Annotated in this window: 104 protein-coding genes, 3 tRNA genes, 1 other RNA gene, 2 pseudogenes and 1 riboswitch (2 of these 111 only partly in view); of the genes and pseudogenes, 43 read left to right on the top strand and 67 right to left on the bottom strand. The window is 66.7% G+C overall.

The features are described from left to right. Window positions 1-130, top strand: the end of a protein-coding gene (locus tag DQ353_RS07580) for a DUF1206 domain-containing protein (RefSeq protein WP_113762162.1). It extends 680 nt beyond the left edge of the window; 130 of the gene's 810 nt are visible here — the last part of the coding sequence; its start codon lies beyond the left edge, outside the window; the stop codon is at window positions 128-130. Between the two features lie 38 nt (window positions 131-168). Here DQ353_RS07580 and lplAB read toward each other — a convergent pair whose 3' ends face one another. The 5 genes from lplAB to DQ353_RS07555 form a co-directional block, all read right to left on the bottom strand. Next, complete coding sequence (lplAB, locus tag DQ353_RS07575) at window positions 169-1236, bottom strand: lipoate-protein ligase LplAB (RefSeq protein WP_113762161.1); 1068 nt, start codon at window positions 1234-1236, stop codon at window positions 169-171. A 133-nt stretch (window positions 1237-1369) separates the two neighbouring features. After that, entirely contained in the window at window positions 1370-1627 is a 258-nt protein-coding gene (locus DQ353_RS07570; protein WP_113762181.1) for a type B 50S ribosomal protein L31, read from the bottom strand. Window positions 1628-1787: 160 nt separating this feature from the next. Beyond that, a complete protein-coding gene (locus tag DQ353_RS07565; RefSeq protein WP_113762160.1) occupies window positions 1788-2660 on the bottom strand; it encodes a TrmH family RNA methyltransferase in 873 nt (290 codons plus the stop codon). Then, window positions 2660-3463 carry a sulfite exporter TauE/SafE family protein gene (locus tag DQ353_RS07560; RefSeq protein ID WP_113762159.1) on the bottom strand — a complete coding sequence of 268 codons (804 nt, stop codon included), beginning with the start codon at window positions 3461-3463 and terminating at the stop codon, window positions 2660-2662. Before DQ353_RS07560 ends, DQ353_RS07565 begins: the two co-directional genes overlap by 1 nt. Window positions 3464-3558: 95 nt before the next feature. Next, window positions 3559-4344 carry an ABC transporter ATP-binding protein gene (locus DQ353_RS07555; RefSeq protein ID WP_113762158.1) on the bottom strand — a complete coding sequence of 262 codons (786 nt, stop codon included), beginning with the start codon at window positions 4342-4344 and terminating at the stop codon, window positions 3559-3561. A gap of 129 nt (window positions 4345-4473) precedes the next feature. On the opposite strand from DQ353_RS07555, the gene serB reads away from it, so the two are divergent. The 4 genes from serB to DQ353_RS07535 all read left to right on the top strand — a co-directional run bounded on the left by serB (window position 4474) and on the right by DQ353_RS07535 (window position 9458). Then, on the top strand, window positions 4474-5379 hold the full coding sequence (gene serB / locus DQ353_RS07550; RefSeq protein ID WP_113762157.1) for a phosphoserine phosphatase SerB: 906 nt from the start codon (window positions 4474-4476) through the stop codon (window positions 5377-5379). Between the two features lie 147 nt (window positions 5380-5526). Continuing rightward, window positions 5527-7239: a VanW family protein gene (locus DQ353_RS07545; protein WP_286166672.1), complete on the top strand. Its 1713-nt coding sequence runs from the start codon at window positions 5527-5529 to the stop codon at window positions 7237-7239. Between the two features lie 381 nt (window positions 7240-7620). Then, window positions 7621-7857, top strand: coding sequence for a hypothetical protein (locus DQ353_RS07540; protein ID WP_113762155.1), 237 nt, complete (start codon window positions 7621-7623; stop codon window positions 7855-7857). Between the two features lie 794 nt (window positions 7858-8651). After that, window positions 8652-9458 carry an isocitrate lyase/PEP mutase family protein gene (locus DQ353_RS07535; RefSeq protein WP_113762154.1) on the top strand — a complete coding sequence of 269 codons (807 nt, stop codon included), beginning with the start codon at window positions 8652-8654 and terminating at the stop codon, window positions 9456-9458. Between the two features lie 111 nt (window positions 9459-9569). Here the strand turns inward: DQ353_RS07535 and DQ353_RS07530 are convergent, their stop codons facing one another. The 4 genes from DQ353_RS07530 to fabG all read right to left on the bottom strand — a co-directional run bounded on the left by DQ353_RS07530 (window position 9570) and on the right by fabG (window position 14366). Continuing rightward, entirely contained in the window at window positions 9570-10316 is a 747-nt protein-coding gene (locus DQ353_RS07530; RefSeq protein WP_071214955.1) for an SDR family oxidoreductase, read from the bottom strand. 189 nt (window positions 10317-10505) lie between these two features. Continuing rightward, the gene (locus tag DQ353_RS07525) at window positions 10506-12500 is read right to left on the bottom strand and encodes a hypothetical protein (RefSeq protein WP_113762153.1); all 1995 of its coding nucleotides are present in this window, start codon (window positions 12498-12500) and stop codon (window positions 10506-10508) included. Window positions 12501-12699: 199 nt separating this feature from the next. Continuing rightward, entirely contained in the window at window positions 12700-13164 is a 465-nt protein-coding gene (locus DQ353_RS07520; protein WP_113762152.1) for a GatB/YqeY domain-containing protein, read from the bottom strand. A gap of 482 nt (window positions 13165-13646) precedes the next feature. Beyond that, a complete protein-coding gene (fabG, locus tag DQ353_RS07515; protein WP_113762151.1) occupies window positions 13647-14366 on the bottom strand; it encodes a 3-oxoacyl-ACP reductase FabG in 720 nt (239 codons plus the stop codon). A 249-nt stretch (window positions 14367-14615) separates the two neighbouring features. Here fabG and DQ353_RS07510 point away from each other — a divergent pair, with 249 nt between their 5' ends. From DQ353_RS07510 to DQ353_RS07500, 3 genes are read left to right on the top strand one after another with little or no spacing between them, the layout of a single operon-like run. Beyond that, window positions 14616-15227, top strand: a complete 612-nt coding sequence (locus tag DQ353_RS07510) for a DUF3099 domain-containing protein (protein ID WP_113762150.1) — start codon at window positions 14616-14618, stop codon at window positions 15225-15227. After that, a complete protein-coding gene (locus DQ353_RS07505) occupies window positions 15224-15481 on the top strand; it encodes an acetone carboxylase (protein ID WP_113762149.1) in 258 nt (85 codons plus the stop codon). Before DQ353_RS07510 ends, DQ353_RS07505 begins: the two co-directional genes overlap by 4 nt. Before the next feature lie 15 nt (window positions 15482-15496). After that, complete coding sequence (locus DQ353_RS07500; RefSeq protein ID WP_113762148.1) at window positions 15497-16423, top strand: SURF1 family cytochrome oxidase biogenesis protein; 927 nt, start codon at window positions 15497-15499, stop codon at window positions 16421-16423. A gap of 147 nt (window positions 16424-16570) precedes the next feature. Here DQ353_RS07500 and DQ353_RS22555 read toward each other — a convergent pair. The 4 genes and pseudogenes from DQ353_RS22555 to DQ353_RS07480 form a co-directional block, all read right to left on the bottom strand. Then, window positions 16571-17029: pseudogene (locus DQ353_RS22555) on the bottom strand (GNAT family N-acetyltransferase); the annotation flags it as partial. A 117-nt stretch (window positions 17030-17146) separates the two neighbouring features. Continuing rightward, window positions 17147-18748, bottom strand: a complete 1602-nt coding sequence (locus tag DQ353_RS07490; protein WP_113762147.1) for an ABC-F family ATP-binding cassette domain-containing protein — start codon at window positions 18746-18748, stop codon at window positions 17147-17149. Between the two features lie 118 nt (window positions 18749-18866). Continuing rightward, window positions 18867-20162, bottom strand: a complete 1296-nt coding sequence (locus tag DQ353_RS07485) for a GTP pyrophosphokinase (protein WP_113762146.1) — start codon at window positions 20160-20162, stop codon at window positions 18867-18869. 245 nt (window positions 20163-20407) lie between these two features. Then, window positions 20408-21232: a DUF2637 domain-containing protein gene (locus DQ353_RS07480; RefSeq protein WP_113762145.1), complete on the bottom strand. Its 825-nt coding sequence runs from the start codon at window positions 21230-21232 to the stop codon at window positions 20408-20410. Window positions 21233-21790: 558 nt separating this feature from the next. On the opposite strand from DQ353_RS07480, the gene DQ353_RS07475 reads away from it, so the two are divergent. Together DQ353_RS07475 and DQ353_RS07470 are read left to right on the top strand one after the other, a co-directional pair. After that, window positions 21791-22423 carry a uracil-DNA glycosylase family protein gene (locus DQ353_RS07475; protein ID WP_113762144.1) on the top strand — a complete coding sequence of 211 codons (633 nt, stop codon included), beginning with the start codon at window positions 21791-21793 and terminating at the stop codon, window positions 22421-22423. 46 nt (window positions 22424-22469) lie between these two features. Beyond that, a complete protein-coding gene (locus tag DQ353_RS07470) occupies window positions 22470-23936 on the top strand; it encodes a DUF2079 domain-containing protein (protein WP_113762143.1) in 1467 nt (488 codons plus the stop codon). 698 nt (window positions 23937-24634) lie between these two features. Here DQ353_RS07470 and DQ353_RS07465 read toward each other — a convergent pair. From DQ353_RS07465 to mptB (DQ353_RS07455), 3 genes are all read right to left on the bottom strand, one after another. Beyond that, window positions 24635-25960, bottom strand: coding sequence for a glycosyltransferase family 87 protein (locus DQ353_RS07465; RefSeq protein ID WP_113762142.1), 1326 nt, complete (start codon window positions 25958-25960; stop codon window positions 24635-24637). A gap of 85 nt (window positions 25961-26045) precedes the next feature. Next, window positions 26046-27647 (bottom strand): polyprenol phosphomannose-dependent alpha 1,6 mannosyltransferase MptB, encoded by a 1602-nt coding sequence (gene mptB, locus DQ353_RS07460; RefSeq protein WP_113762141.1) that lies wholly within the window; start codon window positions 27645-27647, stop codon window positions 26046-26048. Continuing rightward, window positions 27644-29194, bottom strand: a complete 1551-nt coding sequence (gene mptB, locus DQ353_RS07455; RefSeq protein ID WP_113762140.1) for a polyprenol phosphomannose-dependent alpha 1,6 mannosyltransferase MptB — start codon at window positions 29192-29194, stop codon at window positions 27644-27646. Before mptB (DQ353_RS07455) ends, mptB (DQ353_RS07460) begins: the two co-directional genes overlap by 4 nt. 383 nt (window positions 29195-29577) lie before the next feature. On the opposite strand from mptB (DQ353_RS07455), the gene DQ353_RS21290 reads away from it, so the two are divergent. The 5 genes from DQ353_RS21290 to DQ353_RS07435 all read left to right on the top strand — a co-directional run bounded on the left by DQ353_RS21290 (window position 29578) and on the right by DQ353_RS07435 (window position 32362). Further along, complete coding sequence (locus DQ353_RS21290; RefSeq protein WP_146755219.1) at window positions 29578-29784, top strand: hypothetical protein; 207 nt, start codon at window positions 29578-29580, stop codon at window positions 29782-29784. A 38-nt stretch (window positions 29785-29822) separates the two neighbouring features. Next, window positions 29823-30440, top strand: coding sequence for an oligoribonuclease (gene orn, locus DQ353_RS07450; RefSeq protein WP_113762139.1), 618 nt, complete (start codon window positions 29823-29825; stop codon window positions 30438-30440). A gap of 139 nt (window positions 30441-30579) precedes the next feature. After that, window positions 30580-30655 (top strand) — tRNA-His (locus DQ353_RS07445). Window positions 30656-30871: 216 nt separating this feature from the next. Continuing rightward, window positions 30872-31444 (top strand): peptide deformylase, encoded by a 573-nt coding sequence (gene def, locus DQ353_RS07440; protein WP_113762138.1) that lies wholly within the window; start codon window positions 30872-30874, stop codon window positions 31442-31444. A 78-nt stretch (window positions 31445-31522) separates the two neighbouring features. Further along, complete coding sequence (locus DQ353_RS07435; RefSeq protein ID WP_146755218.1) at window positions 31523-32362, top strand: acyltransferase domain-containing protein; 840 nt, start codon at window positions 31523-31525, stop codon at window positions 32360-32362. A 415-nt stretch (window positions 32363-32777) separates the two neighbouring features. Here the strand turns inward: DQ353_RS07435 and DQ353_RS07430 are convergent, their stop codons facing one another. The 5 genes from DQ353_RS07430 to rnpB all read right to left on the bottom strand — a co-directional run bounded on the left by DQ353_RS07430 (window position 32778) and on the right by rnpB (window position 36702). Further along, window positions 32778-34238: a glyceraldehyde-3-phosphate dehydrogenase gene (locus DQ353_RS07430; RefSeq protein WP_113762136.1), complete on the bottom strand. Its 1461-nt coding sequence runs from the start codon at window positions 34236-34238 to the stop codon at window positions 32778-32780. 157 nt (window positions 34239-34395) lie between these two features. Next, window positions 34396-35394 (bottom strand): alpha/beta hydrolase family protein, encoded by a 999-nt coding sequence (locus DQ353_RS07425; protein WP_113762135.1) that lies wholly within the window; start codon window positions 35392-35394, stop codon window positions 34396-34398. A gap of 23 nt (window positions 35395-35417) precedes the next feature. Beyond that, the gene (locus tag DQ353_RS07420) at window positions 35418-35735 is read right to left on the bottom strand and encodes a hypothetical protein (RefSeq protein ID WP_113762134.1); all 318 of its coding nucleotides are present in this window, start codon (window positions 35733-35735) and stop codon (window positions 35418-35420) included. A gap of 67 nt (window positions 35736-35802) precedes the next feature. Continuing rightward, complete coding sequence (locus tag DQ353_RS07415; RefSeq protein WP_113762133.1) at window positions 35803-36015, bottom strand: hypothetical protein; 213 nt, start codon at window positions 36013-36015, stop codon at window positions 35803-35805. Between the two features lie 321 nt (window positions 36016-36336). Continuing rightward, an RNA gene (gene rnpB, locus DQ353_RS07410) (RNase P RNA component class A) lies at window positions 36337-36702 on the bottom strand. A gap of 125 nt (window positions 36703-36827) precedes the next feature. Here rnpB and DQ353_RS07405 point away from each other — a divergent pair. Continuing rightward, the gene (locus DQ353_RS07405; RefSeq protein ID WP_113762132.1) at window positions 36828-37616 is read left to right on the top strand and encodes a YaaA family protein; all 789 of its coding nucleotides are present in this window, start codon (window positions 36828-36830) and stop codon (window positions 37614-37616) included. On the opposite strand, the gene DQ353_RS07400 is transcribed toward DQ353_RS07405, so the two are convergent. The 4 genes from DQ353_RS07400 to DQ353_RS07385 all read right to left on the bottom strand — a co-directional run bounded on the left by DQ353_RS07400 (window position 37613) and on the right by DQ353_RS07385 (window position 42094). Beyond that, on the bottom strand, window positions 37613-38053 hold the full coding sequence (locus DQ353_RS07400) for a VOC family protein (protein WP_286166671.1): 441 nt from the start codon (window positions 38051-38053) through the stop codon (window positions 37613-37615). The genes DQ353_RS07405 and DQ353_RS07400 overlap by 4 nt on opposite strands. Window positions 38054-38076: 23 nt before the next feature. Beyond that, the gene (locus DQ353_RS07395) at window positions 38077-38817 is read right to left on the bottom strand and encodes a zinc ribbon domain-containing protein (RefSeq protein ID WP_113762130.1); all 741 of its coding nucleotides are present in this window, start codon (window positions 38815-38817) and stop codon (window positions 38077-38079) included. A gap of 224 nt (window positions 38818-39041) precedes the next feature. Continuing rightward, a complete protein-coding gene (locus DQ353_RS07390) occupies window positions 39042-40811 on the bottom strand; it encodes an HNH endonuclease signature motif containing protein (protein WP_113762129.1) in 1770 nt (589 codons plus the stop codon). Between the two features lie 188 nt (window positions 40812-40999). Beyond that, window positions 41000-42094 (bottom strand): Nif3-like dinuclear metal center hexameric protein, encoded by a 1095-nt coding sequence (locus DQ353_RS07385; RefSeq protein WP_286166670.1) that lies wholly within the window; start codon window positions 42092-42094, stop codon window positions 41000-41002. 201 nt (window positions 42095-42295) lie between these two features. On the opposite strand from DQ353_RS07385, the gene msrA reads away from it, so the two are divergent. The 3 genes from msrA (at window position 42296) to epsC (ending at window position 44584) form a co-directional block, all read left to right on the top strand. Further along, entirely contained in the window at window positions 42296-42838 is a 543-nt protein-coding gene (gene msrA, locus DQ353_RS07380) for a peptide-methionine (S)-S-oxide reductase MsrA (protein ID WP_113762179.1), read from the top strand. Window positions 42839-42937: 99 nt separating this feature from the next. Continuing rightward, window positions 42938-43873 carry a cysteine synthase A gene (gene cysK / locus DQ353_RS07375; RefSeq protein WP_113762128.1) on the top strand — a complete coding sequence of 312 codons (936 nt, stop codon included), beginning with the start codon at window positions 42938-42940 and terminating at the stop codon, window positions 43871-43873. 126 nt (window positions 43874-43999) lie between these two features. Further along, complete coding sequence (gene epsC / locus DQ353_RS07370) at window positions 44000-44584, top strand: serine O-acetyltransferase EpsC (protein WP_113762127.1); 585 nt, start codon at window positions 44000-44002, stop codon at window positions 44582-44584. 821 nt (window positions 44585-45405) lie between these two features. On the opposite strand, the gene DQ353_RS07360 is transcribed toward epsC, so the two are convergent. From DQ353_RS07360 to gnd, 4 genes are all read right to left on the bottom strand, one after another. Next, window positions 45406-46410: an aldo/keto reductase family protein gene (locus DQ353_RS07360; protein ID WP_113762125.1), complete on the bottom strand. Its 1005-nt coding sequence runs from the start codon at window positions 46408-46410 to the stop codon at window positions 45406-45408. 48 nt (window positions 46411-46458) lie between these two features. Then, the gene (locus DQ353_RS07355) at window positions 46459-48141 is read right to left on the bottom strand and encodes an FAD-dependent oxidoreductase (RefSeq protein WP_286166669.1); all 1683 of its coding nucleotides are present in this window, start codon (window positions 48139-48141) and stop codon (window positions 46459-46461) included. Between the two features lie 421 nt (window positions 48142-48562). Next, on the bottom strand, window positions 48563-48829 hold the full coding sequence (locus tag DQ353_RS07345; protein ID WP_113762122.1) for a helix-turn-helix domain-containing protein: 267 nt from the start codon (window positions 48827-48829) through the stop codon (window positions 48563-48565). A gap of 213 nt (window positions 48830-49042) precedes the next feature. Further along, window positions 49043-50482 carry an NADP-dependent phosphogluconate dehydrogenase gene (gene gnd / locus DQ353_RS07340; RefSeq protein WP_113762121.1) on the bottom strand — a complete coding sequence of 480 codons (1440 nt, stop codon included), beginning with the start codon at window positions 50480-50482 and terminating at the stop codon, window positions 49043-49045. A 212-nt stretch (window positions 50483-50694) separates the two neighbouring features. On the opposite strand from gnd, the gene DQ353_RS07335 reads away from it, so the two are divergent. The 3 genes from DQ353_RS07335 (at window position 50695) to DQ353_RS07325 (ending at window position 55070) form a co-directional block, all read left to right on the top strand. After that, on the top strand, window positions 50695-51420 hold the full coding sequence (locus DQ353_RS07335) for a FadR/GntR family transcriptional regulator (protein ID WP_113762120.1): 726 nt from the start codon (window positions 50695-50697) through the stop codon (window positions 51418-51420). A 312-nt stretch (window positions 51421-51732) separates the two neighbouring features. Continuing rightward, a complete protein-coding gene (locus DQ353_RS07330; RefSeq protein ID WP_113762119.1) occupies window positions 51733-53346 on the top strand; it encodes an FMN-binding glutamate synthase family protein in 1614 nt (537 codons plus the stop codon). Further along, a complete protein-coding gene (locus DQ353_RS07325; protein WP_113762118.1) occupies window positions 53343-55070 on the top strand; it encodes a thiamine pyrophosphate-dependent enzyme in 1728 nt (575 codons plus the stop codon). The genes DQ353_RS07330 and DQ353_RS07325 overlap by 4 nt, the downstream gene beginning before the upstream one ends. A 132-nt stretch (window positions 55071-55202) precedes the next feature. On the opposite strand, the gene DQ353_RS07320 is transcribed toward DQ353_RS07325, so the two are convergent. The 4 genes from DQ353_RS07320 to DQ353_RS07305 form a co-directional block, all read right to left on the bottom strand. Then, a complete protein-coding gene (locus DQ353_RS07320; protein WP_113762117.1) occupies window positions 55203-56240 on the bottom strand; it encodes an L-idonate 5-dehydrogenase in 1038 nt (345 codons plus the stop codon). Next, window positions 56230-57003 carry an SDR family oxidoreductase gene (locus tag DQ353_RS07315; RefSeq protein WP_113762116.1) on the bottom strand — a complete coding sequence of 258 codons (774 nt, stop codon included), beginning with the start codon at window positions 57001-57003 and terminating at the stop codon, window positions 56230-56232. The genes DQ353_RS07320 and DQ353_RS07315 overlap by 11 nt, the downstream gene beginning before the upstream one ends. Before the next feature lie 47 nt (window positions 57004-57050). After that, window positions 57051-58454: a GntP family permease gene (locus DQ353_RS07310; RefSeq protein WP_220093983.1), complete on the bottom strand. Its 1404-nt coding sequence runs from the start codon at window positions 58452-58454 to the stop codon at window positions 57051-57053. 64 nt (window positions 58455-58518) lie between these two features. Next, window positions 58519-59034 (bottom strand): gluconokinase, encoded by a 516-nt coding sequence (locus tag DQ353_RS07305; protein ID WP_113762114.1) that lies wholly within the window; start codon window positions 59032-59034, stop codon window positions 58519-58521. A gap of 295 nt (window positions 59035-59329) precedes the next feature. On the opposite strand from DQ353_RS07305, the gene DQ353_RS07300 reads away from it, so the two are divergent. After that, the gene (locus DQ353_RS07300; protein WP_113762113.1) at window positions 59330-59515 is read left to right on the top strand and encodes a CsbD family protein; all 186 of its coding nucleotides are present in this window, start codon (window positions 59330-59332) and stop codon (window positions 59513-59515) included. A gap of 96 nt (window positions 59516-59611) precedes the next feature. Here the strand turns inward: DQ353_RS07300 and DQ353_RS22210 are convergent, their stop codons facing one another. From DQ353_RS22210 to DQ353_RS07260, 9 genes are all read right to left on the bottom strand, one after another. Further along, window positions 59612-60319, bottom strand: a complete 708-nt coding sequence (locus DQ353_RS22210; protein ID WP_286166668.1) for a Fic family protein — start codon at window positions 60317-60319, stop codon at window positions 59612-59614. Between the two features lie 67 nt (window positions 60320-60386). Then, complete coding sequence (locus DQ353_RS22205; RefSeq protein ID WP_286166667.1) at window positions 60387-60653, bottom strand: hypothetical protein; 267 nt, start codon at window positions 60651-60653, stop codon at window positions 60387-60389. A 450-nt stretch (window positions 60654-61103) separates the two neighbouring features. After that, window positions 61104-61179: transfer RNA gene (locus DQ353_RS07290), tRNA-Val, on the bottom strand. A 201-nt stretch (window positions 61180-61380) separates the two neighbouring features. Further along, window positions 61381-62655 carry an MFS transporter gene (locus tag DQ353_RS07285; protein WP_113762112.1) on the bottom strand — a complete coding sequence of 425 codons (1275 nt, stop codon included), beginning with the start codon at window positions 62653-62655 and terminating at the stop codon, window positions 61381-61383. Between the two features lie 48 nt (window positions 62656-62703). After that, window positions 62704-63876: an acetylornithine deacetylase gene (argE, locus tag DQ353_RS07280; protein WP_286166666.1), complete on the bottom strand. Its 1173-nt coding sequence runs from the start codon at window positions 63874-63876 to the stop codon at window positions 62704-62706. Window positions 63877-64438: 562 nt separating this feature from the next. Beyond that, a complete protein-coding gene (locus tag DQ353_RS07275; RefSeq protein WP_113762110.1) occupies window positions 64439-65386 on the bottom strand; it encodes a hypothetical protein in 948 nt (315 codons plus the stop codon). Between the two features lie 129 nt (window positions 65387-65515). Beyond that, window positions 65516-65591: transfer RNA gene (locus DQ353_RS07270), tRNA-Val, on the bottom strand. A 119-nt stretch (window positions 65592-65710) separates the two neighbouring features. Next, the gene (locus DQ353_RS07265; protein WP_286166678.1) at window positions 65711-66163 is read right to left on the bottom strand and encodes a redoxin domain-containing protein; all 453 of its coding nucleotides are present in this window, start codon (window positions 66161-66163) and stop codon (window positions 65711-65713) included. A gap of 43 nt (window positions 66164-66206) precedes the next feature. Continuing rightward, a complete protein-coding gene (locus tag DQ353_RS07260) occupies window positions 66207-66581 on the bottom strand; it encodes a DUF3052 domain-containing protein (protein ID WP_113762178.1) in 375 nt (124 codons plus the stop codon). 375 nt (window positions 66582-66956) lie between these two features. On the opposite strand from DQ353_RS07260, the gene aceE reads away from it, so the two are divergent. From aceE to fabF, 6 genes are all read left to right on the top strand, one after another. Beyond that, entirely contained in the window at window positions 66957-69704 is a 2748-nt protein-coding gene (aceE, locus tag DQ353_RS07255) for a pyruvate dehydrogenase (acetyl-transferring), homodimeric type (protein ID WP_113762108.1), read from the top strand. Window positions 69705-69885: 181 nt separating this feature from the next. Further along, window positions 69886-71151, top strand: coding sequence for a PucR family transcriptional regulator (locus DQ353_RS07250; protein ID WP_113762107.1), 1266 nt, complete (start codon window positions 69886-69888; stop codon window positions 71149-71151). Between the two features lie 77 nt (window positions 71152-71228). Then, window positions 71229-72152, top strand: coding sequence for an ACP S-malonyltransferase (locus DQ353_RS07245; RefSeq protein WP_113762106.1), 924 nt, complete (start codon window positions 71229-71231; stop codon window positions 72150-72152). A 14-nt stretch (window positions 72153-72166) separates the two neighbouring features. After that, window positions 72167-73222, top strand: coding sequence for a beta-ketoacyl-ACP synthase III (locus tag DQ353_RS07240; RefSeq protein WP_113762105.1), 1056 nt, complete (start codon window positions 72167-72169; stop codon window positions 73220-73222). A gap of 98 nt (window positions 73223-73320) precedes the next feature. Beyond that, window positions 73321-73566 carry an acyl carrier protein gene (locus DQ353_RS07235; RefSeq protein ID WP_007271483.1) on the top strand — a complete coding sequence of 82 codons (246 nt, stop codon included), beginning with the start codon at window positions 73321-73323 and terminating at the stop codon, window positions 73564-73566. Window positions 73567-73818: 252 nt separating this feature from the next. After that, complete coding sequence (fabF, locus tag DQ353_RS07230; RefSeq protein WP_113762104.1) at window positions 73819-75057, top strand: beta-ketoacyl-ACP synthase II; 1239 nt, start codon at window positions 73819-73821, stop codon at window positions 75055-75057. Window positions 75058-75441: 384 nt separating this feature from the next. Here fabF and DQ353_RS07225 read toward each other — a convergent pair whose 3' ends face one another. From DQ353_RS07225 to dprA, 3 genes are all read right to left on the bottom strand, one after another. Continuing rightward, a complete protein-coding gene (locus DQ353_RS07225) occupies window positions 75442-75945 on the bottom strand; it encodes a DUF3145 domain-containing protein (protein ID WP_071215384.1) in 504 nt (167 codons plus the stop codon). Between the two features lie 132 nt (window positions 75946-76077). Next, the gene (locus tag DQ353_RS07220) at window positions 76078-77061 is read right to left on the bottom strand and encodes a tyrosine recombinase XerC (RefSeq protein WP_113762103.1); all 984 of its coding nucleotides are present in this window, start codon (window positions 77059-77061) and stop codon (window positions 76078-76080) included. A 70-nt stretch (window positions 77062-77131) separates the two neighbouring features. Then, window positions 77132-78418, bottom strand: a complete 1287-nt coding sequence (dprA, locus tag DQ353_RS07215) for a DNA-processing protein DprA (protein WP_113762102.1) — start codon at window positions 78416-78418, stop codon at window positions 77132-77134. Window positions 78419-78800: 382 nt separating this feature from the next. On the opposite strand from dprA, the gene DQ353_RS07210 reads away from it, so the two are divergent. From DQ353_RS07210 to DQ353_RS22550, 6 genes and pseudogenes are all read left to right on the top strand, one after another. Beyond that, window positions 78801-79733 (top strand): ABC transporter substrate-binding protein, encoded by a 933-nt coding sequence (locus DQ353_RS07210; protein WP_113762101.1) that lies wholly within the window; start codon window positions 78801-78803, stop codon window positions 79731-79733. 141 nt (window positions 79734-79874) lie between these two features. Next, window positions 79875-80942: an ABC transporter ATP-binding protein gene (locus tag DQ353_RS07205; RefSeq protein WP_113762100.1), complete on the top strand. Its 1068-nt coding sequence runs from the start codon at window positions 79875-79877 to the stop codon at window positions 80940-80942. Next, entirely contained in the window at window positions 80939-81673 is a 735-nt protein-coding gene (locus DQ353_RS07200) for an ABC transporter permease (protein ID WP_113762099.1), read from the top strand. The genes DQ353_RS07205 and DQ353_RS07200 overlap by 4 nt, the downstream gene beginning before the upstream one ends. Beyond that, entirely contained in the window at window positions 81670-82332 is a 663-nt protein-coding gene (locus DQ353_RS07195; RefSeq protein ID WP_113762098.1) for an ABC transporter permease, read from the top strand. The genes DQ353_RS07200 and DQ353_RS07195 overlap by 4 nt, the downstream gene beginning before the upstream one ends. Window positions 82333-82421: 89 nt before the next feature. Then, the gene (locus DQ353_RS07190) at window positions 82422-83000 is read left to right on the top strand and encodes a GNAT family N-acetyltransferase (RefSeq protein WP_113762097.1); all 579 of its coding nucleotides are present in this window, start codon (window positions 82422-82424) and stop codon (window positions 82998-83000) included. Between the two features lie 49 nt (window positions 83001-83049). Then, window positions 83050-83526, top strand: a pseudogene (locus DQ353_RS22550) (M23 family peptidase); the annotation flags it as partial. A gap of 108 nt (window positions 83527-83634) precedes the next feature. On the opposite strand, the gene DQ353_RS07180 reads toward DQ353_RS22550, so the two are convergent. From DQ353_RS07180 to rplS, 14 genes are all read right to left on the bottom strand, one after another. Further along, window positions 83635-85185: a YifB family Mg chelatase-like AAA ATPase gene (locus tag DQ353_RS07180; RefSeq protein WP_113762096.1), complete on the bottom strand. Its 1551-nt coding sequence runs from the start codon at window positions 85183-85185 to the stop codon at window positions 83635-83637. Next, window positions 85182-85541: a YraN family protein gene (locus tag DQ353_RS07175; RefSeq protein WP_113762095.1), complete on the bottom strand. Its 360-nt coding sequence runs from the start codon at window positions 85539-85541 to the stop codon at window positions 85182-85184. The genes DQ353_RS07180 and DQ353_RS07175 overlap by 4 nt, the downstream gene beginning before the upstream one ends. Window positions 85542-85695: 154 nt before the next feature. Continuing rightward, complete coding sequence (locus tag DQ353_RS07170; protein WP_113762094.1) at window positions 85696-86190, bottom strand: hypothetical protein; 495 nt, start codon at window positions 86188-86190, stop codon at window positions 85696-85698. Continuing rightward, window positions 86187-87023, bottom strand: a complete 837-nt coding sequence (locus tag DQ353_RS07165; RefSeq protein WP_146755217.1) for a hypothetical protein — start codon at window positions 87021-87023, stop codon at window positions 86187-86189. The genes DQ353_RS07170 and DQ353_RS07165 overlap by 4 nt, the downstream gene beginning before the upstream one ends. 51 nt (window positions 87024-87074) lie before the next feature. Next, window positions 87075-87731: a hypothetical protein gene (locus DQ353_RS07160; protein WP_113762092.1), complete on the bottom strand. Its 657-nt coding sequence runs from the start codon at window positions 87729-87731 to the stop codon at window positions 87075-87077. Between the two features lie 2 nt (window positions 87732-87733). Next, on the bottom strand, window positions 87734-89389 hold the full coding sequence (locus DQ353_RS07155) for an SH3 domain-containing protein (protein ID WP_113762091.1): 1656 nt from the start codon (window positions 89387-89389) through the stop codon (window positions 87734-87736). A gap of 259 nt (window positions 89390-89648) precedes the next feature. Continuing rightward, window positions 89649-90392, bottom strand: a complete 744-nt coding sequence (locus DQ353_RS07150) for a hypothetical protein (RefSeq protein ID WP_113762090.1) — start codon at window positions 90390-90392, stop codon at window positions 89649-89651. Between the two features lie 320 nt (window positions 90393-90712). Beyond that, window positions 90713-91033: a DUF2469 domain-containing protein gene (locus tag DQ353_RS07145; RefSeq protein WP_071215368.1), complete on the bottom strand. Its 321-nt coding sequence runs from the start codon at window positions 91031-91033 to the stop codon at window positions 90713-90715. Then, window positions 91030-91770: a ribonuclease HII gene (gene rnhB / locus DQ353_RS07140; RefSeq protein WP_113762089.1), complete on the bottom strand. Its 741-nt coding sequence runs from the start codon at window positions 91768-91770 to the stop codon at window positions 91030-91032. The genes DQ353_RS07145 and rnhB overlap by 4 nt, the downstream gene beginning before the upstream one ends. Further along, window positions 91767-92483 (bottom strand): signal peptidase I, encoded by a 717-nt coding sequence (gene lepB / locus DQ353_RS07135; protein ID WP_113762088.1) that lies wholly within the window; start codon window positions 92481-92483, stop codon window positions 91767-91769. The genes rnhB and lepB (DQ353_RS07135) overlap by 4 nt, the downstream gene beginning before the upstream one ends. Before the next feature lie 186 nt (window positions 92484-92669). Further along, on the bottom strand, window positions 92670-93230 hold the full coding sequence (locus DQ353_RS07130; protein ID WP_113762087.1) for a hypothetical protein: 561 nt from the start codon (window positions 93228-93230) through the stop codon (window positions 92670-92672). Window positions 93231-93392: 162 nt separating this feature from the next. Continuing rightward, window positions 93393-96386 (bottom strand): Ig-like domain-containing protein, encoded by a 2994-nt coding sequence (locus DQ353_RS07125; RefSeq protein WP_181578291.1) that lies wholly within the window; start codon window positions 96384-96386, stop codon window positions 93393-93395. Between the two features lie 998 nt (window positions 96387-97384). Continuing rightward, on the bottom strand, window positions 97385-98056 hold the full coding sequence (gene lepB, locus DQ353_RS07120) for a signal peptidase I (protein WP_286166665.1): 672 nt from the start codon (window positions 98054-98056) through the stop codon (window positions 97385-97387). Window positions 98057-98116: 60 nt separating this feature from the next. Beyond that, complete coding sequence (gene rplS, locus DQ353_RS07115) at window positions 98117-98476, bottom strand: 50S ribosomal protein L19 (protein WP_071215362.1); 360 nt, start codon at window positions 98474-98476, stop codon at window positions 98117-98119. 495 nt (window positions 98477-98971) lie between these two features. Beyond that, window positions 98972-99079, top strand: a riboswitch (TPP riboswitch). Window positions 99080-99091: 12 nt separating this feature from the next. On the opposite strand from rplS, the gene thiC reads away from it, so the two are divergent. After that, window positions 99092-100876 (top strand): phosphomethylpyrimidine synthase ThiC, encoded by a 1785-nt coding sequence (thiC, locus tag DQ353_RS07110; protein WP_286166677.1) that lies wholly within the window; start codon window positions 99092-99094, stop codon window positions 100874-100876. A gap of 95 nt (window positions 100877-100971) precedes the next feature. On the opposite strand, the gene trmD is transcribed toward thiC, so the two are convergent. The 4 genes from trmD to rpsP form a co-directional block, all read right to left on the bottom strand. Next, the gene (trmD, locus tag DQ353_RS07105) at window positions 100972-101787 is read right to left on the bottom strand and encodes a tRNA (guanosine(37)-N1)-methyltransferase TrmD (protein ID WP_113762084.1); all 816 of its coding nucleotides are present in this window, start codon (window positions 101785-101787) and stop codon (window positions 100972-100974) included. A gap of 5 nt (window positions 101788-101792) precedes the next feature. Continuing rightward, window positions 101793-102338, bottom strand: a complete 546-nt coding sequence (gene rimM, locus DQ353_RS07100; RefSeq protein WP_113762083.1) for a ribosome maturation factor RimM — start codon at window positions 102336-102338, stop codon at window positions 101793-101795. 240 nt (window positions 102339-102578) lie between these two features. Next, a complete protein-coding gene (locus tag DQ353_RS07095; RefSeq protein WP_071215358.1) occupies window positions 102579-102818 on the bottom strand; it encodes an RNA-binding protein in 240 nt (79 codons plus the stop codon). A gap of 3 nt (window positions 102819-102821) precedes the next feature. After that, complete coding sequence (rpsP, locus tag DQ353_RS07090; protein ID WP_113762176.1) at window positions 102822-103235, bottom strand: 30S ribosomal protein S16; 414 nt, start codon at window positions 103233-103235, stop codon at window positions 102822-102824. Between the two features lie 390 nt (window positions 103236-103625). Here rpsP and DQ353_RS07085 point away from each other — a divergent pair, with 390 nt between their 5' ends. The 3 genes from DQ353_RS07085 to DQ353_RS07075 all read left to right on the top strand — a co-directional run bounded on the left by DQ353_RS07085 (window position 103626) and on the right by DQ353_RS07075 (window position 106170). Next, window positions 103626-104405, top strand: coding sequence for an SDR family NAD(P)-dependent oxidoreductase (locus DQ353_RS07085; RefSeq protein ID WP_113762082.1), 780 nt, complete (start codon window positions 103626-103628; stop codon window positions 104403-104405). Window positions 104406-104514: 109 nt separating this feature from the next. Next, window positions 104515-105189 carry a uracil-DNA glycosylase family protein gene (locus DQ353_RS07080; protein WP_113762081.1) on the top strand — a complete coding sequence of 225 codons (675 nt, stop codon included), beginning with the start codon at window positions 104515-104517 and terminating at the stop codon, window positions 105187-105189. A gap of 96 nt (window positions 105190-105285) precedes the next feature. Then, window positions 105286-106170 (top strand): uracil-DNA glycosylase family protein, encoded by an 885-nt coding sequence (locus DQ353_RS07075; RefSeq protein ID WP_113762080.1) that lies wholly within the window; start codon window positions 105286-105288, stop codon window positions 106168-106170. Window positions 106171-106290: 120 nt separating this feature from the next. Here DQ353_RS07075 and DQ353_RS22195 read toward each other — a convergent pair whose 3' ends face one another. Then, the gene (locus tag DQ353_RS22195) at window positions 106291-106419 is read right to left on the bottom strand and encodes a hypothetical protein (RefSeq protein ID WP_286166664.1); all 129 of its coding nucleotides are present in this window, start codon (window positions 106417-106419) and stop codon (window positions 106291-106293) included. Window positions 106420-106573: 154 nt separating this feature from the next. Beyond that, window positions 106574-107791, bottom strand: coding sequence for an amidohydrolase (locus DQ353_RS07070; RefSeq protein ID WP_113762079.1), 1218 nt, complete (start codon window positions 107789-107791; stop codon window positions 106574-106576). 172 nt (window positions 107792-107963) lie between these two features. On the opposite strand from DQ353_RS07070, the gene DQ353_RS07065 reads away from it, so the two are divergent. The 4 genes from DQ353_RS07065 to DQ353_RS07050 all read left to right on the top strand — a co-directional run bounded on the left by DQ353_RS07065 (window position 107964) and on the right by DQ353_RS07050 (window position 112626). Then, a complete protein-coding gene (locus DQ353_RS07065; RefSeq protein ID WP_220093982.1) occupies window positions 107964-109316 on the top strand; it encodes a TrkH family potassium uptake protein in 1353 nt (450 codons plus the stop codon). Continuing rightward, the gene (locus DQ353_RS07060) at window positions 109309-110007 is read left to right on the top strand and encodes a potassium channel family protein (protein ID WP_502696382.1); all 699 of its coding nucleotides are present in this window, start codon (window positions 109309-109311) and stop codon (window positions 110005-110007) included. The genes DQ353_RS07065 and DQ353_RS07060 overlap by 8 nt, the downstream gene beginning before the upstream one ends. Before the next feature lie 262 nt (window positions 110008-110269). Further along, a complete protein-coding gene (locus tag DQ353_RS07055) occupies window positions 110270-111589 on the top strand; it encodes a hemolysin family protein (RefSeq protein ID WP_113762077.1) in 1320 nt (439 codons plus the stop codon). Then, window positions 111586-112626, top strand: coding sequence for a hemolysin family protein (locus tag DQ353_RS07050; RefSeq protein ID WP_113762076.1), 1041 nt, complete (start codon window positions 111586-111588; stop codon window positions 112624-112626). Before DQ353_RS07055 ends, DQ353_RS07050 begins: the two co-directional genes overlap by 4 nt. 74 nt (window positions 112627-112700) lie before the next feature. Here the strand turns inward: DQ353_RS07050 and pstS are convergent, their stop codons facing one another. Next, window positions 112701-113783 (bottom strand): phosphate ABC transporter substrate-binding protein PstS, encoded by a 1083-nt coding sequence (pstS, locus tag DQ353_RS07045; RefSeq protein WP_113762174.1) that lies wholly within the window; start codon window positions 113781-113783, stop codon window positions 112701-112703. Between the two features lie 198 nt (window positions 113784-113981). Continuing rightward, window positions 113982-114166, bottom strand: partial view of a 13E12 repeat family protein gene (locus DQ353_RS07040; protein WP_113762075.1) — the final stretch only. Its footprint extends 1294 nt past the window's final position; the window shows 185 of its 1479 coding nt (coding positions 1295-1479); its start codon lies off the right edge, out of view — the gene reads right to left on this strand; its stop codon occupies window positions 113982-113984.

Raw genomic sequence — 114166 nt, 5'->3', positions numbered from 1 at the left:
CGGGCTTGACGGCGCCCTGAAGTCGCTCAATGCCCTGCCCTTTGGCGAAGCGCTGCTGATCCTTGTCGGCGCCGGAATCATCGCCTATGGCTTGTACGGCTTTGCCCGGACGTGGCTGGCACGTCTTTAGTCCGCCCCCACTGGCGACGCCGCAGCAGGTCCGGGCCGTTACGGGACCCGCGCGGTCCAGGCGTCGGTGGCGAACTTCGAGGCGGCCAGCGCCCGGGCGGCTTCCCGCGTGGCCGCATCGATCGCCCCGGTGGACGCGCCGTAGCGGCGGGTGAAGGTGTCGATCATGGTCGAGACGATGTCCGCGCGGCTGAGCTGCGACTGGCTCTTGAGCGGATCCACGCGCTTGACCGCGGAGGCAATGCCCTTGTCTGAGATTTTTTCCCGGCCGATGCGCAGCACCTGCAGCATCTTGTCCGCGTCGATGTCGTAGCTCATGGTCACGTGGTGCAGCACCACGCCGCCAGCCAGGCGCTTCTGCGCGGCCCCGCCGATCTTCCCGGCGTCCGTGGCAATGTCGTTCAGCGGCTTGTAGTGCGCCTTCACGCCCACCGAGGCCAGTGCCTCCATGACCCAGGCGTCCAGGAACGGGTAGGAATCCGCGAAGCTCATCCCGTCGACCAGGGACGAGGGCAGGTAGAGCGAGTACGTGATGCAGTTTCCCGCTTCCATGAACATCGCACCTCCCCCGCTGATCCGACGGATGACCTGGATGCCGTGCTCGGCCGCGGCCTGCGCATCGACCTCGTTGCGGACCGACTGGAAGGAGCCGATCACCACGCCCGAGTCGTTCCAGTCCCAGATGCGCAGGCTCGGGCCGCGTTCCCCGGAGGCGACCTGGCGGGCGATGACCTCGTCGAGGGCCACGTTCTCGATGATCGGCATCGTCTGCGGTCCGATGACTTCCCAGCGGTGGTCGGTCCAGGACGTGGCATGGCCCAGGGCGCGGCGCACCACCCGGGCCACGGCGTCGGCGTCGAAACCGAACATCACCGCTCCCCCGCGCAGCCCCGCGGCCACGGCATCGCGGACCGCCTGGTGTTCGACGTTTTCCGGCAGGCCGACCAGGGCCTCGTTCAGGTCGGCCAATGCCTCGTCGGGCTCCAGGAAGAAGTCCCCGTTCAACGAGGAGACGGCAATCTTCCCGTCCGCCACCAGCAGGTCGATGACCACCAGCTTGCCGCCGACCACCTTGTATTCACCATGATGCGTATAGCCCTGTGTCATGGACTCCATCCTATCCACCGTGCCCCGCGCCCCGCCAAGCGGCCCCTGTTCCCGATGCGGGGTGCGGCGGGTTAAACAGCAACGGGACCTTCCCGAAAGGAAGGTCCCGTGTGCAGGCGTTGCGGGGGAAGAATTACTTCTTGCCGCCGAAGCCCTTGAAGCGTGCGTTGAAGCGCTCGACGCGGCCGGCCGAGTCCATGATGCGCTGCTTGCCGGTGTAGAACGGGTGCGAGGCAGCCGAGATTTCGACGTCGATGACCGGGTAGGTGTTGCCGTCTTCCCACTCGATGGTCTTCTTGCTCTTCGCGGTCGAGCGCGTCAGGAACTTCTCGCCGGAAGCGAGGTCGTTGAACACGATCGTGTTGTACTGCGGGTGGATATCAGCCTTCATGGAAAAACCTTTGTTCACGTCACTGGATTTTGCCAGCGACCAAATGTGCAAAACCGGCTTGCGGGATCACGAAGCCGACGTTCCAGTGTAGCCGGACACCCCAAGGATTCTGCAATTCGCGCGCGCCCGCACGACGGTTCCAGGCACGCCAGCCCCGGGTTCAGGGGGTGCGGCGGCGCAGTTCCCAGAATGCAACGGCGGCGGCGGCCGCCACGTTGAGCGAATCGGTGCCCGGTCGCATGGGGATCATTACGTGCCGGTCCGCTGCCTCCAGCACCACGTCGCTGACCCCGGCGCCCTCGGTGCCCAACACCAGCACCAGGCGTTCGATGTCCAGCGCGGCCACGGCGTCGATGTGCTCGGCGCGTTCGGTCAACTCCATCGCCGCGACCTGGAATCCGGCCGCCGAAAGCGCCGGCATGTCCCCGGGCCAGGATTCCAGGCGCACCCACGGAACCTGGAACACCGCGCCCATGGACACCCGCACGGCCCGGCGGTACAGCGGGTCGGCGCTGCGCGGGGTCAGCAGCACCGCATCGATGCCCAGGGCTGCGGCGGAGCGGAAGATCGCGCCCAGGTTGGTGTGGTCGACCATGTCCTCCAGCACCGCAACCCGGCTTGCCGTGCGCAGGACGTCGGCAAGCTCCGGTGGAGCGGGCCGGTGCATCGATGCCAGGGCGCCGCGGTGCAGGTGGAACCCGGTGACCGCCTCAAGGACCTCGTCGGGCCCCACGAAGACCGGCACGTCCGGGTGCGCCTCCAGCACGTCGGCGAGCCCGGCCAGGCGCTTGGGCGCCATGAAGAAGGAACGCGGGCGGTGCCCGGCGGCCAGGGCACGGCCGATGACCTTGGCGCCCTCGGCAATGTAGCGCCCGCTGGCCGGGTCCGACTGCTGGCGCAGTGCCGCGTCGGAGAGCGCCGCGAAGTCGGCGATCCGCGGGTCCTGGGCCGTGCGCAGGAACACCAGCCGCTCCCCCAGGCCGGGGCCCGCGGCCGCGCGGACGGCCGCCTCGGCCTCGATTCCCGGGGGCATCAGGAACCCATGAAGAGCTTGGCGAGCATGTTGGCCAATGCAACCAGTCCCAGCATCACGATGACGGCGCGCAGCCAGCCCGGGGAGAGCCTGCGCCCGACCTTTGCGCCGATGAACCCGCCGATGAGCGAGCCCACGGCGATCAGCAGCACCACCGGCCAGTGGATGCGTTCGGGGGCGAAAACCAGGTAGGAGATCGCCGCAACCAGGTTCACCACCAGGGACAGCACCACCTTGATGGCGTTGGACTGCTGCAGCGAGGCATGCAGGAAGATCCCGAACACGGACATCAGCAAGATGCCCTGGGCGGCGGTGAAGTAGCCGCCGTAGATGCCGATGAGGAAGACCAGCACGTAGAGCAGGACGCCCACGTGGGACTTGTCGGCTTCGGCCGGGTTGATCCCGACGCTGGCGGCCTGCCGCGACTTGGCCCAGGCCGAGAGCCTGGGCTGGAAGACCACCAGCAGCAGTGCCAGCACGATCAGCACCGGGGCGACATAGCCGAACACGGTGTCGGGGAGGTGCAGCAGCAGCCAGGCGCCGATCAGCCCGCCGACCAGGGAGACCGGGACCAGCTTGAGCATCGTCCGCCAGACGCTTGCGGCCTCCCGCCGGTAGCCCCAGGCTCCGGAGAACCCGCCGGCGACCAGGCCCATGGCGTTGGAGACCACCGCGTTGACCGGGGCAAATCCCAGTGCCACCAGCACCGGGAAGGTGACCAGGGTTCCGGAACCGACGATGGTGTTGATGGTCCCGGCCCAAAGGCCCGCGAAGAAGATGATGATGTCGCGCCACAAGTCCACGTCGGATACCGCTCCTGAAATAGTTGAATTGTGCTTCGGAACAGGTGTGCCGCACCCCGGAAGCGGGATGCGGCACACCTCAAGGGCCGCCGGGGCTAGCGCTTGGCGACGGCGCTGTAGCGCCCGCCCTCGGCCCGCAGGCTCAGGGGCGTGTTGAAGGTCTCCGAAAGGTTTTCCTCGGTCAACGTCGTCTCGATGGGGCCGGCGGCTACCACGTGGCCCTCGCGCAGCAGCAGCACGTGGGTGAAGCCCGGCGGCACCTCCTCGAGGTGGTGGGTGACCAGCACCATTGCCGGGGCCTCCTCGTCGGCGGCAAGTTCGGAAAGCCGCGCGACCAGGTCCTCGCGGCCGGCCAAATCCAGTCCGGCGCCGGGCTCGTCGAGCAGCAGCAGTTCCGGATCGGCCATCAGCGCCCGGGCGATCTGCACGCGCTTGCGTTCCCCCTCGGAAAGGGTCGCGAAGGGGCGGTTGATCATGGTGGACATGCCCCAGTCGTGCAGCAGCGCGAAGGCGCGGCGCTCGTCCATCTTCTCGTAGGCCTCGCGCCAGCGCCCGGTCATCCCGTAGGAGGCGGTCAGCACGACGTTGAGCACGTTCTCGCCCTCGGGGATGTGGTTGGCCAGGGCCGCGGAAGACAGGCCGATGCGTGGGCGCAGCTCAAAGACGTCGACCGCCCCGAGCACCTCGCCCAGCACCCCTGCCACGCCGCGCGTGGGGTGCATTCGGGCACCGGCAATCTGCAGCAACGTGGTTTTTCCGGCGCCGTTGGGCCCCAGCACCACCCAACGTTCGCCCTCCTTTACCTGCCAGTTGATATCGGTCAGTAAATCTTTGCGTCCGCGTACCACGGAGACGTCGGCCAGGCCCAGCACTTCATTCATGGGTAAAACACTAGGCCAGTGACCCGGCTTTGGCCCAACCGGACCCGGCCGTTCTGCTGCCGCGGTGCCCCGCGCAACAAACCACGTACCGTTTTGGGCCAACGCGCCAAGCCACGGGAGAATACAGGAATGCAATCCACCGCCTTCATCGTGTTTTATTCCGCCGCAGCCTCCTGCCCCGAACCCGTCGGGCTGCGCCGCACCCTGGCCGCAGCCGGCCACGGGGTCATCGAGGAGACGGCGTTCACCGGCGCCGGGCGCAGCGGGGCACGCTGGGAGGTTGCCGGGACGGTGCGCCAGCTCCGCGCCCTGGTGAACCCGCTGGACGCCCAGCTGGCCCGCTCCGATGAACCCGCGGTGCGGGGCACCGCGATCGCCGTGGTCCCGGCCGAACTGGTGCGCGCCAAGAAGCTGCTGCTGGTGATGGACGTGGACTCGACACTGATCAAGCAGGAAGTCATCGAGCTGCTCGCCGCCCATGCAGGCCGCGAGGCAGAGGTTGCCGCGGTCACCGAGTCCGCGATGCGCGGGGAGCTGGACTTCGCCGCCTCGCTGCACGCCCGCGTGGCCACGCTGGCCGGGCTTGATGCGGCGGTGATCGACGCGGTGCGTGCGCGCCTGGAACTGTCCGACGGCGCCGTCGAACTGATCGCGGCCTTCAAGGCCGCGGGACACCACGTCGCGGTGGTGTCCGGGGGCTTCGCCCAGATCCTTGATCCGCTGGCCGCCGAGCTCGGCCTGGACTTCGCCCGGGCCAACGACCTGGTCATCGCCGAGGGCAAGCTGACCGGGGCAGTGAACGGAACGGTCGTGGACCGTGCCTTCAAGGAAGTGATGTTGCGCACCTGGGCCAAGGAACTGGGTATCGCAATGGAACACACCATCGCCGCCGGCGACGGCGCCAACGACCTGGACATGGTCGGCGCCGCGGGGCTTGGCGTGGCGTTCAACGCCAAGCCGATGCTGCGCGATGCCGCCGATGCCCGGATCGACCTGCCGCGACTGGACATCATCGCCAACTTGGTAGGGATCTGATAACAATTTGCTGCTAATCACCGGTTGATTACTCCTTCGTTTGGAGCCCACCGGTAGGATGCAAAGGGCGGCACGGCCATGGTGCTGTGCGTCGCCACCCAAGTCACGGTACGCCGGCGTGCCCCCGATGGAAGAGAACCAGTCGTTTTGCTTAGTGAAGAATTGGGCCGCAGACAGCGCAGCCCGGAACGCAAGTCACGTCGCGGCTGGCTCATCGCCGGCGCGTCGGTCGCACTGGCCGCTGGCCTGTACGCCGGTGCCGCCGCCTTTGTAGGCTCGCAGATCCCCGCCAACACCACGGTGCACGGGGTCAACGTCGGCTCGCTCTCGGCCGAGGCCGCACGCCAGGTCCTCGAGCACAAGCTCGCACCCGAGGCCGCCAAGAAGATCACCGTGGCGGTCAACGGCAAGGAAGAAGCCCTCGATCCGGCCACCGCAGGCCTGGGCGTGAACATCGACCAAACCCTCGACGGACTCACCGGTTTCGACCTGAACCCGGCCAACCTCGTCAAGCGCGTCACCGGCCAGCTGCACATCGAGCCGGTCCTGGAAGTCGACGACGCCAAGCTTCGCGGCGCCGTGGAGGCGCTGGCCCCAAAGTTCGCGGCCACGACCACCGAGGGCACGCTGGCCTTCGACGGCGCCAAGCCCGTGCTGAAAAAGCCCGTCACCGGCGTTGAGCTGAACCTCGACGAATCGGTATCGGTCCTTGCCAACGGTTGGTTCGACGCCGCGGACCCCATCACGCTTCCGGCCACGCTCACCGCCCCCAAGACCTCCTTGGAAACGCTCGAAAAGGCGCTCGACGAGACGGCCAAGCCGCTGGTCGACGGCCCGATCACGCTCACCGACGGGAAATCCAACGCCTCGCTGAGCCCGGTCCAGCTGGCCGGCGCCGCATCGTTCAAGATCGCCGACGACGCGGTGGCCATGTCCCTGGATCCGAAGAAGCTGGCCGAAGCCGCCAGCGAGGGTTCCGACGGGTTCAAGTCCTCCGCCAAGAACGCACGGATCGTGCTCTCCGGCGGCAAGCCCACCGTCATTCCCTCGGAAAACGGCAAGTCCATCGACGAGAAGGGCCTGGACAAGCTGGTGCTGGCCGCTTCCCTGGACCAGGACCGCACCGCCAACGTCAAGCTGGCCACCACCGTTCCGGAGCTGACCACCGAGGCGGCGAAGAAGCTTGGCGTGAAGGAAGCCATCGTGAACTTCTCGACCCCGTATCCGGCCTCCGACACCGTGCGCACCAAGAACCTCTACGCCGGCTCCAAGCGCCTCAACGGCGTGCTGGTGAAGCCCGGGGAGATCTTCTCGCTGGAAAAGGCCCTGGGCCCGATCACCGCGGCCAACGGATACTTCGGTTCCGGCGTCGTGGTCAACGGATTCGCCACCGAGGCCGTGGGCGGCGGACTGTCGCAGATCTCCACCCAGATGTACAACGCCGGGTTCCTGGCCGGGTACGACGACATCACGCACAAGCCGCACAGCCGCTGGTTCGACCGCTACCCCGCCGGCCGCGAGGCCACCCTCTGGGAGGGCCAGGTCGACATGGCGTGGAAGAACAACACGCCCTACGCCGTCATGATCGAGGCCTGGGTCGGTGGTGGCCGGGTGCACACGCGACTGTGGTCCACCGACTACTGGACCGTCAAGTCCTCCTCGAGCGCGAAGTACAACCTCACCAACCCGCGCACCACCTACAACCCGGCGAAGAACTGCGTGCCGGAAAACGGTGGCAAGAAGGGCTTCTCCATCAATGTCACCCGTTCGCGCAGCTCGGCGGACAAGACGCTTCCGGCGGAGACCAAGTCCTGGACCTACCAGCCCTGGAACAAGGTCGTCTGCGGCAAGAAGCCCTAGCGCCGGCCCGCAGCGCCCGCCCAGGAGGCGTCCGACACCCGACACCGGGTGTCGGACGCCTCCTTTTGCATCTGCGCCCCCAACCATCAAACCGCGGCATCGCCCCCCATATCGGCAACGGGTCGTTTCGCGTGGTCTGGACCCGTGGGCCGCAGCGGTGCACCTGTCAGGGCCCGGTTCTTCCCCTGTCGCCTGGTCACCTGGAGCCGGAGCTCGGATCCGACAGGCACCCCAGCGTTCCTCCCCCCTGCTGCTCTCCGCGGTCCTGGCGGTTCCCGTGGCGTTGGCCGCGGCCATTGGCGTGCGACGCATCCTGGGAGTCCCCGTCGGATGGCCGCGCTCCGTCGCGGTCGGCCTCGCCGTCTGTTTCGGAGGCGCCCGATGACCACGGTCCACCTGGCGAACTCCGGGATCGCCGGCACCGACGACGCTGCGAAGGCGCTGGTCCCCACGCTGATGCTGTTGGGCCTCTCGAACGCCTGGGCCGTCGCGTTGGGCACCGGCAGCCCGGGAACCCCGTGGGGCATGGTCAGCTCGATGCAGGGCCGAACCCCGGCGTGGCGGCCCGGACGGCCCAGGCCCTGGCCGCCACGCCGGGGAAACCCGGGGTCACGTTGATCAAGCTTGGCCAGATGCTGTCGATCCGGGCCGACGCGCTGCCGCGGAATGCATTGCCGAGCTGTCGATGTTCCAGACACGCGCCCAGCCGGAAAACTTCGGCGCCTTGCGCCCGCTGCCGGCGGCGGACCCGGGCCGGGACATGGACGAGGCCTTCGAATCGAATGGCACCTGGCCGCGGGCCTCCGCGTCGGTCGCGCAGCTGCACGCCGCGGTGCCGAGAAGCGGGCAGCAGGTAGGCGGTGAAGATCCAGCATCCGAGCGCCCGCAACCAGGGCACGGTCGATGTGGACGTCATCGAGCGGTACGCGCGGATCCTCGAACGGCGCACCACGTGGGCTCGGGCGCTCGGCCTCGAATCGCTCGCGGTGGGTTTCGGGGTCGCGCTGCGCGGGGAATGGGACGAGACCATTGAACTTGCGAAGCTGCGTGCGGCGGAACCTGTCCATGCCGAACAAAAAGATCGAGAACGGGAACCTGCAGGTCAATGTCGGGAAATTCGCCTCTTCCGTGGACCGCGGCGTTCTCGCGGGGCTGGTCCACGCCGGCATCATTCCGGGGATTTCCATCGCCGGGACCGGCAGCATCCTGCTGATGATCCCGGAATCAGGCCCCATGCCGGCGCGGAAGCTGCGGATTTGCCGTCGGCCTGCGCTCCCCGGAGCGGATCCTGGACACCGGGAAGTGGGAACTGTCCGCCCCCCTCCCCCGCAACAGCACCGGTGGGGGAACCCCTTGTCGGGGCCTTGCCCCGCGCGTAGAGTCTGGGAACCGAACCACATCCGAGGTGTGCCATGTCCAGGTCAGATGACCGTATCGCCGCGTTCCGCCGCTTGCACTCCGCGGGGTGCTTCGTGATGCCCAACCCCTGGGATGCCGGCAGCGCCCGTGCCCTGGAACAGCTGGGCTTTGCGGCACTGGCGACGACCAGTTCGGGGTTCGCCTGGACGACCGGCCACCCCGACCGCTCGGGAAGCATCGACCGGGTGCTCGCGCATCTGCGCACCATCGTGGATTCCGTCGGGGTGCCGGTGAACGCCGACTTCGAGGGCGGCTACGCGGTCGATCCCGACGAGGTTGGGGCAAACGTCGCCAGGGCCGTGTCCACGGGGGTCGCGGGGCTGTCCATCGAGGACGCCTCGGGCGACCCCGAAGAACCCCTGTTCGGTTTCGACCTGGCCGTGGCACGGATCCGGGCCGCGCGCGAGGCGATCGACCGCAGCGGGAGCGGGGTCCTGCTCACCGGGCGCTCCGAGGGCTTCGTCCATGGCCGCCCCGACATCGACGAAACGATCCGCCGCCTGCGTGCCTTTGCCGAGGCCGGCGCCGATTGCCTCTACGCCCCGCGGATCGACTCCATCGAGCAAGTCTCGGCCATCGTAGCCGCTGTTGCCCCCAAGCCGGTGAACCTCCTGGTCAATGCACCCTTCATGACCGTCACCCAAGCGGCGGGCCTCGGGGTGCGTCGGATCAGCGTGGGTGGCACGCTGGCGCGCACCGCCTGGGCCGGATTCCTGGAGGCCGCACGGGAGATCGCCGAGGAAGGGAAGTTCACCCGGTTCGAGGGCCTGCCCGACGTCGATGGCCTGCTCGGCAGTTGAACCGACACCGGCCCGAAGGCGCACCCGCAGAAGGATTCCCGCTTCCCTGACGGGAGGCGGGAATCCTTGGGCTGCCGGACCGCGGTCCGGCAGGGGGATGAATGCTGCGGGCTACTTCTTGAGGAAGTCCCCGGCCCCGCCCACGTACTCGGTGTGGCCGGTCGGGACATCTGCGGTGACCATCGCGGCCACCTCGCCACCGAACTCCACCACGGAGTACAGCTTGCCGGCGGCGGCACGGCGGGCTTCGATGGCGCCGGGCTCTGCACGGTCCAGCAGCGTCGCGGTGATGGTTCCCTCGATCATGTCGCCGGAGACCACCACGAAGGTGATGCCCTTGGCCTCGAGTGCCGGGATGAACTCGCGCAGCGCCAGTTCCCCGGCGCGCTTGGAGCGGGCCACCGGCTCGTAGGCGTCCATGGTTTCGACCTGGTCGATGAAGTGTGCCTGGTGGCTGGTGACGAACACGACGCGGGAGCCCGGGGCCATCTTCGCGGTGGCCGCCTCGAGCATGGCGACCTGGGCGTCGCGATTCAGGCGCAGCGCGTAGTCCTCGCCGAGGCCCGATTCCATGCCGCCGGAGGCGTTGAGCACCAGCACGTCAAGCGAGCCGAAGTTCTCGATCGCGGCATCGACCAGTGCCGCCGGGCCCTCGGGGCCGGTCAGGTCGGCGCCCACGGCCACCGCGCGGCCGCCGGCCTCGGTGATGCCGGCAACGATCTTGTTGGCGCGCGGCGCCTTCTGGCGGTAGTTGATGACCACGCCGGCACCTTGTGCGGCGAGGATCTTGGCTACTTCGGCGCCAATGCCCCGGGACGACCCGGTGACGATCGCGGACTTGCCCGTGAGGTCGGTCATTTACACTCCTTGTGGATCACTGCTTGAAAATCATTGGTTCCCCGCCGGTGCTCCGGAACTTGGGGTGTCCGTACAAATACCAGGACGCTGGTTTCAATCCTGCCAGCACCGCATGGGGAGGAGACTTGTAGGAATCCTCCAAACAAGTCTAGTCCAGGGCGGCTCGGGCCGGCGCAGGCCGTGCGCCGCCTACTGTGCCGGGGGAACCTGCCCGGGGCTGTACCAGAGAACGTCGTCACCAAACGCATTCTTGTAGGCCAGGCGCGGGACGGAAAGGTCGACGCCCCGGAACACCAGTTCCCCGACGGCGCATTGCCCCGGGGCCAGGGTGTCCCGGCGCAGCTGCGCGCCGCTGTCGACGAGCCGCGCGTAGGCGTATTGCTGGTTGAGCAACGCAAAGTCCGCGGGCGCGACGCTGCGCTGGGTTTCCGGCGGAAGCTCGGCACCCTTGGTGTCGGACCCGGCGCAGAAGCGCACCTGCACGGCCACCTGGGACTCCGCGTCGGTCGGGGCCGTTGGCTGTTTCTCGAAGCCGGTGGCGGTGATCGTGGTTCCGTTGCCCAGCCGCGCCGTCTCGCCAATGGTGATCCGACCGGTGACCTGCGGGTCATCGATGTTGGTCACCGCGATCATCACCGCCAGGCAGGCGACGAGCGCAGCGGAGCCCGCCAGCAGCCAGGCCGGCCAATGCCTGGCCCGCCGGCGGCCATGCCGCAGCGCCGCCGGGTCGGCGCCGTTGTTGATCTGCAGGCGCGGCAGCCCGGCCAGCACGGGCTCGAGGTGCCGTTGCAGCGCCCGCTGGCGCTTGAACAGCTGCGGGTGGAAGGTGAACACCTGCTGGTCCTCGTCGATGATTGCCAAGGTTCCTGACGGATCCTCCAGGACCGCAAGGATCGCCTTCGTCGCAATGCGCGTCTCGTGCTTGGTGCCTGCCCCGTGCCCCGCCGAACGGGTGCCCAGGGTGATCGAGCCTTGGCCGATGGCCAGCGTCGCGGACCTGCCGGTGGTCATGTCCCCGCCGGGCAGGGAACGGAAGGTGCGTTCACGTCCGGTTTTCCCGGCATGGGCCGGTCCGGGCTCCCCTGGTTCCAGGGCCAGGTGCAGGCACTGCGTTGCCTGGGTGAGTACCTGGCGCACGCGGGCGGTATCGGCGCCCGGATCGTCGTCGAGGCCCACCACCCTGCGTTCGCGAGCCAGTCGGGGGGAAAGCCCGTGGCGGGTCTCGCGCACCGCATCCTCCACCCACGGGTCCGGGACCATGGCCATGGTCTTGCCGAAGTCCATGAGCACGCGTTTCCGTGCCGACTCCCCGAGCGGATTCTCCGCAACAAGGAAGACACAGAATTCCGCACCGATGCCCAGCATGTCGATGCCGATCGCCGCGGGATCCTGCCCCGCGTTGGCTGCCGTTGCCGCCAGTTGGGCGCGAAGCAGTTCCGCTGCGGCCAGCCCGGCCGCGGAGCGGGGCACCAGGGTGGAGAGCAGGACCGGGTCCTCGCCGGCGGGCAGCGAACCGGTGCCGTTGCCCGTGGCCCGCCGAACCAGCGTGCCCGGCCCCTCCGGCAGGGGCCCCGCGGGCGAACCGCCGGTGTGTTTGGCCGTACCGTCGGCCCACAGCCGGGAAGGTTCCGTGCCCGAGGCGGCTTCGCGGACCGGGAACCCCAGACCAACCAGTGATTGCTCGGTGGTGAAGAACACCGCGCGAATCCGACCGGATTTGGGGTCGAGCCGGGGCAGCAGCACGCGGGCACGTTCGCATGCATCGGGTGCCGTCACCTGGATAGCCGCCAGTGCGCCCGCGTTGCGGCCGGTGCGCCGCAGCAGGTCGGCCGGCCACACCGGGTGTTCCGGGCGCATTGCAGATGTCTGGTCGGTGACGATCCAGCCGTCGAAGAGCCCCGGCAGCCGTCGCCAGGCGGCGGCGACGGTGTCCGTGGCGCCGCGGATCAGCAGTGTCGAGGTGTCCGTTCCCGCCTCGGCGATGACCTCGGGGAAGCCGGTGCGCCCGGCGCCCAGCTCCACGGGCCGTGCCAATTCGGTGCGCAAAGCGGACAGCGCCATTGACAGCGATCCGGTGGCCGCAACTTCTTCGTCAAGCAGACCGAAGCCGAAGGTGACGCCGATCCTGGTCTGGATGTCCTCGTCGTCAAAAAATTGCCAGTTCGTTCCGGCCCAGCCAGTCATCCAGATCCCGCATCGTGTCGAATGGTTTCCCGGTGCGTGGCCGCAGCGGCTCATCAAGGCTACCGGGGCACGCTGGCGGGGTTTTCACATTCCGATCCGTCCGGCGCGCCGAAACCGCTGCCCGTTTCCGGTCGTGTCCGCATCGGCCGGCCCTCGCTGTGGCGGCCCCTCCCGGTGCCGGCAGCGCGATCGGGCGGGCTTAGGCCAGTGCCGCGCGGACCATGTTGCTCAGCGCCTTGCCGTCGAAGCGGCCGGCGACCTTCTCGGTGACCAGCTTCATGACCGAACCCATCTGGCGCATGCCCAGCTCGTTGCCCTCGGCCCGCAGCGTTGCCACGGCCTCCGCGACGATGGCCTTGGCCTCGTCCTCGCTCAACGCGGCAGGCAGGTACGCCTCGATGATGGCCGCTTCTTGTTCCTCGGCGGCCGCACGATCGCCCTGTCCGGCGTTGGTGTAGGTGACGGCGGTTTCGTGGCGACGCGCAGCTTCCTTCTGGAGCAGGGAAACCACGGCGGCATCGTCGAGTTCGATGGGCGTCTTGCCGCCCTTTTCCCGGGTGTTGATCTCGCCGAGCAGGTTGCGCACGGTGGTCAGCTCGACCTTGTTGCCGGCCTTGAGGTGTGCGGTCATGTCCGCGCGGAGTCGGTCCTTGAGGGTTTCCATGGTGGCGTCTTCTTCCCGTCGTAACCCGGCAGGCACGCGGTGCGGCTGCACCCGTTTTGATGCCGGTATCACCAACAGTTTATTGGTTGCGGCGCGAGCACGTCCTATCCGGCGAACCGCGCGGCTGAAAACGCAGGCATTTGAGCCGGCACACCGGTGCCACTTGCTGCTTCTCCCCCGCCACCGGTGTGTTGTTGGCCCAGGGCCCTCCGGTGTCCGCGGCATTCATTGGAGGCGGGCATCGCGCATGACGCACCCGGTTGAAAATTGGACTAACTCAAAAATTTACCTAGATATATTAATTGTCTATAGTTCTGAACAGGCATGAATGGGTGAGGCAGCCAGGAACCCCGATGTTTTCGCCTGGCGCGGCCGCCGCGGAGCCAGGCGCACGGAAGTGCGGCCGCCACGGATGCCGTGACGGCCGTCAAACCCTGCTTTTGGCTATCCCCCGCTGCCGGGTCTGTCCGCTTTGCCCGGCGTCAGTGGCCCATGCCCAGGCCGCCATCGACGGGGATGACGGCGCCGGAGATGTAGGCTGCCTCGTCGCTGGCGACCCAGCGCACCACGTTGGCAACTTCCTCGGCCTCGGCAAAGCGGTTCGCCGGGATCGATGCCAGGTAGCCCTTCTGCGTGGCCTCCGGCAGCGCGGCGGTCATGTCCGTGTTGATGAAGCCGGGCGCCACGACGTTGGCCGTAATGCCGCGCGAACCCAGTTCGCGGGTCAGCGAGCGGGCCATGCCCACCAGGCCGGCCTTGGAGGCGGCATAGTTGATCTGTCCCGGGGATCCGTAGAGGCCAACGACCGAGGAAATGAGCACCACACGGCCCTTGCGCATCTTGATCATGCCCTTGGATGCGCGCTTGATGACGCGGAATGCGCCGGTGAGATTGGTGTCGATGACCGAGGTGAAGTCGTCCTCGTTCATGCGCAGCAGCAGCATGTCGCGGGTGACCCCGGCGTTGGCCACCAGCACCTGGACCGGTCCGTGCGCGGCCTCGACCTGCGTGAACGCGGCGTCGATGGATGCCGTGTCGGTCACATCGGCCTTCACGCCGTACAGGCCCTCGGGGACCTCGCCGCTGCGGTAGGTGATGGCGACCTTGTCGCCGTTGGCTTCGAAGGCCCGCGCGATGGCCAGGCCGATTCCGCGGTTGCCGCCGGTGACCAGAACGCTGCGGCCGGTGGGGGTTTCGGACATGGATCCTCCATAAGGAATTGTTGGTTGAGGGTGGTGGGCTGCGGATCCAATCCTAGCCCGAGCGCTGCCGAGGTGTTCCTGTGCCGCATCACCCGGCACGGTTACCGGCTTCCCTATGGGCGCCCACGGGAAGCCCAGGGAACGGGCCGTGGACCGCGGCCCGGGTGTTCGCTGCCCGCGCACCGGGCCGATTCGTACCACGGCGCAGGTCGGTGAGACAATGATGGGTGACGGATCGACGGAAGAACTATGAGCGAGCCACATAGCAATCATCACCACCATGACCAGGGCCCACCGGTCCACCGGATCACCGAGGCCCAAGAGTCCCATGCCGCGGAGCAGCATTCGCGCGTGCTGAAGTACACCATCTCGATGTCCGTGCGCCTGGCCTGCTTCATTGCGGCCTTCTTCGTGCACGGATGGCTGCAGTGGGTGTTCCTGGCCGCGGCGATCGTGTTGCCCTACATCGCGGTGGTGATCGCCAACGGCGGTGCCGACCTGACCAAGCGCCAGCCTGCGGCGGAATTCTTCGAAGGCGATGATCCGCGCCTGCTCACCACCGGATCCACAACCCCCAAAGAGGAATCAACGGCTGGCGACGCCCCCGGGGCCCGGGCGGCCGAAGCCGCGACCCGCAACGGGGACGTCTTCGAGGTCAACGAGGACGGCGAAGTCATCACCGAGCCCGCTGCGAACCCGGAAGCCGGGCACCCGGTGGCCGCCGCTCCCGGACGGTACGAGGCGGATGCCTCGGGCCCGTTCCCGGCAGACGCCCCGACGACCATCGACGGGTCCTTCGTGGAGGAACCGGAGCAGCCCGAACAGCCGCTGGCCGGGCACCACCGCGGCGGCTCCCATTGAGCATCTTCGACTCCCTGGGCGGCGGAGCACCGCAGGGTCCCACCGGCCCCCCACGCTGCTCGCGCAAGGGCTGCCGGAACGACGCCACCGTGCAGCTGCTGTGGAACAACCCCAAGATCCACACCCCGGAACGCCGAAAAACCTGGCTGGCCTGTGACGACCACGCCGACTGGCTCGAAAACTACCTCTCCGAGCGGCTGCTCTTCAAGGAGCGCCTGCCGCTCGTTGACAGCGACCCCGGCACCACCTCCTAAGGAGAACAAAGCAGCGTGTATCGATTCCTGGCCAGCACCCGCTGGATCGGCTGGTTGCTCCTGGTGTGCCTCTTCGCCACCACCTTCACCTTCCTGGGCAAATGGCAGATGGACCGCCGCGAGGGCGCCCTGACCGAGATTTCCCATGTGAAACGCAACTACGACGCCGAACCGGTCCCATACGCCGATGCAAGGCAGCTCTTCGAGCAGTTGCCGGCCGAAAGCAAGTGGACCCCGGTTTCCCTGCGCGGCAGCTACCTCGCCGAGGACCAGGTCGTGGTGCGCAACAGGATCTCCGGCTCCCGCCCGGGCTACGAGGTGCTGGTTCCCTTCCGCACCCTCGAGGGGACGGTGGTGATCGTGGACCGCGGGTTCCTACCCATCGGCAACAACAACGCCGGGCGCCCGGACGCCGTCCCCGCTCCCCCGGCCGGCACCGTCGAGGTAGACGTCCGGCTCAAGGCCGGCGAGCCGAAGCTGGACCGCGGGGCGCCCGAGGGCCAGCTGCCCTCGATCGACCTGCCCACCTACCAGGAGCAGCTGGGCTACCCGGTGGCCACCGGAAGCTACGGGCTGATGTACCTGGAAGATCCGGCAGCGGCCGATGCACCGCTCCAGCTGCAGCGTCCCGAGGAGGACGAGGGCCCGCACCTGTCCTACATGTTCCAATGGTTCGCCTTCGGCGTGCTGGTCTTTGTGGGTTTCGGCTATGCAGCCAAGCAGCAGGCGCGGATCAACCGCGAAGACCGCGACGAGGTTGCCGCGGCGGCCTTGCGCGGAGAGGAACCGGTGCTGCACCAGGCGCACCACATGCGCAAGAGGCCCAAGAAGCTGGTACGCCGCGACGGCAGCCCCACCGACGAGGCCACCGAGGACGCGTACCTGGACGAGCTCGAACGCCAGGCGGCCGAAAGGGACGCCGGGATCCCCGGGAGCAAGTAGAACCGGGCCCGGCGGATGGTTCCATATCCTTCGGGGTGGATACGGTGCAGTGAAATGCCCGACGGGCCATTCCGGCGAGCCCCATTCGATGAACACCGATTCGGCATCCACGACGGCACCGAGTGAACGATTGCCCGCCAGCGCCGCGGTATTTGTGCGTTCGGTGCCGGTCCACATGCCGGTGCAGCCCAGTTCCAGCCCGAGGGCAGCCAAGGCGCGCAACATTGCCGTGGCGATGCCCCGCCTCCTGAAAGCACCATCCACCAACGGTTCGTAGACGAACATTTCCGCATCCTTCTCCGGGTGCCGCATCACCACTCCCGACACGAATCCGAGCGCGGTTCCTTTCCCGCAGCGCACCAGCAGCAGGTGGTGTCCGGGCAACTGGAGGAAGGCCCCCCGCGCCGCGCCCGGTGACCGGGGAATCGAACGGCCCCGAGCCGGCGACCAGCTGCGCCGAATCTGCCGCGGGGCCGATGTTCCACTCGCTGGCGCCCATCGGTTGGTTCCATCCCGAGGGTGGGGGGATGGTTTTCCGTCCCTTGCGAAAAGCGCGCGGGCGGGTACGTCGAAACGGCCGTCCGGCCGGAATCGCGGGCAAGACACCGGCGAGCGATCCACCCGCTGCCGGCCGGTCCGCCACCGTCGCGGGCACGAAAAAGCCCGCCTTCGTCCCGGGGCGCCAACGGCACAGGAGGGGAACGAAGGCGGGCCGAATCCGGTTTAGGCCAGGGTGACGAGCTCCAGGTAGGAGTCGTTCCACAAGTCCTCGTCGCCGTCGGGCAGCAGCACCACGCGGTCCGGGTTCAGTGCGGCAACCGCGCCCTCGTCGTGGGACACCATGACCACGGCGCCCGTGAAGTTGGACAGCGCGCCGAGGATCTCGGCGCGCGAGGCCGGGTCCAGGTTGTTGGTGGGCTCATCGAGCAGCAGCACGTTGGCGCTGGAAGCCACGATCGTGGCCAGCGCCAGGCGGGTCTTCTCGCCGCCGGAGAGCACTCCGGCGGGCTTGGAGACGTCGTCGCCGGAGAACATGAAGGAACCCAGGATGCCGCGGACCTCCGCGTCACCCATGTGGCTCGGGGCGGCCGAGCGCATGTTCTCAAGCACCGTGCGGTCCACGTCCAGGGTGTCGTGCTCCTGGGCGAAATAGCCGATCTTCAGGCCGTGGCCCGGGACCAGGTCGCCGGTGTCGGGGTTGGACACCCCGGCGAGCATGCGCAGCAGCGTCGTCTTGCCCGCGCCGTTCAGGCCCAGGATGACGACCTTGGAACCGCGGTCGATGGCCAGGGAGACGTCGGTGAAGATCTCCAGCGAACCGTAGGACTTCGACAGGCCCTCGGCCATCAGCGGGGTCTTGCCGCAGGGGGCCGGATCCGGGAAGCGCAGGTTTGCGACACGGTCGGCGACGCGGACCTCGTCCAGCCCGCCCATCAACCGGTCCACGCGCTTGAGCATGGACTGGGCGGCGGAGGCACCCGAGGCGCGGGCCTTCATCTTGTTGGCCTGCGCCAGCAAGGTGGTGGCCTTCTTTTCGGTGTTGGCGCGCTCGCGCTTGCGGGCCCGCTCGTCGGTCTCGCGCTGGGCCAGGTAGCGCTTCCAGCCCAGGTTGTACACGTCCATGGTGGCGCGGTTGGCATCGAGGTGGATGACCTTGTTGACGGTGGCCTCAAGCAGCGAGGTGTCGTGCGAGATGACCAGCAGCCCGCCCTGGTGGTTGGCCAGGAAGCCGCGCAGCCAGGTGATCGAGTCGGCGTCAAGGTGGTTGGTGGGCTCATCGAGCAGCAGCGTCTCGGCGTCGGCATACAGGATGCGGGCCAGCTCCACGCGGCGGCGCTGGCCGCCGGAGAGGGTGGACAGCGCCTGGTTGAGCAGGCGCTCGGGCAGGGCCAGGTTGTTGGAGATCGCCGCTGCCTCGGACTCGGCCGCGTAACCGCCGCCGGCAATGAACTCGGCCTCGATGCGGTCGTACTGGCGCATGGCCTTCGCGGCCACGGCGGGGTTCTCGGAGGCCATGTCGTCCTGGCACTTCTTGAGCTTGCCGACGATGACATCCAGGCCGCGGGCCGACAGGATGCGGTCGCGGGCCAGCTGCTCCATGTTGGGGGTGCGCGGGTCCTGCGGCAGGTAGCCGATGGTTCCGGTGGAGGTGACCGAGCCGCCCGCGGGCGCCGTCTCACCGGCAAGCACGCGGGTCATGGTGGTCTTTCCGGCACCATTGCGCCCGACGAGGCCGATCTTGTCGCCCTTGTCGATGCGGAACGAGACGCCCTCCATGAGAAGGCGTGCGCCGGCGCGCAGCTCCAAATCGGCAACGGAAATCACGGTGACCCTTTCGGTAAAGTTGTACGGCCCTGTTGGGCAACCTACCCAGTCTACGCGGGTCAACCGCCCTTTGGCCCGAAGATGCGTCCAATCTCACGCCGCCGGGCGCCCGGCCACATCAGGACCTGGCGTTGCCGCCCTTGGTTGGCTGGGGCTCGGCCTTCGCTCCGGCGGACTTGGAGGTGACCTTGGAGTCCGGCTTTGGGTCGGCCTTGGTTTCCGGCTTCGGATCCACCTTCGCATCGACCTTCTCCACCTGTGCCTCAGCTGGCTTGGCCGTCGATGCGGCTGGCCCGGCCACGGGCGCCGGAGCGGGCTTGTACGCCGCCTGCTTGGCCCGGTACGCGTCCATCTGCACCAGGCGGCGGCGCAACGAATCGGCGCGGTGCGCATCCCCGCCGCTGGTGGCCTGGATGTGGTGGGTGCCGTAGTGCCAGAGCAGCACGTCGTCGAGCAACCGGTCAGGGCCCGGCGAGTAGCGATGGTCCAGGGCCGCGCGCACCGAGGTGATGACATTGGGTTGGAGCAGCTCGGCAAATTCCCGGGTGCCGGAAAGATCGTGGGCGGCCAGCAGTTCCGCGGCCCAGCCCCAGTCGTCGTCGGACTTGCGGTCCACGTGCGGCAGCAGCGTCTGCCAGATGAATTGGATGCGCTCGGCGGTCAGCGGCACCGCGCCCTCGCCCTCCGCGTCCCAGAACCCGGTGACGGTCTGGAAGCGTTCGTGCAGCTCGGAGAACTGGTCTTCCACCGCCTCGAGCATCGCGGCGGTGGCGGTGAACTGCCTGTCGATGTGCGGGCTCCAGGCGCGCGGCTCGGCGTTCTTGAAGCGGATGTCGTGCTCGATCTCGCTCCATGCGTGGGACAGGATGGTGCGGATCTGCACCTCGAAGACGAAGTTCCCGGTGATGCGGATATCCCCGCCGAGCTTCGCCTGGAAGTCGCGGACCACTTCCTCGCCGCGGGTCTTGAGGATCAGGTGGCGCGAGGAATACCCGTAGGTGCCCGACTCCACCGAGCCGATGTCCTTCTCCCGGTCCGAGCGGCAGTCGAAGTCGGAGCGGCGGCGCTTGATCAGGTTGGCCGCCTCGCGGATCTCGTGCGGCAGCTTGACGATGACGCGCACGCCCACCAGGTCGTGGATCTCGCGCAACGGGTTGGGGAACTCCAGGGCCGGCTCCTCGCCCTCCTCGCCCACCAGCATGCGGGAGGCCTTGTCGCGGAAGGACGCCACGGTCTTGACCCGGCTGACGACAAACAGCGGGGTATTCTCCGTCTCGTCGAAAAGCGACTCGATCCGGGTCCGCATGGACTCTGCAACGCGTTCGAGCATCGGGCGGGCTGCGGCATAGCGCTCCACACTCGCGCTGACTTCTACGCGCAATGATTCATCCAGGGTTTCCCAGGGGGTGCCCACACGTGCCTCCTACATACAAACGGCTGGTTGGGGGTGCTCTTGGATCAGCCTATCAACCGGCACCGGCGCGGCACCGCGAAGGCGCGGCACGGGGGCGCAAATCACGTCCCCACATGATGGCGCCCGTGGACGGAAAAGCCCGCGGCCCGGCGCTGGGGGCGGTCCCCCCGGCAACACCGGAACGCGGGCTTGGCCGGCCTGCCTCGGCCACCCACCTGGCCGTTGCGGCAAGGTTCCCCGGTGGATCAGCTCTTGGAATCCAGCGACTGGGCAACCTCGTCATAGAGCGGGGAAGCGCCGGTGCCGGCCATGGCCTGCACCTTGCCGGAGGCCACGGGCTTGGCTCCGTTCGACGAAGCCGCCTGGTTCTTTGCGGCGCCGGCCTTGGCTGCGGCGTTCGACGCGGCGCTTGCGCCGGCCATCGCGGCGGCGGGAGCCCTCTTGGCCTCGGCGAGACCCTCGGCGCGGGCCCGTGCGGTGGCCTCGGCCAGTTGGTCCTTGGCTGCGGCGAGGCGCTCGGCCTCGGCAGCCTGCGCATCGTTCATGGCCGCCTGGAAACCGTCGTCGTAGGCAAGTCCGTACTTCTCGGATTCGACGGCCTCTTCGTCGTAATCCGCGGCCGCGCGCAGTTCGGCGGCTTCGGCCTTCTTCTGGTACATGTGCACCGTCAGGTGGGTGATGGCCAGCAGAACCACAGGAGGCATCGCGGCCACGAGTGCCGAGACGAGCGGAGGCACGCCGTTGGAGATCGAGTCGACCGTGAGGATCGCGTGGGTCGAGTTCGCGGCGGTGGAGACGATGGCGCCGAAGAACAGCAGCGTCCAGGGATAGATCATCGCGCGGCGGTTGTGGCCGTTGAGTGCGACGATGGCCACGGTGGAGGCCACGATCATGCCGTCAATGATGATCGGCCAGATCCACGCCAGGTTCGCGTCGATGCCCGAACGCTGCGCCAGATCGGTCAAGGCCGCGAAGGACAGCACGAACGCGCCCACGGCGATCAGGACGGTGGCGGCCACCGCGGTGCGCAAGACTGCCTTGTGCGGTTCGTTCGGGATCTTTTCATTCATCTGGCTTCGATGCCTCAATCATTTGTGGGTCTGGTGTTGCGCTAATAGTGGCCGGCCGAACCTGCCGAAGGCATGGTTCCCCCATGGCAGACCAGTCCCAATTCTATGCGCTGGCTTCACGGGTTCCGGACCAATGGGTCTTTCATCGACCCCGCAACACCCTCCCCGGGGCAGTCTGTAGCGGCGCCGGGGAACAACGCGTCAACGAGCCTCGAAAGGAGCGCAATCCGCGCCGGAAGGCCCCCGGGGCTGCACGCTGGCCACCGGGACGGAGTAAGGCCATCGATTGTGTGGCAACGTCCCGGCGCCTGTGCCAATGATCACCACCAGCGGCCCACGGCCAAGCCTGCCCAAAGCGGCCGGGAGCGGCTATTGTTAAGCATGGATCAACCTTGCGTTCACCATGGGGCACGCCAGCCACCGGAACCACATGGATCCCACTCCCCACCCCCAGCTCTAGCAGCATTGACACGGTAATCAACGTGCGTCGCCCTAGGTGGCGCGCGATTGATGCGATCGGCCGTGCCTTACGTACCACAGCAGGAGAAGCTCACCTTCATGACAGCAATTGCCCCGGACCACGTCGAAAATTCCCTCATGGAACGCCGCTACGAGGACCAGATCGAACCCGTCAACCGTCTTTTGGACGAGACCCGGGCGCTTCGACCTGAGACCTCGGTATCCTTCGTTGATCCAGTGCACAACATCGAGGAAGCGCGCATCATCTCGCTGTTCTCCAACATCGGCATCGCCAACGAGACCGGCTTCATCGACGCAGGGTCGCAGGAAGCCTCCACCCGCATGCTGGGCATGCAGTGGCAGCTGGGGCTGCGTCCGGAGTACATCCTGCCGTGGAACGTCCACCCGTGGCACACACCCGGCGAAGCCAACGGCAAGTTCACCCCGCCGCAGATCACCTCGGGCCTCAAGCCGCTGCTGCGCCTGCTCAAGGTCGTGCCGCGCGCTTCTGTCCTGATCGCACACGGAACCGAGGCCCACCGCCTCTCCGAGCAGCTGGTCAAGACGCAGAACCCGCTGCTGTGGCGCCGCGGCTTCAAGACCTACAAGGTCAAGTCCCTCGACGGCCGTGCTTTTGCCGGCTCCCCGGAACGCCAGCAGGCCCACCTCGAGGAAATCTACGCCGCCTACTCCGACGCCATGGCCCGCACCGGCCTGGCCCCGGCCAAGTAGCCCCGCGAATTCTTCACCGGCCCGACTCTTGGATAAACTCGAGGTCATGCCCAACGACACCCCCGCATCCGTGAGCCGCGCCCAGAAACTTCAACTGGGCACGGCCATGGTCCTGGCGGGGGTGTTGTACGTTGCGCACTCCTTCCTGCGCTTCGCCAACTTCGAGTCCCGCGGCTACGACCTGGGCATCTTCGACCAGGCCGCGCGGCAGTATTCCATGTTCAAGGCACCGATCGTGCCGATCAAGGGCGTGGACTTCAACCTGTTGGGCGACCACTTCCATCCGATCCTGGTGCTGCTCGCCCCTTTCTACTGGATCTGGAACGACCCGCGGATGCTCGGCATCGTGCTGGCGCTGCTGCTGGTCTCCTCCGCGATACCCGTCTACCTGTTCACCCGGCCGCGCTTCGGGCACCTCGGGGCGCTGCTTACCGCCTCGGCGATGCTGCTGTGGTGGCCGTTCCAGGCCATCGTGAACTGGGAGTTCCACGAGGTCGCCTTCGGCGTGCCGATCATGGCCTGGATCATCTGGGGCTTCGACCGCGGCCGCCATTGGCTGGTCGTCGGGCTTGCCTGCGCGCTGCTGCTGGTGCGCGAGGACATGGGCATCACCATGGTTGCGGTGGGCATCGTGCTGCTCTTCCACAAGCAGTGGGCCAAGGCGGCATTGACGGCAGCGATCGGGCTTGGCGGCTACTTGGTGGTCACCAGCTACCTGATCCCGCTGTTCTCCCCCGCCGGCGTATTCACCTACTGGCAGTACACCGCCCTGGGCGCCAGCGCCGGGGCGGCCATCGCCTTCCTGCTTACCCACCCGTTCGCCTCGATTGAGATCCTGTTCAACCACCAGCTCAAGGTGGCGTTGTGGCTGCTGAGCTTCGTGCCGCTGGCATTGCTGCCGCTGGCCTCCCCGTACGTGATCCTGGGGGCCCCGCTGCTGCTGAGCCGGCTGTTCAACGACCGGCTGAACACCTGGGCCCCGGTGTACCAGTACGACGCCATCATGGCCCCGATCCTGGTCCTCTCCGCCGTGCACGTGCTGGGCAAGCTCATCCAGCGCCACGGCTGGAACCGGATCAAGGTCATCGCCCCGGCCTGGCTGCTGGTGTTTTCGCTGGTCGGCACGCTGTTCTTCCACTCGGTCTTCCCGCTGGGCCGCACGCTGACCGGGGCCAACTGGGCTTCGGGCACGCTGGTCGCCGCCAAGGAACGCGCCGTGGAAATGATCCCCGACGGCGTGTGCGTCGAGGCCGCCGACACCTTGGTTCCACACCTGACCACCCGCACCTATGTGGGGATGATGGGCGACATCGGCACCGATTTGTCCAGCTGGATGATCATCGACTTCAACGAGCAGGAGCTCGGCGGCTGGGACCCGCTGAACCCGCCCCAGGCCCTGGAGCGCGCACATGCCCTGGGCTTCAAGGAGGTCGCACCCATCGACCATGGGCTGCTGGTGCTGCACCGCGACATCCCGGTGAACCCCGTCTGCTCGGATTACCTCAAGCGCTGACACCCTCCGGCGCGGAACCGCCCACGCTCAACCGGCACTTCATGGGCCGCACCGGATTTCCCCGGTGCGGCCCGCGGCGTTAAGAGGTGAATCCGCGAGCGGCGTTTCCCGACACCGGCCGCGCTTCTTGGCCCCGCAGCGCCGCCTGGCCATTAACTGCATGAAGGCTCCGGCCATCGCCGGGGTTCGCCATTCACCGCCGCCGTCGCAGGCCCCGCCCCGCACCACCAGGACGCCAGGACGTCTGGACGCCGGGAAGCACCATGGACAGGCGCCCACTGGCCATCAGCCCCGTCACCACCCCGCCGTCGCGGGATGCATCATCTTCGGGGGCCACCACGTGGGCAATTCCGAAATCCATCATGGCCGCGGGACAAAAAGATGCCGATCGCGGTACGTCCGTGGACACCCGGCACCGATGCCATGGAATCGAAGCGCGATCCCCTGACGACCATGGGCACGGGGACACCGAGACACCAAACATCGTGAAGAATCCGGCCGCCGCGATGTTCCCGACGTTGGATTCCGGCTCGAAGGCTGCATGGGCCACGGCAGGTGTCCGCGCATGCAAAGGCAGGATGGCACCCGGTTTCTTCATGGGTTCCATCCTGCCTTTGCATGCGCGCCGATCCGCGCCGAGGCCCGCATGCACCCGGTTGGGGTGACGGCGCGGGTCCCTCGGGCCGGCCGGTCCCGAATCAGCTTTCGGATCGGGCCTTGCGCCCGAGGACGAACTTGTCCTGAAGGTTTTCCAGACCCCCGGCCAGCGGGTCGTCGGTGCCATCGGCCCTCACCACGTCCCGGTCCGGGTTGCGGATGTCCCCGATGATCTTCACGCAGATGTACACCAGCATCGCCATGTGCGCGACGATGCCCAGGCCGTAGAGGATTTCGATGGCCCAGCTGTCGCCGAAGTACTTCAACCCGGAAACCCACTTCGCGCTCCAGAGCCAGACGAACACCCAGTGGAACACCTCGATCCCCTGCCACACCAGGAACTCGCGCCACTTGGGTCGGGCCAGCACATAGAGCGGGATCAGCCACATCACAAACTGCGGCGAGTACACCTTGCCGAAGAGCAGGAACGCGGCAACGATCAGGAACGCCAGCTGTGCCAGGCGCGGGCGGCGCTTGGCACTGAGCCCCAGCCAGGCGATGCCCAGGCAGGCGATCCCGAAGAGACCGTTGGAGAGGTAGGACATGGTCGAACCGTCCATCCCGGTCCACACGAACGCCAGCCACATCGAGGAATTCCCCGCCGGGCGGTCCCCGGAGAAGGTGTAGAAGCGGCTCCATTCGTCGAACGCGGTGATCATGAACGGCACGTTGATCGCCAGCCAGGCGACGATGCCCGACGCCAGCGAGACCCAGAAGTGGCGCATGCGCCCGGTGCGCCAGCACAGCACCAGGATCGCGCCGAAGAGGAAGAACGGGTAGAGCTTCGCCGCGGCACCCAGGCCCAGCAGCACCCCGGCCAGCACGATGTGCTTGCGGGAGAACGCCAGCAGGCCGCACATCGCCAGCATCACCGCCCACAAATCCCAGTTCAGCTGGCTGGTCAGGATGATGCCCGGGGCCAGCGCCACCATGATCGCATCGCGGCTACGGTGCCTGGCGGCATAGGCGACCGCGACGACCACCACTGCCCAGCAGATGAATGACAGGGCCGAGTTCAGATCGAAGTAGGCCAGCTGGCGTTCGTGGCTGAATCCGATGCCGGGGATCACCATGGCGGTGAGCCCGGCAATGATCGCCAGCAGCACCGGGTATTCCAGGGCCTGCTCGGCCGGCAGCCCGGTGAAGTAGGGGAAGAGCTTGTCGGCCATGCCGCGGGTGCCGAAGAGCTGGGTGAAGTCCGAGTAGCACATGTGCAGGTGCTGTTCGGCGTCGGGCCAGCCGTTGATGCGGCACCATTGCTTGGTGAGCACCGCCAGCCCGGCACCGACGATGGTCAGCACCAGCAGCCCGATGATGACCGGACGGGTTGCCTCGCGGGCGGTGAACAGGTTCTTGACCGGTTGCATCACGATCCGGTTGCCTCGTTTCTCTGGTGTTTGGGTGGAAAGTCCGTGTATGGGTGCGGGGCGGCGAGCCCCGGGGTGGTGCCCGTTATTGCCCTGCCCGCAGCGGCCGACGCCTGTCGGCGCCGAAGATGGCGGCCGTCTTCGGGTCGATGAACACCAGGTAGGCCATGTAGGCCAGGGTGACGGCGGCGGCAAAGAGGCGCACCGCCAGCAGCGAGAACCACTGGCCGATTGACAGCTGGTCCACCACGCCGGAGAGCATCACCAGCAGGCACAGGATGTACAGGGCCCGCTCCCAGTTCACCGGGTAGCGGCGGGACAAGGCGAAGAAGGGGATCAGCCACAGCAGGTACCAGGGCTGGATGATGGGGGCCAGCACCACCGCGGCGCCCAGGGAATATCCGGCGTAGAGCAGCGGGGGTCCGGCCGGGCGGCGGACCGCCAGCCAGAAGACGATGGCCAGGGAGGCCATGCGGAAGATCGTGAACACGATCCCGGCGATGAATTGCAGATCCCCCCCGGCGAGCGATCCGATCCAGCCCACGAGCATGCCCAGCAGACCCACCGGCGCATAGGGGAAGGCCGCCGAGCCGGCGCCTGCCATCGCCGGGATCCAGCCGAACCAGAGTCCCGACGCCCACCCCAGCAGTGCCATCACGGCCCCGGCCACAAACCCGGTGTACGCCCAGGCGCGGACCTTCGCGCCAAGGCCCGCGTTGGCCGCCACCATGGCCAGGCCCACGAACGGCAGCACCAGCACCACGATCGGCTTGATCGCGATCGCGGCACTGGCCGCAAGGATGCCGGCCAGGTGGCGCTTGCGCATCACCAGCAGGAACCCGAGCAGCACCCCGCCGATCATCAGCCCGTCGTTGTGCACCCCACCGACCATGTTCAGCAGGAACAGGGGGTTGGCCACCGAGATCCACAGCGGCCAGGCCGCATCCCGGCCCGTGGCCCGGGCCAGCGCCACCACGGCCCAGGCGCACAGGGCAACCCCGGCCACGGCCACCAGGCGCATCAGCGCCACCCCGTACTCGGGAACCCCGCCGGAGACGAAGTACACGAACCGGGCGTACATCAAGAACAGCGGCCCGTAGGGCGAGGAGGATTCGGCCCACAGCGAGTCCGAGCCCTGCGCGAACCAGCCCGGCAACTGCGAGACCCAGTCGGTGTAGGGCGAGAGCCCGGCATGCATGAGCCGGCCCTGGCCCAGGTAGGAGTACACGTCCTTGGACAGGATCGGGAAGGAGAACAGCAGCGGGATCGACCAGACCCAGATGGACTTGGATATCACCGCCACCGGGTTGGCACCGTCCCCCTGGGAGCGCTGGCGCAGCCGCAGCCAGGCACGGAAGAGCAGCATCGAGCCCAGCGCCAGCAGCAGCGTGCAGATGATGACCCCGAGCATTTCCACGCGCAGCGGCAGCAGCACCCTCGCCCGGGCCAGCAGGGACTCCTGCGAGCTGGGGATCCAGCCCACGCCCCAGGACCCGACCATCACCATGATCGAGGCGAGCAGCCCCTGGGCGATGGCGACGTCCGGGGAGTTCTCCCCGCCTCCGGTGAGGCGGCGCAGCCCCGGGACCCGGGAGCTGCGCTGGCGCAGCGTCTCCAGGGCGCGGGTGGCGCGCACAAAGCGGCGGCCGGGTGCCGGCGGCGACGCCGGGCGCGGGGCGGGGCTCACGTCGTTGGCACCTCGGGATCGCGGCGCACCGACCCGGTTCCGCGGCGCAGCCGGGCCGGCAGCGTCGCGGCAAAAAGGGGCTTGGTGCGCGGGTCCAGAAACGCCAGGTAGGCCATCGCCACCCACGAGATCCCCGTGGACAGGTGCTTGACCCAGGGATCGAGGTCGGAAAGGAACTGCCAGATGAAGATCTGGTCCGCGGCGCCGAAGGCGATGAAGAACGCGGTGGTGAAGTAGACCCAGAGCAGCTGCCAGTCGTCCCGGATGCCTGTGACGGCGAAGAAGGGCAGCAGCCACAGGATGTACCAGGGTTGGATGATCGGCGAGAGGATCACCAGCGCGGAGAAGGCCAAGGCCATGCGCTGGACCAGGTGCGAGTGCTTTCCCTTGAAGATCAGCACCAGCACCAGTCCCACCGAGGCGAGCCGGCCGATGAGCTTGAGGATCGGCAGCAGCCAGTCGGTGGGCAGCCCGATGGTCGACAGCGCGCCCGAGAGCACGGAATTCAATGCCCCCACCGGGGCGAAGACGACGGCGCCGGTGCCGGTGCCCAGCATCACCGTCAGCCAGCCGAAGCCATACCCGTTGGCCCAGCCGATGATCGCCATGATGATTCCCACCAACCCGGCGGTGTACACCCAGTAGCGGATCTTGCGTCCCCAGCTTGCCCCGGACCCGGCCCAGAGCAGCCCGACGAACGGCAGCAGCACCAGCGTGATGGGCTTGACCCCGATGGACGCGGCAATCAGCACCACCCCGAGCACCCCGCGGCGCGTGGCCGCGTAGTAGGTCCCGGCCAGGGCCAGGCCGACCATCAGCGAGTCGTTGTGCGCGGAAGCCACGAAGCTGATCAGGAACAGCGGGTTGGCCACAGAGATCCAGGTGGCCTTGGCGCCGGAGACCTTGTGCAGCGCGGCGATCCTGGGCACGTAGACCATGCACAGGATCACCCCGAGGAAGGCGACGAGGCGGAAGAGCAGCACAGACAGGTCGGGGCTTGTGCCCACCAGCCGGTTCACCCAGTACTCCACGTTCAGGTAGAGCGGGCCGTACGGGGTCTCGGATTCGGCCCAGGTGATGTCCGCGCCCAGCTGGAACCAGTTGTTCAGCGTGGAGATGCCATCGACGTAGGGGTCCTGCCCGGCGGCCACCAGCCGGCCCTGGCCGATGTAGGCGAAGACGTCGCGAGAGAAGATCGGCAGCGCCAGCAGCATCGGGACGCTCCAGGCCCAGACCGCCTTCTTCACCACGGCCAGGGACCCCTCGGGCCAGCCGGCCAGCTGCTGGCCCAGCCGCAGCCAGGCGCGGAACAGGATCCAGCAGCCCAGGGTCAGCACCACGGTGCCGGTGATTACCCCGGAGTACTCGGTGCGGATCGCGATCAGCAGCGGGTAGCGGTTCAGCGGGGAGGCGCTGGCCAGCCAGCCGATGGCGTAGGAGCCCAGCAGGATCATGACCGAACCGATGGTGCCCTGGATCAACGGGGACAGGTGCGGCCCGCGGCCCGCACGGGGCTTCGTGTCGGCGCTGGATCGCACGTGGTTCATCTGCGCCCCGCTCCTGGTTCGTCGTATCTTGGCTGTAGGTTCCGGCTGGCGTGTCCGATGGCGTGCCGAACCGGATGGATGCGCGCTTCCATGGCGCGCAAGGGCGCGGCAGTCCGCGCAAAAATCAAGTCCGATCCTAGCATCGCAAGCCGGGTATGCCCGGGAGGCAAGCCCCGGGTGCGCGCGAGCTCACATCACCATTCTCTCCCCGCACGCCCCGGTTGGACCCCCGTCCCGGTGCATCGAGCACCGCCCGCGCTCCCGGCTCCCGGGCATCTCCCGACGCGGTCCGCACGCTGGCGTGGCTAACGACCCGGTGCCCGTGCATCCTGCATAGGCTTGGAGCAGCTACATCGATCACAAGCGGAAACGAGGCAACACCCGTGGGCAGGCGTGCAAAGAGCGTACGGAATCCGGTGCGCAACCATTCGCTGCTGGGCTGGGGCATCTTCCTTTCCCTGCTGCTGGGCATCGCTTCCCCGCGATTGGGCATGAGCCTGGTTGCCTCGATCGCCCTGGCCGGAACCGGGCTGGCGGTCTTCGTGATGCTGTGGCTGCTCTCGGCAACGCGCGGCTCTTCCCGCCCCTGACCGGCCCCGTCGGGGTCTCATCGGGTAAGTTGGGGTCCGTGCCTATTTCAGCTGAAAAAATTGTGTGGATCGACTGCGAGATGACGGGCCTAAGCCTGGAAACCGACGCGTTGATCGAAGTTGCGGTCCTGGTGACGGACGCCGAGCTCAACATCCTGGGTGACGGGGTCGACGTGGTGATCAAGCCCCCCGCTGCCGCCATGGAGCAGATGGGCGACTTCGTGCGCAACATGCACACCACCAGCGGGCTGCTCACCGAGCTTGATGCCGGCCTGGGGATGGCCGACGCGCAGAAGATCGTCATGGACTACATCCGCTCCCACGCCCCGGAGCCCAACAAGGCGCTGCTGGCAGGAAACTCCGTGGGCACCGACAAGAACTTCCTCGCCCGGGACATGCCCGAGGTCACCGACCACCTGCACTACCGGATCCTGGATGTCTCCACCATCAAGGAGCTGGCCCGCCGCTGGTACCCCCGGGCGTTCTTCGCCGCCCCGGCCAAGACCGGCAACCACCGCGCCCTGGGTGACATCCGCGATTCCATCGAGGAACTGAAGTACTACCGGGCCACCGTCATGGTCCCCGCCCCGGGCCCGGATTCCGCCTCGGCAAAGGCCGCCGCAGCCCAAATTGTCGCTCAAAGGCCTGCTGATTAGGCCCTGTGTCGCACAACACAGCCCCTGAGGCCCTTTTCGAGTTGGCACTCCACCTCGAAGTGTGTGTAATATAGTTCTCGTTGCCCAGCAGTTCGGAAGAGATTCCGGGCCAAGGGCGACTAGCCTCAGGGCGAACTTGGTGGGTATAGCTCAGTCGGCAGAGCGTCTGGTTGTGGTCCAGAAGGTCGCGGGTTCAATCCCCGTTACTCACCCCAATGAAGCCGCTCCGGATCAATCCGGAGCGGCTTTTGCCATTCCACCGTGTTTCCGGTTTTTCCGGCGGGCGGGGCAGGCACTCGCAGCCCGGTGTCCGGCGCTGTGGTTCAGGGCCGGACCCCGCTACCGTCTTGGTTGGCCACGCACCTGGCCGCCCACGGGGGCTCCCGCTCCCCATCTGCACACCGTTTCACAGAAAGCACTTAGGAGAAGTCTTGAGCATTCGTCCGGTCACCATCTACGGCGAACCCGTGCTGCACACGCGCGCGAAGGAAGTTGCCGAATTCAATGACGAGCTTCGTGCGCTGATCACCGACATGTACGACACCATGGATGCCGCCAACGGCGTCGGCCTGGCCGCCCCGCAGATCGGCGTCGGCCTTCGCATCTTCACCTACGAGTACGCGCACGACGACGATGCCCCCACCCGTGGCGTGGTCGTGAACCCGGTGCTGACGCTCTCGAAGATCTCCGGTGCCGCCCCGGACCCGGAAGAGGACATCGAGGGCTGTCTGTCGGCTCCGGCACTGAACTTCCCGCTCAAGCGCGCCGAGTTCGCCCGCATTGAGGGCTTCGACGGCGACGGCAACCCGGTGGCGTTCGATGCCACCGGCTGGTTCGCCCGCATCATGCAGCACGAGTACGACCACCTCGACGGCTACCTGTACGTCGACAAGCTGCCCGAAAAGTGGGCCAAGCGCTGGAAGAAAGCCAAGAAGTCCCTCGAATGGGGAGTTCCCGGGCTGACGTGGATGCCCGGCACCGACGAGGACCCCTTCGGCCACTAGCCCCGCCGCCGGCATCCCTCGCGGCACACGCCCCCATCGATGCACCCACCGGCGCTCCCCGCCAGCAAGCAGGTCACCATGTTTGAGCAGCTTCACCCGCGGATCGCCGCGGCAATCCTCGAATTGTGCGCCGTCCCGGAACCCGACGTTGGCGCATGCACAGCCATGCTTCGCACCGAGGCAGGGGAACCGGTGCGCAGCGCACTGGCCGCCCTGGAAGCGCGCTGGGGCTCGTTCCCGGCCGAGGGGCTGCGGATGCTGCCGGGCGTCGATTCCCGGGCCTGGATCGAGGCGCTGCTGCGCTTCGCCCCGGTGGCGGCCGCCCGCCTGGAAGGGATGCGGATTCCCGCGGCGGTGATCGAGGCGACCCTTGCGGATATCGGTGCACAACTGCACTGGCACCGCCGCACGCACGGCGGCTTCGGGCTCGACACCGCGTGGTGGACCACCCTGCACCTTTCCGGATCGCTGTACCGGCTGGGCCGCCTGCAATTCCACCTGCACCGCGATACGGAAAGCGGTCCCTGGACGGTGGGCCTTCATATCCCCGAAGACGGAGCGCTGGATGCCGGCTCCGTCGATGCCTCGTTGCGGCTTGCCGCCACCTTCCTGGCGGAACACTTCCCCGCACACCGCATCGACCACGCCTACTGCGATTCCTGGCTGCTCGATCCGCATCTCGCCGACGCCCTTCCGAACTCGAACATGGCCGCTTTTTCCGCACGCTTCACGAACGTCGAGCTGCGCGACGAGCCGGGCGACGCGCTGTACTTCACCTTCCGGGTGCCCGCGGACGCGGAGATCTCAACGCTGCCGAGGGACTCGTCCCTGCAACGGGTGGTGCTTGAGCGTATCGAGAACGGCGGTTCATGGCGGGTCGGCAAGGGTCTTGCGCCCTGGCCCATGCCCGTTGGCTGAGTCCCACCCATTCGGCCCGGGGCTCGAAGAACGACCGGGTGGGGAACTTCCCGTCGTCCCACCCCTCGGGGCCAGGGGCCGGGCCCCGTTCCAACGCCTGGGACACGAAGGCGTATCCACCTCCAAAGGTGTCCGGCTCGCCAGCCAGGAGGCAGCCGCGCGACCCGAACCGCCGGGCATCCCGATGAAAGATCTGTGGTGGTGTGCGGGAACTCCGGCGCCTTCCCACCCGACCGCATCCAGACGGCCGCCGCTGCCAGACCCGGGATCCCGGCAAACAACGCCAGCGCAAGAATCGACAGGACCCGAGTGCCGCAACCCACGCGGCTGCCCCGGATTCGGGCGTTAACGCCGAAGCGGGCCGCACCCGCCTTCGATTCCGAAGAAGGGTGCGGCCCGCTTTGCGGACGCGCTGCTAGACGCTTGCGGTCTGGACCGCTGCGATCGCCGGCACGGCGACCGGGTGGGTGCCGGCCATGGTTTCGATGACGCGCACCACCTGGCAGGAGTAACCGAATTCGTTGTCGTACCAGACGTAGACGACGGCGTTCTTGTCCGAGACGATGGTGGCCAGGCCGTCAACGATGCCGGCACGGCGCGAGCCGACGAAGTCGGTGGAGACCACCTCGGGCGAATCGATGTAGTCGATCTGCTTGTGCAGCTCGGCACCCAGCGAGGTCTCGCGCAGGTAGCTGTTCAATTCTTCCTTGGTGGTCCCGATTTCCAGGTTCAGGTTCAGGATCGCCATGGAAACATCCGGGGTTGGGACGCGGATGGCATTGCCTGTCAGCTTGCCCTCGAGCTCCGGAAGTGCCTTGGCAACTGCCTTGGCGGCACCCGTTTCGGTGATGACCATGTTCAGCACTGCCGAACGTCCGCGGCGCTCGCCCTTGTGGAAGTTGTCGATCAGGTTCTGGTCGTTGGTGAACGAGTGAACCGTCTCGACGTGGCCGTGCACGACGCCAAAGCGGTCGTTCAGTGCCTTGAGCACCGGGGTGATGGCGTTGGTCGTGCAGGATGCCGCGGTGACGATCTTGTCCTCGGCGGTGATGTCGCCGTGGTTGATGCCGTGGACGATGTTCTTCAGGTTGCCCTTGCCCGGTGCGGTGAGCAGAACGCGGGAAACGCCCTTGGCGGCCAGGTGCTGGCCCAGGCCTTCCTCGTCACGCCAGCGGCCGGTGTTGTCAACGACGATGGCGTTGTCGATGCCGTAGGAGGTGTAGTCGACGGTGGCCGGGTCGTTGGAGTAGATGACCTGGATCAGCGTGCCGTTGGCGAGGATGGTGTTGTTTTCCTCGTCCACGGTGATCGATCCGTCAAACGGGCCGTGGACCGAGTCACGGCGCAGCAGCGAGGCGCGCTTGACCAGGTCGTCGTCCGAGCCCTTGCGAACCACGATGGCGCGCAGGCGCAGGCCGTAGCCGCCGCGTTCGATGAGGATGCGGGCCAGCAGGCGGCCGATGCGGCCAAAACCGTAGAGCACGACGTCGGTGGGCTCGGCGTCGGTGGCGCCGGCCTTGCCGACCTTCTCGCCCAGCTCTTCGATGAGGAAGGCGTTCAGGTCTGCGGAACCCGAGTCCACGAACTTCTTGTTCAGGCGGCCCAGGTCGACCGCGACGGCGCCGACGTTCAGGGCGTCAATGGCCTGCAGCAACGGCATGGTCTGCTCGATGGAGAGCTCTTCGCCCTCGACACGGCGAACCACGCGGTGTGCCTTGAGGATGTTGATGACCGACTGGTTGATCAGCTTGCGGCCATAAATGGAGGTCACCACGTTGTTGTTGCGGTACAGGCGCCCGATCAACGGGATCATGGCCTCGGCGAGCTCTTCGCGCCCGCTCCATTCCTGTAGGGCTTCGACAGACTGCTGGGTCACTGAAAATCCTTCCGATTCAGCCGGCTGGCGATCCTCAAGCCGGTTGTTACCGCTAAAGCACCTTTGCAGAAGCGGTTGTTTGAGGGGGTAGCAGGATCATTCCCCCGGTGGAGCGCTATGGCCCAGCACCCATTCTAGTATGTGTACGCGGCGATCTTCAGCACGTCCCGGTGAAGTCCCTCACACCCGCCGTGGTGCCGGGGACCGCGCCGTTGTGCTCCTGAAGCCACGACCCGCTGCCGGGCAGGGTTCCGCTTGCCGCCCAGGGGTCGATGCCGTGTTCGAGCCAGGACAGGGACTGGTGCCAGAACGTGCCGCTGTAGCTGTCGTGAAACAGCCCGAAATGCCCGATGCCCTCGCGCCCGTAGTCCCCTGGTTCCAGGTGGTGCGTGCTGGCCGGGGCCTGCGGGGTGCAGGCCAGGGCGCGGGCCACCGCCGGCCCGGTGGCATAGGGGTCGTCGGTGGGTGCCACCGCGCGGATCGGTGCGCGTAACGCTCGCTGGGCTTCGCGCATCCGTTCACGTTGGCCGGCCGGTGCGTTCCTCGTGAAGTCCTTGCGGCTGCGCGCCCGGTCCAGGGCGACTCCCCGGGGCAGGTCCTCGAGCCGGCCCCGCCGCTTTCCCGGGAAGAATCCGCACGCCAGCGTGGCCAGCGGCATGTACAGGTGCCATCGGAAGAGGAATCGGGCGCGGTGGCCCTTGGCGTGGTCCCGCCAAAAGGCGTGCTGTGCCCCGACGGTCAGGATGCGGGTGAGGTACCGGGATTCCGGTGCCAGGCCCACGGCGAAACCCCCGTAGCTGTGGCCGACGAGCAGCAACGGGAGGCCACCGTGGCGCGTCCGTGCCCAGCGCAGCGCGGCGTCGATGTCCTGGGTTCCCCAGTCGTGCCAGCGCGCCCGGAAGCCGCGCAGCGTGGCGGGTGCGGAGGTGCCGATGCCGCGGTAGTCGAAGGTCACCGCGATGAATCCGTTCGCGGCAAGGAAGGCTGCGTAGCGGCGGTAGTAGCGCGAGGGCACTCCCGTGGCCGCGGCAATCACGACGATGCTCTTGGGTACCCCGCTGGCGGCATCGGTCCGGGGCGTCGCTGGTTCGAACACGTGCCCGTGCAGTACCTGGCCGTCGTCGCAGGCGATCTCGATTGTCGTGGGGCCTGCCACGCTCCGGTGCTCCCGCGGGGGTTCTAGCGCGGGATCCAGGGTTCCCCCGGCGTGTCTTCGGAACCGTCCGCGGCCTCGTGCGGGTGTGTGGAAGGCCTGTGCGGGAAGCCTGCCAGCGGGTCGCGGTCCTGCCCCTGGGCGGAATCCTGGACTTGGCGCTTCTGTTCCTCAAGGGCTTGCTGGGCGGCCGAGCCGGAGGGCTTGTAGAAGTTGTTCAAGGCATCGAAGACGCCACCGGCTCCGCTGCCTCCACCGTCGGTGGGAAACGTGAACTTCGAGGCGGCCCAGAGCAATCCGATGCACAGCACCGGTATCGCGATCAGCCAGAAAAGCCACTCCATGACCTGAGTCTAATGCCGGGCGAACCGGGCGGCGGGACATCCCCCCGTGCCGCCGCCCGGTGCCGGCTCAGGCGACTTGCAGCTTCCGGGGCGTCACTTGTGGTTCTTCCGAACCGGCCAGTTGGGCGGCCCGTGCGGCTTCCGAAGCTTGGGCAGCGGAGACTCCATGGTGCAGGGCTGCGGCCATGATGGCCTCGAGAGCCTCGATTCGTTCGTTCAGGAGAATCCGGGCGGAGGCCACGTCCTCGGCGGCGGCACGGACCAAGTCCAGCTGGTGCACGGTGGTGTCCTTTCATGCGCGTCGAAATCTGCAGGCAATATTCTAGCCAAGGCATCCCCGCTGCTCAACCCGGCACGGGCAGAGTCTGGACCAGATCGCGTTTCTGCCTGTGCGGGGAGGTGCGCCGGTGTAGGTTGCACGGAGGTTCGGCGCGCCGGGCGGCCATGATGTGGAACTTCCAAACCGACTGGACCGGAATCCGCAGCGGTTCCGTGGCGGGAGGGCTGTGGCACGCCGGGTTTCCTCAGGCATTTCGGCATGATGCTGGGTTGCGCACAAGCCGCTGCATCCCATTGGTTGCAAGGGACGCTGTGGTGTGAATGGACGGGATGACGCGTACGCCGGGTTTTGTGCCGCGGTCGGTTACCCGAATCGCGGTGACGATCATCTATCTAGGAGTGCCGTTGCCGACACCCTCAAGCGGTCCACCCGACTGCATTGAGCGAACAACCCAGCAGTCTGTCTGACCTTGCTCCGGGTGGGGTTTACCAAGCCACTCCAGTCACCTGGAATGCTGGTGGTCTCTTACACCACCGTTTCACCCTTACCCGCACGAATGCGGGCGGTCTATTCTCTGTGGCACTAGCCTGCGGGTTACCCCGAGTGGGCGTTACCCACCACCCTGTTCTGTGGAGCCCGGACGTTCCTCGGGCCACTTGCGTGGCACGCGATCGTCTGGTCATCCCGTCCAGCAAACAAGTCTAGTCGCTTTTGGGTTGCGGCTTAACACCCGGCAGGCGGTGAAATGCCGTCGCCTGGTTGGTGGCGTAGCGGAATCAGGGAAAAGGCCACGGGAAGACTAGGCTGGTTCGGTGCTGATTCTGCTTCCGCCCTCCGAGGGCAAACAACCTGCCGGGAACGGCTCCCCGTTCAACCCCGACGAGCTGCAGTTCCCCGAACTGAACCCGCACCGCCATGAGCTGTTGATGGCACTGGCAGCGGTGTCGGGCGCCGAAGACGCGCTCGAGGTGCTCGGTGTGGGCAAGTCGTTGGTTGCCGAGGTGACACGCAACATCGAATTGCATAGAGAGCCGGCGGCCGCCGCCCACACTGTATACACCGGCGTGCTCTTCGAAGCGCTGGGCTACGAGCGGCTCGATGCCGAGGCCCGCGAACGTGCGGATTCAAGCATCCTGGTGATTTCCGCGCTCTGGGGAGCCGTCGGATTTGCCGACCGGATTCCTGCATACCGGCTGTCGATGTCCGTGAAGCTCCCCGAGATCGGAAAACTGGCCAGCTGGTGGAAGCCCAAGCTGACGCCGGTGCTCCAGGAACGGGCCGGAGGTTCATTGGTGGTTGATTGCCGCTCCAGCACCTATGCCGCCGCGTGGGTTCCACCGGCGGCCAACACCGTCAGCGTCTCGGTGTTCCAGCTGCGCGGCGGGGTGCGCAAGGTCGTGTCCCACTTTGCCAAGCACACGCGCGGGGAGTTGGCCTCGCACCTGCTGACCCGCGGTGCCGCGGTCACCACTCCGGAGGAACTGCTGGCCGCCGCGTGTGAACGCTGGGAAGCCGAACTGGAACCCGGCACTGCGCGCAGGGCGCACCAGCTTAACATCATCCTGCCCGAGGACCACGCCTTCAGGGCCGTCGGAAACTAGCTTGCGGGGTCGGACCCCGTGCCATCGGCGCCCGGTGCATCGGCAACGAGTTCGATCTCAAACCCGGCCGGGTCCTCCAGATAGGACGCATAGTGCGACGGCCCACCGGCATGCGGGTGGGCCTCGGCAAAGAGCAGCGCAAAGCCGCGGGACAGCGCCTGCGAAGTGAGCTCGTCGACCCTGCGGCGCGATCCGGCACCGAAGGCCAGGTGGTTGACGCCCGGCGCCTTCCGTCGGTGTGGTTCTTCGAGCACATCGGGACCCGATTCCAGCACGATGTAGTCATGCGCCCCGACGTAGCTGGTTCCGCCCTTCCAGGAATCCCCCGGCGTGTAGCCAAGTTCCTGGAACAGCCAGCCGAGCGTGGCCCGGGAAGCGTCCAGGTCGCGGACCCAGATCTCCGTGTGGTGCAGCCGACCGGAACGGGGCGCACTCACCGAGTCCCGGGCCGCGTGGGGGCCTATGCTCCCCATTCGTCGCTGCGCACCAGGATGGCGCCGGTGTCGGGGCAGAAGACCAATTCGTCGGCAGGTGCCGCCTTGATCTCGCCCAGGTCACCCGCGGACAACGCGATGCCGCTGGCCTCGGAAGTTCCGTGGAAGAGGCGGGCCGCACCGATGCCGTTGCGGGTGCGCAGCCGCTCATAGATGGTGATCAGTGCCTCGTCGAAGGTGGCCACCAGCGTGGCACGGGCAGCCCGGGATTCGGCAAGCTGGTCCTGCAGCGCTGCAACGGCGGCATCTCGGCGGGCCAGGTGCTCCGCGTGCTCGCCGGTCCGGGTGGCGGTGAGCGACTGCGCCTCGGCGGCCCGCTCCTGCACGTCCTCAAGGGCGGACATGAGCTCAAGCTGGGTGTCTTCAAGGTCGTTGCGGCGGGCGGTGAGCGAGTCGATTTCGTGGGACAGCGCCATCAGGTCCTGGTGCGTGCCGGCGCCGGCATCGATGCGTTTCTGGTCCTTCCCGATGTGGGCAACGACCTTTTCGACCGCCAGCTCGGATTCCTTCAGTGCCGCGGCCGCGGCATCGACCTCGAGCTGCACCTCGGCCTGCGCTGCGCGGGCTTCCGTGAGGGAGGCCTGGGCCGCAGCGAGTTGTGCGTCGGCGGTGGCCTCGGCGATCTGGCGATTGAGCTTGGTGGCCTGCGAATCCAGTGCCGCCACGTCCAAGAGTCGAAGCTGTTCCGCCGGTGCTGCCTTTGCCATGGTGTCCTCCGCTGTGCGCGCCGTGGCGCGACCGTTCCTGGTGAGCCTTGGCGATCAGTGATCGCCTAGCCACAACCCTAGTCAGTATGGGAACGTCGTGGTGATTGTGACCCGCCGAAGTCTGCCGGTGGCGGGCGCAGTCCGGCCGGGATGGCCCGAGTCGGGCGTGGCTGGCCGGTGGCCCGGCATTTCGCAAGGGCCTTCGCTTCGGCAGGAGTCGAGTTTCAGGCGGCTGCGGCTTCGGGGTGGAAGACCCAGTTCCGCCTGGGACTTTGGAGCGGGTCGCGGGACTTGGGCAGCACGACGTGCGGGATCCCGTCCACGACCTGGATGCTGAAGTGTCCCGCATGGAAGGCGGTGTGGCACAGGATGCACAATAGGAGCCCGTTGGACACCGTGGTCTTCCCGCCTTCGGAGAAGGGCTTGATGTGGTGGACCTCGGTGCGGTGAACCGGCATGGAGCAACCGGGGTTGGCGCAGCCGCGGTCGCGTACGGCGATGGCACGTTTCTGGCCTTTGGTGAAAAAGCGCTTGCGCCGGCCCAGATCCAGGGGTTGGCTTTCCCCGCCCACGACCACCGGAGTGATCCCCGCGTTGCAGGCCATGCGGCGGGCGGCGGCGGCGGAGATGTACTGGCCGTGGCTGGTGAACCCGGCGGTTTCCAGGGCTCCGGTGAGCGCGGCGTAGTCGATCGTGACCAAAAGCTCGATGCGGGAGTTCAACGGCATCCCGGGGTCCGTGGCGGCAGGGTCCATCCAGGCGCGCAGGGCCTCGAACAAGGCTGTGGAGAGGCGTTGGGCGCGGCGCCTGGCATTGGCCTCGTCGCGGGTCTCGCCGGGGTACTGGTCGTTGTCGGGAAGCCCGTAGGGGTTGGCGCAGGGCAGGGGCTTGCCGACGTCGTTGAATCCCGCGCGGGGGCGCTGGCCGGCGGGGGTGCCGGGGTTGGCGGCCCAGTCGGGAATCGGAGGGGCGTCCTCGACGCGTTCGATGGACTCGGCGGCGCCGCAAATACCCGGGAATCCCGCCTCGTCGAAGAGCGCGGGTTGGGAGGCGGGTTCCGGGGAGCCGGGCGCGCCGGAGGCGGTGCGCGGATTGTTCAGGTCGTCGGCCAGCGTGCAGAGGAATTCGTGGCCCTCCGCGTCGGTGGTCAGTTCCCAGAGGTGCCCGGCGGGTCGGAGGCCACGGTAGCGCAACCCCTCGAACCGGGCCCTTGCGGCCTCCTGCCGTTCAATGCTGGTGTGTCCAAGGTCGATGGCCGCCTGCTTGAGGAACTTGCCGACGGCTGTCTCGTCGGCGGTGTGCAGGGTGCTGGCAACCTGTTCCTCCAGCGCGGCGCGGGCCGCCTCCGGGTCCGGTTGCGCTTCAAGGGTCGGTTCAAGCGCCGCCAACTTCGCCGCGGCATTGGCCAGGGCCTTCGGATCAGAGGAGCCAATGACCAGCTCCCGGCCAAGGTGCGGGAAGGCCGGCGGCAACGTGGTGCCGTCCGGGCCGGGGTGCTCCATGAGACGGGCATGGGTGCAGACGCGGTGGGCGGCCTGGAAATAGCTCAGGTGCAGCTGGTTCTTGAGGAATTCTGCGGTGTCGCGGTGCAGGGACTTGCGGTCGGGGCCGGTCACCGCATCTGCCGGCAGCCCGGAGGCGCCGGCTGCGAAGCCGACCGGGTCTTCGAGCACGCGATTGGTTTCGACCAGGGGTGCCTCGGTGAGGGTGTGGACCTCGGCGGCCTCGCAGGTGCCGGCGGCCAGCACCTGCCCATAGGACCCGGTGCGGAAGAGCCCTTCTGCCAGTCGCGCCAGCGCCGCCGCCCGGACCGGGGATCCGGCCGCCGAGGCGGCGGCCTCCTCCAGCAGGCGGCGGGCGAGAAGGTCCACGATGCTGAGCAGGCGCAGCGGATCGACGGGGGTGCCGGGCCCGGAATCTTCTCCGGTGCCCGCCCCCAGGGCCCCGCCGAGTGCGGCGAGGGCCGTATCGATGATGCCGGCCGGGATGTCCATGGATCCATGGTGCTCCCCCGCTTCGGCGCCCGCCACCGCCTGCGGCAAAGCTGTGGACAACCTGCGAAGGCACTCCGGGGGGCCGGGAACGGCGCGGACGCAAAAGATGCGGTGCGCGCTCCGCCGCTCCCGGATGCCCCGGGCGGGAACCGCGCACCGCATCGAGGCGGGTGGGTCGGGAAAGACGGTTAGGGGGTGAGGATGAAGTCCCAGGGGTCGGTGTTGATCGCCGAGACGCCGATTTCCACGTCGTGCCCCAAATCATGGAGCACGTTCTTCAACGCGTCGGCCGCGGTGGGCAGCCAGAGCCACTCCGAGGCGAAGTGGGAGACATCGATAAGGTAGGGCTTGCCGTTCAGCGCGGCCTCGCGGGCCTCGGAGGCCGGATGGTGGCGCAGGTCGGCGGTGACGTACACGTCGGCCTCGGAGGCGCGGACCGCATCGAAGAGCGAATCCCCCGCCCCGCCGCAGACGGCGACCTTGCGCACGATCCCGGCGCGTTCCCCCGCCACGCGCACTCCCCCGGCCACCGCAGGCATCGCGGAGAAGACGCGGGAGGCGAACTCGTGCAGCTGCAGCGGCTCGGGCAGCATGCCGACCCGGCCGATGCCTTCCTCGGGCAGCCCGTCCCTGGAGGGCGCCAACGGCTGGGTCTCGGTGAGCCCGAAGATGTCCGCCAGCACGTCGGAAACCCCGCCGATCGCCGAATCGGCGTTCGTGTGGGCGGTGACCAGTGCGCAGCCGGATTCGATGAGCAGGTGCACGGCCTCGCCCTTGAACCCGGTGGCGGCCACGGAGTTGACGGGCTTGAGCAGCAGCGGGTGGTGGGTGATCAACAGGTCGGTGCCGCGGGCCACCGCATCGGCCACGACCTCCAGGGTGGGATCCACGGCGAACATGATCCGCTTGACGGGCCGCTCGGGGCGACCGACGACGGGTCCCACCGAGTCCCAGGGCTCGGCCAGCGACGCGGGCCAGAGTTCCTCGACGGCGACGAGCACTTGTCCGAGCGTGGGGGTGGACAGGGGCGCTTCGTCCCCGGCCGGTGCCGGATCGGGGGCCTCGGGATCCGGGCCCGGGGCTTCGGTGTCGTGTTCCTGCTGCGCGACGGGGACCTCGGCGGTGCCCGGTCCGGGGTTGGGCTCGGTTGCCGTGGCGGTGCCGGCGGCACCGGGCCCCTCGGGGTCCGCAGCCATGTTTGCGGTGTCGGCGGATGCTGGCTGGGCCGAACCGGGCCCGGAGACGATACGCATGCCGTGCGGCTGCTGCTTGTTGCTCTGCATGCCTCTACCGTAACTGCAGCGGCCCGGATTGGACGCATGTGCGGCGGGGAAAATGCCCGGGCGCGTGCCTCGAGGAGCCGCGGAATCGGCCCGGGAATGAAATCCGGGCGCCGGCGCTTGAACACAGATGTGAACGACTTCTCGATTTCCAGCACCCCCGTCCGCTTCCCGCCCCGCACGCAGGGCCCCGACGGGCAGTTCCTGAGCACCTTTGTGCTGGCCGGGGGCTGTTTCTGGTGCCTGGATGCGGTCTACCAGCGCACCCGCGGGGTGTCCTCGGTGATCTCCGGCTACACCGGCGGATGGGACCCGGCACCGCAGTACCGCACGGTGTGCGGCGGCAATACCGGACACGCCGAGGCCGTTGCCGTAACATTCGACCCCGCGGTGGTTCCGGCCGACGTCATCTTGGACATGTTTTTCACCACCCACGACCCCACCACGCTGAACCGCCAGGGCTATGACGTGGGCACGCAATACCGCTCGGCGATGTTCCCGCTGGATGCCGCGCAGGAGGCGTTGTTCCGCGAAAGCGCGGGAAAGTTCGCGCAACTCTACCCGGATCCGCTGGTGACCACGTTTGAGGAACCTGCAGACTTCTTCGTGGCCGAGGGGATCCACCAGGACTACTACAACCGCTTCCCCTCGGAGGGCTACTGCCGCGTCATCATCGACCCGAAGCTGGCCAAGGCGAGGAAATATTACGCAACATGGCTCGATGAGCCCGCCGCCGACCGGTCCTGACTAGGCTTGTGGATCAAGGACCCCGGCGCGCCGCAACGCCCCGGAGCCCAGCTGCACGCCCTATCCCGCACCGCTTGACCCCAAGGACTAAAGGACACCATGTCGAAGATCTACAACGACGTCACCGAAATTGTTGGCCGCACCCCGCTGGTGCGCCTGAACCGGCTGGCTGCCGGGCTGCCGGGCAATATCGCGGTGAAGCTGGAATTCTACAACCCTGCCAACTCGGTCAAGGACCGCATCGGCGTGGCCATCGTTGACGCCGCCGAGGCTTCCGGTGAATTGCGCCCGGGCGGCACCATCGTCGAGGGCACTTCGGGCAACACCGGCATCGCGCTGGCCATGGTCGGCGCGGCCCGTGGCTACAAGGTGGTGCTGACGATGCCCGAGACCATGAGCACCGAGCGCCGCGTGATGCTGCGCGCCTTCGGCGCCGAGATCGTGCTGACCCCGGGCTCCGAGGGCATGCGCGGCGCGGTGGAGAAGGCCAAGGAAATCGTCGCGACCACCGAGAACGCGATCTGGGCGCAGCAGTTCGCCAACGCAGCCAACCCGGATGTGCACGCAACCACCACCGGCCCGGAAATCTGGAACGACACCGACGGCGAAATCGACATCTTCGTTGCCGGCATCGGCACCGGCGGCACCATCACCGGCGCCGGACGCTACCTCAAGGAGCAAAAGCCGGGACTGCAGGTCGTCGCGGTGGAGCCGAAGGACTCGGCGATCCTCAACGGCGGCAAGCCCGGCCCGCACAAGATCCAGGGCCTGGGCGCCAACTTCATCCCCGAGGTGCTGGACACCGAGCTGTACGACGAGGTGCTCGACGCCTCGATCGACGACTCGGTCGCCATTGCCCGCGCGCTGGGCACGCAGGAAGGCATCCTGGGCGGCATCTCCGGCGGCGCCGCCGTCTGGGGCGCCCTGGAAATCGCCAAGCGCGAGGAAAACGCCGGCAAGCTCATCGTTGCGGTGATCCCCGACTTCGGCGAACGCTACATCTCCACGCTGCTCTTCGACGACATCCGTGGCTAAGACAGCTGATCCGGGCAGCGCCGGGGGCCGGGCGCGGGAAACCGCCGCCGGCCCCGGCGCCGACGCGGGTTTCACCCGCGGTGGGCCGGCCGGTGGCCGGGACGCCGCACAAACAAAGGCCAAGGTGTGAGATTCCTTTCCCGACTAGCCGAAGACCTGCGCGGGGCAAGTGCGCATGATCCCGCGGCACGCGGCAAGACCGAAAACTTCCTGGCCTACTCCGGTCTGCATGCGATCTGGATCCACCGGCTGACGCACCGGCTGTGGCAAAACCCGCGCCTGCGTTTCCCGGCGCGGCTGATTTCCCAGGCCGGCCGGTTCCTGACCGGGATCGAGATCCACCCCGGGGCGACCATCGGGCGGCGCTTCTTCATCGACCACGGCATGGGCGTGGTGATCGGGGAGACCGCGGAGATCGGCGACGACGTGATGATCTACCACGGGGTGACCCTGGGCGGGCGGTCGCTGGCGAAGGTCAAGCGCCACCCGACCATCGGGGACCGCGTGGTCATCGGTGCCGGCGCGAAGGTGCTGGGCCCGATCGTGATCGGTGCGGACTCGGCCATCGGCGCCAATGCCGTGGTGGTCAAGGACGCCCCGGCGGATTCGATCATCACCGGGATCCCGGCGAAGAACCGTCCGCGCACCGCGGAGGAACACGCACCCGCGGTGGACCCGGCCGAGTACATCGACCCGGCCATGTGGATCTAGCTCCACCCCGGCCCCCGGCAGCAACTCCCGCGCGGCGGGCGGAACGTTCCCCTTTACGGGGATCGTGTTCCGACCGCCGCGTGCGTTAAGCGCAAGGTTCTTGCCTGGGGTTCCAGGGTGTGGTCGAGGCTTGGGAACAGGGCCGGGAGGACGCCGGGGATTCCCGGGACACGGGGAAGGGAGAGCCGGTGGAACGCCGCCGACACACGGCCGAGGTCGTGCCCGAAACCAGGCACGCCGCGTTCATCCGCGCCCTGGGCGGGGCAGTCGCGATCGAGTACGTGGTCCGGCCGGTGCGCACGGGCACCTACGCCACCGAGATCGGCTTCCCGTTCATGGTGGGCCGCGACGTGCTCGGTTCCGTGCTGGGACGCGGCGGGGGCACCGGCGGGTTCCGGGTCGGGCAGGCGGTGGACCCGCTCGGCGGCCGTCTCGGTGCGCCAGGGCGCGGCGACGGCGTACCTGGGACCGGTGCCCGGGAGGCCGCCTGGGTTGCGGGGCTGGGCGCCGAAACCCGGGCGGGGCAACCGGGGTTGCAGGATCGGTGTTCCGGGATTGCCCGGGGAGCATGCCGGTCAACGAACAGTCCCGTTTGCCGCGCATCGGCGGAAAGAACGTGCACAGCGCGGGGCTCCATGGGAACCCGGCACCGGCACCGGGACGGTGTACCGCCGGGACGGTTCCCTGCACGGGTTTGCACTGGGCAACGCCACGGTTGGCTATCTGGCCGCCCACCGGAGGCTTGGGCGGCTGCCCCTGCACGAGATCGGCGGGAAGATCGTGCCGGTGCCCGGGACCCGGTAGCCGGCGGGGACTGCGGCTCAGGCCGGTCGCTGTTCCGGGCTGGTGGTCTTGGCCGGGTCGCGCTCGATGGAGTCCCCCAGCGCCGCATCGATGTCGGCCATCATTTCCGGCGGGATCACCACGCCCGAGGCCAACACGTTCTCGGCAACCTGTTCCGGGCGCGAGGCGCCGATGATGGCGGAAGCCACGTTGGGGTTCTGCAGCACCCAGGCGATGGCCAGCTGCCCCATCGCCAGGCCCAGCTCCGCGGCGATGGGACGGAGCTTCTGCACGCGTTCGAGCACCGTGGCATCCATCAGCCGGGCGATGGTGTTCATCCCGCCCTTCTCGTCCGTGGCCCGGCTTCCGGCCGGCGCGGGCTTGCCCGGGAGGTATTTTCCCGACAGCACCCCCTGGGCCATGGGCGACCAGACGACCTGCGACATGCCCAGTGCCCGTGAGGCCGGGACGACCTGCGCCTCGATCACGCGCCAGATGGCCGAGTACTGCGGCTGGTTCGACACCAGGGCGAACCCCTCTTCCTTCGCCAGCGCCTGGCCCGCGCGCAGCTGCTCGGCGTTCCACTCGGAGACCCCGATGTACAGGGCCTTGCCGGAGCGCACGACGTCGGCAAAGGCCGAGATGGTTTCCTCCAGGGGCGTCTGGTGGTCGAAGCGGTGGGCCTGGTAGAGGTCGACGTAGTCCATTTGCAGGCGCCGCAGCGAGCCGTTGATGCCCTCCATGATGTGCTTGCGCGAAAGCCCGGTGTCGTTGGGCCCCTTGGGTCCCACGGGCCAGTAGACCTTGGTGAAGACCTCCAGGGACTCGCGGCGCCGGTTCTTCAGCGCCGCTCCGAGCACCTGCTCGGCGGCGCCGTTGGCGTAGACGTCGGCGGTGTCGAAGGTGGTGATGCCCGCCTCCAGGGCCGCGTTCACGCAGGCGGTGGCCACGTCGTTGTCAACCTGGGAGCCGTGGGTCAGCCAGTTGCCAAAGGTGATTTCGGTGATCTTGAGCCCCGAGGCCCCGAGGAAGCGGTAGTCCATGGGGCAGAGCCTATGCCCGCGCCGCGGGCCGGACAAGGACCCCGGGTGTCAGTCGGCCAGGGCGAGGTATTGGTGGGTGAAGGCGATGGACATGCCGCCCTCCCCGACGCCCGCGGCCACGCGCTTGACCGAACCCGAGCGCACGTCCCCGATCGCGAAGATCCCCGGCACGCTGGTTTCCAGGGCAAACGGGCGGCGCGCCTGGTCCCACGCCGCGGCGTCGGCGGCGTCCGGCCCGGTGAGGATGAAACCGTGGCGGTCGCGCACGATGTGCGCAGGCATCCACCCGGTGACGGCATCGGCGCCGATCATCACGAACACCGCCGGGCTCGGCCGCAGCGTGCTGGTGCCGCTTGCGGTGTCCAGGACCTCGATGGCGTGCAGGGTCTTGTCCCCCTCCAGCGCGGCGATCTGGCAATTGGGCTGCACGTGGATGGCGGCGGTGGCCTCGATCTGCTCGATGAGGTAGCTGGACATCCGGGAGGCCAGCGAGGGCCCGCGCAGCAGCATCGTGACGGTGCGGGCATGCCGGGAAAAGAAGATCGCCGCCTGTCCGGCCGAATTTCCCGCCCCGACGATGAAGATGTCCTGGCCCTGGGCCAGCGGCGCGTCGCTGTGCGCCGCCCCGTAGTACAGGCCGTTGCCCAGGAAACGCTCGGCCCCTGGGATGGTGAGCGTGCGCCAGGCCACGCCGGTGGCCGCGATCAGCGCCCGGGCCAGCAGCGTGTCTCCCCCGTCGAGCACGACCCGGCGGGTGTCGGCGTCGATGCCGCAGGCGGTTCGGGTGACGACGATTTCCGCACCCAGCCGGTTGGCCTGGATCAGCGCGCGCGAGGCCAGGTCGTCCCCGGAGATCCCGTAGGGGAAGCCGGTGTAGTTTTCGATGCGGGTGGAGGTCCCGGCCTGCCCGCCGGGTGCCAGCTGCTCGATGACCACGGCGCGCAGGCCCTCGGCCGCGGCGTTGACGGCGGCGGTCAGCCCGGCCGGTCCCCCTCCAAGGATCACCACGTCGTAGTCGGTCGCGGCCGGCACCACCTCAAGCCCCACCGCCTTGGCCGCGATGCGCATCGGCGGGTCCGCGTACCGGGTGCCGTCGCGCAGCTCGAGCACCGGGTACACCTGCCCGTCCTCCGGGGCCTCGAGCGTGGTGTTCTCGAAGGCGACGTGGTTGCGGGTCAGGAAGGTGGACAGTTCGCGCACCTTGGCATGGCGCCGCGGACCGATCACGCGGGCCACCGCATCGGGTTTTTCGGCCGCGAGCTCCTGCAGGGAGTCGAGGTAGCGCCTGGCCAGCGAACCGATCTTCTCCGGGACCGCCGGTGCCATGGCGGCCAGCGTGAAGTAGCCGGCCACGTCGAGCTTGATGATCCTCGCCGCCCCGGAAGCACGTCCGCTGGCCGGGAAGTTGGTGCTCAGGGTCAGCGGGACCTCGCCGAAGAACTGGCCGGGCTTGCGGGTGCCGATGACCCGTTCAATGCCGGCGACCACCTTGGTGATCTCCACCAGGCCCTCGATGACCACGATCAGGGCGCGTTCATCGCCCTCGTGCAGGAAGTATTCCCCGTCCAGCAGGTGGATGTCTTCCACGGCCCCGGCCAGGTAGCCCAGCACTTCCGGGGGCAGCGGGGCGAAGGTCTTGACCGTGCGCAACTCGTCGATGCCGATCATCGGGGGCCGGCCCCGGGTTCGTTTCCGGGCGCAGTCATCACTGGTGTTGCGTGCTGCGGGCACCGACTCATGCCCCGAATCTATGCCTGCCGGGGTGCTTGGTCAATGGATCGGTGGGAGTGGCGGCATGGCGGGAGTTTTTCGCACCCGGTCCACCCTTGGATACCTGCTTCACGGGACTCCGGCTGTCCGGGCCGGGCACGGCAGACGGATACCTCTTACGGTCGGGGATCGTCGGCAGGGGAAACGCGGTCGAGGGCTCTCAGGTCCTGCCGCGGAACCGGAGATTCCGGATGGCCGGAACCTGGCCGCATATCCGGGGAAATCTCGAAGGAAGGCCCATTGGCCAGCCATGCATCGGCGTCGTTGAAAGTGAGGTGTTCCGGCGGAGAATGGCGTTCGGATTCCACCGGCATGGTGCCGCCCGTGGTGTCGTTGACAATGACGTCGATGGTCCGAATATCCCTGCGCGACCGAGAGGCCATCAGCTCCTCCTGGGAGCTCGTTGTCGGCTGGGCATGGAGGCACGCGCTCGACCAGGATCCGTGTTCAGCGGATCAACCGCAGCATCGATCCGGTCATTGACACCAAGGACCCTGGCGACCATCGGAAAGTTTTCCAATTTGGCCCCCGTGCCCCGCTCCAGCTTGATCAAGGTGGATCGGGAGATGTTGGCCCGTTCGGCGACCAGCTCCTGGGAAAGCCCACGGATGATGCGCCAATCGCGCAGGTGCACACCGAGCCGTTCCATTTCCGTCACCTCAACCACCTAACGTAGCCATGGACAAACCTTGGCGTTGACAATGTTTGCATATAGATGCATTGTCCCGTCTTTTCGACGGCGTTCACCCGTCCCAAAACAGGTCAGCATTCCCTCCAGGCACCTCCACGGTTCCCCAAAAAGCAGGGGGCGGCGCTTCCGGGAGAACCGGGAGCACCGCCCCCTGGGGGAAGCAGGTGAAGGCTAGTGGGTGTCTTCGGCCTCGATTTCGGTCTTGTCGCCGCTCCACTGGGTGTGGAACGAGCCGGCGGTGTCAACCCGGTTGTAGGTGTGCGCACCGAAAAGGTCGCGCAGGCCCTGGGTCAACGCGGCCGGCAGGCGCTTGCGGCGCAGGCCGTCGTAGTAGGCCAGCGAGGAGGAGAACACCGGCACCGGCACGCCCAGCTGGACGGCGGTGGCGACCACGCGGCGCCAGGCCGGAACCGCGGCGGCGATGGCCTCGGCGAAGGCCGGGGCGAAGAGCAGGTTCGCCGGCTTCTCATCGGCGGCGTAGGCCTTGGTGATGTCGGCCAGCAGTGCGGCGCGGATGATGCAGCCCTCCCGCCACAGCGAGGCGATCTCGTCGAGCTTCAGGTCCCAGTTGTATTCCTTGCCCGCGGAGGTGAGCATGTCCAGGCCCTGGGCGTAGGAAACCAGCTTGGAGGCGAAGAGCGCCTGGCGCACGTCCTCAACGAAGTTCTCGCCCAGTTCCACGGCGATCTCGTTGCCGATGAGCACCTCCTGGCCGATGGCGCGCTGGTCGCGCTGCGAGGACAGGCCGCGGGCGAACACCGACTCGGCGATGGCCGAGGTCGGGGAGCCCAGGTCCAGGGCGGACTGCACGGTCCAGCGGCCGGTGCCCTTCTGGCCCGCCGAGTCGACGATGACATCGACCAGCGGCGCCCCGGTCTTGGCGTCGACATGGGCCAGGACCTCGGCGGTGATCTCGATGAGGAAGGAGGCCAGCTCGCCCTTGTTCCACTCGGTGAAGATTTCCGCCTGGGCCGCGGGCTCGAGGCCTGCGCCGCTGCGCAGCAGGTCGTAGGCCTCGCCGATGACCTGCATGTCGGCGTACTCGATGCCGTTGTGGACCATCTTCACGAAGTGCCCGGCACCGTCGGTGGAGATCCAGGCGCAGCAGGGGGCGCCGTCGATGGCCTTGGCGGAGATCTTTTCCAGCATCGGTCCCAGCGCGTCGTAGGACTGCTTCGAGCCGCCGGGCATGATCGAGGGGCCCAGCAGGGCGCCCTCCTCGCCACCGGAGACCCCGACGCCCACGAAGTGCAGGCCCTTGGTCGCCAGGGCTGCCTCGCGGCGGCGGGTGTCCACGAAGTTGGAGTTGCCGCCGTCGATGATGATGTCGCCCTCCTCGAGCAGCGGCACCAGGGAGTCGATGACCGAGTCGACGGGGCCGCCGGCCTTGACCATGATCAGCACGCGGCGGGGAACCTCGAGGCTCGCGACCAGTTCCTCCATGGTCTCGGTGCGGATGAAGTCGCCCTCGTCGCCGTGGGCCGCCAGCAGGGCGTCGGTCTTGGCGACCGAGCGGTTGTGCAGTGCGACGGTGTATCCGTTGCGGGCGAAGTTCCGGGCGAGGTTTGCGCCCATGACGGCTAGGCCGGTGACGCCAATCTGTGCAGGCATGAAGTCTCCATCGTTGCGATTTTGCTGGGCCGGGCGGATACCGGCACGAAAGAGCACCGGGCACGGCTCCGTGACTTCTTTCCACTTTAGTTTGTCCGGTGTGCCCATTGCCAGACGAACACGCGCCGTTGCCTTAAGTTGCCCCGGAAATACGCGCTTTTGTCCGTGGTCACCGGCGAGTTTGTGCCACGGAATACCGATAAGGTTGGAACATGCCCAAGTCTTTGCACCAACGCGCGGTTGAACACGTCGGAAGCCGCATCGTCGACGGTTCCATACCCGCCGGCGAGGTGATCCTTGCCGCCGAGCTGGAAAGCGAACTGGGCGTCTCGCGTTCGGTCATCCGCGAGGCGGTACGCGTGCTGGCCTCGGCCGGGCTGGTGGTTTCCACCAAGCGCGTCGGGATCCGGGTGCTGGGCGCCGAGGACTGGAACCCCTTTGACCCGCTGGTGATCCGCTGGCGGCTGGCCGGGGACGGCCAGGGTGCCCAATTGCGTTCACTGACCGAACTGCGCGTCGCCGTCGAACCCATGGCCGCGGAACTTGCCGCGGAGCATGCGCCACCGGAATTCTGCGGCGAGCTGCTGAACCTGGCTGCGCGGATGCGCCATGCCGGGCGCTCCGGGGACCTGAAGTCCTTCTTGGAGCTGGACATCCGCTTCCACGCGATGGTGCTGGCGGCCTCGGGCAACGAGATGTTCGCGAACCTGGCCAACCCGATCGCCGAGACGCTGCGCGGGCGCACCGAACTGGGCCTGATGCCCGAGCGCCCGCACGAGGAGGCGCTGGCCTGGCACCAGGCTGTGGCCGATGCGATCTCGGCGCATGAGCCGCACCTGGCACGCAAGTCCATGGAATTGATCATGCGCCGCACCAACGAGGAGATCTGCGGGGTCTGGGCGCACGCCCCGCGCCTCTTCCCGCAGCCGCGCGCCTAGCTTGCCCCCGCGCCCCAGCCAGTGAAGCTGGCGGTGGAATGAACGAGGCAGGAACAATGCGATGAATGGGGATGGCCCCAGGCCTCTGGTCCAGCTGGCAGGGCCGCCGGAGCACTGCACCCATCGGATCCAGCAGTCGCCGAGCTCGTCGGACAGGCCGTTTGGGCGGTGTGCAACCCGGCGGAACGCGGGGAACCGATCCCGGCACGGGCACAACCGGGCCTTAGGCAACCACGGCGGCCGGCTTGGTGTTCCCGCCCCGGCCAGAGACAAGGGGGTGGGTGTTGCTCCCTGCGGGGTTATGCTGGGGCCATGGTCAGGTTCCTTGTGGTTACCGGATTATCCATCCTGACGGCGCTGTCGGTGCTGTTGGCCGTGCTGGTCGGGGCAGGCTGGTGGGTTGCGGTTGGCGTATTCGGAGTGCTCTTGCTGCTCGCCTTCCGGGACGTGGTGCAGAGGAAACACTCGATCCTGCGCAACTACCCGGTGATCGGGCACCTGCGTTTCATGCTGGAATATATCCGGCCGGAGTTGCAGCAGTATTTCATCGAGCGCAACTATGACGGCCGTCCCTTTGACAGGGATACCCGGTCGCTGATCTACGAACGGGCCAAGGGCACAAACGAGGAACAGGCATTCGGCACGGAACGCGATGTCAATGAGGTCGGATACGAATACCTGGTGCATTCCACCGCGCCTCTTGAACCGCCGCAGGAATCCCCCCGGGTGCATATCGGAGGACCCGAATGCAGGCAGCCCTATGACATGTCGTTGCTTAACGTCTCCGCGATGAGCTTCGGGGCACTTTCCGCCAACGCCTTGCTGGCCCTGAACAAGGGTGCGGCCATGGGTGGATTCGCCCACGACACCGGCGAAGGCGGACTGAGCGAGTACCACCTGCGCCATGGCGGGGACCTCGTCTGGGAAATCGGCAGCGGCTACTTTGGCGCCAGGACCAAGGATGGGCACTTCGACCCGCAGCTTTTTGCCGACAACGCGGCGCACACGTCGGTGAAATGCGTGTCACTCAAGCTCAGCCAGGGAGCCAAACCCGGCATCGGCGGAGTCTTGCCCGCAGGAAAGGTCACCGCGGAGATCGCCGAAACCCGCAACGTGCCCCAGGGAGTGAAGTGCGTCAGTCCCGCCGCGCACCGGGTGTTCTCGACGCCGCGCGAACTCATCACGTTCGTGGCCGGCATGCGGGAACTGGCCCAGGGGAAGCCCGTTGGCTTCAAATTGTGTGTCGGTTCGCGCAGCGACCTATTGGCCATCTGCAAGGCAATGCTCGCCGAAGGAACCACCCCGGACTTCATCATCGTCGACGGTTCCGAGGGCGGCACCGGCGCCGCCCCCATGGAATACGAGGACCACATGGGAACGCCGCTGACCGAAGGACTGATGATGGTCCACAACGCATTGGTCGGCACCGGGCTGCGCAGCAAGATCCGGGTGGGCGCCTCTGGCAAGGTCGCCACAGGCACCGACATCGTCAAGCGGATCATCCAGGGTGCGGACTACACCAATGCCGCCCGCGCCATGATGATGGCCACCGGCTGCATCCAGTCACAACGGTGCCACACCAACAAGTGCACCGTGGGCGTGGCAACGCAGGATCCCCGCCGCGCCAAGGCGCTTGACGTGGAACTCAAGAGCCACCGGGTGCAACGCTTCCAGGAGGCCACGGTCAGCGAGGCGCTGCGCATGATCGCGTCGATGGGCGCCAACGGCCCCGGGGAACTCACCCCGGAGATGCTTCGACGCAGGATCGGGCACCTTGACACCAAGTCGTATGCCGAGCTCTACGACTGGATGGAGCCGGGGGAACTGCTCTCCGAGGTCCCCGAAACATGGGCCCAGGACTGGGCGACGGCATCGCCGGATGCCTTTGGCGCACGCTACGGAACAAACGGGAGGACAAAGACATGAGCACCGTCGCAGCGATGGTTGTCGAGGCGCTGGCCTGCCTGGGCGTGAAGACCGTGTGGGGCGTGGTGGGAGACGCCCTCAATCCCCTGACCGATGCGATCCGCACCCACGGGGGAATCGAATGGATAGGGGTGCGGCACGAGGAGGTCGCCGCGTTTGCCGCCGGCGCCCAGGCCCAACTGACCGGGACCCTGGGGGTGTGCGCGGGCACCGTCGGACCCGGATCGATCCACCTGCTCAACGGCCTCTACGACGCGAAGAAATCCCATGCGCCGCTGCTGGCGATCTGCGGGCAGGTGCCCAGCGGGGAAATCGGGTCCGATTTCTTCCAGGAGGTCAACAACGATGTGATCTTCGCCGACGTGGCGCTGTTCGCGCACACCGTGACCTCCGTGGCACAAATGCCGTACCTGCTGGAACAGGCCGTCAACGCCGCGCTGGCCGGCCGCGGCGTCGCGGTGCTGAGCATCCCCGGGGACATCGGCGGCGCGGAACTGCCGAAGGAGGCGATCCCGCGGTTCGTCGACGTCGCGGCTCCCGTCGCCCCGCACCCCCAGGTGCTGGAGAGCGTCGTGACGGAACTGAACGAGGCGCGCCGCATCACGATGCTGGTGGGCGCCGGCGCACGCGGCGCGCGGGAACTGGTGCTGGCCACCGCACGGAAACTCGCCTCCCCGATGGTGCTTACGCTGAAGGCCAAGGAGGGGCTTGAGGAAGCGAACGAGTTCCAGGTGGGCCAGGCCGGGCTGATCGGGAACCCGGCGGCCGCCCACGCGCTGGAGCGCTGCGAGGTGCTCTTGATGGTGGGCACCGACTTCCCGTACCGGGACTCCTACCCGTCGGGCAAGACGGTCATCCAGATCGATGCGGCCGGTGCACACATCGGGCGGCGCACACCGGTGGATGTGGGGGTCGTCGGCGATGCCGGGCTCGCCCTGGCGGGGTTGCTGCCGCTGCTGGAAACCAAGACCGACCAGAGCCACGTGCTCGATGCACGGACCCGCTACCTGGCCTGGACCAAGCGGCACCTCTCGCTGGCGGATCCGGAGCACGACACGCACCTCACCGGGCGGGTGCGGGCCATCGCGGACAACCCGCGGCACGCGATCCGGCCCGAGGCCGTGGCCGCCGCCGTCGACAGGCTCGCCGGAGAGGACACCATCTTCACCTCGGACACCGGCATGTCCACGGTGTGGCTGGCACGCTACGTCACGATGCGCGGGACCAGGCGGCTGCTGGGTTCCTACAACCTGGGCTCGATGGCCAACGCCATGCCGCAGGCGCTCGGGGCCAGCGCGCTTGACCGCACGCGCCAGGTGGTTGCCTTCTGCGGGGACGGCGGGCTGAGCATGCTGATGGGCGACCTGCTCACCGCCGTGGCCTACGATTTGCCGGTGAAGCTGGTGGTGTTCAACAACGGCCGGCTCGGCATGGTGAAGCTGGAGCAGGAGCAGGCCGGACTGCCCGAATTCGGCACGGTGCTGGCGAATCCCGATCTGGCCGAGGTGGGACGGGCCTGCGGGCTGCACGGCATCCGGGTGGCGGATCCGGGCGGGCTGGAGGCCGCGATCTCCGAGGCACTGGCACACGACGGGCCGGTGCTGCTGGATGTTGTGACAAACCCCGACGAGGTCTCGATCCCGCCGGACACCAAGATCGGCCAGGCGTTGGGGTACGCGAGCGCCAGGCTCAAGGAGTCCCTGGCAAACCGTTCCGGTTCCTGACCCGCGGGCACACGGCCGGGCCGCGGAAAGCCAGGGGAAAGCGAAGGCGCCGTCCTGTTCCCCCCTGGGGGAGACCTGGACGGCGCCTTGCATCTTGCGGGTGCAACCGGGAATTTTCCCGATACGGTCCGGCTAGAACCTCAGCAGGACCTTTCCGGATTCGGCGGAGTTCCTCGCCGTTTCAAACGCCGCCAGGGCGTCGTCAACGCCGAATTCGTGGGTGACGACGGCCGCGACATCCAGGGTGCCGTCGGCCAGCGCGGTGAGCACCTGATCGATCTCGTCGTTGAAGCGGAAGGAACCGGCCAGCTCGAGTTCGCGGGTGATGGCCAGGGAGATCAGCGCGGGCTGTTCGCCCGAGGGCAGCAGCCCGACCATCACGACCCTCCCGCCGCGCATCGCGCCGCGGATGGCCGAGGCCAGGCCGCGGTGATTGCCGCTGGCCTCGATGACCACGTCGGCTTCCACCGCGGCGATGGCTTCGACGTCGTCGGCCTTCAGGGTGGCGGTGGCGCCCGCCGCGGCGGCGATTTCCAGCGGGTAGTCAAACATGTCAACCGCGATGATCTCGGCAGCCCCGGCGCGCTTGAGCACCGCTACGGCCAACGCGCCGATGGGACCGGCGCCGATCACCATGACGCGCTTGCCGGCAACCTCGCCGGCGCGGGCCACGGCGTGCCAGGCCACCGCGGCGGGCTCGGCCAGCGCGGCATCGCGCAGCGAGAGCCCGGCGGGAAGTTCGCGCAGCATCCGGGCCGGCAGGTTCACGGTGGTGGCAAACGCGCCCTCGGTGTGCGGGTAGCGGGCCGCGGAGCCCAGGTAGGTGCAGCCCGGGGACAGGTTGGGCCGCTCCTCCGGGTAGCGCGCCCCGGTGCCGTCGGGGGTGGCGGGGTGCACCGCCACGGCGGTGCCCGCGGCGGGCCCGGTGCCGTCGGCCGCTGCCACCGTGACGGTGCCGACGATCTCGTGGCCCAGGATCATGGGTGCCTTGAGGATGGACTCCCCCGCCGCGCCATGGCTCCAGTAGTGCAGGTCCGAGCCGCAGATCCCGCCGTAGGCGATGGCGATCTGCGCCTCGTGCGCCGCGGGTGCCGGAACCTCGATGGTTTGAACGCGCAGGTCGCCCGCCGCGTGGGCGACGACGGCGGTGGCGGTGGTGTTAGACGACAACTGTCATTCCTCCGTCGATGAAGATGGTCTGGCCGTTGACGTAGTCCGAGCCGTCCGAGGCCAGCCACACGGCCGGTCCGGCCAAATCGGCCACCGTGCCCCAGCGCCCGGCCGGGGTGCGGCCCAGGATCCAGGAGTTGAACTTTTTGTCATCGACCAGGTTCTGGGTCATTTCGGTGTGGATGTAGCCCGGGGCGATGCCGTTGATCTGCAGACCTGCCCCCGCCCATTCCGCGGTCATCGCGCGGGTCAGGTTGCGCAGCCCGCCCTTGGCCGCGGTGTAGGCGGCAATGGTGGGGCGGGCCAGGTCCGTCTGCACCGAGCAGATGTTGATGATCTTGCCCGCCCCGCGCTCGAGCATTCCCCGGGCGGCCTCGCGGCCCACCAGGAACGCGCTGGTCAGGTTGGTGTCCAGCACGCGCTGCCAGTCGGCAACATCGAGCTCGAGCAGCGGGACCCGGTGCTGGATGCCGGCGTTGTTCACCAGGATGCGGATCGGACCGACCTCGGCCTCGATCGCTGCGATGCCGCCGGCCACGGCCGCGGCGTCGGTCACGTCGAACGCGTAGGAGAAGATGCGTGCCTGCCCAAAGCGTTGCGCGAACTCGGCGGCGGTTGCCGCCAGCGTCTCGGCGTTGCGCCCGTGCAGCACGATGGTCGCGCCGGCATCCGCCAGGCCCGCGGCAAGTTGCTTGCCTATGCCGCGCGAGGAACCGGTGACCAGCGCGATGCGGCCGGTGAGGTCAAAGAGGTTGCTGCCCATGGATCTTCCTTGGTTGGGGGTGCGAGTCGTACGCAGGTGGAGTCTATCTAGAAGGCCGTGGCGATGGCGTAGATCAGGTACGCGATGGCGAAGCCGATGACACCGACCAGTGCCTGTCCGACGGTCCAGACCTTCAGCGTGGTCTTGACGTCCATGCCGAAGAAGCGGGAGACCAGCCAAAAGCCGGAGTCGTTGACGTGCCCGGCGAACACCGAGCCGGCGGCCAGGGCGAGCACGATGGCCACGACCTCGATCTGGTTCAGGTCGGCGTTGCCCACCACGACGGGCTGGATGATGGCCGCGGCGGTGGTCAGGGCCACGGTGGCCGAACCCTGGGCGACGCGCACCACGGCGGCGATGATGAAGCCGGCGACGATGATCGGCAGGCCCAGGGCGTCAAGCGAGTCGGCCACGGCATCGCCGATGCCGCTGGCGCGCAGCACCGCACCGAACATGCCGCCGGCGCCGGTGATCAGGATGATCGAGCAGACCGGGCCGAGCGCGGAATCGACCACGGTCTCGACGAGGGTCTTGTCCTTGTTCTGCTTGTAGCCCAGCAGGTACATGGCCAGAAGGACGGTGATGAGCAGGGCGATCGGGGTTTCGCCGACCAGGCGCAGGATCTGGACCCACTGGGCTCCCTTGTCCACGATTCCGGCCGAGGCCAGCGTGTTCAGTCCGGTGTTCATGAAGATCAGCACCAGCGGCAGCAGCAGCAGGGTCACCACGGTGCCCAGCTTCGGCGTGGAGGCGAAGTCGTGCTGTTCCTGCTTGCTGCCGGCGAGGATGTCGGGGATGGCGATGTTGAACTTGCGGCCCACGTACTTGCCGTAGAGGTGGCCTGCGAAGTACCAGGTCGGCAGCGCGACAACGAGGCCCAGCAGCAGGACCAGGCCGACGTTGGCCTCGAGCAGGCCGGAGGCCGCCACCGGGCCCGGGTGCGGCGGCACGAAGATGTGCATGACGGAGAAGGCGGTGGCTGCCGGGAAGGCGTAGCCCAGGAAGGAGCCGCCCAGGCGGCGTGCCACGGTGAAGATGATCGGCAGCATGACGACCAGGCCGGCGTCGAAGAAGATCGGGAAGCCGAAGAGCAGCGAGGCGATGGACAGTGCCAGCGGTGCGCGCTTCTCGCCAAACTTGTTGATCAAGGCATTGGTCAGCACCTCGGCGCCGCCGCTGGTCTCGAGCATGCGCCCGAGCATGGCGCCCAGGCCGACGAGCAGGGCCACGGAGGCCAGGGTTCCGCCGAAGCCGCCGGTCAGTGTCGGTATCACCGATGCCACCGGGAGCCCGGTGGCCACCGCGGTCAGCAGCGAGATGACGACCAATGCCACGAACGCGTGGATGCGCCATTTGATAATGAACAGAAGCAGCAGCAGGATCGCGCCCACGGCGATGGAGAGGAGCGCAGGGGTGCCCAGCGTCCAGTTCATGACTAACTCGTCGGTCATCATTGTCCTTCGAAAGGTGTAAGTGGTCTCGGGTGATGGGGTGGAACCGAATGGCTCCGGGGTGTTACGGGGTGTTCAGGGCCTTGGCCACCTGGGCCACGATTTCCTCGGGGCTGAGGCTGACATCGACTTCGATGGCGGCCTCGTCCGGCTCGATGGCCTCGAGGGTGTTCAGCTGCGAGGCCAGCAATGTCGGGGGCATGTATTCGTGGCTGCGTTCATCCAGGCGGTGCTGGATGAGATCGGCCGTGCCGCGCAGGTGGATGAAGACGGTGGACGGCTCGTGGCCGCGCAAGAGGTCCCGGTAGCTGCGCTTGAGTGCCGAGCAGGCGATGACCGCCGGCGTCCCGTCCTGGGCGCTGTCGGAGAGTTCCTCTCCGATGGTTGCGAGCCAGGGCTTGCGGTCGCCGTCGTTGAGCGGGTGTCCTGCAGCCATCTTTTCCTTGTTGGATGCGGGGTGCAGGTCGTCTCCGTCGATGAACACCGAACCGAGCTTCTCGGCCAGCAGCCGCCCCACCGTGGATTTTCCGCATCCGGAAACGCCCATAACTATCATGGGCGGGTAGGCAGGGCTGTTCATCGTCACTCCATCGTGGAACCAGGCTAATGTCGGACATAACTACGTGATCTTCGGCATAAATATGATTTATACAGACTAGGGCCCGCGCGGCCGGAGTGTCAACAGGGGGCATTGCTCCACTCTTTTTAACAACCTCGGCAACCTCCGGATCGCCGTCACCGCGCGGAATCAGCGGTGTCCCTCGCCGATTCGGCACGTCCTTTCGGGCCGTTTTGCGGCTGCTCCCAGCCAGTGCCAAGGTTCTGTTCCTAGCGTGGGGAGGGTTCACGCAAGATCAACGAAGGGAAAACCCGCCATGGGACTCGGAGACAAGATCAGCAACAAGGCACAGGAAGTAGCCGGCGAGGCCAAGGAAAAGCTTGGCGAGGCCACGAACAATGAGCAGCTGCAGGCCCAAGGCCTCAAGGACCAGGCCGAGGCAAAGGCCAAGCAGGCCGGGGAGCACGTCAAGGACGCAGCCAAGGACATCACCGGCGGCTAGGCCCCGGCACCGACCCATGGAAGCGCCCCACCCCCGCGGGGGTGGGGCGCTTCCACATGCACCCTCCCATCGCACGATGCCAAGGCCTGGCCCCCATCATGATGGGGGGTCTTCGCGCCGGGCACGGTCCGCGCAACACGGCACGGAGACCGGTTCCCGGGAGGAACGCGTCCCGGTCAACCAGGCCGGCCGGATTGGGCCAGGTGCCGGTGCTCCCCCGCCGAACCCCGTCACGCCTGATTTCAGGCCCGCAGCAGTTCCGCGGCGTAACCGTCGAGGACAGCCAGGATCCCGTCGTGCTGACACACACGGTTTCGCTTGTATCACGAGCGCTCCACGACAACACCGGCATCCTGGAGCCGGGCCAGCGCACGTAAGGGCGCTGGTTTGCGATGTCCCCAACAGCCCGGTGAACAGCTCGGCGTCCATGACAGGATGGGAGACCAGATGCGGCGGCAGCGCCCACCCCATGGCCCGTGGACGCAGGCCGGCAAGCGCCCCCCTGGCGGCGTCCGGCTCCAGCCCCGGCTTGTCGATCAGTCCGGCATCCGGGTGCGCCGCGAATCTCGAAGCAACCGCGAACTGCTCGCAAATCGGACCCGCACCCCCTGCACGGTACGACCTCAGTGCTCCGAAATAGCGGTTCGTGTTCTTGGGCAGGCCCTCGGACAATGGGGCCGTGGTCGAACGCACCACCCCCTTGCCGCGCAGCAAGGCGTGGACCAGCGCCCGCCCGTTTCGACCATTGCCATCCACGAACGGGTGGATGGTTTCAAGCCGGGCATGGGCAATGGCGATCTGCACCAACACCGCCAAGTCGTCTCGAGCGACGGATTCCAGGCAGGTCCTCGATCAAATCCTCCACCAGCACCTACCGCGGCGCGACGAAGGTCGCTCCACGCGGACTCGTTCCGGTGGATCCAATCCACACCAACTGCTCCCTGAATCTTCCAGCGTGGCTTTCCCAGCCGCTCTGCCCCATGAGCAGCTTTTCGTGCATCGTGAGGATGGCCGCCCTATCCACGCGGTCCGCCAGCTCGAGAGCCGCTTCCATGGCGTGGACGTTCGCCGCAACGGACATGGCGTTGACCCATGTCGCCTGGTTGAGCTCGGCCAGGGCAAGCTGCCTCGCGCCCACCGTCGGGTTTCGGTCTGCGGTGACGAGGAGGACTCTGTGCGCAACAGGATCAAGGACATCGGACCCGGCATGGGAGAGGACGGTCCAAGCCGATCCGGGGCGTGGTTGTCGAAACGCACCAATGCCGAAACGGCATCCTCGACGTCTGCCGCCAGCAGCGCGGGAACTTCCGGCTGGAGGTTGGCGATCTTCGGCGGGACCGCCGATTCGTACGGTCCGGATCCACGGACAAGCTGCGCCCGCGAACTCACCCCGTCCTGCTCGGCAATCCACTGATGGGTTTCAAGTTCGAATGGCGGCACCCGCAGTGAAACCGTTGGCATGAACCGGTCATACTTGCAGTCACCGAGGAACGGTAAGTATGGAACCAGCGTACCGACGGTTCCGGGTGACCCAAGACGCAAAAAAACTCCGCGTCCTGGATTTCGTCCATGACGCGGAGCTTTGTTTTGGTGGGCCCTACCGGGATCGAACCGATGACATTCACGGTGTAAACGTGACGCTCTACCAGCTGAGCTAAAGGCCCCGAAACAACAACTTTCTTCGGAAGATTTCCGTTCCAGTGCGTTGCAACAAGTAGATAATCTAATACACACATCCCTGACTTGGCAAATCGCCGCCGAGAACGGCCGGAATCGCCGAAAGCCGCACCGGACGCGCGAAGCCGGTCCCGGGTAGTTGGCACGTCCCCAAGGACAACGTGCCATCGACCCGGGACCCGGGCCGGCTAGGCCTGGTGGTAGCGCTTGCGCACGAAATACAGGCCCACGAGGGAAATCACGGCGATTCCCATGTAGTAGAGACTCGGCGCGTTCAACGAGCCGGTGACGCTGAGCAGCCAGGTCAGCACGAGCGGGGCGATGCCACCCAGCAGCGTCACGCCGACGTTGTAGGTCACTGCCAGGCCGGTGCCGCGGATCGCCGATGGGAACAGCGAGGACAACAGCGCCGGCAGCGGGCCGAAGTAGAAGGCCATGATCACACCCAGCAGGCCAATGACCAGGATCAGCATCGGCACGGTTGGCCTGGTGACCATCAACTGGAACAACGGCCAGGCCAGCAGCAGTGCACCGATCGCGGCATAGGTCATGACCCTGGCCGGACCGATCCGGTCGGCCAGGTGCCCCACGAACGGGACGCCGACAAGCACCACCAAGCCGGCAACGACACCGCCCAGGAATGCGGCGGTGGCGGGGATGCCCAGGTTCTTCACGGCAAAGGTCGGCATGTAGAGGATCATGTAGACCGAGATGGTTGCCACGCCGATGACAGCCGAACCTGCCAGCAAGCGGCCGTAGTGGTGCACAAACAGATCCGTCAGCGGGGTCTTGGTCTTCTCGCCCTTGACGAATTCCTCGGTCTCATCGAGCCTGGCCCGGATGTACAGGCCCACGGGGCCGATGAGCAGTCCGACGAAGAACGGCACCCGCCAGCCCCAGCTGTAAAGCGCATCGTGGGACAACCACTGGGTCAACCCGTAGCCGAAGGCCGAAGCCAGCAGCATCGAGGCACCCTGCGCGGCGACCTGCCATGAGGCATAGAAGGCCTTCTTGTGCGGGGCCGTTTCGATCAGGAAGGCGGTTGCCGTGCCGAACTCGCCACCGGCGGAAAAGCCCTGGACCAGGCGGGAGATCAGGATGATGACCGCACCCCACACGCCGACCTGGGCATAGGTCGGCGCCACCGCCATGATCAGCGTGCCGACCATCATCAGCATCAGGGTCAGCGTCAGCGCATTCTTGCGACCCTTGCGGTCCGCGAAGCTGCCCAGCACCATGCCGCCCAACGGGCGGATCACGTACGAGATCGCGAAGGTGGCAAAGGTCAGGAGCAACCCGATCGTGCCGTCGGACTCCGGAAAGAAGTTCTCGGCAATCACGACGGCGAAGGTCGCGTAGACGATGATGTCGAACCATTCCAGGGCGGCACCGATGGAACTGCTGATCACCGCCTTCTTGGCGGCAGCGAGCTGCTGCGGGGTGGCGGCTAGTGTCTCAGCCATGGGTTTCTCCTTGAGGGTGGATGTGGCACCGTGATTTCGCGGGGCGAATCAGGCGCTCAGTTCGGTGATGAGGTTCTCGATGAAGGCCTCGCACGCGGCGATCTGCTCGAGTTCGATGAATTCGTCCGGGGCGTGGGCCTGGGCGATGTCGCCGGGGCCGCAGACCACGGTGGGGATGCCGGCATTGAAGAACAATCCGGCCTCGGTGCCGTAGGTGGCCTTGTCGGGGCTGGGCGTACCACCCAGTTTTGCCGACAGGGCAACGATTCCCGCATCTTCCGGGGTGTCCAGTCCCGGGGTCTGTGCCAGCACCGTGAAGTCGACGCGGGCGGCCGGGTTCTGCTGCTGCAGCTCCCCTTCGATGCGCTTGGCCTCGGCGCGGTAGCGCTCGATGAGCGCGCTTGGGTCATCGGCCCCGATCGAGCGGAACTCGAAGTGCAGCGTGCATCCGGCCGGGATGGTGTTGACCGCGATGCCACCTTCGATCTTGTTAACCGTGGTGGTGGTGTACGGGACGATGAAGGCCTCATCGAAGGGCCCGTCCTGCTTGAAGGCCCGGGCCAGGGAATCGACGAAGCCGGTGAATTCGGCCGCGGCGGAAATAGCGTTGACGCCCTGGGTGGTCAGCGAGGAGTGTGCAGCCACGCCGTGGAAGTCCACGCGGATCACGTTGACAGATTTGTGGCCGCGGACCACGCGCATGCTGGTGGGCTCCCCCACGATGCACCCGCGCGGGTTCAGGCCTGCCTCGGTGATGGCGGCGACCAGGTCGACGGCGCCGAGGCAGCCGACCTCCTCGTCGTAGGAGAAGGCCAGGTGGATCGGCTCGCTGAGCTTGGCCGCCGCGATCGAGTCAAGCTTGGCCATGATCACCGCAACGAAGGACTTCATGTCGCAGGTGCCGCGCGCGTACAGCTTGCCGTCGCGGATCTGGGGGGTGAACGGATCGCTGCTCCAGTCCTGCCCGTCGACAGGCACGACGTCGGTGTGCCCGGAGAGCACGATGCCTCCGGTGCGGGTGCCGTCGGCGGCCGGGATGGTGGCCAGCAGGTTTGCCTTGTCGCCCTCGGCGTTGTGCACCAGGTTCGAGGCGATGCCCAGGGCTTCGAGCCGTGCCACGACGTAGTCGATCAGCGGAAGATTGGTGTCGCGGCTCGTGGTGTCGAAGCCGATCAGCTTCGTGATCTCGGCCATGGTCGATGCGCCGGGTGCTTGTGGCACTGCTACTCCTCATGTTGGTGGCGGAGGCCCGGTTGCCAGGGGGAAAACTGAATTGGGCCGCAAAAAGTCTCTCATCGCCCGCGCTCGGGCCTTCGAACGATGAATGTGCGACGTAACAACCAACGCCCATTTGGAGCACCTGACCACTCTATTGTGATGAGGGTCTCCACTCTTGCCCCCTGGCTCCGTGCCGTGCACTGGCCGGCGTGGGACGACGCAGAAAGCCGTGGCCCACGGTAGTCCGTCGGCCCAGGAGGCCGCTACCCCGATCGACCGCCCTGCAGGGAGGCTGGAGTCCGCGGGCAGGGAAGGGCCCCTCCGGGTTGGCCCTTCGCACGCGGCAGGCAGTCCAACGGATCAATACCCAGGGGTTCCGGGGGCGGGTCGCTTCCATCGCGAGCAGGGAAAATTCAGCGCTGCCCCGCCGCCTGCGCGCAGCCGTCCACGCCCCGAAAATCCGCGCGACCGGCGTCAGCTCGACGCCAGGGCTCGTCCCCGACAAGGTGCTGCGGCGGCTTGGCGGCAAGCCTAGCCAGGTTCACGAGTTCATCAGCGGCTTCGTTCAAGCGGCGGCCCACACCGCCCTGAGGAATTCGAATTCCACCTCGGCTTCCCCCAAAGACCAGACCTGCAGGAAGCGGGCGCGGGCATCGTCGCTGATCCCGCGATAGCCAGGTTTCGGCACCCTGCTCGCCGCGAGCGTTCGCGCCATCTTGGGGGCGACCTTGCTGTCCCTGGGCACCATCGCATGATGGGTTGAAACACCGTACGGCATTTCCAGGGCGAGGACGACTGCCTCGAATTCCATCTGGCCGAACTTCGTGTCGCTGTGCCGGGACCGGATGCCCACGTCCCCGCGACTGCTGACTACGCCCATTCCGCCGGCCCCTTGCAGAACCAGGGACGCATCGGCAGCGAACACCATTTTGTTGGTGTGCATGCCGTTGACATCCAGATATTCCGGCCACCAGCAATGTTTCCCGGTCATCGGGCGCTGGGCGACCGGTTGGGCCTGCCGCAGTGCCGCGCGTTGATCCGGGCACAACAGGCCTGCACGGATGACGCCTTGGCCATGCCGCTGGCTGTTGCGCCCCATCTCCGGAACCAGGATGTCCACGGCACGGTTCAGAGGGTCCAAGCCGCGGGCGACGGACGTTCCGGTTTCATGCAACAGGGCAGCAACACCGCCGCGTTTGCCGGGGGCCGCTGCCCGGGCCGGTGCCCCGGCGTCCGAGACCACCCGATGGATGTCGGCCAGGATTTCTTCCATGGGCCGCGGATTCGTGGCTGCGCCCGGGGCGATCCGAGCGCCGGTGCGGATGTCGTGGACGACCTCGATCCAGCGCACCAGACCGTTCCCGTCATTGTTTTCCCAGCTGTTGGACCACGAGGAAAATGCGACATGAGCCAACGCATCCAGAAGCCTGTCGTTCGGTTCGCGCGGAACGGCGGCCCGGTTGTCTTCGCGCGTAGGGATGTTCCCACTTGCGAGGTCACGCACATTCTCCATGGGCCCAGCCTGCCCGCCGCCGCCGACTTTTGGTCGCGGTGCTCCAGGTTGCCTGGCTGCGCCCCGAAGGCACAGACACCGATGCCCGCCTCGAGCCAGGAAGATTCCTGGCTCGAGGCGGGCATCCATTGGTGGGCCCTACCGGGATCGAACCGATGACATTCACGGTGTAAACGTGACGCTCTACCAGCTGAGCTAAAGGCCCTTGGCACTACTGAATTCTTTTGGTTGACATTCCGCCGGAAGTGTTCGTGACAAGAATATGACTGTGGCAATGTACCCGCCCGAGCTGTCGAAATAGACGCAAAGATTCTTCGACAACAATTAGGTGAGTAGGTCTATCGCCTCTCGGTAGCGCGCGATGGCGCGCGCCTGATGGATGGGTGAACTAAAGGAATCCACCACGCGTCCCTCTGCAATGAGGAACGTGTGCCGCGTTGCCGCGCCGGACTCGAAGTTGAATGCGCCGTAGCTGCTTGCTACGGCACCGTGTGGCCAGAAGTCGGCCAGCAGATCAAACCCGAATCGGGATTGGTCCGCATAGGTGCGCAGTGCGTACTTGTGATCCACCGAGACACCCATGATGCGGATGTTTCGTGCGGCAAATTCTTCGCGCACTTCTTCCAGTTCTTCCAGTTCCGACCCGCAGACCGCGGAGAACGCGAACGGATAGAAAACCAGGAAGTGGGCCTGCTCCCCCAAGGACCGGGACTCGATGAGTTCACCGTGTTGGTTGGGAAGGGCGAAGCCCGGGGCCGTTTGACCGGCCCGCGGCACCGAGGAAAGACTCCCCGTCGCCGTTTGATATGGTTCCACAGCGCTAGTTCTTGCGGCGCGCAACAAGTCGAGTGGCCGACCAATCCTCGGAAACACCCTCGGTGTTGGTCACGTGGAGGCCCGCGGTGGGTGCATCGGCCTGGATCGAGGCAGGCGAAACGTATCCGTCTCGACCCGACTTCGGGGTCAAGAGCCATACGACTCCCTTTTCATCCAGGCTGACCAGCGAATCGACCAGGGCATCGATCAAGTCCCCGTCGTTCTCACGCCACCAGTAGATGATTCCGTCGACTACCTCGTGATCTTCCTCTGTCAGTAGTTCGGAACCCACTGCGTCCTCAAGGGAATCGCGCAGATCAAAGTCCACATCGTTGTCGTACCCGAGTTCCTGAATCAGGTCCCCGTCTTTGAAGCCCATTTTCTGTGCGGCTTCGTGCTTTGCCGGTGCGGCGTCGCTCACGTCACTCCTCCTGCTGCTGTAAAGCGTCTGGTAACAACCAAACACCCTTTTGGCGTTCCCATCAAGCGCAAAGCGTTCAACACGCCGAAATAGTGATGACTTCGACCCGCATTCGGCTCTCGGCACATTCGCCATGTAACTTCAAAACGTCGCATGTGTTTAGCCCGGATACGTTTTGGGTCTACATGCGCATTAGAGTGTAATCGGCGGTCCGCGACCAACCACCCTTGGGGAACGGGCCAAACCTTTGGCGCTAGCAACGCCACTGTGGGTTGGAGATGCTTACTAGCGCTCAACGCACAGTCCCCGCTGTACCCCCATAACGAGGAGAAGATGGACGTGGCTGTAGAGGAACATATTTCTCACATCCGTAGCGGCTTGACCAGCCAGTTGCCCGATCGGGATCCGGAGGAGACCGCCGAATGGATTGAGTCCTTCGATGATCTGGTCGAAACGCAGGGCACCGAGCGTGCCCAGTACATTGTTCGTTCACTGCTACAGCGCGCAGGCGCCAAGAGTGTGGGCGTCCCCATGGTTACCACCACGGACTACGTGAACACGATTCCGGTGGACCAGGAACCAGAGTTCCCGGGTGACGAGCAGATTGAACGACGCTACCGAGCTTTCATGCGCTGGAACGCCGCGGTCATGGTGCACCGCGGGCAGCGCCCGGGCGTCGGAGTGGGCGGACACATTTCCACCTACGCCGGTGCAGCAACCCTTTACGAAGTGGGATTCAACCACTTCTTCCGCGGCAAGAGCCACCCGGGCGGAGGCGACCAGGTCTTCTTCCAGGGCCACGCCTCCCCCGGAATGTACGCCCGCGCGTTCCTCGAGGGACGCCTGAGCGAAGAGGACATGGACGGCTTCCGCCAGGAGAAGTCCCGCAAGGGCCACGCCCTGCCGTCCTACCCGCACCCGCACTCCCTGCCGGACTTCTGGGAATTCCCCACTGTGTCCATGGGCATCGGCCCGATGAACGCCATCTACCAGGCGCAGTCGAACCGCTACCTGCAGAACCGCGGCATCAAGGACACCTCCGACCAGCACGTCTGGGCCTTCCTGGGCGACGGCGAGATGGACGAGCCCGAATCGCGCGGCCTGCTCCAGCTTGCAGCCAACGAGAAGCTCGACAACCTCACCTTCGTGGTCAACTGCAACCTGCAGCGCCTCGACGGCCCGGTTCGCGGCAACGGCAAGATCATGCAGGAACTTGAGGCATTCTTCCGCGGTGCGGGCTGGAACGTCATCAAGGTCGTCTGGGGCCGCGAGTGGGATGCCCTGCTCGATGCCGACACCGACAACTCGCTGGTCGACATCATGAACCAGACCCCGGACGGCGACTACCAGACCTACAAGGCAGAGAACGGCGCCTTCGTCCGCGAGCACTTCTTCGGAAAGTCCCCGCAGACCAAGGAAATGGTTTCGGACCTGACCGACGAGCAGATCTGGAACCTGAAGCGCGGCGGCCACGACTACCACAAGGTCTACGCGGCCTACAAGGCAGCCACCGAGTTCAAGGGCAAGCCGACGGTCATCCTGACCAAGACGGTCAAGGGCTACGGCCTGGGCCCGCACTTCGAGGCGCGCAACGCGACGCACCAGATGAAGAAGATGACGCTGGCGGACCTCAAAGCCTTCCGCGACCACCTGCGCATCCCGATCACCGACGAGCAGCTCGAAGCAGACCCGTACCTGCCGCCGTACTACCGTCCGGGCCAGGATTCGGCCGAGTACAAGTACATGATGGAACGCCGCAACGAGCTCGGTGGCCCCGTGCCGTCGCGTCGCACCAAGTCCAAGGAGATCCACCTCCCCGAGGACAAGGCCTACGACACCGCATCGCGCGGTTCGGGCAAGCAGCAGGCGGCCACCACCATGGCCTTCGTGCGCCTGCTCAAGGACCTGATGCGCGACAAGGAATTCGGCAAGCGCGTGGTTCCGATCGTGCCCGACGAGTCGCGCACCTTCGGCATGGATGCCTTCTTCCCGACCGCCAAGATCTACAACCCGGCCGGCCAGAACTACCTCTCGGTTGACCGCGAGCTGGTTCTTGCCTACAAGGAATCCCCTGCCGGGCAGCTGATCCACCCGGGCATCAACGAGGCCGGCGCCGTCGCGGCGTTCACCGCAGCGGGCACCGCCTACGCCACCCACGACGAGCCGTTGATCCCGATCTACGTGTTCTACTCGATGTTCGGCTTCCAGCGCACCGGCGATGCCTTCTGGGCAGCCGGCGACCAGATGGCCCGCGGGTTCATCATGGGCGCCACCGCGGGTCGCACCACGCTGACCGGCGAGGGCCTGCAGCACGCGGACGGGCACTCCCCGATCCTCGCCGCCACCAACCCGGCCGTTGTCACCTACGACCCGGCCTACGGCTACGAGATCGGCCACATCGTCAAGGCCGGCCTCGAGCGCATGTACGGCGGCAAGCACGAGGACCCGAACGTGATGTACTACATCACGATCTACAACGAGCCCTACCAGCAGCCCAAGGAACCGGAGAACCTCGACGTCGCCGGCATCCTCGGCGGCATCTACCAGGTCTCCCCGGCCACCATCGACGGACCGCGCGCCCAGCTGCTCGCCTCCGGCGTGGCTGTCCCGTGGACCATCGATGCCCAGCGCATGCTGGCCGAGGACTGGGGCGTGTCGGCCGATGTCTGGTCCGTCACCTCCTGGAACGAGTTGCGCCGCGACGGCCTGGAGTGCGAGGAGCAGTCGTTCCTTGACCCGGATGCCGAGCCGCGCGTGCCGTTCGTTGCCCAGCAGCTGGCCGGAGCCACCGGCCCGGTCGTTGCGGTCTCGGACTACATGAAGGCGGTGCCCGACCAGATCCGCCAGTTCGTGCCCAACGAATTCGCCACCCTGGGCGCCGACGGGTTCGGTTTCTCCGACACCCGCGCCGCCGCACGTCGCTTCTTCAAGATCGACGCGCATTCGGTGGTTGTTCGTACGCTGCAGATGCTGGCCAAGCGCGGAGAGGTCGACGCCTCCGTGCCGGCCGCCGCCTTTGCCAAGTACAAGCTCGACGACGTGACCGCCGGCACCAGCGGCAACGCGGGCGGCGACGCCTAGTCCTTCTGGGCAAGTGAGCACCGGCGGTGGCGCGGCTCCCCTTTGACGGGGGCCGCGCCACCGCTTTTTTGCGGGCATTCCCCGACTCCGGCACCCGCCCACGCAACCGTGCCGCATGGCGGCTCGGTTGTGCGAAGCCTACAAAATAGTTCGGCGGGCCGATGGTGCGTATGCTCGTTCTATGAGTGATGAGCAAACGTCGAATCCTGCCCAACGGATCCGGCCCTTCCGGCAAGCCAAGGCCAGCCCGGAAACCCTCAAACGGCTCAAGCAGCACCTGGGCGTGCTGTCCACCGTCGCCCTGAAGCACCTTGACCAGTCCCTTCCCTGGTACCGCGGCCTGCGCCCCGAGGAACGGGCGGCCCTGGGCCTGGTGGCCCAGAAGGGCATCGCCTCCTTCGTCTCCTGGTACGAGCGGCCCACCACCTCACCCCAGTGGGTGCTCAATGACGTCTTCGGCGCGGCCCCCACGGAACTGACCCGGTCCATCAGCCTGCAAAAGGCCCTCCAGCTGATCCGCACCATCGTGGAAGTCGTCGAGTCCCAGGTCCCGGACATCGCCCCGGAATCCGAGCACACGCAGCTGCGCGAGGCGGTCCTGCGCTACTCGCGGGAGGTCGCCTTCGCCGCGGCCGACGTGTACGCCCGGGCCGCGGAGACCCGCGGGGCCTGGGACTCGAGGCTCGAGGCCCTCGTGGTCGATGCGGTGATGCGCGGCGAGTCGCAGGATTCCCTGCGCTCGAGGATTGCCGCCGTGGGCTGGAAGTCGCACGAGAACATCCTGGTGATGATCGGTGCCACCCCGGCCTCCTCGCCGGTTGGATTCGTCAGCGAGCTCCGCCGCGCCGCAGCCCGCTACGCCCGCGACTCCCTGGTCGGGGTCCATGGTGAACGCGCCATCTTGATGCTCGGCGGGGTGGAAGCGGACCGTGCCGGAATGGACCGCCTGGCCTCGTTCTTTGGCGAGGGCCCGGTGGTGTACAGCCCGCTGGCCCCCACGCTCAAGGAGGCCTCCGCCAGCGCCAAGGCCGCATTTGCCGCCATCGCCGCGGCCAAGGCCTGGCCGCTGGCCCCGCGCCCGGTGGACGCCGATGACCTGTGGCCCGAGCGCGTCATGAACAACGACGCCGATGCCCGCGAGGCACTGGTCTCGGGGATCTACAACCCGCTGATCAAGGCCGGAAACGGACTGATCGAGACGCTTTCCAGCTACCTGTCGCTGGGCCACTCGCTGGAAGGCACGGCCCGCGAGCTGTTCGTCCACGCCAACACCGTGCGCTACCGCCTCAAGCGGGTCTGCGACGTCACCGGCTGGGATCCGCTGGTGCCCCGCGAGGCCTTCGTACTGCAAACGGCGCTGGTGGTCGGCCGGCTGGATACCGAAACTTCTGCGAACTTGCCCGAAACGCGGCAACCGGTGCCGCGCAAGGGCACCGCCACCTTGTAGGATTCATACAAAAGCATGCCGTCAAGTCGGTGTGTCAAAACAGCCGTCGTGACCGACTTCTTTGGAAAGCTGGAGTAGTGCTAGCAATCGTGTGCCCTGGACAGGGCTCCCAGACCCCCGGATTCCTTTCCCCATGGCTTGAGGTCCCGGGTGTTTCCGAACATCTCGCCGAACTCTCCGCCATCACGGAACGCGACCTGACCGCCCATGGGACCGTCTCGGACGAGGAGACCATCAAGGACACCGCAGTGGCCCAGCCGCTGATCGTGGCCGCCGGCCTGATCGCCGCGCGCGCCCTGTTCGGCGAGGCGCTGCCGGCCAACACCGTGCTGGCAGGCCACTCCGTCGGCGAGATCACCGCAACCGCACTGGCGGGTGCGCTGTCCGAGCAGGATGCCATGGTCTTCGTGCGTGAACGCGCCAACGCCATGGCCCTGGCCGCCGCCGCAACACCCACGGGCATGGCCGCCGTCCTCGGCGGGGACGCCGAGGAGGTCAACGCGTCAATCATCGCCGCCGGGCTGACCCCGGCCAATGCCAACGGCGGGGGCCAGATCGTTGCCGCCGGCACGCTGGAACAGATCGAGGGCTTCGCCGCGAATCCGCCGGCCAAGGCCCGCGTGATCCCGCTGAAGGTCGCCGGCGCGTTCCACACCCACCACATGGCCCCCGCCGTGGCGGTGCTGGAGGAACTCTCCGCGTCCCTCCAGGCCAAGGACCCGAGCACCACGCTGCTGTCCAACTACGACGGCGCCGCGGTGTCCGACGGACAGGCCAACCTTGCCTCGCTCGTCGCCCAGGTCTCCCGCCCGGTGCGCTGGGACAAGTGCATGGAAGAGCTCGCCGCCCTCGGTGTCACCGGAATCATCGAACTTCCCCCGGCAGGAACGCTGGTGGGCCTGGCCCGCCGCGGCCTGAAGGGGATCCCGACGCTCGCCCTGAAGTCCCCCGAGGACCTCGAGGCAGCCCGTGCCTTCGTACTCGAACACACCCAAGCATAGGAAGTCACCGAACCATGACTGCAGTGATGAACCAGACCACCGCGCGCGAATTCAGCCGCATCCACGGTGTGGGCTCCTTCCGCCCCGATGTCATCGTCACCAACGACGACGTCTGCCAGTGGATCGACTCCTCCGACGAGTGGATCCAGCAGCGCACCGGCATCGTGACCCGTGCGCGCGCCGGCGAGGACACCTCGCTGCTGGACATGGCCGAAGGCGCGTCGCGCGAGGCCTTGGCTTCGGCAGGCATCGAGGCCAGCCAGCTCGGTGCCGTCATCGTTTCCACCGTGACCTTCCCGTATGCCACCCCGTCTGCGGCCTCGGCCCTTGCCGATCGCATCGGTGCCACCCCGGCACCGGCATTCGACATCTCGGCCGCCTGCGCCGGCTACTGCTACGGCGTGGCCCAGGCGGACGCCCTGGTGCGTTCCGGCATGGCCGAATACGTGCTGGTCGTTGGCGCGGAAAAGCTCTCGGACGTCATCGACAACCATGAGCGCACCATCTCCTTCCTGCTCGGCGATGGCGCCGGCGCCGTCGTCATTGGCCCCTCGGACATCCCCGGGATCTCCCCGTCGGTGTGGGGCTCGGACGGCTCGAAGTGGTCCGCCATCGGCATGACCCACTCCCAGCTGGATCTGCGCGACGCGGTCCTGCAGGCAGAATCCTCCCCCGAAGGGACGGCACTGGTTGCCGGCACCGAGGCCCAGTTGTGGCCGACGCTGCGCCAGGACGGCCAGACGGTCTTCCGCTGGGCCGTATGGGAAATGGCCAAGATGGCCAAGAAGGCCCTGGCCGACGCCGGGCTCACCTCCGAGGACCTGGCGGCCTTCATCCCGCACCAGGCCAACATGCGCATCATCGACGAGATGGTCAAGCAGCTGAAGCTGCCCGATTCGGTGGTTGTCGCCCGCGACATCGCCACCTCCGGAAACACCTCCGCCGCCTCCATCCCGATGGCCATGGACCGGATGCTCAAGGAGAGCCCCGAGCTCTCCGGCGGCCTGGCCCTGCAAATTGGATTTGGCGCCGGGCTTGTCTTTGGCGCACAGGTCGTTGTCCTGCCCTAGGGTTAACCCCCAGGGACACAACCCATCATTCGGACCGCACACCTGTGGTCTGCATAGTCGTCGGGCTTGTTACCGGCAAACACAGAAAAGGAGCCATCATGGCTAGCAACGAAGAGATTCTGGCCGGCTTGGCCGAGATCGTCAACGAAGAGACCGGTCTGGAGACCGAAGCGGTCGAAATGGACAAGTCCTTCACCGAGGACCTGGACATCGACTCCATCTCGATGATGACCATCGTCGTCAACGCCGAAGAGAAGTTCGACGTGAAGATCCCGGACGAAGAGGTCAAGAACCTCAAGACCGTTGCCGATGCAGTGAACTTCATCGCCGGCGCACAGGCCTAAGCAAGGCATTGATGCCACCCCTTGAAGCGCGGCCCGTAACGGGAACGGGCTTCAAGGGGAGGCATCGCCTCGGCCCTGATGTTCACCGGTTTGCCGGCAGACGCCAGCCAATCCGCTTTACCGGTTTCGTAACCGATCCCCAGATTTTCGATTCAATCCGGATCCCGCACCCCCTTGGTGCCGCGGCCCGATGCTTGGATCGCGCGCTAGCATCGCTAGCCGTTTCGCCCCCAACCAGTAGAGAGTTTCAACATGGCTCGCAAAGTTGTTATCACCGGCCTTGGTGCCACCACGCCCATCGGCGGCGACGTCCCGACCCTGTGGGCCAACGCCCTCAAGGGTGTTTCCGGCGCCCATACGCTTACCGATGAATGGGTTGAAACCTACAACCTGCCGGTGAAATTTGCCGCCAAGGCATCCACCCCGGCCTCAGAGGTCCTCTCGCGCATCGAGATGAAGCGCATGGACCCATCCACCCAGTTCGCCGTGGTTGCAGCGCGCGAGGCCTGGAAGGATTCCGGCATCGAAACGGTCGACCACGACCGCCTGGCCGTGGCCTTTGCCACCGGCATTGGCGGCGTCTGGACGCTGCTTGACGCCTGGGACACGCTGAAGGAGAAGGGCCCGCGCCGCGTGCTGCCCATGACGGTTCCGATGCTGATGCCCAACGGTCCGGCCGCGGCCGTCTCGTTGGACCTCGGCGCACGAGCCGGCGCCCACACCCCCGTTTCGGCCTGCGCCTCGGGCACCGAGGCCATGCACATCGGCCTCGAGCTGATCCGTTCGGGCAAGGCCGACGTCGTGGTTTGCGGTGGCGCGGAAGCAGCCATCCACCCGATGCCGATGGCCTCCTTTGCAGCCATGCAGGCGCTGTCCAAGCGCAACGACGATCCGGAGCACGCATCGCGTCCGTACGACATCGACCGTGACGGCTTCGTCATGGGCGAAGGCGCAGGCGCCCTGGTCCTCGAGGCCGAGGAGCACGCCATTGCCCGCGGCGCCAGGATCTACGCCGAGTTGGCCGGCACTTCGGTCACCGCCGACGCCTACCACATCACCGCTCCGGACCCGGAGGGCCTGGGTGCCACCCGTGCACTCAAGGCCGCGATGTTTGACGGTCGCATCCAGCCCGAGGACGTGGTGCACGTCAACGCGCACGCGACCTCGACCCCGGTTGGCGACAAGCCCGAGTACACGGCCCTGCGTGCGGCACTGGGCTCGCACCTGGACAAGGTCTGCGTCTCGGCCACCAAGTCGCAGATGGGCCATCTGCTCGGTGCCTCCGGTGCCGTCGAGTCGGTGCTCGCCGTGCTGGCCGTCTACCACCGCAAGGCCCCGGTGACCATCAACCTGGAAAACCAGGATCCGGAGATCCCGTTGGATGTCGTTGTCGGCACCCCGCGTGAATTGCCCGAGGGCTCCATCGTTGCGCTGAACAACTCGTTCGGCTTCGGCGGACACAACGCCGTCGTTGCCATCCGCAGCGTCTAGCACCCTGGCGGGGCAGCACCCGTCGACCTGAAAATTCCCGGGACTCGATTCGAGTCCCGGGAATTTTCGTTGACGACGTGGATCAGGGAAGCCCGGGATCGGCAGGCACTTCCAAAGCCAAATGCTGCGTGTATTGCGGCTCCGCGCCGGGCTTCTACGGCACTCTGTGGATCAGTCCCAGGTCATTCCGGGGGCAGGATTTTCCATCTGCCAGGCGTGGTGGAACCAATCGCAAAGTCACCGGTTGCCTTATCCCCGAACGATGTTCCAGCTGGTTGCATTAGTGACCAAGCAATCCGGGCCTTTGCCGCTGTGGTGCTTTCGGCCAGGCGCGGGGGACAGCCGTGGCTGTTCGGCGCGCATTGCACCAATGGGCTGATCCGGCTAGATGACCTGGTGCAGCCAGCGGACGGGTGCGCCCTCGGCTGCGTAACGGAAGGGCTCGAGTTCCTCGTCCCAGGCCTCGCCCAGGGCGATGGAGAGCTCTTGGTACACGATGGCCGGATCCCCGGCACCCTTTTCGTAGGCCCAGCGGATGCGTTCCTCGGAAACCATGATGTTGCCTGCGGCATCGGTGGTGGCATGGAAGATGCCCAGTTCCGGGGTGTGGGACCAGCGGCTCGAGTCGACGCCGGGGCTTGCTTCCTCGGTGACCTCGTAGCGAAGGTGGGCCCAGCCGCGAAGAGCGGACGCCAGAAGAGCACCGGTCCCGGGCTTGCCGGTCCAGTTGACTTCCGCCCGGGACATGCCGGGGGCCGCGCTCTGCTCCGTCCAGTGCAGGTCGGTCCGCTGGTCGACAACGGAACCGATCGCCCATTCGATATGCGGGCACAGCGCTGAGGGGGCTGAGTGTACGAAAAGTACGCCCCGTGTCAGTGCGTCAGACATGCTTTCCTCCGATGTGCTGTTGGAACGTCTTCCCCAACGTCAACAACCCTGATTCGAAGTCCAGTAAGTCCTGTTTAGTATTGTGCATGATTATACGTCGTTCGGCCAGCGACTTTCGACCATGACTTCGGTTTATGCGCGCGGATGGGCCTTTTGGTAGCTGTCCTTGAGCCGCTCGACGGACACCTGGGTGTACAGCTGCGTGGTGGCCAGCGAGGAATGCCCCAGGATCTCCTGCACGGCACGCAAATCCGCTCCCCGATCCAGCAGGTGCGTTGCCGCGCTGTGGCGCAGGGCGTGGGGTCCGCGCGCGGCGGTGTCCCCCAGAGCCGCCAGGGCCTCGGAGACCACCTGGCGGGCCTGGCGGGCATCGAGCCGCTTTCCGCGACGGCCCAGCAGCAGCGCACGGTCGGAGCCCTCGGTACGCAAGACCGGTCGGCCACGGCGCAGCCAGTCATCCAGTGCGTTCAGCGCCGGCTGGCCGAACGGAACCGTGCGTTCCTTGTTGCCCTTGCCGATGACCCGCAGCGTCCGCCGGTCCAGGTCGAGGTCGCCGATATCCAGCGACACCAGCTCCCCCACGCGGATGGCGGAGGCATAGAGCAGTTCCAGGATCAGCTTGTTGCGGTCGGCGAGCGCGAGCTGTTCGGCGCTGGGTTCCGGGGTCTTCTCGTCCGTGGTGCGGGGTGGTTGGGGCGTGGGTTGGAAGATTCGTTCGATTTGGTTGTTTTGCAGGATGTGCGGGAGACGTTGTTCGCGTTTGGGTGACTGGAGGCGGATGGCCGGGTTGGCGGTGATGAGGTTTTCGCGTACTGCCCAGGCGAGGAAGCTGCGGATGGTGGCGGAGCGTCGGGCGAGGGTGGCTCGGGAGAGGCCGGCTTCCTGGAGCGCCATGAGCCAGCCGCGCAGCAGGGTGAGGTCGAGGCCTGCCATGTTGGTGGCGCCGCGTTTGGTGGCGTAGGCGTAGAGGTTGGTGATGTCGCCGCCGTAGGCGCGCAGGGTGTGTTCGCTGCGTTCGCGTTCCAGGGCCATGTGCCGCAGGAAGCCGTCGCGGGCTTCTTGGAGTTCGGCCGGGGTGGGCGGGGCTTCGGTTTTTTGTTCGATTGGCTCTGGCACGTCTCTACTGTCTCCCGTGCGGGGGCTTGGGGCAATGGTGCCACGCCGTTTGGCGGGTGCGTGGTGTTGTTCATGTGGGGGTGGGGGCTCCGCGTTGGGGTTCGCGTCCGTTGGGGAAGCGGCGTATCCAACCGTTGCCGGTGCGTTCGGCCAGTGAGCGGGCTGCGAGTCGGGAGAGCCCCCCGAGGATTGAGCCCATGCCCAGTCCGGCGACGATGGCGAGTTGGTCGGCGGTGCGCGGGATGCGGACGGGCAGGGCGTCGAGCAGGAGCAGGTCTTGGATGGGCAGTCCGTCGTAGTCCCTGCGGTCGGGCTGTTCAGTGGTGTCGGTGCCCCGGGTTGTGGGGGCTGCATCGGCGGGGCACGATGCTTGGGTCGGGAGGCTGAGTAGTTCCATGGCTTCTGCGGAGTCGGTGACCAGGGTTGCGGCGCCCTCGCGGATGAGGCGGTGGCAGCCTGCGGAGTTGGCGGAGTAGACGGAGCCGGGGACGGCTCCTACCTCGCGGCCCATTTCGGCTGCGTGGTGTGCGGTGCTCAGTGCCCCGGAGCGCCAGCGGGCTTCGGAGACGATGGTTGCGGCGCACAGGGCGGCGATCATCCTGTTGCGTTGCAAAAACCTCCAGCGGCTGGGGGTTGCCCCGGGTGCCACCTCGGCGATGAGCAGGCCCTGGCGGTGGACGGCTTTGAGCAGGTCTTCGTTCCCCACGGGGTAGAAGCGGTCCAGTCCCCCCGCCATGACGGCAATGGTTGGGGGCGCGGTGCCCTGGTCGGTGGGCGGGTCTTCGGCGAGCGCCGCCTGGTGGGCCTGGGCGTCTATGCCGTAGGCGCCTCCGGAGACGATGCAGATGCCGTGGGCGCGCAGCCCGTGGACGAGTTCTGCGGTGATGGTTCGTCCGTACTCGGTGGCGTCGCGTGAGCCGACGAGGGCGACCAGTCGGGAGGGGTCGCGCAGGATGCCCAGGTTCCCTTCTCCTCGGTACCACAGGGCCAGCGGGGCGGCGAGGCCGAGGGCTTCGAATCCGACTGGCCAGTTGGGGTCTTGCGGGGCGATGAGCCCTCCCCCGAGGCGGGTCATGAGCTTGAGGGCGGATTCGGGGTCGGCGAGCGCTGCGCGTGGGCGCCAACGTTCGAGTCCTGCGTCCAGGCGCAGGGCGGAGCGGGAGGCTCCGTGGGCGTCGAGGAGTTCTGCGACCTGCTGCTGTTCGCTGGCCGGGGCTTGTCCGGTGTGTTCGCGGATGAGCCGGTAGGCGTCGATGGCTCCGGCTACCTGCACGAGGGCGGCTCCGGTTTGGTCGTTGGGTTCGATGATGTGGGTGAGGCCGGCTCGCGCCAGGATCTCCGGGTTGGTGTTGTCCATGTCGGTGTTGCTTCCCGCTGGTGTGTTGGCGTCATCCCGGGCATTGCGCCTTGCCCATGCCGTTTGGGTTCGGGAAGGTCTGGTGCGAGGCCGGGAGTGTCTTGGTGTTCCCCTCATGGTGCGTTGCCCGTGTGCTCTGGGTCCGGGCGGGAAGGCGGCGTGTGGATGGGCCGCGGGAGCGGTGCCTTGCAGGCTGTGTGGGCAAGTGCGTAGCGCGGGCGGATGATCGCCCCCACCGACGCGTGGTCACTGCCGGTATGGCACAAATGTTGCTTGTGGGAGTGCAAATAGGTAACGATGGAATCTACGCCCCTACCGACGGCCATGTGCTTCCGGGGGCGATCGCCGGTCGAAACAACTGAAACGAAACTAGGCACCACACATGAGAAAACAGCAGCTTCCCCTGATCGCAGCCCTGTCCGTTGTGGCCGGTTCGCTGATCCTGTCCGGGTGCTCCAACCCCACCGCAGCACCTTCCCCCAGCGATTCGGCAAGCGGCGGCACCCTGACGGTGTCCTCGGCGAACTTCACCGAATCCGAGATCATCGGCAACCTCTATGCCGAGGCGCTGAAGGATGCGGGCTTCACCGTGGAGACGAAGTTCAACATCGGGACCCGCGAGGCCTACATCCCGGCGTTGTCCGACGGTTCGATCGATTTGATCCCGGACTACACCGGGAACCTTTTGCTCTTCCTGGACAAGAACGCCGATGTGTCTTCACCGGCCTCGATACTTTCAGCCCTTCCTGCAGCGCTGGCATCCAAGAAGCTGGCGATGCTCACCGCGGCCCCGGCCGAGGACAAGGACGCGGTCGTTGTCACCCGCGCCACGGCCGAGAAGTGGAACCTGAAGACCATCGAGGACCTGGTGCCGCACAACGACGACGTCATCATGGCCGGTCCCCCCGAGTTCAAGGAACGGGCCGTGGGACTGCCGGGCCTGGAGCAGAACTACGGGTTCGCGCCGGTGAAGTTCGAACCGATTTCCGATGGCGGCGGCCCGGCAACCGTGAAGGCGCTGCTTGACGGGAAGGTCACCGCGGCGAACATCTTCACCACGTCCACTGCGATTCCGGCCAACGACTTGGTGGTCCTCCAGGACCCGAAGAACAACTTCCCGGCCCAGCAGGTCGTCCCGGTCGCCGCGGAGGGCAAGCTCGATGACAAGGCGGTTGCGGCGATCGATGCGATCTCCGCGAAGCTGAGCACCGAGGAACTGATCAAGCTCAACGGGCAGGTCTCCGGTGATGCGAAGGTCGAGCCGAAGCAGGCGGCCATCGCTTGGCTCACCGAGCAGGGTTTGCTGGGCAAGTAACGCGGGATTCCGACCAAAAACAACCGAATTAGAACGCATGTTCGATTCGGGGATGGGTGGGCTTGCCCGCCGGTGGGCCACACCCATCCACGAACGCATTTTCGCGCCGCACCGCCACGACAAGGACCCCAAGAAACCGCAATGATCACCTTCGAATCAGTGTCCAAGCTCTACCCGGGCGGCACCCAGGCGGTCACCGACCTGGACCTGCAGATCGCCACCGGATCCTTCACGGTTCTGGTGGGCCCCAGCGGCTGCGGCAAGACGACCTCGATGCGGATGATCAACCGCATGGTCGCACCAACCAGCGGCCGGATCCTCATCGATGGCCAGGACGTGGCGGACATCCGTGCCGTCACCCTGCGCCTGGGGATCGGCTACGTGCTGCAAAACGCCGGGCTCTTCCCGCACCGAACGGTGCTGGACAACATCGCCACCGTCCAACGCCTGCTGGGCCTATCCAAGGCCCAGGCCCGCACCAAGGCCCACGAGGCCATGGAACGGGTCGGGCTGGATGCCTCGCTGGCCACCCGGTACCCGGCACAGCTCTCCGGCGGACAGCAGCAACGCGTCGGGGTCGCCCGCGCCCTGGCCGCCGACCCGCCGATCCTGCTCATGGACGAACCCTTTTCCGCGGTGGACCCGATCGTGCGTCTGGAACTGCAGCAGGAGGTCGCCCACCTGCAGGCCGAAATCAAGAAGACCATCGTGATGGTCACCCACGACATCGACGAGGCCTTGACCCTCGGGGACCGCATCGCGGTACTGGCCCCCGGCGGGGTGCTGCACCAATACGCCTCCCCGATCGACATCCTCGCCCGGCCTGCCACCGACTTCGTCGCCTCGCTGGTCGCCAAGGACCGCGGGTTCCGCACCCTGTCCTTTGAGACGCTCACCGGCCTGGGCACCACCACCCTGCCGGTGCCGGGCCCCGAGGGACTCATCGACATGTCCGCGCTGGCCCCGGGATGGGGCGTGCGGGTCAACCGCGATTCAGGCACCGCCGCCTGGATCGACGCGGACGGGGCCGTGTTCGGTCCGCACCCGCTGGTGCCGGCCGATGCCTCGCTGCGCACCGGGCTGGACGCGGTGCTGGCCTCCCCGACCTCCGCAGCCCTGTTGGTGGATGGGACAGGGAACATCGGTTCCTACTTCACCCTGGCGGACCTGGGGCCGCTGCTGCGCCCCAACGAACAGGCCCGGGCATGAACTGGCTGCTGGACAACCTCCCGCAGGTTCTGGGGCTGACCGTTGAGCACCTGTACCTGAGCCTGGTCCCCACCTTCGTCGGCGTCGTGGTGGCCCTGGGGCTCGGGCTGGCCTTCGGGAACCGGCCGCGCGCCCGGGCGATCATCACCGCGGTGGCCAGCGCGATCTTCACCATCCCCTCGTTGGCCCTGTTCGTGGTGATTCCCTCGATCATCGGCACCCAGATCCTGGACCCGCTCAACGTGCTCATCGCGCTGGCCCTCTACTCGACCTCGTTGCTGGTCCGCACGGTGTTCGACGCGCTGGACGCCGTGGCCCCGGAGGTGCTCAATGCCGCCGAGGCCCTGGGCTATTCCCACGCGCGGCGCCGGATCTTCGTGGACCTGCCCCTGGCCGTGGCCCCGCTGGCCGCCGGCACCCGGGTCGCCGCGGTGACCAACGTGTCGCTGGTGTCGGTGGGCGCGGTGATCGGCGTGGGCGGGCTGGGCCAGCTGTTCGTCTCGGGCTACCAGCGCAATTACCCGGACCAGATCCTGGCCGGAATCATCGTGATCCTGCTCCTGGCACTGGTCTTTGACCGGGTCATCGCGGTCACCGCCCGACTGCTGACCCCCTGGCTGCATTTGGGCACCGCGGCGGCAGCCAACGGAACCAAGCTCCGCCCGCGCCCCCACGCCCCCGAGGTTCCGGCACAACATGGGACTGCAGCGCCCGGGCAGGAGACCAAATGATCAACGAAATGCTTGCCTACTTCGCCCAGGGCGCCAACTGGGCCGGGGAGTCCGGGATCCCGGCCCGGCTCGGCGAGCACCTCTGGTACTCGTTCCTGGCCGTTGCGGCCGCCGCGGTGGTCGCGTTCCCGGTCGGGGTGTTCATCGGGCACACCGGCACGGGCAGGGTCTTCCTGGTTTCGGCCTCCAATGTGCTGCGCGCCCTGCCCTCGCTGGGCATCATGACGCTGCTGGTGCTCTTGATGGGCATCGGGCTGCTGCCGCCGCTGGCCGCTCTGGTGCTGATCGCTATCCCGCCGATCCTGGCCGGGGTCTACGCCGGGGTCGCCAACGTCGATCCCGAGGTGGTGGACGCTGCCCGGGCCATCGGCATGAAGGACTCCCGGATCATCTTGCAGGTCGAACTGCCGCTGGCGCTGCCGCTGATCCTGGGCGGGCTGCGCGGGGCGATCCTGCAGGTCGTGGCCACCGCCACCATCGCCGCCTACGTGAACCTGGGCGGGCTGGGCCGCTACATCTTCGACGGGCTCGCGCTCTACGACTACGGCCAGGTACTGGTCGGCGCGGTGCTGGTCACCGGTCTGGCGCTGGTGCTCGACGGGTTGCTGGGCCTGGCGGCCAGGGCGCTTTCCCCGGCCAGGCGCGCGATCGCCAACTAGGCCTGGACCCGTCGGCGAGCGCGGCTGCAAAGCAGGGAGGCGACGTGCCCTTGACGAGATCCGGGGAAGCCACCTGAAGTACTTTTCGCATGCCATCCACCCCGCACCCGGAACCAGATCTCGTCCTGCGCCCATTCACCCGCACGGACACGGAGTTCTTCGCGCGTCTCGCCACCGATGAACGCGTCACCCGCTTCGTGGGCGACGGCCGCCTCTGGGACAGCGGGTTCATCGCCGCACGGGTCGATTCCGCGTCGGGTGGGTTGCCGCCGGAGCACCCCGAGGCCAAGCGCTGGTTCATCGCTTCCCTCGACGACGAGCCGGCCGGTCTGGTGGTCTCCTCCCGCCAGGCCGATGTCGTCGAAATCGGCTACTGGTTGGCACCCGAGCATTGGGGCAAGGGACTGGCCGGGCGCATGGTGGCCCGGGCGATCCCGCGGTGTCGACCGAATTCGGCCCGATTCCGCTTTCCGCGCGGGTCGATCCCGGTAACCAGGCTTCTGTTCGCATCCTGGCGCGCCACGGCTTCCGCGCCGACGGGGCGACGCCCGAGGGCCTGGCGGTGTACCGGCTGGAGCACCATTGACCATGGAACGGTCTTGAACAGCTGGCGCCCCGGCCAACGGGCGTTCTCCCGAAAGGAGAGCCTACGGTGGGTGCGAAGGTGAAAGCGGTGGCAGACTGTGGGCACGAGCCAGCCACGGGCGCCACCCGTTCATGGACCGGGCACCGTCTGCCGAGAGGAGCCCGATGGCAGCCTCCATGGACCTGGAATACCCGTTCACCGGGCGCTGGCTCACCCGGAACAGCCCCGCCAATCGCGTGCCCGGCCACGGCACGGACATGTTCGCCACCTTCTATGCCATCGACTTCGGGCCGGTCAACGACGCCGGAGGCACCGCACCGATCACCTTCGCCACACTCATGCGTCCCGAACCCCCCGAGTATTTTCCCGGCTTCGGACGCCCGCTGCTGGCACCCCTCGACGGAACCGTCGTAGCCGTCCACGACACAGCGCCCGACCACGCCGCTTGTCGCGGCCTGCCCTCGATCGGCTATGCGCTGACCCAGCATCGCCGCAACCGGACCGGCTGGAAGGCACTGGCCGGAAACCATCTCTTGATCGAGAGCCACGGCGGCGTGGTGGCCCTCTGCCACCTCCAACGAGGAAGCATCGCAGTCCGGCCGGGCCAGCGCGTAACCAGCGGCCAGATGATCGGTCGCTGCGGAAACTCCGGCAACAGCACCGAACCCCCGTCCACATCCAAGCCATCGACATCCGCGACCTCAACGCCGCCAGGTTCAGCCCACGTCCCCCTTGCCGTGCTGGCGCAGCTGGATCGCCACATCCACGTCGTCCGCGGTCGGGCAGGCATGGGAGTTCAAGTCCGCGATCGACCAGGCAAGGCGCAGCACCCGGTCATGGCCCCGGGCGCTGAGCCGCAGGGATTCGGTGGCCCGATTCAGCCCGGCCAAGGTTGCAGTCGGCAGCCGCAGCTGGTTGCGCAGGATCGCTCCGGGCACCTCGGCATTGGTGGTGGTCCCCCAGCGCTTGAGCCGGTCGCGGGCCGCGGCACGGGCCCCGGCCACCCGGGCGGCCACCACCGCGGAGCATTCCCCGGTTCCGCGTCCGGCCAGCTCCCGGGCGGAGAGCTGCGGGACGAAGAGTTGCATGTCGATCCTGTCCAGCAACGGGCCCGAGAGCCGGGCCAGGTAGCGGCGGCGCTGCATCGGGGTGCAGGTGCACTCGGTCCCCTTGCCCAGGTTGCGCCCGCAGGCACACGGGTTGGCCGCCAGCAGCAGCTGGAAGCGTGCCGGGTAGCTGGCGGTGCCAGCCGCCCGGTGCAGTGTCAGCACCCCGGATTCCAGGGGTTGACGCAGCGCGTCCAGGGCCGCGCCGGAGAACTCCGGCGCCTCGTCCAGGAAGAGCACGCCCCGATGGGCGCGCGAGGCGGCCCCGGGGTGCGGGATGCCGCTGCCACCGCCGATGAGCGCCACCATGGAGGCGCTGTGGTGCGGGGATTCGAAGGGCGGTCGGCGCAGCAGCGAGGCGATGGGCGTCCCACCGGCGGCCAACGAGTGCACTGCGGTGGTTTCCAGTGCCTGGGCATCGTCGAGGTCGGGCAGCAGCCCGGGCAGGCGTTGGGCGAGCATGGTCTTCCCCGCCCCGGGAGGCCCGGTGAACAGCAGATGGTGTCCTCCGGCCGCCGCGACCTCCAGGGCATACTTTCCCTGGGCCTGGCCGAGGACCTCGCAAAGATCCGGCGCCGGCGTGCCTGTCGCCGACCACGCCGCGTTCTTGCGCGCGGGCGAGTTGTGTCGGGCCCTGTAGCGAAGCGCGAGCGGGTCGGCGCCGCAGTCGGCCAGGACCTGGGACAGGTGCGCGTAGGAGCGCACGCGGGCCCCGGCCACCAGTTGTGCCTCCGAGCTGTTCTCCTCGGCGACCACCACATCCGGGTAGCCGGCACGCACCGCGGCCATGACGGCGGGAAGCACCCCGGGGATCGGGCGCAGGGAACCGTCAAGTCCGAGCTCGGCCAGGTAGACGACGCCCGGGGCCGGGGTGATGGCTCGGTCCGCGGCCAGTGCCGCCACCAGGATGGCCACATCGAATCCAGAGCCGCGCTTGTGCATCGTGGCGGGGGTGAGGTTCACCGTCAGCCGACGATTGGGCAGCGGGATGCCGGAGTTGCGGGCCGCGGAGCGGATGCGCTCGCGGGATTCGTTCAATGCGGCATCGGGCAGCCCCAGCAGGATGAAGCCCGGGATGCCGTTGCCGACATCCGCCTCCACCTCGATGAGTGCACCGGACAGGCCCGTGAGCCCGATGCCGAGGGTGCGGGCCAGGCTCATGACTCCACCCCCACCAGGTGCTCGATGCTTGGTTCGGCACCCGGCGGCAGCAGGATCGCCACCACGTCCACCCGCACGGCGTGGGGACTCCGGCGATGGGTTACGCACCAGCGCCGCACCAGATGCGAGAGCCTGCGCAGCTTGGCCGGGTTCACCGCCTCGGTCGGGTGCCCGAAGCCCAACGAACTGCGGGTCTTGACCTCCACGCCGATCACCTGGCCGTCGGTCTCGGCGACGATGTCCAGCTCGCCGAGGTTGCAGCGCCAATTGCGATCCAGCACCCTGTAGCCGGCGTTGAGCAGGTAGGTCGCGGCAAGTTCCTCACCTTTGGCACCGAGGTCCTGGTTGTGGTTCATGGGCACACTCCTGGGTCATCCGGCCGCGGGCCCCCGGGTGTTGGCGGGGTTGCTGGCCGGTTGGTTCCAAGGATGCACCCCCGGTGTCCGGCGAGCGCGGGGGCGTCGGCAGGAGTGTGGATAACCACCGGCAGGGACCCCGGCGGCGCCTGGCTCAGGACAGGGGGAACCCGAGCTCGGAGGTTCCGGTCGAATGGACCTGGGCCTGGGCCCCACGAAGAAGGTGCCCGTCGATCTCGAAGTCGACCTCGCACGGGAGGTCGGTGCCGCGCAGGCACAGCACCAGGGACCCGGCCCCGAAGGTGCCCGGTACCCAGTGTTCGAGGCGGGCGTAGCTTCCGCTGAGGTCATCCGCTGTTTCTCCGGCGAGAAGGCCGAGGATCGCTTCGGTCCCGTCCGCGTCGAGCGCCACGATTTCCCCTTCCCCGGCTGCGTAGGAGTCCATCAGCGCTTGGCGGTAGGCAAGTTGCTCCTCGGCGGGCATGCGGTGGAAGACGCGGTCCAGGACCAGCACGGCGCCGGTGGAGTGGACGCGGGCCTCGCGCAGGGACAGCCGGTGCCGCTGGTCCTGGTGCAGTACCCGGTTGAAGGCGAGCACGAACGGCACCTCGGTTGCGGGGACGGCATCGAGCGGGGATTCGGTGTTCATGTACCCGGCTCCCGGTGGCCGAAGCTGCGGATGCGTTGTGCTGCCTCGAGCAGCACGGAGGTGTCCAGGCGGAATTGGACCTCCAAGGGTTCGGCAGTGCCGTCGGATCCGATCGCATCGTGGACGGTAACGGTCCCGGCCAGCTCCTCGGCTTCCGGTGCGGGATGAATCCAGAATTGGTGGTTCAGCGTGTAGCAGGTCGACCCCAGGTTCCCGTGCTGTTCGTTGCTGCGCCGGAACCATATCAAACCGTCCTCGTGCACCCCGCGCACAATGACGCAGTCGATCATCAGCAGCACCCCGTTGCCGAAGACCTGCGCGGTGTCCAGCCGCAGGAACTCGGCCGGTGCGTGGTGGATGACTTGGTCCAGGAGCACGGTGGCGCCAAGCTCGGTGGGGCGCGGCCAGTGCGTGTCTTCGGCATCCTCGGTGGCCACGTTGGCCGCAACAAGTTCCGCCCGGACCTCCGGGGAGGTTGCCTCGTCCGGGACGGACCGCTCCGGCGGCACCTCGGGCAAGCCCTCGCCGGTGTACTCCTGGTGCGCGGCCAGCAGCTCGGGCCGGCGCAGGGCGTCGGAGACCCGCCCCTGGCGATCCTCCAAGGCGTGGGCGTAGTGCAGCAGTGCCGCGTTCAGGGCGGGCATGGAAACATCGAAGGCACGCTTGCCGACCTCGGGATCGTGTTCGACGCCGCCGAACTCGAGGGACAGCGAGCCATCGTAGATGTGGGATCCGGCAACGGACCCGAAGTCCTCGGTATCCGGCTTCTCCCCGTACGCATCCCCTGAACCATTGGGATCCTCGGGGTCGGGATTGCCTGGCTGCTCGCTCATGATCGTGCGGGCTCCTTCGGTGGCACGGTTTTCCGGCACGCAGGTTCCGGGCTACCCGCCGTAGGGCCAGGACCAGCCGCCGTTGTCCTCGGGGTCGTAGGCGACCTTGCCCTTGGGTGCGTCCACGTCCAGGACGACCTTGCCCTTGACGCTTTGGCCGGGGTTGACCACCGGGGGCAACAACACGGAGTCGTCGAAGCAGCCCCAGGCCGTTTCCGAGGTGACGTTGCGGTCGGGTGTCCCGCTGGAGGTGGTCACCGAGAACGCCTCTGCGACCAGCGGCATGAACAGGTCCTGGGTGCTGCCGCCGACCTGGTCCGAGACCGATGCGGCCAGGGTTGCCTTGACGTCCAGCACCAGGAACTTGGAGCGGGTCGGTGCCAACTGCTGGTTTCCCACGCGCGAGGTGCAGCTGGACAGCAGCTGCGTCTTGGTGACCTCGATGGTGAAGTAGCTCTTGTTGGTCTTTTCGTCGATGAGGCCGGCCTTTTCGCCGACCTTCTTCTGCACGTTGTCGAACCTGTCGGTTTTCACCTCGGTGCCGGTGGACGGGTTGGCCTCGGCGATCGCGGGACCGGCGACCAGCTCGCCGGGAAGCTCCCATTCGTTGCTGTTCGCCGCACCGGCGAATCCGATGCCCCACGCCACCAGGCCCACTGCCGCGGCGGATGACACCACGCCGGTGATGATCTTGCCCTGCTTCTTCATGCTCAGAACCTCTTCAGGTAGTCGCCGGAAGTCACACGGATTCCGTTTTTGGTCAGGTAGCTGCCGATCTTTTTCGATCCCAGGTAGGCCCAGGACCTGTGGCCGTCCCTGTCGGTGACCAGCACGCGGTTGTAGTTCTGGTCGGCCAGCGGCTTGCTGGGGTCAAAGCGCTCCCACTTGTCCATGTTCACCACCGTCGACCGGTAATTGGCCGGCTTGATTTCCATCCGCTCGACAACCACCTTGTCGGCGGCGCTCTTGCTGGGGATGACGTAGGAGAGCCAGCTCTTGTTCGGTTGCAGGTACATGCGGTGGGAGGCGATCGTGGTCTTGGTTTCCTTCGAGGTCTTGCCCTTGAGGATGTAGTACGCCGATTGCCCCTTGCGCAGGGTCCCGTAGACGGCGAAGGAGTGCTGGCCTTCCTTGTCCAGGAACTTGTTGGAGATCCAGCCGATGCCCTTGGAGGAGACCACGTTCGACCAGCCGTTGGCGGTCTTGAGGTAGGTGACGCGCTCGTTGGCCGGGACCAGGCCCAGGCTCCTGTGCGAGGTGCCCGACCCCTTGCGGATGTTGACCGGTGCCGTGGTCCAGCGGTAGGTGGCCCGGGGTGTCGGGGGCTTGGCGGTGGTGGGGCCGATGGTGCTGTTGGACAGCGACGAGGTCGGCACCCAGCCGTTGCCGCTGCCTGTCCGGATCCCTGTCCAGTCGCCAATGGTGCGCAGCCACTCGACCTTCGCGTGCTGCTTCACCGTGGTGACCTTGGCCGACTTGTTGTTGGTGCCCGCGTACACGGCCTGCGTGGATTTCAGCCAGCGGTTCACGATGGCCGGGTTGGTCCGGGACAGGTGGGCGGACTCGATGTAGCCGGTCTTTCCCGACACCTTGACCTTGGTCCAGGACCCGGTGACGGAGACATGTTCGACCTTGGCCCGACGTTGGTAGGCCCCCAGCGAATCGCTGTCCTTGGATGCGCCCTTGCGCAGCGTGGTGAACCCGGTGGTGTATCGGTGCGTGGCGGCCTGTGGCTTGGGTGCCGGCTTCTTGGCGGCGGGGGCGTTCTTCAGGTACGCGGAGGCCACCCAGCCGGTCTTGCCCTTGTACTTCGTCTGGCTCCAGGTGCCGTTGGTTGCGGTGACGGTGATGGTGGTGTTCTTTGGGATCGTCACCAACGCCTTGGTCTTGGTGCTTTTGCCCTGGCGCAGGTTGAGGTTGTTCTTGGTGATCTTCTGGGCCGAGGGCTTGGCCTTCGTCTGGGGTCCGGCCTTCGGGGGTGCCGGCTTCTTCGCCGCCGGAGCATTCTTCAGGTACCGGGAGGCGACCCAACCGGTCTTGCCCTTGTACTTGGTCTTGCTCCAGGTGCCGATCGTCTCGGTGACGGCCAGCGCGGCATGCTTCGGGATCGTCAGCAGGACCTTGGCCTTGGCGCTGCGTGACTTGCGCAGGTTCAGGTTGTTGGTGGTGGCCTTCTTCAGGTTCACCTTTTTCGCGGCAATGCCCAGTGGCGCACTGCTGGTCGGTTCCAGCTGTGTCGGCGTTGACCAGGACATTGTGGCTGCCGGAGCCAGTACGTGGTTGGCAGCCGGGGACACAAAGCCCGTGCTGCTGCCGGTTACGGCAATGGCCAGTGCCAGTACTGTTGCGATTCTCTTCTTCTGCATTCGGATCCCCCATGAGTCCTGGTTCGGCTCGATGCCGCGCACGGACGCGGCGGCGGCCGGAACGCAGGCATTTGATCAACCATACGTGCGACGAATGGACGATTCGCTATTGATCATGATAATTACGGTTCAATGTACTAATTTTGGTGACACATTGATAGTGGCCAGCACGGCGAAAAGCAGCTATGAAGTTCTGTAATCAACTGTGCGGAACACCGAAAATGCACGGCGCACCGGCGGGATGCCGCACCGCGGACCCTCAGGATCCCGGCGCGTGGTTCCCGAATCTGCGGATGCCGGCCGCCGACTCGCGAAGCACCGCAGTGTCAAGCTCGAACCCGACGGCCAGCGGCTCGGTGCCCCCGTCGGCGGTGGGCGCACCGCTGAGCGTGAAGGTTCCGGTGAGCATGCCGGCATCCAGGGCGCGCGGAAGCCAGAAGCGGTGGGTCAGCCGGTAGCACCGGCGCTCCACGTTCCCCTCGCCCCCATGCACCTCAACGGGGTAGCCGGTCCCGGTCGCGGCGTCCAGCAGCTCCAGGGCGAGTTCGACGGCACCGAGGTTCTCGTGGCTGCGCCGGTACCAAGCGAGGGTGTCCTCGTGGGCGCCGCGCAGGTTCAGGTAGTCGAAGGACAGCAGCACCCCGGTGCTGTGCACCGTCGCGGTCCCCAGGTGCATCACCTCGTGCGCATCGTCGTGCAGCAACCTGCCCAGCAGCACCGTGGCGCCCGCTTCATCGAGCCGCGCCCCGAAGCGTTCCCCTTCCTGGTCCCGGGCGAGCTCATCCGCTTCGGGCATCCGCGCCCAGTCATCCGGATCCCCGGGTTCGAACGACACCTCGCGATACAGCGGGTCTTCCAGGAACGAGTGGCCGGTCCAGGCACGGTGGCCCCGGCCCAACGCATCGAGCGCGTTGTGCACCGTGTCGGAGGCCGCCAGGACCTCGGTGTCTGGATTCCCCTGCCCCAGGGCGGAAGCAAAGTCCGGCGCGCGGGTCCCCAGCACCCGGCCGTAGTCGTGCAGCGCGGCGTTCAGGCCGGCGTTTGCGGACTCGAAGGCCTGCCTGCCGGCCCCGGCGTCCGGGGCCCCGTCGTTGGATTCGAAGGACAGCGTGCTGGGGAAGGGCAGCCCGTTCCGGTTTCCTGCGCTCCCGTGTTTTCACCGTTGGGGTTCTCGGTGCCTGGCTGCTCATTCAACTTTGGTGCGTCCTTCGGGGGTCCGGATCCTTGTTTCGATCGAGCGTAACAGCGTCGCCGCGAACGACAATGCCCCCGAGTCCGGGCACGAAACGCGTGCACGGCATCGGGGGCTGTCAGAGGTGCGGCCTAGTTCAGCCCGTCCTTGGGGATGGACAGGTCATCGACGCGGTTCAGTTCCTCGATGTTCACGTCCTTGAACGTGACGATGCGGACCGACTGCACGAAGCGGCCGGTGCGGTAGACGTCCCAGACCCAGGCGTCGGTGAGCGTGAGGTCGAAGAAGACCTCGCCGTCGGCCGAGCGGGTCTTGAGGTCCACGTTGTTGGCCAGGTAAAAACGCCGTTCGGTTTCCACGACGTAATTGAAGAGGTTCGCCACGTCCTTGTATTCGCGGTAGAGCTGCAGCTCGAGTTCCGCTTCGTAGTTTTCCAGGTCTTCGGCACTCATGGTGTTCTCCCCTCGCCCTTCGCCTTGGTGGTTGTTCCCGGCGACTTGGGTGTCAGTTGCCAGGTCTTGCGGTGGTACTCGCTCGCGCCATGCGCGAGGATGCCCGCCCGGTGGGCGGTGGTGCCATACCCCTTGTTCTGTATCCAACCGTACGCCGGGTAATCGCGATCGTACCCATCCATGAGGTCGTCACGTTCGACTTTGGCCAAAATGGAGGCCGCGGCGATGGACAGTGCCAGCAGGTCGCCCTTGATCAAGGTGCGGACGGGGATCAACAGCCCGTCGATGTCCGCCGGTTCCCCGAAACCGGGCACCAGGGAATCGAGCAGCGTGGGTTGGATGGTGGCCGAGAGCCAATCGAGGTTCCCGTCCAGCAACACCGCATCCGCCTGCTGCACCCGGTGCGCGGCGGTGGCGGCGCGGTACCCGGCCAGACGCAGCGCCGACACCAGGCCCAGTGCGTCGATTTCCGCGGCGCTGGCGTGCCCCACGCCCCAGGCCGCGGCCCAGGACTTGATCACCGGGACCAGCTCGTGGCGCACGGCATCGGAAAGCAGCTTCGAATCGCGCACCACCGGCAGCTCGGGAACCGTCGCCGGGTCGATCACGACGTAGCCCACGGACACCGGCCCGGCCAGCGAACCGCGCCCCACCTCGTCGGCTGCGCCGATGAATCGGTGGCCGCCGGCAGCGGCCAGGGCCAGTTCGTGTTGCAGGGTCGGTGGGACCGAGCTCATTTGCTGTCCGGGGCCGGGACGCTGGCGAAGACCTCGTGGTGCCCGGAGATTCCGCCGATGCGGTCCAGCGGCCAGGAGATCACCGCGGCGCGACCCTCGACGGAGGAGATGTCCACGAAGCCGCCCTGCAGGTCCTCGTGGTAGCGGGAGTCCGCGGAAGCCGCGCGGTGGTCCCCCATGACCCAGATCTTGCCCTCGGGCACGGTCTTGGTGAACTCGGAGTCCGAGGGGTTGTCCCCCGGGAAGATGTAGGGCTCGGTGATTGCCGTGCCGTTGACGGCCAGTTTCCCGTCGGCGGAGCAGCAGCTCACGGTGTCCCCCGGCATGCCGATGATCCGCTTGATCAGGTGCTGGTTGGACGGGTCCGGGACCAGTCCGACGAAGGTGAAGAATTCGGTCACCGGGTTGGTGGCCGTGGCCGGGATCGGGGGCAGCCAGCCCTCCTCGTCGCGGAAGACCACCACGTCCCCGCGGTTGAGTTCAAAGGGACCCGGTGCCATGAGGTTGGCGAAGATGCGGTCGTTGACCTGCAGCGTTTCTTCCATCGAACCCGAGGGGATGTAGAAGGCGCGGAAGAAGAACGTCTTGACGACCAGCGAGATCACCAGGGCGACCACGACGATGATCAGGACCTCGCGGACCGCTGCCCATACGGGATTTCTCTTCTTGCCCGGTTGCTCCGGTGTTGCGGCTGGGTCGCTGGCGTGGCTCACGTGGGTGCAGGCCCTTTCAAGTTCTTGTCTCTGGCAATGCGGGCCGTACCCGCGCCCGCCCACCCCTGGAGGGAAGCGGGAACGAATCACGTTCCCTCAGCTACCACCCTACGTCGCAGGGCAAGTGGGAGCCGTGCGTGGCGCGCCTGCGAATGCCGCAAGGCGCGCCACACACCGCGGCGGGATCTAGCTGGTGCTCGCCGCCGGGGATGCCGGTCCGGCCGACTCCTGGAAGACCAGCGAGATGCCGCCGGCGACATCGGCGGCGGCCAGGCCCTTCTTGATGGTTTCGAGCTGGGCCGGGTCCACGGCCAGAGTGATCGAACCGTCGCGCCCGGAGGGGACGTAGCGGTGGATGGCGGTGGCGACGGCTCCGCCCTGCTCGCGCTGCCAGGCCATGATCTTGCCGATGGCGGCATCGAGTTCGGCCGCGGAGTACTTGGCCAGGTGCGCCACCGCGCCGGCCTCGGTGACGGTGGCCTCGGCGGCCTTGTCGGTGACCGCGACGTGCAGCTTGTTGTCGGCGATCCACGCCTCGGAGTACTTGTCCCCCAGGGTGTCCTTGAGGGTTTCATTGAGTTGGAGCAATTGGGGGTCCTGGCTCTGCTCGGGCGCGGTGCTGACGGATGTCGGGGCTGTGGGATCGGACGAGGCCGGTGTGCCGGCATCGGAACCGCAAGCCGAAAGCAGCAGCGCCGCCGCCAAGGCGGCCCCGCACAGGGCAACGCGTGTCGTGGGGTTCTTCATGTGTGTTGACCACCTTCTTCTGGGGGCCGAGTCTAGGGGCCCATCCGGGGTGTTTGCTGACAAAGTCGTGGGAAAAGCGGAGGGGGCCTCCCCCGGAATTGCAAGCAATTCCACGAAAGGCCCCCCTCGCTCACGGGTCCCGGCTAGCCGAGAACCAGGTGGTTAGGCACCGTGGTGCCCGTTGGTGTTCTTGCGGCGGAAGAGCATGAATGCTCCGCCTGCGACCAGCAGCACGCCGCCGGTGGCGATGAACGGCAGTGCGGCGTTCGGGCCGGTGTTGGCCAACGGGTCGCTGTCGTTGTCATCGTCGTTGCTGTTGCCCTGCGGGGCTACCGGCGCCTTGGAAGGCTCCGGATCCTGGCTGGGTTTCGGCGACGAGGTCGGGGCCTCGGAAGGCTCCGGCTTCGGCTCGGCCGCCAGGGTGAAGGAGATCGACGTGGATGCCGAGGCAACCTCGTCGATGACCTGCACGGCGGTGACCTTGTGGTTTCCGGGCTTGAGATCGGCCGGAACCAGGACGGTCCAGGCGCCATCGGCAACCGTTGCGGTGAGCTCGGTGTCGCCGATGGTCACCTTGATGGTGGCACCGTTGACGCCGAAGCCACTGACGGTCTTCGGGGCCTTGTTGAAGGCGAACTTCTGGCCATCGGTCGGCGAAGCGATCGACGGTGCGACCGGGACGACCTTGAAGTTGGACTTGGCGGCGGCCGAGGTGGTCTCCCCGACGCTCTGCACGGCGGTGACGCTGTGCGACCCGTAGGACAGGGCAGCATCGTCTTCCAGCGTGAAGCTCCACTTGCCGTCGTTGCCGACGGTGACCAGCTGCGTGGCAGCCGCGGAGGCCTGCCCGGCATCGGGCAGGGTCAGTTTGACCTCGGCGCCGGCGACGCCGGTACCGGCAATCACCTTCCGTGCCTCGGTGTAGGTCTTGCCGTTGGCCGGGGTGGTGATGGCCGGGGCGTCAAGCTGGATCTTGAAGGCGCTGGTGGCTGCCTTCGAGGTCTGGCCGTCTCGCGCCTGGGTGGCGGAGATCGAGTGTTCGCCGTAGAGCAGTGCCTCGGCGAGCTTGATGCTCCAGGTGCCATCGGCCGCGACCGTGGCGGTGCCGGTGGCATCGCCGGTGAGGGTCACGGTGGCTCCGACAACGCCGGTGCCCGAGATGGTGGACACCGGTGCGTTGAGCGTGGCGTCGTTCTTCGGGGTGGTGATGGCCGGGGCGCCGATGACGACGTTGAACGATCCTGCGGTGATCGTGGACTCGTTGTGTCCGTTAATCGTCTGCAGGGTGAAGTCGAACTTGCCGAACTTGCCGAACTTGGCCGGGGCCTTGAAGCTGAACTTGCCGTTGGCGACCTTGGCGGAAATGTCCTTCTGGCCGGCCGACTTGATCTTCACGGTCGATCCGGCGGGAGCGCTGGCCACGGTTCCGTTGATAGTCTGGCCCGCGGAGATATCCGAGCCTCTTGCCGGAGTCGAAACGGCCGGAGCGTTCAGGAACAACGCGATGGAGTAGCCCCTGGTGTGCTTCAGGCCGTCCTTGATGTCGGTGAAGTAGGCATAGCCCTTATCGCTTGTCGACACAGCACTGGTAATGCCCACCGCAGTTCCGCCGGAGATGGCAGACCCACCTGAGTCACCACGGTCGGCCTTCTCAAACTTCGGAATCTTGGTACCCGGGTTATCCGGATCGTCGATCATGGAATACGGGTTAGCTATGCTGAAACCGCGAACGCCACGAATGTCGTTGGTTCCGTTAAATCCACCAACCACGAACACTATTCCAGCTGCGTCTACCGTTCCACATGTCCACCCGGTTGTTCGTCCGGATTTGCAAATGTCCGCTCCGACGACAGCACTTGCAACACCAGTGACCTTGGTCCCAGAATCGCGCTCGTCGGCACCTTTCCAGTCCGTGACAAGAGCTTTGAGGTTTAGCTTTTCGTTGATGCCGTCGATGACGGAGATATCAGTTCCAACATTGCCAAGGGTGTCCAAGTTCTTGCCGTCATATTTATCTGTAGTGACGGCAGAATTCCCCGGACCGCCAAATTGCGAGAATCCGAAGGTGCCCAGATCATCGCCCAACGCCGTTGGATTGTTCGGTCCGTCGTGTTCAATGATCTTCACTTTTGAGATGTCGCCATCTTGTTCACAGTGGCCTGCAGAAATAACTGCCGGTGCACCCTCTGGGTCAAACCCTGAGAACCCGATTGAACAAAGAGCAACACCTTGGCCAACTACCGCACCGTAGCCCATGCCTCCAAGAACATCGTTGGTCGCGGCTGGCTCCGCCGGACCGTCCGCGATCTCGACAGTAACCTTCGTGTATTGGCTAGCGAATTCGGCTGGTGTTAGCTTCAGCTCGTCAGATGGTTCGGCCGGCAACGCATCACCGGGATTTGGCAACGCAGTTCCACGCTTCTCAACCTGGGCTGCCCCACCGGTGCGAATGACGAAGCCATTGTTGGTCTTCATGATTGCTTGGAGTTCAGAAACTGCGTCTGGCTCAACGTTCTTGACGTACTCGTCAAGCAAAGCGTTTACACTCTTGGGAGTTCCCTTGGCCTTGAGGCTCGGAGCCGACGGCCTTAGGGTTTCCACGTTCTTGGGGCTTTCAGCGGCATCTAAGTCTTTAGCCTCGGGCTCAACAATCTTGGGAACCGGAGACTCGCTGATCTCCACACCGTCAGAGTCTGCGGAAGGCACGATCTCAGGCTCAGCCGCAATTTTTAATTCAACGTCGATGCCCTGGGTCAACTCATCCAGCTTTTTGGTGACGGCTTCCAGTGCTGATGCAGAAACCCTAACGTTGATCTTCTCATCAGCTATTACAAATTCAGCGTCAAGCTTGGACTGCTTCAATTCCTTGGCGAGCGTTTCAACGAGCGCGTTCAGCTTACCGTTCTCGTTGAACTCTTCAAGAGACTTCCCGAGATCCCGCGTTACGGCTTCTTCCAAGCCGGCAGGAAGATCAGCCTTGCTGTCGCCCCTCGACGCCTCGGTGGTGGGGGCCGCCGAAGTTTCCGTGGATACAGGTACGGGGCTTGCCGTGGTGGTGGCGATCGCCGGCGCAGCGAAGCTGCTGCCGATCACCAACGCCGTGGTCGCGGCGGCGATGCTGCCCCGCTTTAGTAGAGCACGTGATGAATCGTGCATATGGAATTCTCCCAATTCAAGGTGTGGTACCTCGCTTTTGTGTGCGCCTCGTCTGTCGTTGGGGACATCCGATTGGGCATACCGCGAGCAATGAGTGTTACCAAAATGAAACCCTAACCTCTGTAGATATCCAGAGACAAACGTCAAGAGACCCATTCTCCACCCATTGGATAATTTGACGTATCAATCATTTAAGTGACATCCGCGCAATTCCGGGGCAGGACGGGAAGGGCGGCCTCCTATCGCCCGCGACACGCCCGAGCAAAATTTCCAAGGCACACTCACGTAATTTTCTCGAAATTCCCAGCTCCTGCGCAGGATGATGTGCGTCCGAAGCAATCTGCTGCTCGGCACCGGATGCACCCGCTGCACGCCTGCTGATTTAAACATTAAATGTAGATACTTGAATCTGCAACCAAAACAGTGCACTGTCTCTTTCCAGCAACTTTGATGGCGCACAACGGGAATGATTGCACCCTGCAGGCTGCTTCCCGGGATGCCCCAACGATCTATCACCACTAAGGTGTGATGCCGCACCACGCCGCCGCTTGAGCCCCTGCCATCGGCCGCAGACAGCCGTCCCGCATGGCGCACATGTCGATGCCTGCAGCAACATGCAATCCATTGGAGACGGCGGCCAGGCTCGATCCCGGCCCAAGATGCAATCGGGCTTCGTGTCGGGACGAAGGAGAACCTCAAGGAACACGACGGCTCTCGCCTGGAAGTTGAAGCAAGCACGCCGCCGGCATGTGCAACGAGCAGCTACCAAGGATCTGTCGGCCTCGCTCGGTGGGCCTGCCGCGTGGCAGGTACCAGCCTGGAGGGAAGCCACAAATTACGCGGCATCATCCGTCGCAGGCAGCTCGACTTCAATGACGGCCCCCCGACCCAAGGGAATCCAATGATTTGTGCAAGCGGAAATGGATCCGGCGCCCGCAGGGTGAGTGTTCGGAATGCGCAACAAAAAACCCGCCACTGCAACAGTGGCGGGTTCCAAACTATGGGGCCGGCGGGTGGCCCTCGACGGGGTGCCGGCGATCCAGCGGCCAGATCACATCGGTGACCTTGCCGATGACTCGATCGACGGCAATCATGCCGCCGCCCGGTGCACCAAGAAGCGCACGCGAGTCCTCGGACACCGAACGGTGGTCCCCCATGACCCACAAGCGCCCCTCTGGGATCTTCACGTCGAATTCAAGGTCGCTTGGCTTGTTGCCGTCAAGAACGTAGGGCTCGTCCAGCGGGACGCCGTTGACGAGCAGGCGTCCATCGGGGCTGCAGCAGCTGACGGTGTCGCCGCCGACGCCAATGACGCGCTTGACGTACACCGCATCCTTGCCGGCAAGGCGCAGCGCCCAGGCCAAGGAATCGAGGGCACCGGGGCGCTCGTAGGGCAGGAAAGAACCGCGGCCGTCAAAGATGACCACGTCTCCCCGCTGGATCTCGGCGTCCTTGTAGGCAAGCCGGTTCACCAGCAGCCCATCACCCGGGTTCAACGTGGATTCCATGGAGGTGGAACCGATGTAGAAAAAGTCAACGACGGTGGCCCGAACAACCAGGGTGATCAGCGCCGCCGCTGCAAGCGCGCCAACGACAAAGCGCCAGCCCCTCGAAGGGGACCGGCGCTTTGTCGAAGCGGAAAAACTTTCCGATTCAGTAGATCGATCCACGATGGATCTCCATCCCCGCAGCCCAGGAGGCCGAGAAGATGAAGGCTCTCGTTTTTCTGGCTACTTGGCGGTCCGGAAGTCGCGCTTTTCGCGGATCTTCGCGGCCTTGCCGTGGCGATCGCGCATGTAGAACAGCTTCGCACGGCGAACGTCACCGCGGGAGACCAGTTCGATCTTTTCGAGGACCGGGGAGTGCACCGGGAAGGTACGCTCTACGCCGACGCCGAAGGAGACCTTGCGAACGGTGAAGGTTTCGCCCACGCCGCGGCCCTGGCGACCAAGGACGAAGCCCTGGAAAACCTGAACACGGGTGTTCTTGCCTTCGATGATGTTGACGTGGACCTTGACGGTATCGCCCGGGCGGAAGTCGGGAACATCGTTGCGCAGCGAGGCTGCATCGACAGAGTCGAGAATATGCATGAATGCATCTCCTAGATAGACGCCGCAGGTCACCTATCTTAGACACGGACCGTAATTGTTCCCCGGGGCGCACGAGTGCGCTCGGAAAAAGATGTGGCGGTCCGAAGCTTGGTACCGCGATCCGTTTGCGGATCGACGGCCGGTCCAACTGTTGACTCGTTCCCCCTGCGGCAGGAGCAGAACCCAGTAGACCCAAGAATCCATTTTGCCACACTCCGGGGCATGGCGCGAAGTTCCGCACCCGCCGGCGGACCTGCGCGGAAGGGATCCGCCGGATGATGCCGGGTACCAGCAACGTGGGGGCGGTCGGAATCGCGCCGCGGCCATGGCCCCGGGCGCACCCAAGGGGCCGGATTCCGCAGGGAGGAAGGGTCGATTCGATCAAAACCGGACATCAGGAACATATCGAACGAGTACCGGTCCGCGCCGCCCGGCGCAACCTGCCGGTGCCCAAGGTCACAAACGGTGTCGAACCGGATCATGTGATAGTTTCGCTTACGACCACACGGGGGCCCTTGCAAGGGCTGAGACCGAGCTGACGCAGCAAGAGACCGTTGAACCTGTCCGGGTAATGCCGGCGAAGGAAGTGAGTACTCCTTGAGCAACACCATTTCAATGCACAGCCCTGTCCAAAACGCCGTGGAAGCTGCAGAGACCCAGTCCCTGAAGTCCCATTCGCTGGCCTACATCGAAGACGACGAATCCGGGATCAGGGCCCCCGTCACACGGATCGCGCTGGAGCCGTCCCCGGGCGGAAAGAACAACACCCCGCTGCAGGTCTACCGCACGGCCGGACCGGGTAGCGACCCCGTGATTGGCCTGCCCGCGTTCCGCAGCACCTGGATCGAGGAACGCGCCGACACCCAGACGTACCCCGGGCGTGAGCGGAACCTGCTCGACGACGGAAAGTCGGCGGTGCGCCGCGGCAAGGCCTCGGCCGAATGGAAAGGCAGCCGGCCGGTTCCCCGGCGCGCCGAGGCAGGGCAGCGGGTGACCCAGATGCACTACGCCCGAGCCGGAATCACCACCCCCGAGATGCGCTTCGTGGCGCTGCGCGAGAACTGCGACGTGGAGCTGGTGCGCCGCGAGGTCGCCGCGGGCCGCGCAATCATCCCGGTGAACATCAACCACCCCGAGTCCGAGCCCATGATCATCGGCAAGGCGTTCCTGGTGAAGATCAATGCGAACATCGGCAACTCGGCGGTGACCAGCTCCATCGCCGAGGAGGTCGACAAGCTGCAGTGGGCCACCCAATGGGGCGCGGACACGGTGATGGACCTGTCCACGGGCGACGACATCCACACCACCCGCGAGTGGCTGATCCGCAACTCCCCCGTGCCCATCGGCACCGTGCCGATCTACCAGGCCCTGGAAAAGGTCAACGGCGAGGCCAACGCGCTGACCTGGGAGATCTTCCGCGACACCGTGATCGAGCAGTGCGAACAGGGCGTGGACTACATGACGATCCACGCCGGGGTGCTGCTGCGCTACGTCCCGCTGTCGGCCAACCGCGTGACCGGGATCGTCTCGCGCGGCGGGGCCATCATGGCCGGCTGGTGCCTGGCCCACCACCAGGAGAACTTCCTGTACACGCACTTCGACGAGCTGTGCGAGATCTTCGCGCAATACGACGTCGCGTTCTCCCTGGGCGACGGGCTGCGCCCCGGCTCCATCGCAGACGCCAACGATGCGGCCCAGTTCGCCGAGCTGGACACCCTGGCCGAGCTGACGAAACGGGCCTGGGAATACGACGTCCAGGTCATGGTCGAGGGTCCCGGCCACATCCCCTTCCACCTGGTGCGGGAGAACGTGGAGCGCCAGCAGGAACTGTGCAACGGCGCGCCCTTCTACACCCTGGGCCCGCTGGTCACCGACATCGCGCCGGGCTACGACCACATCACCAGTGCCATCGGTGCCACGGAGATCGCCCGCTACGGCACCGCGATGCTCTGCTACGTCACCCCCAAGGAACACCTTGGCCTGCCGAACAAGGACGACGTGAAGACCGGGGTGATCACCTACAAGATCGCCGCCCACGCCGCAGACCTGGCCAAGGGCCACCCCGGAGCCTCCGAGCGGGACGACGCGCTGTCCAAGGCGCGCTTCGAGTTCCGTTGGCGCGACCAGTTCGCCCTGTCGCTGGATCCGGTGACCGCCGAGGCCTTCCACGACGAGACGCTTCCGGCCGAGCCCGCGAAGACCGCGCATTTCTGTTCGATGTGCGGGCCGAAGTTCTGCTCCATGCGCATCAGCCAGGACATCCGCGACGAATACGGCTCGGCGGACTCGCAGGCAGCAATCGCGCAGATGGTGGATGGCATGCGCGAAAAGAGCCAGGAGTTCCTGGCTTCCGGCGCAAAGGTCTACCTGCCCGAGCCCGGGATGCCCTCCAGGGCCTAGCGCCACCGGCCGGCCCACAAAATAGGGGCTGCCCCGCACTTCCCCCGGTCAGGGGAAAGTGCGGGGCAGCCCCGGAGGCTTTGCCGCTTGCCGTACTACTGGGGCGCGATCTGGTCCTTGGGCACGACGTGGCCATCAACGATGGCAAAACCGTTGTGCCACAGGGTGTCGCGGTCGTGCCGGTTCAGCGTGGAGGCGTCCAGCTGCACGATCAGGTCCGGGCGCCGGGTGGCGGTGCGCTCCAGCTGCTTGTTGCGGCGGAAGCGCGCGATCTTGCCGTGGTTGCCCGAGAGCAGCACCTCGGGGACCTCGCGGCCCTCCCAGGTGCCGGGCTTGGTGTACACCGGGTATTCCAGCAGTCCGTCGGAGTGTGATTCCTCGACCAGCGACTCCGGGTTTCCGATGACCCCGGGGATCAGCCGGCCAATGGCCTCGACCATCGCCAGCACCGCGACCTCTCCCCCGTTGAGCACGTAGTCGCCGATGGAAACCGGTCGCACGTCGAAGGCCTCGGAGGCATATTCCAGGACCCGCTCGTCGATGCCCTCGTACCTGCCGCAGGCAAAGGCAAGGTGCTGTGCCTCGGCCAGTTCGTAGGCCATCTCCTGGTCGAAGACCGCGCCGGCCGGCGAGGGAACGATCAGGATCGGCTTGTCACCCAGCGGCGCGTTGGAGACCGGGGATTCGGTGGCGATGCGCGCCAGCGCGGCACCCCAGGGCTCCGGTTTCATGACCATGCCGGCGCCGCCGCCGTAGGGGGTGTCATCCACGGTGCGGTGGCGGTCGTGGGTGTAGTCGCGCAGGTCGTGCACGTTCAAATCCAGCAGCTTCTCCCGCCGGGCCTTGCCGATCAGCGACAGGTCCAGGGCGGCAAGGTACTCCGGGAAGATGGAGACAACATCGATGCGCATCGTGCCTAGGCTTCCTTGCCTGCTGCGTTCTCGCCCGTGCCGTCCTCACGGTTGACCTCGAAGAGGCCGGCCGGCGGGGTCAGCATGATGTATCCGCCCTCGATGTTGACCTCGGGGACGATGTCCTCGACGAAGGGCACATAGATCTCGTCGCCGGCGGTGGATTCGACAACCAGCAGGTCCTGGACATTGCCGGTGCGCAGCGCGGTGACCTTGCCGACGACCTTGTCATCCACGCGGGCCTCGAGGTCCACCAGTTCGTGCTCATACCAGCCCTCGGAATCGTCCTCGACCTCTTCGGTGTCGATGAACAGCTTGGCCCCGCGCACCGTCTCGGCGGTGTTGCGGTCAAGCAGCTCCTCGAAGGCCAGCAGCAGGATTTCCTTGTTCCAGCGAGCTCCCTCGACGGTGAGTTGCTTGATGCTGGGGTGCTCGACCTCGAAGACCGCACCGGGAACAAACCTGTCTTCCGGCGCATCGGTGAGCACCTGGACGGTCACCTCTCCGCGGATGCCGTGTGGTTTGCCAATGCGGGCGACCTGGAGGCGCATGCGTTTTCTCCTTGAATACAAATCAGTGGGTGGCCGGAGAGATCCGGCAAGGGGCGTGCCTTGGCGGGACTCTCATCCGCCAGGGCACTTTTCTAGGTTCAATCTTACGTGCGAGTTGGTCGTTGTCGGTTCCGTGCCGCCAACGACTGGATCGCACCTTGGCGGTTAAGCCACTTTGGTCCCACGATCCGTCATGGATCGTGGGACCAAAGGTACACAAAAAATGTGTGGTGAGGCTGGCTACCGGCGACGGTCCGTGTCGACTACGTCAACGCGGATCGGTTCCTCCGCCAGTGCTGCAACCACGGTGCGCAGCGCCTTGGCGGTGCGACCCTGGCGGCCAATGACCCGACCGAGATCCTCGGGGTGCACGCGCACCTCAAGGATGTCACCGCGACGATTTGCCTTCAACGCAACCTGCACGTCTTCGGGGGTGTCTACGATGCCACGTACCAGGTGATCCAGCGCCTCAACGAGCACTGGTTACTCAGCCTCGGTTGCTTCTGCCTCGACCTCGGCCTCGGCAGCAGGCTTTTCAGCCTTCTTGGTGATGGCCTCGGGCAAGATGACCGAGCCCTTCTCCGGGACGACGAACGCAGGCTTGGCTTCCTTGACGCGCAAGGTGCCTTCCTGGCCTTCGATGCCCTTGAACTTCTGCCAGTCACCGGTGATCTTCAAGAGAGCGGCAACCTGCTCGGTCGGCTGTGCGCCGACGGAGAGCCAGTACTGGGCGCGGTCGGACTTGACCTCGATGAACGAAGGCTCTTCGGTCGGGTGGTACTTGCCGATTTCTTCGATGGCACGGCCGTCGCGCTTGGCGCGAGCATCCATGACGACGATGCGGTAGTAAGGTGCGCGAATCTTGCCGAAACGCTTCAGACGAATTTTAACGGCCACGGTAGTGGTCACTCCTGTTTTCTCAACATGTGCGAAGTCCTGTTTCTGCACCCGTGGGGCGGGCCATACCGCAGTTCTTCAAAAGGACAGGATTCAAGGCGGAGAGAGGGGCCACTTCAAATCGAGTACCTGTCCATTATGCCAGAAAGATTTGCCCGGTCCGGACATGCCAGGACTTTTTCCCAGCCCCGTGTCAGATCACACATTTTCGGCCGGTTCCGCTTCCCGACCGGGTTCCGCCCGTCCTCGCGGATCCGAATGCGGAACGACGAGGGGCGGACGGGCAGGGATCGAACGGTGACGGAGCCGAGCCTCCGCCATTGAATTGCAGCCTCGGGGGCCATACCGTGGGTGCGTCGACCATTCACTTTCCGAGGAGACCAGAACACCATGGGCACCGATCCTGACTGGAACGAAGAAACCACCCCCGGACGCTTCGCCGGAAACACCGTGATCGTCACGGGCGCGGGATCAGGCATCGGCCGTGCCACCGCCCTCCGCATCGCCAAGGAAGGGGGTCGCGTGGTCGCCGTGGATATCAGTTCCCCGCGCTTGGACTCCCTGCTGGCCGAGAACCCGGAACTGGACCTCGTTCCCGTCGCCGCGGACCTTTCCACCCCGGAAGCAGCCGCCCGGGTCGTCGCGGCGGCGGGGAACCGGATTGACGGGCTCGCCAACGTCGCCGGCATCATGGACCGGTTCGAACCGATCCACGAAGTCGACGATGCCACCTGGGAGCGCGTTTTCGAGGTCAACGTCAAGTCCATCATGCGCCTGACCCGGGAGGTGGTCCCGCTGATGCTTCGTTCCGGCAGCGGCTCGGTGGTCAACATTTCCTCCGAGGCCGGACTTCGCGGGTCTGCGGCGGGAGTCGCCTACACCGCATCCAAACACGCGGTCAACGGGATCACCAGGAATTGCGCCGTTATGTACGGCAAGACGGGGCTACGCTTCAACGCGGTCGCCCCGGGTGCGACGATCACCAATATCGAGGCCCCCATGGACTCCGTCCACGCCCAACAAGTCCTGGGACCGCTGATGGCGGCGAACATCCCGACCCCGGCAACGGCCGCGCAGCTGGCCGCGTCAATCACGTTCCTGCTCAGCAAGGACGGCACCAACCTCAACGGCGCCATCCTGCCGTCCGACGCAGGCTGGTCGGCAATCTAGCAGGACTCCTCCGACAGCCGGCGGATCCCCCGCTCGTGCCGTTGGTATGGTCGAAGCCCCGCCGGCACTTCCGCACCCGGACGCCGGGCATAGGCAACACGGAGGGCCCATGGCACCGCAGGACAACTGGAAACGCGCCCGTCCCGGGGACCTCTTCTGGGACGAGCAGGCGGCGGGCTTGAATGCAGCGCATGTGGCTCCACTCAATGAACTGATCGTGCGGCTTGGCCAGACCCGGGGCGGAGTCCGCCTGCCGCTGGCTGCCCCGTGGCACGGCGGGATCCACGCCCCGGCCTTGATCGTCCTGAACGACGCGGGCGAACCCCGCGACGAAACCACGTTCCTGTGCATCAGGAACCCGGACCGGGCCGCGGATCGCCAACGCCACTTGATGACCGAATTCGGCATCGACCCGGCGGACTTCTGCCATTGGAACGGCTATCCGTGGCCGCGCAACGACCCCAAGCGCGACCTGACGCCCGAGCAGTCGGTCGAGGGCGGCCGGGCACTGCTGGAGGTCATGGGACTGATGACGGACCTGAAGATGTTGTTGCTCCTGGGAAAAAAGGCGCAGGAGGCAGCGGATGCGGTGCTTCCGCAAATCCAATCCGCGTTCCCCGGGCTGTCCCTGGTGCGTTCCCTCCATCCGCTGGGTGCCAAGCGGACCGTCGACCGGGAGGAACAAAAACGCGTCTGGGCAGGGATTGCCGACCGGCTTCGAGAGGGCAAGGCAGTGGGTTTGACGGTCCCGGAACCCGCGGGTTCGGCTCGAACAACCCAGTGACGCTTGATACGTCGTGGTACCCGGGGTGCGGGTTCGACTCCGGCGCGTGCCATGCTTGTGGCTAGACCCCTCGAAAGTTACATGAGAGAAACCTTCATGCCCCGCAAAATGATCGACCCCGAATTCAGGAACTCGCAGGAATCGGAGTTGTGGGCCGAACACGTTGCACCCCTCAATTCACTGGTCCAGGACCTGCGCGCCGAAGCACCCGGGAACCCCGCGTCCGTCCCGTTCTTCGCACCCCTTCATGGCGGCACCGACGCCACCATCTTGTGCCTGATGCCGGCCCCCGATGCCGCCAACCGTGCCGAGGACGGCGAGGACATCCTCTCCACCGAGGACGACGATGCGGCGGCCGAGGCACTGGCCACGTTGTTGGCCGAGGCCGGAATCGATGCCAAGGAAGTTGTGCTTTGGCACGCCTACCCCTGGTACCGGGCCGAGGGTGCTGCCGGGCGATTGACCGGCGCGGAGACGAATGCCGGACTCGACCCCATGGGCAGGTTGTTGCGCCTGGTTCCCAACCTGCGCGCGGTCATTCTCATGGGCAAGGGCCCCGAGGAATTCTGGGCCAAGCTGACCAAGAAATACCCGCAGGCAATCACCCGGATCACCGCCATTCCCAGCTTCTCGCCAGCCCCGCTGTCGCTGAGCGGCACCACGGCCCAGCGCGAGCAGCGCATTGCCCGCCGATCCGAGGCCATGCGCGAGGCCCGCACGATCGTGAAGGTCCCCCGCGGTCCGGCAGGACCCCGCCGCGAATCGATGGTGCGTGCCGCGGATCTTGGTCCCGAGCACCTGAAGCGCGTGATCGAGGTCAGCGACGGCAACCAGACGCTGCATGGTCCCCTGCTCAAGGCCTTCCAGCCGAGCCCCGAGTGGCGGGTGACCCTCACCGTTGAGGTCGCCGGCCAGCGCCGCGCGCTGGGCGTCACCGCGGACACCTGGGTGCGGGTCTACCGGGGTTCCGGCCTCCGCTAGGAACGCACGGAACGGCTGCAGACACAAAAATGCCTGTTCGGCGAAGGTCTTCCTTCCGCCGAACAGGCATTTTCAGGTGTATTCGAGGTGGCCATCTAGATCAGCCACACCGCATGGCGGTTATTTCGAAACCTTGCGCACGGGGTCAAGGACCGATTCCCCCGCCGTCTTGGTGCGCTTTTCGGCGCGCTTTTCCTTGATGGACTTTGAAGGTTTCTTGGCTTCTGCCTTACGCGGTGACTTCGACATGATGTGCCGTCCTAGCTGGGATCGCTCGGCAATCCCAAAATTTAGGGGAAAGTACCCCTACCGGAAAACCCTAGCCTGTATTGCTGGGCATTTGGCTGGACCAGCCGGATTCCGCTCACGGCACCATGCCGGGGCCCGCCGACCGGCCGCGTCGCTATTGGGCCAGCCACGCGCGGGCGGCAGCGACCAGGGCATCGACTCCCACGTCCAGTGTCGGCTGGATGCGCGGGGCGAACCGCGGCGAATGATTCGACGGAATGTTCTCCGGCATCCTGCCCGTTGCGGCAAAGTCCGTGAACAGGCTTGGGTCGGACCCGCCAAGCAACCAGTACACCAGCGACACCCCGGCGGCAGTGGCCAGGACGCCCACATCCTCGCTGCCCGAGACCGGGCCTGGATCAATGACATGCTCCGTGCCGAAGCGCCCGGCCAACGCCGAGGCAACCCGCGCCGACGCCGCGGTGTCGTTGACGGTCAACGGGAAATGCTCCTCCAGGGTGATCACCGGTTCCGTGGGCGACCCGGAGGCCATGGCCTCGCCGCGCACCACGCGTTCGATGGAACCAAGCACCTTGGCGCGGACCGATTCATCGAAGGTCCTGATGCTCAGCCCCAGGGTGGCCTGCGAGGCAATGATGTTGTTCTTGGTGCCGGCGTGGATCTGGCCGACGGTCAGCACCGCCTGGTCGGCGGCGGCAAGCTCCCGCGAGACGATGCCCTGCAGGCGCATGGTGGTGGCCGCGGCCAGCAGCACCGGGTCGACGGTGGTCTCCGGACGTGAGCCGTGCCCGCCGGACCCGTGCAGGGTGATGTTCAGCGAATCGGCCGAGGCCATGGCCACTCCCGGGCGCAGCCCGAGCCAGCCGGCGGGGAACGGCGCGACGTGCTGGCCGAGCACGACGTCGGGTTTCGGCACCTTCGCGTAGAGCCCGTCAACGACCATCGCCTGGGCCCCGCCGCCTTGTTCCTCGGCGGGTTGGAAGAGCGCCAGCACTGTCCCCGACCAGATGCCGCGTTCGGCGACAAGTTCTTCCACGGCGCCCAACAGGCAGGTGACGTGCACGTCGTGGCCGCAGGCATGCATCACCGGGACCAGGTGGCCGTCGGGGTCGGTCGCGACCACGGTGCTGGCGTAGTCCAGCCCGGTGGCCTCGAGCACCGGCAGGCCGTCCATGTCCGCGCGCAGCAGTACGGTGGGCCCTGGCCCGTTGGCCAGCACGCCGACGACGCCCGTGCCGCCGATGCCGCGGTGGACCGCGAGGCCGAGCCCGGACAGGTGCCCGGCGACGATGCCGGCGGTGCGGTGTTCCTCGAAGGAGAGTTCGGGGTTGGCGTGCAGGTCGCGGTACAGGTGCTCCAGGTCAATGCCCATGGGCACGAGTCTAGGACTCCGATACCCGTCAGTGCCATGGTTCGACGTGTCGCCGCTTGGGTTCCAATGTTTCAGGGCATGGGTGCCGCCCTCGGGGCCTTGGGGCGACCCGGCACCAAACCAAGGTTTTGGGCCGGGAGAGCTTACTCTGGGATCTATGCGTGTCCCTGCAATGAAATACAGGCCCTTGGTTCGGGCGCTGCTCCCCAGGCATCCGGCCCAGGCCATCGCCCTGGGTTTCGGTGTGGCTGTCGCCGTTGGAACGGCGATCCTGATGCTGCCCATGGCCAAGACGGGGCCGGGCGGGGCAGGCTTCCTCGAGGCCCTGTTCACTGCCACGTCGGCCGTCTGCGTGACCGGTTTGGCGGTCGTTGACACCGCGACCTATTGGACGAGGTTCGGACAGGTCGTGATCCTCGTGCTGATCCAGCTCGGCGGCTTTGGCATCATGTCCTTCGCCTCGCTGCTCGGGGTGCTGATGGCCAGGCGTTTGGGGCTGAAGTCGCGGATCCAGGCGGCGGCGGAAACCAAGAGCACCGGGTTCGGCGACGTGCGCTCGGTGCTGCTGGGGGTCCTGCGCATCACCGCGGGGACCGAGCTGGTTGTCGCGGTGCTGCTGACCCTGCGATTTGCCGTGGGCTTGGGCAACCCGTGGGGACACTCCATCTGGCTGGGTTTCTTCCACTCGATCTCGGCGTTCAACAACGCCGGGTTTGCGCTGTTCAGCGACAACCTGATGGGTTTCGTGGGCGATCCCTGGATCTGCCTGCCGATCGCCGCTGCCATCATCATCGGCGGGCTGGGTTTCCCGGTGCTCTTTGAGCTCGGGCGCCACTATCGCCGGCCGCTGCACTGGACCATGAACACCAAGCTGGTGCTGGGCGGCACGGTGACGCTGCTGGCCGGCGGCACCGCTTTCATCTGCGCGCTGGAATGGACCAACCCCAAGACCCTGGGCGTGCTGTCGACCGCCGACAAGTTGTTGGCCGGGTTCTTCCAATCGGTCATGACCCGCACCGCGGGCTTCAACTCGCTGGACTTCGGGCAGATGGATCCGGCCACCTGGCTGGGCATGGACATCTTGATGTTCATCGGCGGTGGCCCGGCCGGCACCGCGGGCGGGCTGAAGATCACCACGTTCGCCGTGCTGTTCTTCATCCTGCTCACCGAGGTCCAGGGCGGCGCGGCCGTGAACATCTATGGCAAGCGGCTTTCCCGCTCGGTGCACCGCCAGGCCATCACCATCGTGCTGCTGGCCGTGGCCCTGGTCGTCGGTTCGACCATGGCGCTGATGCTGATGACCGACTTCGGCCTGGACCGGCTGCTCTTCGAAACGATCTCGGCCTTCGCCACGGTGGGGCTTTCCACCGGAATCACCGCCGCGCTGCCGCCGGCCGGTCAGCTGCTGCTGGTGTTCTTGATGTTCATCGGGCGCCTGGGACCGGTGACGCTGGCTTCGGCGCTGGCCTTGCGCGCCCGACCCGTGATGTACGAATTCCCGAAAGAGAGGCCACTCATTGGCTAAGCACCACTTGTTCACGCCCAAGCCCATGGAGCGCATTGCCGAGGCGAACTCGGTGGTCGTCATCGGCCTGGGCCGCTTCGGCGGGGCGCTGGCCCTGGAACTGGCCGCCGCCGGCACCGAGGTGCTGGGCATCGACAACGACGAGGACATCGTCCAGTCGTTCAACGGCCGGCTCACCCACGTGGTGCGCGCCGATTCCACCAAGGAAGAGGCGCTGCGCCAGCTCTCGGTGCACGAGTTCGACCGCGCCGTGGTCGGCATCGGCAGCGACCTGGAGGCCAGCATCCTGACCACCTCGGCCCTGCTGCGCTTCAACAAGCCCACCATTTGGGCCAAGGCGGTCAGTGCCGCGCACGGACAGATCCTGGAGCAGCTGGGCGTCAAGCACGTGATTCGCCCCGAGCAGGACATGGGCCGGAGGGTGGCGCACCTGGTTCGCGGCGCGATGCTCGACTACGTCGAGTTCGAGGACGGGTTCGCGATGGTCAAGACCCGCCCGCCAAAGGAGGCGCTGGGCCGCCCGCTCGGGGAAACCGGCATCCGGTCCAAGCACCATGTCACCATCGTGGCGGCCAAGCGGCCGGGCCAGGAATGGGACTACACCACCACCTCCACGGTGCTGCACGAGGGCGACGAAATCATCGTGGCCGGGGCAACCTCGGCGGCCGAGCACTTCGCAACGCTGCTCTAGGCTGGGAAGTTGCCTTGAACCTTGGGCCCGCCGGATGGGCAATGTCACCCTCGGGTTCCCCTGGAATCACGCAGAATCCCGGGGCCCGAGGCGCCTGCTGCGCGGAGCTGCGTCCCCGGGGGCGCAGCTCCGGCAGGAAAACCGGGCAGCGTGCGTTCCGCTAGAGTTGAAAGCACTATGGACGACCCCCCAACACATATGCCCTGGCCCCTCCCACTGACTGCCGGTTCGACTCCGGCACCCGGCGGAGAGGGGCGCCCACATGAATGAGTGGATCATGATCGGCATCGGTCTGCTGCTCACCGTTGGCACCGGTTTGTTCGTTGCCTCCGAATTCGCCTTGGTGAACCTTGATCGGCACGACCTCGAGGCGCGCGCCGGGCGCGGCGAGAAGCGCCTGGGAACCACCATCAAGGCCCTGAAGATCACCTCGACCCATCTCTCCAGCGCCCAGTTGGGCATCACCCTGACGACGCTGCTGACCGGCTACACCTTCGAACCGGCGATCAGCTCCCTGCTGCGCGGCCCGCTGCTGTCAGCGGGCGTCGCCGAGGCACTGGTCCCTGGCATCGGCACCGTCGTCGGGGTGTTCCTGGCCACGGTGTTCTCCATGGTCATCGGCGAGCTGGTGCCCAAGAACTTTGCCCTGGCCGTGCCGCTGGCCACCGCCAAGTTGGTGGTGCCCTTCCAGGCCGCCTTCACCGCGGTGTTCAAGCCGGTGATCCTGCTGTTCAACAACACCGCCAACGCCATCATCCGCTCCTTCGGCATCGAGCCGAAGGAAGAGCTTTCCGGGGCACGCAGCGCCGAGGAACTGATCTCCCTCGTGCGCCGCTCCGCCCTCGAGGGCGCCCTGGAACAGGACCACGCGACGCTGCTGCACCGCACGCTGCGATTCTCCGAGCGAACGGCCGGGGACGTGATGACCCCGCGCGTGCGCATGGTTGCCGTCGAAGCCTCCGCCACCGCAGGTGACATCCTCGAGACCGCGGTGGCCACCGGCTTCTCCCGCTTCCCGGTGATCGGGCGGGACCGCGACGAGATCCTCGGGGTGGTGCACCTCAAGTCCGCATTCGCCCTGCCCCGTGCCGAGCACTCCACCACCGCCGCGACCGAGCTGATGACCAGCCCGCTGATGGTGCCCGAGTCCATGGGCGTCGATTCGCTGCTGGGCCGGCTGCGCACCCACGGCCTGCAGGTGGCCATCGTCTCCGACGAACACGGCGGAACCGCCGGCATGGTCACCCTCGAGGACCTCGTGGAGGAACTCGTCGGCGAACTGGAGGACGAGCACGACCGCGCCCGCGTCGGGGTGCTGCGGGCCGCAGGCACGATCACCTTCGATGCCTCGCTGCGTCCCGACGAGCTGCTCGAGCGCACGGGCGTCTCGGTGCCCGAGCACGAGGACTACGACACCCTGGCCGGCTTCGTCGCCCAGCAACTGGACAGGGTCCCGGAACCCGGTCTCGAGGTGCGCATCGACGGTGGCACCCTGGCGGTCGAACGCGTCGTGGGCACCGCCGTCCAACGCCTGAAGTTCACCCCCGACCCGATCGATTCGACCCAGGAGCAGACCCGATGAACGAGTACCTGCCCGGAATCATCTGGCTGGTGGTGCTGCTGGTGATCAATGCGTTCTTCGTCGGCGCCGAGTTCGCCGTGATCTCCGCCCGCCGTTCGCAGATCGAGCCGAAGGCCGAGGCCGGCTCCAAGGCCGCAAAGACCACGTTGTGGGCCATGGAGCACGCGACGCTGATGCTTGCAACCAGCCAGCTGGGCATCACCGTGTGCTCGCTGGTGATCCTGAACGTGTCCGAACCGGCGATCCACCACCTGCTGGAAATCCCGCTGGGGTTCACCTCGCTCTCGGCCGAGGCCATCGGCGTGATCGCCTTCGTCACGGCCCTGCTGCTGGTCACCTTCCTGCACGTGGTCATCGGCGAGATGGTCCCGAAGAACATCTCCTTCTCGGTGCCCACGCGCGCCGCCTTGCTGTTGGCTCCCCCGCTGGTGATGGTGGCCCGGATCGTCAAGCCGGTGATCTGGAGCCTGAACGGCATCGCGAACTCCGTGCTGCGGCTTTTCCGCGTCGAGCCCAAGGACGAGGCCACCAGCGCGTTCACCCTCGAGGAAGTCGCCGGCATCGTGGAGCAGTCCACGCGTGACGGGGTGCTCTCCGACGCCAGCGGAACCCTCGGCAAGGCCTTCGAGTTCACCACCAAGAAGGTCTCCGACGTCGAGGTGCCGATCGGGGCGATGGTGGTGTTGCCCCTGGATTCCTCCCCGGCCGCCATCCAGCGCGCGGTCGCCATGCACGGCTACTCCCGCTACATCCTGGTGGACCGGGACGGGGAACCCTCCGGATACCTGCACCTGAAGGACGTCATGGACCTCACGGCCTCGGATGCCTTCGCAGCGGCGGTCCCTGCCAAGCGGATCCGGGCCCTGGCCTCGGTGGCTGGCGGCAGCGAGCTGGAGGACGCGTTGGCGGCCATGCGGCGCAGCGGTTCCCACGTGGCCCGTGTGTTGGACGCCGCCGGTGCCACCACCGGTGTGCTGTTCCTGGAGGACATCATCGAGGAACTGGTTGGCGAGGTGCAGGACGCCACCAGCGCCTGACTCCGGCACCAAGAAAATGGCAGCGGCCCGTCCCCGTTTTTTGGGGGGCGGGCCGCTGCCATTGAACGGCAAGGCTATCGGCGCAGCGTGATCGAATCGATCGCCGCCGCGGCCTCGGCGGCCAGTTCCTGGGGCATCGGTGCGCTCTTGGCCGAGTCGGCAGCGACCTTTTGGCCCTCGTCGCTGACGACGTAGTGGCCGAAGGCCTTGACCAGTTCCAGGGAGTTGGCATCGGTGTAGCCGCTGCAAACGATGAAGTAGGAGACCAGCACCAGCGGGTAGGCTCCGGGCTTGGTGGTGGTGCGGTCAAGCTCCAGGGCGATGTCGTTGCCGTGGCGCCCGGGCACCCGGTGCGAGGCGCTCACCGCGATGGCCGCCGCCTTGCCGCTGACCGGCACGAAGGAATCCCCGACCTTCAGCGTGCCCTTGCCCAGGGTCGCGTCGACCAGCGAGTCATCGGCGTAGGTCACCGCACCCTCGGTGCGGGCCACCGTGGTGACGACCCCGGAGTTTCCCTGGGCCTGCTCGGTGCCCAGCCCGCCGGGCCAGGACCCTGAAGGATCGTGCGTCCAGGACTCGGGGGCTGCGGCATGCAGGTAGTCGGTGAAGTTCTCGGTGGTTCCCGAGTCGTCCGAGCGGGCGACCACCGTCATCGGGACATCGGGCAGCGCCGCATCCGGGTTCAGGGCCTTGATGGCCGGGTCCTGCCAGGACGTGATGGTGCCGGAGAAGATCTTCGCGATGGTTGCCGCGTCGAAGTCCAGTTCCTTGATGCCCGGCAGGTTGAAGGCGATGGAGATCGGCGAGATGTACACGGGGATGTTGATCGCTCCCTCGGGGCCGCACGTTTGCTGCGAGCGGGCCACCTCGGATTCCTTCAGGTAGGCGTCGGAGCCGGCGAATTGCGTGGCCCCGGCCAGCAGGCCCGCGCGTCCGGCACCTGAGCCCACCGAGGCGTATTGCACCTGCACCTTTGGATTCAGGGTGGCGAATCCGCCGATCCAGGCGTTCATGGCGGAGTTCTGGGCGCTGGACCCGCCACCGGTGAGAGTGCCGGAAAGATGCGAGGTGTTGTTTTCGGCGGCCTGGCGTTGGGCGTCGCCCAGCGGGTAGTCGGCTCCGCAGCCGGTCAGCAGCAGGCCGAGGCCCAGCATCATCGCGGTCCGCCGCTTGGGCAGGGCGCGCAAGCCGTGCAAGACGGCCGTCGGTTGGGGAGCCTGGTGCGGCAAGGAATCCTCCTGGGGACGATGCACGAAATGGACCTAGACGACCATAGCGCGCGCACGGACCGGTACCCGAATCGGCGTAAGGTTTCGATTCGCTGGCAGCGGTGTTGTCCTGCGGTTCTTGGCGGTCTACCGCCGCCGGCGTGGCGGGGTCCGCGGAGGGGACTGAGGCTCGCTGGCGTGCACGGTGTAGTCCTCGGTGCCGGGCATCCGCGGCGCGCTGGAAGTATAGGAATGCCCGCTGGAGGTCGTGATCCGGATGCTGTGCCGGTCCCCGGGCACCGGGATTTCCGACCAGTCGGGAGATTCCTTGG

This window comes from Arthrobacter sp. AQ5-05, assembly GCF_003287975.1.
Classification (GTDB): domain Bacteria; phylum Actinomycetota; class Actinomycetes; order Actinomycetales; family Micrococcaceae; genus Paeniglutamicibacter.
This window is presented reverse-complemented; position numbering and strand designations above follow the sequence as displayed.

Coding starts and splice junctions, on each gene's coding strand:
- DQ353_RS07285 (WP_113762112.1), bottom strand. CDS start 62,655: ATGGCTGAGACACTAGCCGCCACCCCGCAGCAGCTCGCTGCCGCCAAG.
- DQ353_RS07205 (WP_113762100.1), top strand. CDS start 79,875: ATGATCACCTTCGAATCAGTGTCCAAGCTCTACCCGGGCGGCACCCAG.
- DQ353_RS07470 (WP_113762143.1), top strand. CDS start 22,470: ATGCCCAACGACACCCCCGCATCCGTGAGCCGCGCCCAGAAACTTCAA.
- DQ353_RS07275 (WP_113762110.1), bottom strand. CDS start 65,386: ATGGAGAATGTGCGTGACCTCGCAAGTGGGAACATCCCTACGCGCGAA.
- DQ353_RS07160 (WP_113762092.1), bottom strand. CDS start 87,731: ATGAAGAAGCAGGGCAAGATCATCACCGGCGTGGTGTCATCCGCCGCG.
- rimM (WP_113762083.1), bottom strand. CDS start 102,338: ATGCGCCTCCAGGTCGCCCGCATTGGCAAACCACACGGCATCCGCGGA.
- DQ353_RS07155 (WP_113762091.1), bottom strand. CDS start 89,389: ATGCAGAAGAAGAGAATCGCAACAGTACTGGCACTGGCCATTGCCGTA.
- DQ353_RS07235 (WP_007271483.1), top strand. CDS start 73,321: ATGGCTAGCAACGAAGAGATTCTGGCCGGCTTGGCCGAGATCGTCAAC.
- DQ353_RS07420 (WP_113762134.1), bottom strand. CDS start 35,735: ATGGAGTGGCTTTTCTGGCTGATCGCGATACCGGTGCTGTGCATCGGA.
- DQ353_RS07225 (WP_071215384.1), bottom strand. CDS start 75,945: ATGTCTGACGCACTGACACGGGGCGTACTTTTCGTACACTCAGCCCCC.
- DQ353_RS22195 (WP_286166664.1), bottom strand. CDS start 106,419: ATGTCGAAGTCACCGCGTAAGGCAGAAGCCAAGAAACCTTCAAAGTCC.
- DQ353_RS07195 (WP_113762098.1), top strand. CDS start 81,670: ATGATCAACGAAATGCTTGCCTACTTCGCCCAGGGCGCCAACTGGGCC.
- DQ353_RS07540 (WP_113762155.1), top strand. CDS start 7,621: ATGACCACGGTCCACCTGGCGAACTCCGGGATCGCCGGCACCGACGAC.
- gnd (WP_113762121.1), bottom strand. CDS start 50,482: ATGCCTGCACAGATTGGCGTCACCGGCCTAGCCGTCATGGGCGCAAAC.
- lplAB (WP_113762161.1), bottom strand. CDS start 1,236: ATGACACAGGGCTATACGCATCATGGTGAATACAAGGTGGTCGGCGGC.
- DQ353_RS07300 (WP_113762113.1), top strand. CDS start 59,330: ATGGGACTCGGAGACAAGATCAGCAACAAGGCACAGGAAGTAGCCGGC.
- DQ353_RS07345 (WP_113762122.1), bottom strand. CDS start 48,829: ATGGAACGGCTCGGTGTGCACCTGCGCGATTGGCGCATCATCCGTGGG.
- DQ353_RS07250 (WP_113762107.1), top strand. CDS start 69,886: ATGAGTGATGAGCAAACGTCGAATCCTGCCCAACGGATCCGGCCCTTC.
- cysK (WP_113762128.1), top strand. CDS start 42,938: ATGTCGAAGATCTACAACGACGTCACCGAAATTGTTGGCCGCACCCCG.
- DQ353_RS07555 (WP_113762158.1), bottom strand. CDS start 4,344: ATGAATGAAGTGCTGGGCCTGGCCGACGTCTCCGTGGTACGCGGACGC.
- thiC (WP_286166677.1), top strand. CDS start 99,092: ATGCACAGCCCTGTCCAAAACGCCGTGGAAGCTGCAGAGACCCAGTCC.
- DQ353_RS07565 (WP_113762160.1), bottom strand. CDS start 2,660: ATGCCCCCGGGAATCGAGGCCGAGGCGGCCGTCCGCGCGGCCGCGGGC.
- DQ353_RS07530 (WP_071214955.1), bottom strand. CDS start 10,316: ATGACCGACCTCACGGGCAAGTCCGCGATCGTCACCGGGTCGTCCCGG.
- DQ353_RS07395 (WP_113762130.1), bottom strand. CDS start 38,817: ATGGCAAAGGCAGCACCGGCGGAACAGCTTCGACTCTTGGACGTGGCG.
- DQ353_RS07310 (WP_220093983.1), bottom strand. CDS start 58,454: ATGACCGACGAGTTAGTCATGAACTGGACGCTGGGCACCCCTGCGCTC.
- fabG (WP_113762151.1), bottom strand. CDS start 14,366: ATGTCCGAAACCCCCACCGGCCGCAGCGTTCTGGTCACCGGCGGCAAC.
- DQ353_RS07305 (WP_113762114.1), bottom strand. CDS start 59,034: ATGAACAGCCCTGCCTACCCGCCCATGATAGTTATGGGCGTTTCCGGA.
- DQ353_RS07145 (WP_071215368.1), bottom strand. CDS start 91,033: ATGAGTGCCGAAGACCTGGAAAACTACGAAGCGGAACTCGAGCTGCAG.
- DQ353_RS07385 (WP_286166670.1), bottom strand. CDS start 42,094: ATGCAGAGCAACAAGCAGCAGCCGCACGGCATGCGTATCGTCTCCGGG.
- aceE (WP_113762108.1), top strand. CDS start 66,957: ATGGACGTGGCTGTAGAGGAACATATTTCTCACATCCGTAGCGGCTTG.
- DQ353_RS07130 (WP_113762087.1), bottom strand. CDS start 93,230: ATGAAGAACCCCACGACACGCGTTGCCCTGTGCGGGGCCGCCTTGGCG.
- DQ353_RS07175 (WP_113762095.1), bottom strand. CDS start 85,541: ATGAACCACAACCAGGACCTCGGTGCCAAAGGTGAGGAACTTGCCGCG.
- DQ353_RS07390 (WP_113762129.1), bottom strand. CDS start 40,811: ATGGACATCCCGGCCGGCATCATCGATACGGCCCTCGCCGCACTCGGC.
- DQ353_RS07260 (WP_113762178.1), bottom strand. CDS start 66,581: ATGGGCTTCAAAGACGGGGACCTGATTCAGGAACTCGGGTACGACAAC.
- mptB (WP_113762140.1), bottom strand. CDS start 29,194: ATGAACCACGTGCGATCCAGCGCCGACACGAAGCCCCGTGCGGGCCGC.
- DQ353_RS07075 (WP_113762080.1), top strand. CDS start 105,286: ATGCCCCGCAAAATGATCGACCCCGAATTCAGGAACTCGCAGGAATCG.
- DQ353_RS07325 (WP_113762118.1), top strand. CDS start 53,343: ATGAGCACCGTCGCAGCGATGGTTGTCGAGGCGCTGGCCTGCCTGGGC.
- fabF (WP_113762104.1), top strand. CDS start 73,819: ATGGCTCGCAAAGTTGTTATCACCGGCCTTGGTGCCACCACGCCCATC.
- DQ353_RS07085 (WP_113762082.1), top strand. CDS start 103,626: ATGGGCACCGATCCTGACTGGAACGAAGAAACCACCCCCGGACGCTTC.
- serB (WP_113762157.1), top strand. CDS start 4,474: ATGCAATCCACCGCCTTCATCGTGTTTTATTCCGCCGCAGCCTCCTGC.
- dprA (WP_113762102.1), bottom strand. CDS start 78,418: ATGGACAACACCAACCCGGAGATCCTGGCGCGAGCCGGCCTCACCCAC.
- DQ353_RS07435 (WP_146755218.1), top strand. CDS start 31,523: ATGTTTGAGCAGCTTCACCCGCGGATCGCCGCGGCAATCCTCGAATTG.
- DQ353_RS07525 (WP_113762153.1), bottom strand. CDS start 12,500: ATGACTGGCTGGGCCGGAACGAACTGGCAATTTTTTGACGACGAGGAC.
- DQ353_RS07180 (WP_113762096.1), bottom strand. CDS start 85,185: ATGAGCCTGGCCCGCACCCTCGGCATCGGGCTCACGGGCCTGTCCGGT.
- DQ353_RS07050 (WP_113762076.1), top strand. CDS start 111,586: ATGAACGAGTACCTGCCCGGAATCATCTGGCTGGTGGTGCTGCTGGTG.
- DQ353_RS07190 (WP_113762097.1), top strand. CDS start 82,422: ATGCCATCCACCCCGCACCCGGAACCAGATCTCGTCCTGCGCCCATTC.
- DQ353_RS07520 (WP_113762152.1), bottom strand. CDS start 13,164: ATGGAAACCCTCAAGGACCGACTCCGCGCGGACATGACCGCACACCTC.
- DQ353_RS07165 (WP_146755217.1), bottom strand. CDS start 87,023: ATGAGCGAGCAGCCAGGCAATCCCGACCCCGAGGATCCCAATGGTTCA.
- pstS (WP_113762174.1), bottom strand. CDS start 113,783: ATGATGCTGGGCCTCGGCCTGCTGCTGACCGGCTGCGGAGCCGACTAC.
- DQ353_RS07535 (WP_113762154.1), top strand. CDS start 8,652: ATGTCCAGGTCAGATGACCGTATCGCCGCGTTCCGCCGCTTGCACTCC.
- DQ353_RS07240 (WP_113762105.1), top strand. CDS start 72,167: ATGACTGCAGTGATGAACCAGACCACCGCGCGCGAATTCAGCCGCATC.
- DQ353_RS07570 (WP_113762181.1), bottom strand. CDS start 1,627: ATGAAGGCTGATATCCACCCGCAGTACAACACGATCGTGTTCAACGAC.
- DQ353_RS07070 (WP_113762079.1), bottom strand. CDS start 107,791: ATGGGCATTGACCTGGAGCACCTGTACCGCGACCTGCACGCCAACCCC.
- DQ353_RS07475 (WP_113762144.1), top strand. CDS start 21,791: ATGACAGCAATTGCCCCGGACCACGTCGAAAATTCCCTCATGGAACGC.
- DQ353_RS07315 (WP_113762116.1), bottom strand. CDS start 57,003: ATGGGCAGCAACCTCTTTGACCTCACCGGCCGCATCGCGCTGGTCACC.
- rnhB (WP_113762089.1), bottom strand. CDS start 91,770: ATGAGCTCGGTCCCACCGACCCTGCAACACGAACTGGCCCTGGCCGCT.
- DQ353_RS07465 (WP_113762142.1), bottom strand. CDS start 25,960: ATGCAACCGGTCAAGAACCTGTTCACCGCCCGCGAGGCAACCCGTCCG.
- DQ353_RS07510 (WP_113762150.1), top strand. CDS start 14,616: ATGAGCGAGCCACATAGCAATCATCACCACCATGACCAGGGCCCACCG.
- DQ353_RS07055 (WP_113762077.1), top strand. CDS start 110,270: ATGAATGAGTGGATCATGATCGGCATCGGTCTGCTGCTCACCGTTGGC.
- rplS (WP_071215362.1), bottom strand. CDS start 98,476: ATGCATATTCTCGACTCTGTCGATGCAGCCTCGCTGCGCAACGATGTT.
- DQ353_RS07360 (WP_113762125.1), bottom strand. CDS start 46,410: ATGGACTACCGCTTCCTCGGGGCCTCGGGGCTCAAGATCACCGAAATC.
- DQ353_RS07170 (WP_113762094.1), bottom strand. CDS start 86,190: ATGAACACCGAATCCCCGCTCGATGCCGTCCCCGCAACCGAGGTGCCG.
- DQ353_RS07125 (WP_181578291.1), bottom strand. CDS start 96,386: ATGCACGATTCATCACGTGCTCTACTAAAGCGGGGCAGCATCGCCGCC.
- DQ353_RS07080 (WP_113762081.1), top strand. CDS start 104,515: ATGGCACCGCAGGACAACTGGAAACGCGCCCGTCCCGGGGACCTCTTC.
- DQ353_RS07065 (WP_220093982.1), top strand. CDS start 107,964: ATGAAATACAGGCCCTTGGTTCGGGCGCTGCTCCCCAGGCATCCGGCC.
- DQ353_RS07200 (WP_113762099.1), top strand. CDS start 80,939: ATGAACTGGCTGCTGGACAACCTCCCGCAGGTTCTGGGGCTGACCGTT.
- DQ353_RS07335 (WP_113762120.1), top strand. CDS start 50,695: ATGCCCAAGTCTTTGCACCAACGCGCGGTTGAACACGTCGGAAGCCGC.
- DQ353_RS07480 (WP_113762145.1), bottom strand. CDS start 21,232: ATGAATGAAAAGATCCCGAACGAACCGCACAAGGCAGTCTTGCGCACC.
- trmD (WP_113762084.1), bottom strand. CDS start 101,787: ATGCGCATCGATGTTGTCTCCATCTTCCCGGAGTACCTTGCCGCCCTG.
- DQ353_RS07210 (WP_113762101.1), top strand. CDS start 78,801: ATGAGAAAACAGCAGCTTCCCCTGATCGCAGCCCTGTCCGTTGTGGCC.
- DQ353_RS07330 (WP_113762119.1), top strand. CDS start 51,733: ATGGTCAGGTTCCTTGTGGTTACCGGATTATCCATCCTGACGGCGCTG.